Genomic DNA, 93,981 nt, shown 5'->3' on the forward strand with positions numbered 1-93,981 from the left:
TGGCCTCGCGGACCTCGGTGAAGACCTTCTCCAGCTGGCCCTGGTAGTCCTGCAGCGCCTGCTCGGCCTCTTCCAGGGTGATGTCGCCGCGACCGATCAGGGACTCGGTGTACAGCTTGCGCACCGAGCGCTTCTTGTCGATCAGGTCGTACATCAGCGGCTGGGTGAAGGCCGGGTTGTCCGACTCGTTGTGACCGCGGCGGCGGTAGCAGATGAGGTCGATCACCACGTCCTTGTTGAACGCCTGGCGGAACTCGAAGGCGAGCCGCGCCACGCGCACGACGGCCTCGGGGTCGTCGCCGTTGACGTGGAAGATCGGGGCCTCGATCATGCGGGCCACGTCCGTCGCGTACATGGAGGAACGCGAGGACTCGGGGGCCGCGGTGAAGCCGACCTGGTTGTTGATGACGATGTGGACCGTGCCGCCGGTGCGGTAGCCGCGCAGCTGCGACATGTTCAGGGTCTCGGCCACGACGCCCTGGCCCGCGAAGGCCGCGTCGCCGTGGATCGCCACCGGCAGGACGGTGAAGTCCGTGCCGCCCTTGTTGATGATGTCCTGCTTGGCGCGGGCGACGCCCTCCAGGACCGGGTCGACCGCCTCCAGGTGGGAGGGGTTGGCGACCAGGGAGACCTTGATCTGCTCGCCGTCGAGGCCGGTGAAGGTGCCCTCGGCGCCCAGGTGGTACTTCACGTCGCCGGAGCCGTGCATCGACTTCGGGTCGAGGTTGCCCTCGAACTCGCGGAAGATCTGCGCGTACGACTTGCCGACGATGTTGGCGAGGACGTTCAGGCGGCCGCGGTGGGCCATGCCGATGACGACCTCGTCGAGCCGCGATTCGGCCGCGGAGTCGATGACCGCGTCGAGCAGCGGGATGACGGACTCGCCGCCCTCCAGGGAGAACCGCTTCTGGCCGACGTACTTCGTCTGCAGGAACGTCTCGAAGGCCTCGGCGGCGTTCAGGCGGCGCAGGATCCGCAGCTGCTCCTCGCGCTCCATCCTGGAGTGCGGGCGCTCCACGCGGTCCTGGATCCACTTGCGCTGCTTGGGGTCCTGGATGTGCATGAACTCGATGCCGGTGGTGCGGCAGTACGAGTCGCGCAGCACGCCGAGGATATCGCGCAGCTTCATCATCGACTTGCCGGCGAAGCCGCCGACGGCGAACTCGCGCTCCAGGTCCCACAGGGTGAGGCCGTGCTCGACGATGTCCAGGTCGGGGTGCTTGCGCTGCTTGTACTCCAGCGGGTCGGTGTCGGCCATGACGTGGCCGCGGACCCGGTAGGAGTGGATCAGCTCGAAGACGCGGGCGGCCTTGGTGACGTCGTCGTCGTGGCTGGCGTCGATGTCCTTGAGCCAGCGGACCGGCTCGTAGGGGATGCGCAGGGCCTCGAAGATGTCGTCGTAGAAGCCGTTCTCGCCCAGCAGCAGGTTCGCCACCTGGCGCAGGAACTCGCCGGAGGCGGCGCCCTGGATGACCCGGTGGTCGTAGGTCGACGTGAGCGTCATGACCTTCGAGATGCCGAGCTTGTTCAGGGTGTCCTGGCTGGTGCCCTGGAACTCCGCCGGGTAGTCCATGGAGCCGACGCCCATGATCACCGACTGGCCGGGCATCAGCCGCGGCACGGAGTGGACGGTGCCGAGGCCGCCGGGGTTGGTCAGGGAGACCGTGACGCCGGTGAAGTCGTCCATCGTCAGCTTGTTGTCGCGGGCGCGACGGACGATGTCCTCGTAGGCCTGCCAGAACTCGAAGAAGTTCAGCGTCTCGGCCTTCTTGATCGCCGCGACGACGAGCTGGCGGTCGCCGTTGGGCTTGACCAGGTCGATGGCGAGACCGAGGTTGACGTGCTCCGGCTTGACCAGGGTCGGCTTGCCGTCCTTGAGCTGGTACGACCAGTTCATCGACGGCATGGCCTTGATGGCCTGCACCATCGCGTACCCGATGAGGTGCGTGAAGGAGATCTTCCCGCCGCGGGCGCGCTTGAGGTGGTTGTTGATGACGATGCGGTTGTCGAACAGCAGCTTCACCGGGACCGCGCGCACCGAGGTGGCGGTGGGCATCTCCAGCGAGGCGTCCATGTTCTTCGCGACCGCGGCGGACGGGCCGCGCAGCGTCACGAGCTCCGGACCGGCCGGGGCCTCCTTGGCGGGCTCCGCCTTGGCCTTCGGCTGAGCGGGCGCCTGTGCGGGACGCGCCGGCTGAGCCTGGGCGGGGGCGGGCTTCGCCGCGGGGGCCGGGGCGGCGGCCGCGGGCTTGGCGGCCGGAGCCGGAGCGGCGCTGGGCGCCGGAGCGGCCGGCGCGGCGGCCTGCGGGGCCGGAGCGGGCGTCTGGGTGGGGGTCTGCGCGGCCCCCGCGGCCGCGCCGCCCGACGCAACCGGGGCGCCTGCCGCCCCCGGCTTGTAGTCGGCGAAGAAGTCCCACCAGGCGCGGTCTACCGAATTCGGGTCCTGGAGGTACTGCTGATAGATCTCGTCGACGAGCCACTCGTTGGGACCGAAGGCGGCAGCGGGGTTCTTTCCCGCTTGGTCGGCTTCGGTCGTGGGAGCGCTCGATGCGTTACTGGGGGACTGTGGCGACACGGCGGCAACCGCCCTCTTCCGCTTCACAAGGTGATGGACAGCGGGAATAAAGGCTACGCCTCCCTGAGGGTGAAGGTCAGGTCGGGCCCGTTCATCGTCGCGTAAGTCACATCTCGGCCCGTGTTTCGGCGCTGGAAATGGCGGGAAACAAGCGAGGTTCCGGTGTGAAAGGGGAGCACGGGGGTACGGCGACGAGGGCCCGGCACGCCGGGCGTGCGGGCCTGTGCCTGATCACACGTGTCCGTCGGCGCGGACGCAGGTGGATCTTGAAGCTCCGCTTCGAACCCTACGTCAACTTCAAGCGCTTGGCTCTCCTGGAAGAGTGACAAGAATCCGGCAACCTCGCTCGGATTCGGCCACCCCGATACGGCCCCCGTGCAGGTCCACGGCCCAGCGGGCGATCGCCAGGCCCAGCCCGGTGCCGCCGTCGCTGCCCGGACCGTGCGGACGGGCCACCACACCCCGGTTGAACCGCTCGAAGACGCGGTGCCACTCCGACTTCGGGATGCCGGGCCCCTCGTCCAGGACCTCCAGCTGAAGCGAGCCGGGCGTCGCGCCGTGCCGCGCCCGGACCGTGACCCGGCCGTGCGGCGGGCTGTGCTTGACCGCGTTGTCGATCAGGTTGGCGACCACCTGGTGGATGCGCTCCGGGTCGGCGTGCGCGGTCAGGTCGGTCGGGAAGACGTCCAGGTGCAGGTGGACGTCGGCGCGGGTGTGACCGCCCGAGCCGGAGGCGATGCCGGCGCGCGCCGAGGCGACCATGTTGGCCTCCTTCAGCACGCCCGACAGATACGGCCACACCTCGAAGCGACGTTTCTTCAGCGGGACGACGCCGTTGTCCAGCCGGGACAGGTCCAGCAGCGTCTCCACCAGCCGGCCCAGCCGCTCGGTCTGCTTCAGCGCCGTGCGCATGGTCTCCGGGTCGGCCTCGGTGACCCCGTCGACGATGTTCTCCAGCACCGCCCGCAGGCCCGCGATCGGGGTGCGCAGCTCGTGCGAGACGTTCGCCACCAGCTCCTTGCGCTGGCGGTCCTGCGCCTCCAGCTCGTCCGCCATCACGTTGATCGTCTGGGCCAGGTCGCCCAGCTCGTCCCGGCGGCTCTCCCGCACCCGGCGCGTGTAGTCGCCCTGCGAGATCGACCGGGCCACGGTGTTCATCTCGTCCAGCGGCGCGGTGAGCGAATGCGCCACGAACTGCGTGATCAGCAGGGTGGCGATCATCGAGAAGACCGTGATGAAGCGCAGCTCCGTCTGGGTGCGCAGGGCGATCATCATCAGCCCGGTGGTGATGAGCACCGAGATGACGACGAGCGCGCCCAGCTTGGTCTTGATCGAGAACGGGCGTACGCCGCCCCAGGGATCCCCGGGGCTCCTCCGCGCGGCCGGCCGCCCGTCGCTCATGGCGTCGGCGTCTCCAGCGCGTAGCCCACGCCGTGCACGGTACGGATGCGCTCGGCGCCGATCTTGCGGCGCAGCGCCTTGATGTGGCTGTCGACCGTGCGGGTGCCGGAGGCGTCCGCCCAGTCCCACACCTCCGCCAGCAGCTGCTCCCGCGAGAGCACCGCGCGCGGCGTGTTCGCCAGGCACACCAGCAGGTCGAACTCGGTGGGCGTCAGGTGCACGTCCTCCGACTTCACCCGGACCCGGCGCTGCGCGTGGTCGATCTCCAGCTCCCCCAGGCGCATCACACCGCTGCGCGGCGTCGCGGCGGCCAGCGCGGCCCGCTCCACCCGGCGCAGCAGCACGTGCACGCGGGCGGCCAGCTCCCGCATCGAGAACGGCTTGGTCATGTAGTCGTCGGCCCCGACGCCCAGCCCGACCAGCATGTCGGTCTCGTCGTCGCGGGCGGTGAGCATCAGCACCGGCACCGGCCGCTGCGCCTGCACCCGCCGGCAGACCTCGAGCCCGTCGAAGCCGGGCAGCATGATGTCGAGGATCAGCAGATCGGGCTGCCAGGCCTCGGCGGTGTCGACGGCCGCCGGGCCGTCACCCGCGGTTTGCACGAGGAATCCCTCGGCTCGCAGGCGGGCCGCGATGGCGTCGACGATCGTCGGATCGTCCTCGACGACCAGGACCCGCCGCTGCGCGCCGGGGGTCGCCGTCGTGCCGCTGTGGGAGGTGTGTGTCTGCTCCATCGCCCGCCCCTGAAGTGTGCTTTCCGGAATCAGTGGGGTGATCCCTTGGTCTGCGCGTGACTGCGATTGACGCTTGAATGATCCGCGTCAGGGAAGCAGCGTACGGGGAGTCACCACGGCTTTGCTATTCAGGGCGGATCCCGAGGTGCACCACGTCCGGAACTCCTCGGGCAACGGGGATCTCTTCCGTACGCACCTGCTGGAACCCGACATTCCCCAAGGTTTCTTCGAAATCCTCGGACGGCTCGGCCGACCACACCGCGAGCACCCCGCCGGGTCTCAACACCCGTGCGCAGCTTGCCAGTCCGGCCGGTGAGTACAGTCCGTCATTGCCTTCCGTGACCGTCCAGCCGGGGCCGTTGTCGATGTCCAGGCACAGCGCGTCGAACGTGGCGGATGTCTCATTGACGTACTCCACCAGGTCGGCCTCGACGATCCGCGTGCGCGGGTCGGCGAGTGCGGCGCGGGACAGTTCGCCGAGCGGGCCGTGCCGGTGCCAGTCGATGACCGCGGATTCCCTTTCCACCACGGTGATCCGCCCCCACCGCGAATTCGCAGCCGCATGCGCCAGCGAGAAGCCGACGCCCAGCCCGCCGATCAGCACATGCGGGGCGTCGCGGTCGCCGAGCGCGTCCAGCGCGGCGTCCACCAGCAGCCGTTCGCTGCGGCCGTCGGAGGTGTCCATCAAAAAGCAGCCGTTGGCGATGATCTGCAGCAGGGAGCCGTGCCGCCGCAACACGACCTCGCCATGGGGACCCTCACGGCGGTCCAGGACCTCGGGGATGTCGTACGTCGTGGACATGCACCCCATCCTGCATGAACGGGGCTTGACGGGACGGGGAATTACGGGGGCGGTGCCCGGTTCGGGGGACGCCCGCGCGGTGCGGTGGCAGGCGCGCGGGAACGCGGCGCGGGAGCATGGGAGGACGCGGCGCGGGGGGCATGGGAGGACGCGGCGCGGGAGGGCGGGAGGACGCGGTGCGGAAGGGCGGGAGCGCGCGGCGCGGGAGGGCGGACGCGTAAGAACCTTGAGAGGTTGCTGAGAATCCGCTCACCCGTGGCGTGGATCACAGACAGTGGGCCGGTCCGGCGCGAAGGGTGGGGTGCGACGGAAGGAGCGCCCCACCGTGGAACGGACTGCGAGGGTCGAGACGACACCCCCGGACGCGCCCCTTCCGGCCGTCCCGCCCGAGGTGGCCCGGCTGCTGGACGCCATGCCCGGCCAGCCCCTCCGGCGCCGGCCCGGCCCGTCCGCGGCGATCGAGCCCCCGGCCCCGGCGACCGGGCCCGCCGCGGAACGGACGCCCCGGTGCGCGGCCGCCCTGCGGGACCGCCTGCGCACGGCCCGCCCCTGGCGCCTGCTGCCCACGCCCGCCGGCACCCCGTTCACCTTCGCCTACGCCGCCGTCCTGGCCGTCACCTCACTGGTCGCGGCGTACGCCGACCCCGCCGTCGTCCAGGCGCTGCAGCAGGGCTCCAGCACCGACGTGGCCCACCTGGTGCGCCATCCCGTGCTGGTGCTCGTCGCCAGCGCGCTGTGGATCGCGGGCGGCGTGCTCTCGCCGTACACGCTCGGCTTCCTGCTGGTGCTCACCGCCCTGGAACGGCGGATCGGCGGGCTGCGCACGGCCGGTGTCTTCCTGTGCGGGCATGTGCTCGCCACCCTCGCCACCGAGGTCCCGGTCGGCCTCGCGGTGCTCACCGGCCATCTGCCGGACAGCTCCCTGCACCGCCTCGACTACGGCATCAGCTTCGGCGTGGCCACCGGCGTCGGCGCGCTGGCCGGGCTGCTCACCCCGTGGCTGCGCTGGCCCCTGCTCTCGTACCTCGCGGCGGTCCTCGGCCAGGACCTGCTGTCCCCCTACGACCCGCTCACCAGCTGGGGCCATGCCACAGCGCTGGCGATAGGCGTCGCCACCTGGCCCGCCCTGCGCCGCTGGGCCGACGCCCGGCAGGGCGGGAAGGGCACGGGGACGCGGGCGGGAGGGCCGCATGGGGCGCGGGCGGGAAGGGCGCAGGGGCGTGGGGTGTTGCGGATGACTGCACCCCCGGAAAGCGGTGATCGCTGAGAGCGAACATCGCGTGGGAACATCCCCCGGCTCACAAGCATTGAGTCAGTACAACTCAACTTGAATGCCGAAGGGGAGATCATGGCTTCGACGTCCGCATCGCTCACCCTGCCTGTGCTGCCGCTCGACGACGAGGTCGTGCTGCCCGGGATGGTGGTCCCGCTGGACCTGAGCGACTCCGAGGTGCGGGCCGCGGTGGAGGCCGCCCAGTCCGCCGCCTCCGCACAGCCCGGAAAGCCCAAGGTCCTGCTGGTGCCACGCGTCGACGGGACCTACGCGAGCACCGGTGTCCTCGGCACCGTCGAGCAGGTCGGCCGGCTGGCCGACGGCGACCCGGGCGCCCTGATCCGCGGCCGCGGCCGCGTGAAGATCGGCGCCGGGACCACCGGCCCGGGTGCGGCGCTGTGGGTCGAGGGCACGACCATCGACGAGAAGATCCCCGACCCGGTCCCCGGCCACGTGCAGGAACTGGTGAAGGAGTACAAGGCCCTCGCCACCAGCTGGCTGAAGAAGCGCGGCGCCTGGCAGGTCGTCGACCGCGTCCAGGCCATCGACGACGTCTCCGCGCTCGCCGACAACTCCGGCTACTCGCCGTTCCTCACCACCGCCCAGAAGGTGGAGCTGCTGGAGACCGCCGACCCGGTCGCCCGCCTCAAGCTCGCCACCCAGCAGCTGCGCGACCACCTCGCCGAGCAGGACGTCGCCGAGACCATCGCCAAGGACGTCCAGGAAGGCGTCGACAAGCAGCAGCGCGAGTTCCTGCTGCGCCGCCAGCTGGAGGCCGTCCGCAAGGAGCTGCGCGAGCTCAACGGCGAGAAGGAGGGCGAGGAGTCCGACGACTACCGCGCCCGTGTGGAGGCCGCCGACCTGCCGGAGAAGGTCCGCGAGGCCGCGCTGAAGGAGGTCGACAAGCTGGAGCGGGCCTCCGACCAGTCCCCGGAGGGCTCCTGGATCCGCACCTGGCTCGACACGGTCCTGGAGATGCCGTGGAACGAGCGCACCGAGGACGCCTACGACATCCAGGGCGCCAAGGCCGTCCTGGACGCCGAGCACGCCGGGCTGAACGACGTCAAGGAACGCATCACCGAGTACCTGGCCGTGCGCAAGCGCCGCGCCGACCGCGGGCTGGGCGTCGTCGGGGGCCGCAGGGGCGGCGCCGTGCTGGCGCTGGTCGGGCCTCCGGGTGTCGGCAAGACGAGCCTCGGCGAGAGCGTGGCCCACGCCATGGGCCGCAAGTTCGTCCGCGTCGCCCTCGGCGGTGTGCGCGACGAGGCCGAGATCCGCGGTCACCGCCGGACGTACGTCGGCGCGCTGCCCGGCCGGATCGTGCGGGCCGTCAAGGAGGCCGGCTCGATGAACCCGGTCGTCCTGCTCGACGAGATCGACAAGGTGGGCTCCGACTTCCGCGGCGACCCGGCCGCGGCCCTGCTGGAGGTCCTGGACCCGGCGCAGAACCACACCTTCCGCGACCACTACCTGGAGGTCGAACTCGACCTGTCCGACGTGGTCTTCCTCGCCACGGCCAACGTCCTGGAGGCCATCCCCGAGGCGCTCGCCGACCGCATGGACATCGTCCGCCTCGACGGCTACACCGAGGACGAGAAGGTCGTCATCGCCCGCGACCACCTGCTGCCGCGTCAGCTGGAACGCTCCGGTCTGAACCGGGACGAGGTCACGATCGACGAGGGCGCCCTGCGCAAGCTGGCCGGCGAGTACACCCGCGAGGCCGGCGTGCGCACCCTGGAGCGCTCCATCGCCCGGCTGCTGCGCAAGGTGGCCGCCCAGCACGAACTGGGCGAGCGGGAGCTGCCGTTCACGGTCACCGCGGACGACCTGCGCGACCTGCTCGGCCGCCCGCACCACGTGCCCGAGTCCGCCCAGGACCCGGCCGAGCGCCGCACCGCGGTGCCCGGCGTGGCGACCGGTCTCGCGGTGACCGGCGCCGGCGGTGACGTCCTCTACGTCGAGGCCTCCCTGGCCGACCCGGAGACGGGCGCCGCCGGACTGACCCTGACCGGTCAGCTGGGTGATGTGATGAAGGAGTCCGCGCAGATCGCGCTGAGCTTCCTGCGCAGCCACGGCGCCGAACTGGAGCTGCCGGTGGCCGACCTGAAGGACCGGGGGGTGCACATCCACTTCCCGGCGGGCGCGGTCCCCAAGGACGGCCCCAGCGCCGGCATCACCATGACGACGGCCCTGGCGTCCCTGCTCTCCGGCCGCCTGGCCCGCACGGACGTGGCGATGACCGGCGAGGTCTCCCTGACCGGCCGGGTGCTGCCCATCGGCGGTGTGAAGCAGAAGCTGCTCGCCGCGCACCGCGCCGGGGTGACCACCGTGATCATCCCCAAGCGCAACGAGCCCGACCTGGACGACGTCCCGGCCGAGGTGCTGGACAAGCTCGACGTCCACGCCGTGACCGACGTCCGCCAGGTCCTGGAACTGGCGCTCGCCCCCGCCACCAGCGGCGCGACGCCCGAGATCCCGGTCGCGGCCTGACGGTCGCGGGCGGTGAGGCTCCGGCCGCGCGGTGACGGACGCGGCCGGATCACGGCAGGGCCCGGGTCCCGTGAGGGGAACCCGGGCCTTCGCCGCGTCGGGGCCGGCCGGCGCTCCGGTGCGCCGGCCGGTGAAACGCCCGCCGTGGGCCGGTGGCGCGCCGGCCGTCGGCCGGAAAGCGTCCGCCGTCGGCCGGAAGCGTCAGCCGTCGGCGGGGGAGGGCTAGCCGTTGGCCAGGGCCTGCAGCCGGTCGTAGGCGCCGTTGAACTTGTCGTGGTCGCCGACCGTCGGGCCGGAGGAGGTGTACTGCCACATCGTGTAGTACGCCCAGCCGGCCGGCAGGGTGCCCGGATCGCTGGCGTAGCGGGCGATCCACAGCGGGTTGGTGGTGGCGAAGCCGCCGTAGTTGCCGGTGCACTGCGTCCACCAGCTGGTCGCCGTGTAGATGACGGCGTCACGGCCGGTGCGGGCCTTGTACTGGTTCAGGAAGTCGCGGATCCAGGTGACCATGCCGCTCTGCGTCTTGCCGTAGCAGGCGGCGCCGTAGGGGTTCCACTCGATGTCGAGGGCGCCCGGGAGGGTCCTGCCGTCGCCGGACCAGCCGCCGCCGTGGTCCACGAAGTAGTTGGCCTGGGTGGCACCGCTCGTCGTGTCCGGGGTGGCGAAGTGGTACGCGCCGCGGATCATGCCGACGTTGTACGAGCCGTTGTACTGCTGCGCGAAGTAGGGGTTCGTGTAGTACGTGCCCTCCGTGGCCTTGGTGTAGGCCCACTTCACGCCGCTGCCCCACAGCGTGGACCAGGCGACGTTGCCCTGGTAGCTGGCCACGTCGACCCCTTCGGTCTGGGTGGCGTCGGAGCTGCTGGGCGTGCCGCTCTGGCCGTCGTGGGCGAGGACGCCCATGCCCATGTGGGCGGAGCCGCGCTGAGGGACGTCGGCGGACCGGGCGGACGCGGGGAGGGCGAGCGAGAGGACCGTGAGGCCGGCCGCGACGAGCGGGGCGAGCAGGCGGCGGCGTACGGAACCGGGTCTGTGCACGGGCATGACGTGCCTCCGAGGGCGTTGGTGGGGAACGCTGGACGACGTGCTGCACAGGTTGGCCCGTTCTGCACTGGCGTGGGCATGCCAGCGCTGGGCCTGGTAATGAAGCTACGCACGTAGACCGTGCGAGGGAAGGGGTCCGGTCGCTGCCGTTGGTCTAGCCCTGCGAAATACTGACGGAGCTGCGGCGATGGTGGGCGCCTGGCGGAAACTTTCAGGATCGGGAAACCGGATCAGGGGACTGACGTGCACGAGGACGCGAACGGCGCGGGGCATCGGGGCGAACCCGAGACGTCGCCGAGTGGTGTGGACCAGGAGTTCCTGGCGCTGGAACGCGAGCTGACGGTCTTCCTGCGCCGGGCCCGCGCCAGCCAGGGCGAGATGGCCCGCGAGGTCCACCCGGACCTGGAATCGGCCGCCTACGGCCTGCTCGTCCGGCTCGACGAGTGCGGGCGGCAGCGCGCCACCGAACTCGCCGCCTACGTCGGCGTCGGCAAGGCCACGATGTCCCGCCAGCTGCGGGCCCTGGAGGAGCTGGGCCTCGTGGCCCGTGAACCCGACCCGGCCGACGGCCGCGCCTGGCTGGTCCACCTCACCGAGGAGGGCCGCCGACGGGTGGGCAGCGTCCGCGAGGCCCGCCGGGCCCGCTACGTCCGCAAGCTCGCCCACTGGGACCGCCGCGAGGTGGCCGAACTGGCACGGCTGCTGCAGCACCTGAACCAGGGGATGGAGAAGTGAGGCGCGCGGGCCGGACGGGCCGGGGTGACGTGCGGAGCCGCTGAGCCACCGCGCGCCGCGTGCCGGGGAGTCGGCCGCTGCCAGTCACCCTCAGGCCGTGAGCCCGCCGTGCGCCGCGCCCCGGACGGCGGGCGGTCCGAGCGCCGAGGAGCCGGCCGCTGTCGATCACCCCTCAGGCCGTGAGCCCCCCCGTGCCCCGCACCCCGGACGGCGGGCGGTCCGGGGCGCGGGCGGTCAGGGCGCGGCCGTGCCGGTCGGCCTCCCTCACAGTTCCGCGTACACCACCGTCGCGTCGTCGTGGGTCTTGCTGCGGCCCAGGTAGGCCCGCTGTTCGGCGTCCGCGCGCTCCAAGGCCCGGACGCGGTCGACCAGGGCCCGCGCGCCGTCCTTGCGGATCAGCGTGAGGCAGTCCGCCCAGTCGCCCTCGCGGAACCGTTCCACCCAGCGCGTCGCCCCGTCCGTCAGCGCGGCCAGCGCGGACACCTCGGAGCGCGGCACCGACCCGGTCACCGCCCGCCGCGCCACGGACGGGTCGGCGGCGGCCGTGAAGAAGCCGCCCTCCTTGTTGCGCAGGTGCGCGTCGATCAGCGCGTCCGTGGCCAGGGCGGCGCGCGGCAGCCGGCCCAGCCGGTCGTCCACGACGGCCTCGACCCCGCCGTCCGGGGACTGCAGCAGCAGCACGGAATCGGACAGCACCAGGTACTCCACGGTCTGCGCGGACCAGCGCGCCAGCACCACGGTTGCCTGCGGGGTACGCGGGTGAGAAAGGTCACAGGTTGCCGCGTGTGCGGCTGAGGTACGCGCGATGGCGCGGGCGAGGGCCTCCGGGAGGGGAACATCCGGGAGCGAAACGGTCAGTTCGGTCAGCGCCCCGCCCAGTCGTGCCGTGTACCAGGGGACCGAATGCAGACAGCCCGTCCCGCCGCGCGGCGGGGTCACGCCGTCCAGGACGACCAGCGAGCCGCCGCCCTGTCCGGAAGCGGGTACTCCGACGCCGGCGAAGTCCTCGTTGGGGCGTTCTTGATCGCCGGGTTCCGAGACGAGTTCCGTACGCATCCAGCCAGTCTGCACGAGCCCTTCACATGCTCCGCGAACGGCTGGCAAACATCGCGGGTTCACCCCGGCCGCAGCGCCCCGCTGCCGGTTTTGGGTGGGAATGCTGCACTCCGCAAAGGCGTGGCGGCGAATCCTGCCAAAGCGCGCCGCAGACGTCCAACCGGCCCGCCGCGCAAGGCGGCTGCACGGGCCAGAGGAACTTGCCCGCCAACTCCCCTCCGAGGTTCACTCCTTCGGGTGGCGGGCCAGGCGATGCCCGTCCGCTGCCCACCGGCACTGGGAGGGTCGGGAACCGTACCGGACGCACGCGCCGACTGACGGGGCGTCATCCGGTCCCATGGCTACACGAGTACAGGAATGCGAGCACCGGTGCAGAAGACGCGGCCTCGGCGCACAGGCAGGCAGTCGGCCCCCGAAGGGGGCGTGCAGCCCCCCGTCGGCAAGGGCCGCCCCACCCATGTACGCAATCGGCTGATCGTCGCCGTCGCGGTGGTGGCCGCGGCCATCGCGGGCGCCGGCGCGCCGTCCGTCATCGCCGCCTCCGGGCAGCTGAAGGACACCCAGGACCTGGTCACCCTCGCCGGCCAGACCCAGGAGGCGCTCACCCTCGCGCACGCCCTCGCCGACGAACGCGACGACGTCACCTCCTACATCGCCGCCGGCCGGCCCAAGGCCAAGGCCCCCGACGAGCAGCGCAGCGCCCGCGTCGACCGGCAGGTCGAGGAACTGCGCGCCGACACCGACCTGCCCGCCGCCCTGCGCCGCGACCTCGACGGCATCGCCGCCGTCCGCCGCGCCGCGCTCACCGGCAAGAGCGGCGCGCTGGAGGCCCACCAGGCGTACTCCGCCGCGATCACCGAGCTGCACCGGCTCACCGAGCAGCTCGCCCAGCAGACCCCGCCGCGGGCCGGCGCCGGCGCGTACGCCCTCGCCGAGCTGGACTCCGCCGTCCAGCAGGCCGCCGCCACCCGCGGCCTGCTGCTCGCCGCGCTGAACGTCCCCGGCGGCACACAGAGCACCATCGACCCGGTCACCGGCCTGCCCGAGACCGGCTCCGACTCCTCCTCGGGCGCCGCCAAGCAGCGCGACGCGCTCACCGCCGCCGCCCAGCAGGCCCGGCTGCGCTCCGACGCCGCCCTCGCCGACTTCCACCAGTCGGCGCCGAGCCAGGCCGTGGCCTCCTACGACTCCACCGTCACCGGTCCGGAGACCACCACCGCGGAGAAGTACCTCGCCGGCCTCACCGACCAGCCCACCCTGGACGACGACGAGCTCGACACCTCCACCCGCAAGCTCGACGCAGCGCTGTCCGCGCGGATCGAGCTGATGCGCGGCGCCGAGTCCGCGCTCTTCGAGCACCGCACCAAGGACCTGGAGAAGCTGCGCGACGACGACGTCACCGCGCTGGAGATCCGCATCGCCGTCCTCGGCGCGCTGGTCCTGCTCGCCATCGGCACCGCCACCGCCATGGCCCGCAGCCTCACCCGCCCCCTCGCCGTGCTCCGCCGCGGCTCGGCCCGCCTCGCCGAGGCCGAGGACCCGGCCGGTCAGGAGCCGGTGAAGTTCACCGGCCGCAACGACGAGTTCGCCCAGGTCGTCCGGTCCGTCAACGCCCTGCACGCGCACGCCGCCGCCCTCGCCGAGCGCGTCGCCACCCTGGAGTCCGACCGCAAGCACCTGGTCGGCCAGCGGCAGAAGATGGCCGACGCCCGCGAGGAACTGCGCGCCGAACTCGCCGAGTCCGCCGCCCAGCTGGACCGGCTGCGCACCAGCATCGGCTCCACCTTCGTCAACCTCGCCCTGCGCACCCTCGGCCTGGTCGAGCGTCAGCTCGCCGTCATCGAGGGCCTGGAGGAGCGCGAGCAGGACCCCGACCGCCTGGCCACGCTCTTCAAGCTGGACCACTTCGCCACCGTCATGCGCCGGCACAGCGAGAACCTCCTCGTCCTCGCCGGCACCGAACACGTCCAGCAGCACGCGGGTCCCGTCCCGCTGGTCGACGTCGTCCGCGCGGCCGTCAGCGAGATCGAGCGCTACGAACGCGTCCGCATCGCCGCGCTGCCGCCGCACGCGCACGTGGCCGGCTTCGCCGCCGACGACCTGTCCCACCTGCTCGCCGAACTCATGGAGAACGCCACCGCGTTCTCCCCGCCCGACCTGCCCGTCGAGGTCTCCGGCTGGCTGCTGGAGAGCGGCGAGGTCATGCTCTCCGTCCAGGACGAGGGCATCGGCATGACCGACGAGCGCATGCAGCGGCTCAACGCCCGCCTGACCGACTTCGACCCCGAGACGCCCTACGACCAGGAGGGCGAGGACGGCCTCGGGCTCGGCCTCTACGTCGTCGCCCGCCTCGCCCACCGGCACGGCGTACGGGTACGGCTGCGCGAGCAGAAGCAGGGCGGCACCGCGGCGGTCGTCGTCGTACCGCAGCCGCTGCTGGCCGCGGCCCCGGCGGCCGCCGTCGCCCCGCCCGCCCCCAGCGCGAGCACCACCCAGACCTTCACCCTCCCCGGCGCCGACGCGGAGGCCAACTCCAACGTCCTGCACAGCCGCGCGAGCGAGGGCGACCGCCTGATCGCCCTCGCGGAACGAGCGGTCCGCGACCAGGAGCACGCCGAGCGGCCGACCGAGACCGCCGCCCAGGACGGGCCGACGGAGCCCGAGGAGGCCGGCGCCGGGTCGACGGAGCCGGCCGGGGAGGCCGGGACCTGGTCCGCGGAGGCGGAGACCCGTTCCGGCCAGCGGGCCGAGCAGGCCGAGCGGCCCGAGCAGGCCGAGCGGGCCGAGGAGCCCGGCGAGGCCGTACCGCGCCCGGCGGCGCCGGTGGAGTCCCCGTCCGAGATGACGATGGAACTGCTGATCCCGTCCCCCAAGACGGAGGAAGCCCCCCAAGCCGCGCCCGCTCCCGCCCCCGAAGCCGCGGCCGCCGACGGCGGGCACGCCCCACAGGGGCCGCCACCCGCACCCGACCACGAGACCCGCACGGGCGGTGCGGCTGGGAACGCCGGGAACGAAACCGCCGAAGGCGAAGCCGAGGCGGAGGCGGAGGCGGAACACCACCGCACCGCCGACGAGGAGGACCAGTACACCGCCAAGGGCCTCCCCAAGCGCACACCCAAGATCACCGCCCCCACCCCGGCGGAGCGCCCCCGCACCAAGTCGGTGGACGCCGAGGCCCTGCGCCGCAGGCTCGGCGGCTTCCGCCAGGGCGCCACCGCCGGCTACCGCGCTGCGGAGGCGGAGATCGCCGAGCAGACAGGCCAGACCAGGACCACGGGGGGCACAGTCGAGGAGGCAAGCAGTTGACCGCGCCCAGTACCTTCGGCCTGAGCAGTGAAGCCCGCAACCTGCACTGGCTGTTGAGCAACCTCGTCGAGGAGGTCCCCGGCATCCTCTCGGTCGCCGTGGTCTCCTCCGACGGCCTGCTCCTGCTCTCCTCCGACCACGACCGCAACCTCGAGGCCCGGGAGTCCCGCCAGGCCGACCGCCCGGCCGGCCCCCGCGGCTCCGCCGCCGACCTCGCCACCATCGTCTCCGGCATCGGCAGCCTCACCATCGGCGCGGCCAAGCTGATGGACGGCGGCGCCGTGAAGCACACGATGGTCGCCATGGAGGAGGGCAGCCTGTTCGTGATGTCGATCAGCGACGGCTCGCTGCTCGGCGTGCACGGCTCCGCGGACTGCGACATGAGCGTCGTGGCGTACCACATGGCCCTGTTCGTGGGCCGCGCCGGCCACGTGCTCACCCCCGAACTCCGCAGCGAACTGCGCCAGTCACTGGAGTCCTCCTCGACGGGGAGCGAGCGATGAGCAGCATGTCCCATGCGGCCAAGGGCCAGTTGCCGGTGCGCGGCGGCGACCGCAAACCCGCCCGGGTGCGCCCCTATTCGCTCACCGGCGGCCGTACCCGCTTCGGCCACGTCCTGCTCGTCGAGACCTTCGTGGCGGCTCTGGACGCCCCGGAGGAGCGCAAGGAGCTGACGAACGGTAGTCTCGCCACCCGCGTGATGCCGGAGATGCGGGCCATCGTCGAACTGTGCCGCCGTATGCGCACGGTGGCCGAGATCGCCGCGCTGCTGAAGATGCCGCTCGGCGTGGTCCGCGTCCTGCTGAGCGACCTCGCGGACCAGGGAAAGATCCGCGTGTACGGAACGGGCACCGGCCATGGCACGGGCCGTCCGGACCGCGCGCTGCTGGAAAGGGTGCTGAGTGGACTCCGTCGTCTCTGACGCCGCTCGTGGCGTCTCCCCGCTCGTCGAGGCGGCCCACGCCGCCGAGCCCGACGAGGAGCTGAAGTCCTGGCAGACGGACCGCACCCGCGCCCCCATCGCCACGAAGATCGTCGTGGCGGGCGGGTTCGGCGTCGGCAAGACCACGCTGGTCACGTCCGTCTCGGAGATCACGCCTCTGCAGACCGAGGCGCTGATGACCGAGGCGAGCCAGGAGACCGACGACCTCACGGCCACGCCGGGCAAGCTGACCACCACCGTGGCCATGGACTTCGGCCGCATCACGCTCGACGACGACCTCGTGCTGTACCTGTTCGGCACGCCCGGCCAGCAGCGGTTCTGGTTCATGTGGGACGACCTGGTGCGCGGCGCGATCGGCGCGGTCGTCCTGGCCGACACCCGCCGGCTGAAGGACTGCTTCCCGGCGCTGGACTACTTCGAGAGCTGCGGGCTGCCGTACGTCGTCGCGGTCAACCACTTCGACGGCACCGAGCTGTTCGACCCCGAGGACGTGCGCGAGGCCCTTACGATTCCTCCGCACATACCTGTCATGATCATGGACGCGCGGCGCCGGATCTCGGTGATCGAGACGCTCCTCGCCCTCGTGGCCCACGCGCTCGAGGAAACCCCCGAGTAGTCCCACTCGGACCCGAGTAGTCCACCTAGGAGAGATGTTCCGCATGCGGAAGATACTCGTCGTGGGGGCCGGCCAGTCCGGCCTCCAGCTCGCCCTCGGCCTGCAGTCGCACGGCTACGAGGTCACCCTGATGTCGAACCGGACCGCGGACGAGATCCGCTCCGGCCGGGTCATGTCCACGCAGTGCATGTTCCACACGGCGCTGCAGCACGAGCGTGACCTCCAGCTGAACTTCTGGGAGTCCCAGGCCCCGAAGATCGAAGGACTCGGCGTCTCGGTGGCGGCCCCCGGCTCCTGGGCGGAGGGACCCGCGGCCCGCGCCATCGACTGGGTGGGCCGGCTCGACGGGTACGCCCAGTCCGTGGACCAGCGCGTGAAGATGGCCGGCTGGATGGAGACCTTCGCCCAGCGCGGCGGCCAGCTCGTCATCCACGGCGCCGCGGTCTCCGACCTCGACTACTTCTCCCGCGCCTACGACCTCGTCCTGGTCTCCGCCGGCAAGGGCGAGCTGGTGTCGATGTTCGAGCGCGACGCCTCCCGCTCCCCGTACAGCGAGCCGCAGCGCGCGCTGGCCGTGGCGTACGTGCACGGTCTCGGCCCGCGCCCGGAGCACCCGGACTTCGACGCCGTCCGCTGCAACCTGGTGCCCGGTGTCGGCGAGCTGTTCATCATGCCGACGTTCACCGTGTCCGGCCGCGCCGACATCCTGTTCTGGGAGGGCATACCCGGCGGCCCGCTCGACGTCTTCAAGGGCGTCAAGGACCCGGCGGAGCACCTCTCCCTGACCCTGGAACTCATGGAGCGGTACACCCCCTGGGAGTACGCGCGGGCCACCAAGGTCGAGCTGACCGACGCCGGCGGCACGCTGGCCGGCCGGTACGCGCCCACCGTGCGCAAGCCGATCGGGCGGCTGCCCGGCGGCGGCGCGGTCCTCGGCGTCGCCGACGTGGTTGTCGCCAACGACCCCATCACCGGGCAGGGCTCCAACTCGGCGTCCAAGTGCGCGGCCGCCTACCTGGCCTCCATTCTGGAGCACGGCGACAAGCCGTTCGACGAGGACTGGATGCAGCAGACCTTCGACCGGTACTGGCAGACCGCGCAGCACGTCGTGAAGTGGACCAACGCGATGCTGGCGCCGCCGCCCGAGCACGTCCTGAACCTCATCGGCGCGGCGGGCGAGCTCCAGCCGGTGGCCGACCGGTTCGCCAATGCGTTCAACGACCCGGCCGACTTCGAGAACTTCTTCTACGAGCCGGAGAAGACGGCCGCGTACCTCGGCGAGGTCACGGGGGCGCCCGCCGCCTCCTAGGGCGGCTTCCGGCGTGGCGGTCGCCTCCTGGCAGTCGCCCCCTGGCGGGCGCCTCCTGGGGGCGGCCGCCGCGTCGTTCCCCGGGGCCGGGCCGTCGCTTGTCAGAGGGCGGTCGGGGCGGTCGGCTTCTCGGGGTCGGGGCGTACCGCTCCGAGGATGGGGTGCGCCGCGATCGGGGAGAGTCTGATCCTCTCGCCGGTGCGCGGCGCCTCGATCACCGTGCCGCCGCCGGCGTACAGCGCCACGTGCGTGGCCTCGGGGAAGTAGACCACCAGGTCGCCGGGGCGCAGCGCGCGCAGCGGGACGTGTTTCAGGCGCGCCCACTGCTCCTGGCTGGTGCGCGGGATCGGGGTGCCGGCGGCCCGCCACGCCTGCGACGTCAGGCCCGAGCAGTCGTACGACCCCGGGCCCTGCGCGCCCCAGGCGTACGGCTTGCCGAGCTGCCGCCGCGCGTACCGGACGGCCCGCTCGCCCTCGCCGGACGGCTTGTCGTCACCGCCGTCCAGCGCGCCCGAGGCGAGCAGACTGCGCTGGGCCTCGGCGGTGCCGGTGCGCTCCAGCGCGGTGAGCGCGCTCAGCTGGTCGGCGCTGAGCGAGGCCAGCAGCTTCTCCACCTCGTCGAGGCGCCGGCGGATGTCGTCGCGCTGCTTCTTCTGCTTCTCGGTGAGGGTCAGCTGCTGGTCGAGCGCGGTCCGGGCGCGGCGGGCCAGGTCGGCGGCCTTGCGCTCGCTGCCGGTGAGGCGGCCGATCGTCTCGGCCCGCTCCCGCGCCAGCCGGCCGATCACATGGCCCTCGTCGAGGGCGTGCTGCGGGTCGCGCGCGAGCAGCAGGCGCAGGTACGGGGAGAGGTCGCTGCTGTTCTGGTACTGCTGGCGGGCGAGGCGGCCGGCCTCACCGCGGCCGGCGTACAGGGACAGACGGGCCCGCGTCAGCTCCGTGTCCAGCCGGGACACCTCGGCGCGCTTGCGCTTCAGCGCCTCCTCGGTGGCGTTGTAGGCCTCGGTAGCCTGCTCGGTCTGCCGGTAGAGCTTCTGAAGGTCCGTCAGGAGGTCGGGGAGGGACCTCGGGGGCGCGTCGGCTGCGGCCGGTGCGTCTGGTGTGTCGCTGGTGTCGCTGGTGTCGCTTGTGTCGGTTGCGTCTGGTGTGGCGCTGGGTGCGCCGGGTGCGGTGGGTGTGCCGAGAGCGCCGGGTGCGAGGTCCGGTGCCTCCGTCGTCGGGTTCTGTGCGTCTGCCGACGGCTGTGGTGCCTGCGGTACGGCCATGGCGTGGGCGGGCGCGAGGGCGAGCTGCGCCGCCGCCACCGTCGTACCGACGAGACGCAGCAGCTTTCCTGACACGTCATCACCTCCGGTGCGGGGCAGCCCCTCTGCTCCGCACCGCGAGCGTGGGACGGGGGCGCGAGGTGCGCGCGCGGGGCTGCGCGGACCGGCGCAAGGGTGTCACTCGTGCGGGTCGTCCGGGTTGCCGTCCGGCGTGGCGTCTGGCGTGGCGCCGGGTGTCGCGTCCGGCTTGGTGCGCGGTGCGGTGTCCGGGGCGGCCTTCGGCGCGGCTTCCGGAGCCGTGGCCGGCTTCGACCAGGGCCAGCGCAGGCGGGCGCCCCGCGTGTCACCCTCGGGGTCGAAGGCGTACTTCCAGCCCTGCGTCAGGCCCAGGCGCTTGCTCTGGCCGCGCGGGACACGGCGGTACACCAGCACCGTGGGCTTGCCGCCGGCCGCGTCCGGGACCGGGATGCGGTACGTCTTCGGGGGGTGGCCGGTGGGGCCGAGCAGGACGGGGAGCACCCTGCCGTCCATGGGGCCGCCCTCGAAGGGGGTGTCTTCGCTCTTCACGGCACCAGTCTCAGACATCCCCGGACAGCGCGGCGATCACGGCGGCGGTCTGCCGGTCGCGCTCCGCCGTCACGCCGAGCGCGGCGACGAACTGCTCCACGAGCCAGTCGCGCAGCTCGGGGGCGGGCGGCTGCTTGTCCTCGTCGAGCCACATGAGGGACGCGGCCTCCACGGAGGTGATCCACATGCGGACGGTCATACGGAGGCGGGGGCCGGGGGCCTTGACGCGCAGGTGGTGGTAGATGTGCTCCGCGGCGGTGCGGCGTACTCCGTCCACGATGGCGGTCGTGCGGGACGTCTCCACGACGCTGCCGCCCTGGAGGAGGGCGCTGAAGCCGGCGTCGTGCTCGTCGACGAAGGCGAGGTAGCGGTCCAGGGCGCGGGAGAGGCGGCCGAGGAGGGGGCCGTCGTGCGGTTCGTCGAAGCAGAGCTGCAGCTGCTCTGCGGCGGAGCGGAGGGCGGCCTCGTAGAGCTGCTGCTTGCCGCCGGGGAAGTAGCGGTAGACGAGGGGCCGGGAGACTCCGGCGGCTTCCGCGACGTCGTCCAAGGACACCTCCTCCGGGGCCCGGTGCGCGAACAGCGACAGGGCGGCGGTGAGCAGCTGGCTGCGCCGCTCCTCGACGCTCAGCCGGCGGTAGGCGGGGGTGGGGGCGGAGGGGGTCATGCCCGCAGCGTAACCCTGCGGGGCTTGAGCGGGTGGGTGCGGTGTCTTGCCGGGTGCGGGTCTCGTCGTGGCTGGTCGCGCAGTTCCCCGCGCCCCTTATACGCCTGCGGCGGCCTGCGCGGGTCCGGTGGGGGCTGCTGTAGCGCCTTCTGCCGGGTGGGCGCGTAGCTGCGGGCAGTCGTGCCTCCCCCAAGCTCTTCGAGCAGGGGGGACCCCCAGGGCGGCACGGGTGGGCGCAGCGGCGCCCCGTAGCGCCGGGTTGCGCACCCCACGGCGGTCACCGCACCCCCGGTGCCTCGCACCGCAGGGCTTCGTGCCCCACGGCGGTCACCGCACCCCGGGCCCAACGGGCCGTTACGCCAAGAGGCCCGAGGACTTCCACAGGCGGCGGCCCACGCCTCGGAGGACGCCGATGTCGTCCAGGAAGTCCGTCAGCCGCTTCGCCCCGGTCTGCATGACCTCACGCCGATGCCCGCTCGCCTTGACCTGCGCCATCGCCTCCCGCTTGTCCAGGCCCACGTTCGTGTAGACCTCGGGGTTGATGAAGGCGATGGAGAAGACACGGGCGAACTCACCGGAGGTGACCCGCGTGAACTCCTGCGACCACTTCGGCGCCGTCAGCATCTGCCGCCGCAGTTCCTCACGCGCGTACCGGACATGGCGCGCCTCCTCCACCACGTGGATCCGCGTGACGCCCCGGATCAGCGGCTGCACCCGCTCGTCCGGGAACGTCAGCCGCTGCATCCAGTCCAGCACCTCCTCGCCGAGCAGCGTCGCCGTGAAGGACCCCGGGGTCGTGGAGATCGTCTTGAACAGGCGGCCCAGGTTCTGGTGGACCCGGCTCACCGGGTACCAGGGCGTGCCGCCCCGCGAGATCACCCGCGCGAACATCTTCGAGTGCCGGCACTCGTCCTCGATCTCGGTGAGGGCGTAGCGGACGTGCGCGCTCGTCGCCGCCTTGTCGTAGATGTGGCGGACGAGCAGCTGCATCAGGATCAGTTCGAACCAGATGCCCAGCGAGGCCAGCGCCGCGGCCTCGTGCTGGGAGAGCAGGATCCGCTGCTCCTCGCTCATCCGCTTCCACAGCGGGGTGTCGTACAGCGACACCAGCTCCGGCGGCCAGAACCACTTGCCCTCTTCGAAGGGCGCGTCCCAGTCCAGCTCCTTGTCCGGGTCGAAGGAGTGCTTCGCGGAGGAGGCGAGGAGGCGTTCGGCCACCTGTTCGCGGTCCTTGAGCAGGCCGAGCGCGTCACGCAGCCCGTCCAGCGCGTCGGCTTCCGTCAGGGTCGTCGTCATGGCTGATCCACCTCGTCGTGCGGGGGGCAGGGCGGGGTTACCCGCCGGTCACTCTCTTATAAGACTGCCTGTCAGCAAGGTCGTCAATCCCCCCTGCACGAACTTGTTTCCGGTCGCCCTCGGGGGTGTGGGCCGGAACTCGTTGACCCCGCGCCCACCCCGTGTGAGCCTGCCGTGCATGCCGACCTTCGACCTGTACGCCGACGACCCCGGTGCCTCCCACTGGCAGGTGCCCGCCTCCGGCGCGGCCCGCTTCAGCTGGGAGTACGACGACGGCCGCGACCGTCTGCTCGCCCTGTACCAGAAGGGCAAGGACAAGCAGTGGGACGGCGCCAGGCGCATCGACTGGGACCTGGAGGTCGACCCCTGCGACCCGCTCGGCACGCCCGACGAGGCGATGAGCGTGTACGGCAGCCGGTACTGGGACGCGATGTCCGCCCGGGACCGCGCCGAGCTGCGCCGACACTACGCGTCCTGGCAGTTCAGCCAGTTCCTGCACGGTGAGCAGGGCGCCATGATCTGCGCGGCGCGGATCGTGGAGTCGGCGCCGGACATGGACGCCAAGTTCTACTCCGCCACCCAGACCATGGACGAGGCCCGGCACGCCGAGATCTACGGCCGCTTCCTGCACGAGAAGATCGGGCTCGTCTACCCGATCAACGACAATCTGCAGGCGCTGCTCGGGGACACGCTGCGCGACAGCCGGTGGGACATGCCGTACCTCGGGATGCAGGTCCTCATCGAGGGCCTGGCGCTCGCGGCGTTCGGCATGATCCGGGACACCACCGACAAGCCGCTGCCGAAGCAGATCCTGGCGTACGTCATGCAGGACGAGGCCCGGCACGTCGCCTTCGGGCGGATGGCGCTGCGCGACTACTACCGGCAGCTCACCGACGCGGAGCTCAGGGAGCGCGAGGAGTTCGTCATCGAGGGCTGTCATCTGATGCGCGACCGGCTGCGGGGTACGGAGGTGCTGGAGAACTTCGGCATCCCCAAGGCCGAGGCCGAGCGGCTCAGTGAGCACTCCGAGTTCCTGCGGCTGTTCCGCAAGCTGCTGTTCAGCCGGATCGTGCCGTGCGTGAAGGACATCGGCCTGTGGGGCAAGCGGCTGCAGCAGGCGTATGTCGACATGGGTGTCCTGGAGTTGGGCGACTCCGACCTGGACCTGCTGATGACCCAGGACGAGGAGATCGCCGAACGGCTCGACGCCGAGCGCTTCGCGGCGGAGGAGCGGGAGCGGGTCGAGGAGGTGCGAGCGGCCATCGAGCAGGGGGCGGGCGAGGGCTGACCGTCACCCGCGTGGAGTACGGTTCTGGCGTGTCCACGCCTCCGCAGAATCCTTACGGCCAGCCGCAGCAGCCCTACGGCGGGCCACAGCAGCCCTACGGAACCCCGCAGCAGCCGCAGCCCTATGGAGCGCCGCAGTCCCCGGGCCCCTACGGCCAGCAGCAGCCGTACGGTCAGGGCCAGCAGCAGCCCTACGACCAGGGCCAGCAGCTCTACGGACAGGGCCAGCAGCCCTACGGCCAGCAGCCGCCCGGTCCGTACGGGCAGCAACCCGCCGCCCCCTACCCGCCGCAGCCGCAGGGCTGGGGCGTGCCGCCCATGGCGCCGCCGCCCAAGCGGCGGGTCGGGCTGGTCGTCGGCATCGTCGCCGGGGTCGTCGCCCTGATCGTCGTGATCGTGGCCGGGCTCGCGATGATCGGCTCCGCCAAGGGCGGCGGCTTCCCCGAGGCGAAGAACAAGCTCGTGCTGTCCAAGACGCTGCTCGGCGGGCGCTACCTGCTGGCCCAGGACCTGTCCGACTCCGAGGGGCAGCAGATCGAGCGGGAGGCGGACCGCTCCTGGGACGCCAAGGACACCCAGGCCGTCGTCGGCCAGTACACCCTCGGCGGCAACCAGACCAAGGGCACCTTGGTGGTGTCCGGCATGTACGGGCGGTTCAAGAACACCGACCAGGCCCGCAACAACATGATGAAGGGCGCCGCCGACGGCGACCGCGCCAAGGTCGCCGTACCGCCGAAGGACTTCCACCCCGACGGCTCCGGGCTCACCATCACCTGCGAGGTGCTCACCCAGGAGCAGATGGGCACCACCCTGACCGTGCCGATGTGCGCCTGGGCCGACGAGAACACCGGCGCCTCCGTCGGCGAGGTCACCTCCGAGACGGCGACCAAGGACCCGCAGCAGATCGACCTGGAGGCCGCCGCGAAGACCGCCCTCCAGGTCCGCACCGAGCTGATCAAGCCGGTCTGAGCTACACGGGGCACTCCAGGTCCTCGGTGACGCCCCGCGCGGGTGCCTCGCCGGGGACCGGCTCCGCGTGCTGCGCCGGGAACGACGTACGCAGCGTGAAGGCGTACGGCGTCGGGCCGTGCGCGCGCAGGTGCAGCAGCCGCGCCTCCGCCTCGGCGACGGTCGGGCGGTGGCCGGCGGGCACCCACCACAGCGCCGTCATCGCCTCCCGCACCCGCTCGAACCACTCGCGGCGTCGGGCCAGCATCTCCCGGTGCCGGCCCTGGTACATGAACGCCGTCAGCGCGTCCGCGTCCCGCCACACCGACATGTTGACGATCAGCCAGGCATCGCCGAAGACGGGGATGTCGGTCGCGTCGCCGCCCTCGCTCTGCAGCCGCCACAGGAAACCGGGAGCGGCGTCGGCGTCGGCGTTGACCGGGTCGAGGTGGTCGACGAAGTCCTTCAACTCCGGCGAGTCCAGCGGGAATCGGAGGCGGGCGATGTTCACCTGGGCGAGTTCGAAAGCGGCGTCGGTCATGACCGAACGGTAGGTCGGCCGTCCGCCCCGCGGCACCCCCCGTCTCACGACCTGAACACCGCCCGCGTCACCGGATCGGGCCCGCAGCTGTGCCTCAGGAGTCGAGCACCGCCTGCATCACCGCCCGGGCGATCGGGGCCGCCGTCCCGCCGCCGCTGATCTCGCCCCGGTTCGCCGAGGCGTCCTCCACCACCACGGCCACCGCGACCCGCGCCTCCATGTCCCGCTCGTCCTGCGCCCACGACACGAACCACGCGTACGGCGTACCGGAGTTGCCGAGCCCGTGCTGGGCCGTGCCCGTCTTGCCGCCCACGATCACGCCGGGGATCGCCGCGTTGGTGCCGGTGCCCTCGCGCACCACGCCCTCCATCAGCTCCCGCAGCTTCGCCGCCGTCGACGGCAGCATCGCCTGCCGGGCCGGCCGCGGAACGGCCGTCCGCACGGTCGCCCCGCCGCGCCGCACCGTGCGCTCCACCAGGTACGGCGCCTTCAGCCGGCCCCCGTTGGCGACCGCCGCCGCCACCATCGCCATCTGCAGCGGCGTCGCCCGCGTGTTGTACTGCCCGATCGACGACAGCGCCAGCTGCGCCTGGTCCACGGTCGTGTCGAAGGTGCTGGGCGCCACCGAGAACGGGATGCGCACCCGCTGGTCGTTGAAGCCGAAGCCCTGCGCCGTCCGCACCATCCGCTGCGCCCCCACGTCCACGCCCAGCTTGGCGAACACCGTGTTGCAGGACCACTCGAAGGCGTCCCGCAGCGACGCGTCCCGGCAGCCGTCGCCCTCGTTCGTCAGCCGGGTCGTCGTCCCCGGCAGCCGGTAGGGGTCGGGGGAGAACGTCGGCTCGTCGAGGTCCGTCACCACGTGCGCGTCCAGCGCCGCCGCCGCGGTGACCACCTTGAAGGTGGAACCCGGCGGGTACGTCTGCCGCACGGCCCGGTTCAGCATCGGCTTGTCCGGGTCGGCGTTCAGCCGCGCCCAGGCGCGGGCCGCCTCCGGCCCGTTTCCGGACAGCGCGGCGGGGTCGTACGACGGGGACGACACCAGCGCCAGGACGCGCCCCGTCGCCGGTTCGATCGCCGCCACCGCGCCCTTGCGCCCGGCCAGCTCCCGGTACGCCGCCTGCTGCGCCTGCGGGTCGAGCGTGGTCACCACGTCACCGCCCGGGTCCCGGGCCCGGGTCAGGTCGCTCACCAGCGGCAGCGACGACAGCAGCGGGTCGGTGCCGGCCAGCACGCCGTCCTCGGTGTGCTCCAGCAGCGTCGTGCCGTACACCTGTGAGGAGAACCCGGTCACCGGCGCGTACAACGGCCCGTCCGTGTAGGCGCGTTCGTAGCGCAGCTGCTCCCCGGTGTCCCGGGAGCCGGTGACCGGCTGCCCGCCGACCAGGATGTCACCGCGGGGCTGGGCGTAACGGGCGATGGTCTGGCGCCGGTTGGCCGGGTTGTCGTCGTAGCCGCCCGAGAGGACGACCTGCACGCGGGCGGCGTTGACCAGCAGGGCGAGCAGCAGCAGCGCGCTGAAGACGGCGGCGTGGCGGATGGTCCGGGTCACGGCGCCTCCGGGTGGGCGCCGGGCCGGCGGGCGGAGTCGCTGAGCCGGATGAGCAGCGCGAGGATGGCCCAGTTGGTCACCACCGACGACCCGCCCTGCGCGAGGAACGGCATCGCCATCCCGGTCAGCGGGATCAGCCCGGTCACCCCGCCGGCGATGACGAACACCTGCAGCGCCACGATCGAGGCGAGGCCGACGGCGAGCAGCCGCCCGAACGGGTCGCGCAGCGCCAGCCCGTACCGGAACCCGCGCTCCACGACCAGGCCGTACAGCAGGAAGATGGCGGACAGCCCCGCCAGCCCCAGTTCCTCGCCCGCGGTGGCGAGGATGAAGTCGGACTTGGCGGCGAACCCGATGAGCACGGAGTGCCCGAGCCCGAGGCCGGTGCCGAGGATCCCGCCCGCCGCGAAGGCGAACAGCGACTGGGCGAGCTGGTTGGGCCCCTGTCCCGCCTCGATCGAGGCGAACGGATGCAGCCAGTCCTCGATCCGCGCGTGCACATGCGGCTCCAGCCGCCCCACGGCGACGGCGCCCAGCGCGGCGAGCAGCAGCCCGACGGCGATCCAGCCCGAGCGCCCGGTCGCCACGTACAGCAGGACGACGAAGAGCCCGAAGAACAGGAGCGAGGTCCCGAGGTCCCGCTCCAGCACCAGCACCCCCACGCTCAGCAGCCACACGGCGACGATCGGGCCGAGCACCCGCCCGGTCGGCAGCTGCATCCGCCACACCCGCCGTCCGGCGTACGTCAGGGCCGTGCGGTTGGCCGCGAGGTAGGCGGCGAAGAACACCGCCAGCAGCACCTTGGCGAACTCGCCGGGCTGGATGGAGAACCCGGCGATCCGGATCCAGATCCGCGCCCCGTTCACCGCCGGGAAGAGGATCGGCAGCGTCAGCAGCGCCAGCGCGGCGGCCACGCACACGTAGGCGTACCGCTGGAGGACCCGGTGATCGCGCAGCAGGGCGACGACGACGATGAAGAAGCCGACCCCGAGCGTCGACCAGATCAGCTGGGTCGGGGCGGCCTGGTCGCCGGGCGTCTGCAGGTCGAGCCGGTAGATGAGGACGAGACCGAGCCCGTTGAGCAGGACGCCGATCGGCAGCAGCAGCGGATCGGCGTGCCGGGCGCGCAGCCGGACGGCGAGATGCGCCACCAGCGCGAGCACGCCGAGCCCGGCGCCGTAGCCGGCGGCGCCGGGCGGCACGACGCCGGTGCGGGCCAGCCCCACCGCGCAGTAGCCGTACACCGACAGCAGGACGGCCACGACGATGAGGGCGAGTTCGACGCCGCGGCGCCGGGGGAGGGGCACCGGGGGAGCGGGCGTGTCCGCCGCCACCACGGTGATTCCGGTGGTTCCGGCCTTCGTCATGTCCGGAACTTACCCAAATAGACCGTCTTGCGCTCCCCTGTGAGGGTGTGTCAGCACCAGCGGGGGGAACGCCCCAGCTCCTGGATGTACCGCGCCGACCCCCACGCCCAGGTGCCGTCGGTCAGCAGGTACCAGACCCGGTTGCCGTCGACGCGCTGCCCGTTGGTCTTGCAGTAGATGCTGACGATCTCGCCGCGGTGGACGGCACGGATGACCTGGCTCCCCCGGTCGGGCGCACTGCGCAGCAGCAAGGTACCGGCGGTGACCCGCCCCCGCGCGAGCCCCTGCCCGTGCTCCCCGCCGCCGCCACCGTCCTGCCGGCCCCCTTGCTCGCCGCCGTCGCCGCCGCCCTGCCAGGAGCCCTGGCCGCCGCTCTGCGTGTCGCCGCCCTGGCCGCCGCCTTGCTCGCCACCGCCTTGCTCGCCACCGCCCTGCTCGCCACCGCCCTGCTGCCAGCTGCCCTGCTCGCCGCCGCCCTGCTGACCGCCGTCGTCCTGCCCCCCGCCCCCGCCCTGCTCCCCACTCCCCTGACCGGTGGAGGAGGAGCCCTCCCCCCACCCGTCGTCGGCGAAGGCGGGCGACACGGCAACGGACCCGAGACACAAGGCCCCGGCGGCAACAGCTATGGCGAGCCGGGCGATACGGGGGTGCTGGGACATGGGGGATACCTCCCTGACGGACAAACCTGACTAACCGCCACGTTAGGAGCGCGCAGGGGGGTGCGCGCGACGGGCTGGGCCATCGGGAGGGGGTGACGGCAGGGGCACGGGGAGGAGATCCGGACGGGGTCCGTGGCGGAGCCCCGTGACGGTGCCTCTTGCGCAACCGAACGGGTGGGCGGGTGGGAAAACCCCCCGGGGTCCGGGGCGGAGCCCCGAGGCGGCACGTCTCGCGCAAGGGGGTCACCCCCCGGGGTCCGGGGCGGAGCCCCGCGGCGGCACCTCTTGCGCAAGGTGGTCACCCCCCGGGGTCCGGGGCGGAGCCCCACGGCGGCACCCCTTGCGCAAGGGGTCACCCCAGCGCAGCCCCCGGCAGGGACAACGTGGCGACCGCCCCACCCCCCACCGCGTTCGCGAACACCAGCCGCGCCCCCAGCACCTCCGCCTGCCCCAACGCGATCGTCAGCCCCAGCCCATGCCCCTTCGCACCACCTTCGGTACGGAACCGCTGCGGCCCGTGCTCGACGAGGTACTCCGGATACCCGTCCCCGTGATCCCGCACGGTCACCACGGGCCCGTCCACCGTGACGACGACCGGCGCCCGCCCGTGCCGGTGGGCGTTGGACACGAGGTTCCCGAGCACCCGTTCCAGCCGCCGCCGGTCGGTCTCCACGCGCGCGTCCCGCACCACGCGCACCTCGGTGGGCGTCCCCGACGCCCGCACCACCCGCTCGGCCAGCGCCCCGAGCTGCTCGCTGTCGACGTCGAGCCTCTCCCGCCCGGTGTCCAGCCGGGAGATCTCCAGCAGGTCCTCGGTGAGGGTGCGCAACGCGGCCACCCGGTCGCGCACCAGCTCGGTGGGCCGCCCCGGAGGCAGCAGCTCCGCCGCCGCGTGCAATCCGGTGAGCGGTGTCCGCAGCTCGTGCGCCACGTCGGCGGTGAACCGCTGCTCGGCCAGGAGCTTGCCCTGGAGGGAGGCGGCCATGGAGTCCAGCGCGGAGGCGACGGCGGCGACCTCGTCCTGCGGCCGGGACGGGTCCCCGGCCCGCGGATCGTCCACCCGCGCGTCCAGGTCCCCGGCGCTGATCCGCCGCGCGACCCGTGCCGTGGCGTGCAGCCGCCGCGTCACCCGGGTCACGGCGAACGCCCCCACCAGCACGGTCGCCCCGATCGCCAGCGCGGAGGACCACAGGATCGCCCCGTCGAGCCCCTGGATGGTGCGGGCCTGCTGCGCGTAGTCCACGCGGACGGCGAGCGCGTGCCCGCCCTCGACGGGCCCCGCCGCCCACATCGCCGGCTGCCCGTGGTGCCGGCCGACCATCGTGCCGCGCTGCCCGTCCGCGGCGAGCCGGCGCAGCGACGGCGGCAGCTCCGGGGGATCCACCCCCGCGTCCGGCAGCAGCGTGTCCCCGGCCTCGAAGGCCTGCGTGGCGTCGGCGAGCCGGGCGAGCGCGAGGTCGCGGGCCTGGCCGACGGTCTGGTCGGTCACCTGGACGTGCACGAGGACGCCGAGCAGCGCGGCCAGCGCGCAGCACATCACGGTGATGAAGGCGGCCGCCTTCACGGCGAGCGCCCCGGACCACTGAGGCAGCAGGGGCCTCATCGCGCACCTGCCGACCCGGAGGCCGAAGGAGAGACGGAAGGCCCCGGGGGAGAGGCCGAGCCCGAGCCCGAACCCGAACCCGAGCCCGAACCCGAGGCCGAGCCGGAGGCCGAGGGCGAGGGGGAGGCAGACCCCTTACGAGGCGCCCGCCCCGCATGCCCGCCCCCCATCCGCACCATCTCGTCGTGCGTGAGCAGCATCGCCTTCTGGTCCGGATCCCAGGTCCACTCCAGCCGGTACTCGTACCGCGCCAGGTCCGACGGCGAGCTGAGCACGAGCGAGCGCCCCGCCACCTCGACGGCGCTGACCGCGTCCTCCCACTTCATGACCTGCACCAGCCGGTGGCGGTCGACGGTGTACACCCGTACGGCCGTCATGGGTCCCGGCAGCAGCCGGAAGCCCAGCGCCAGGTCGTCGTGCCCGTCGCCGGTCAGGTCCCGGTAGTAGGGCTTGAGCACCGGGCACCGCCCCCGTTCGGGTCCCTGCCCGCAGTCGTCGTCGACCAGACGGGCGGTCTGCGGAAACGTCTCCCCGCTCTTGCCGCCGGCCTTGTAGGTGTCCGGATGCGCGGCGATCTCGGCGCGGACGATCGCCGCCGGGTCGACCTTGCGGATGTCGTCCCCGGGCACGGCGACGCCCTTGACGACCTCGCGCTCGACCTCGTCGATGTCGTACGCCGGAGAGGCCGCCGGTGTCAGTTCCGGCCACAGCCGGGCCGGGCTCACCGCGACCCGCGTCGGCCCCGCGCCCTGCAGCGCACCGCTGTCCCCGCAGCCCGCGGAAACCGCCCCCAGCACGAGCGCGAGGGCGGCGACGAGGACGGCACGCGAGCGGCGGCTGCGAGGCACGGGACTCCTGTGGATCGACGTGTTCGAGGGCCCCGTACACGATATTCGTAGGTAAGTCCTTTTTGCTGACCTGGGGGCCGCCCGCCGGGCGGCGGAACCCTACTCGGCGAGCTCCTCCAGCAGCCGTACCGTCGACAGGCCGGCCCTCAGGTACGCGACGAACAGCTCGTTGTGCAGGGCCCACGGCGAGCGACGGGACCGTATCAGCCGTATGGCCTCCTCGGCCGAGTGGCCCCGGTGGATCAGCGCCTGCGCGATCACCAGCCCGGAGCGGTTGTAGCCGTGGTAGCAGCGCACCAGCACCCTGCGGCCCTCGTCCAGGGCCTCGCCCACCGCACGGGCCAGCCGCAGCACGCCGGCCAGCTGGGTGCCGTCCAGCGGCCCGTCCGGGATGTCCCACACATGGTGCTCCACGCCGGGGTCCGGCCCGTGCCCCGGCAGCCGCAGCAGGGTCTGCACGAGATCGAACTCGTCCCGTACGACGGCGAACTCCAGCCGCCCGGACGCCCCCCGGAACTCGTGCCCGCCCATCCACAGGCCGGGCAGGATCTCGTTCCACGGGCTGTCCGGAGCGGGGACGTCGGGCTGCTTTCCACGCGTACGCAAGGGCGCCTCCCCAACCGCGCCGACCAGTGTCCCGCCCGCGCAACTCCCTCCCAAGGTAGCCGCCTTCTTGCCCCGGGAGCACCCCGCCTGTTCCCATGGTCAATGGGGTGATGGTGCATGAGCCGACTGCGCGTCATACCGACCTACCGGCACGGCCGCGAACGTCTGTACGTCTGCCACACGGACGGCCGGAACATCGCCTGGTACGACCGTGAGGCCGGCCGGGTGAACCTGCTCAGCGAGGACCACCGCGAGGCCGTCCTGGACGCCCTGGGGCCGTTCCTCACCGGCCAGGTCACGGTGGGGCCGCCGCCCGTGCCGACCCCGGCCGAGCTGGCCCGGCTGAGCCTCCACCCGGACGACGACCTCGCCCCCAACCGCCCCGGCGAGGCCCTCCTCGTCGCCCTGGAACGCGACCCGGGCCCCGCGCACCGCCTGCGCCCCGACCCGCGCCGCCGGGCCCTGGAGGCGGAGCAGACCGTCGGCGAGGCCCTGGACCGCCTGGACGGGGCCGGCTGGCACGCGCTGCACTCGCTCCCGCTGCCGGGCGGCGACCGCGTCCACCACCTGCTCGTCGGCCCCGGCGGCATCTTCGCGCTGCACGCCGTGCCCGCCCGCAAGCAGCGGGCCACGGTCGCCGACCCGTTCCTCACGCTGGGCCGCCGCGACCCCGTGCCGCTGCTACGGGACCTGCGGGCCGTCGCCGCCCGCGCCTCCTACGCGCTGACCGCCGAGGTCCGCCCGGTGCTGTGCCTGGTCACCCCGGCGTCGGTGCAGGTCACCGCCCCGCCGCGCGAGGTCCGCGTGCTGACCGACACGGAGGTGCCGGAGCTGGCCCGCCAGGGCGGCGTCCTGAAGCCGGCCGACGTGGAGGCCCTGCACGCGATGGCGCGCGACCGTACGACGTGGACGAAGGTGTGACGCGGTCCTTCTGTATCGCCGTTGGGTGGTGACGTCGGGGCGGCGTGACCGCTGACGCTCGGGCGTCGGGATGCGGGGGCGTGCGGGGGCGTCGCGCATCGGTCCCGCCGTGGGTCAGTCCTCCCCCGGCAGCGCCCCCGCCCGCCGTTCGTCCAGCAAGGGGGCCAGCAGGTCGCCGTAATCCTGCAGCCGGGGCGCGATGTCGGCGGCGGCGAACGCCAGCTGCTCCGGCGCCCCGCACTGCTCGACCTCCTCCCAGGTCACCGGCGCCGAGACCCACGGGTGGGACCGGGCGCGCAGCGTGTAGGGCGTCGCCGTGGTCTTGCGGGCGGCGTTCTGGCTCCAGTCGACGAACACCTTCCCGGGCCGCAGGCTGCGCGTCATCCGGTGCAGGGCCAGCCGCGGCATGGTCCGCTCGGCCTCGACGGCGAGCTGCTTGGCGTACTCGGACGTGCGTTCGGAGGGCGCGGGCCGCACGGCGGCCAGCAGGTGCAGCCCCTTCGACCCCGAGGTCTTCGCATACGCCTCGATCCCGTCCTCGGCGAGCCGCTCCCGCAGCCACAGCGCGACCTCGCAGCACTCGACGACGGTGGCGGGCGGCCCCGGGTCGAGGTCGAAGACGATCCGGTCGGCGACGTCCGGCGTCTGCACGCGCCACTGGTGTGTGTGGAACTCCGCGACCTGGTTCGCCGCCCACATCAGGCTCGCCAGGTCCTGGACGACCACCATCCGCGTCGGCCCCTCCGAGCGCGGCACGGGGGCGGTGGTGACCCAGTCGGGCGTACCCGGCGGCACGTTCTTGGTGAAGAACAGCTGCCCGTCCGGCCCGTCCGGATAGCGCAGGAACGACACCGCACGGTCGCGCAGATGGGGCAGCAGCGCCTCGGCCGTGGTCGCGTAGTAGTGCAGCACCTCGGCCTTGGTGAACCCGGTCGCGGGATACAGCACCTTCTCCAGGTTGCTGAGCGCGATCCGCCGCCCCTCCACCTCTGTGATCGGCGTCATACGATGAGAATCCCATGCAAACGGGAGATATCAGTATGCATGCGGACGAACCCGACCGAAAGGGTGTGCACGTGAGATCCATATGGAACGGCGCCATCTCGTTCGGCCTGGTCAGCATCCCGGTCAAGCTCTTCAACGCGACCGAGAACCACTCCATCTCCTTCCGCCAGATCCACACCGAGGACGGCGGCCGCATCCGCTACCGCAAGGTCTGCGAAGTGGAGGAACGCGAGGTCACGTCGGCGGAGATCGGCAAGGGCTACGAGGACGCCGACGGCACGATCATCCCGATCACCGACGAGGACCTGGCCCGGCTGCCGATCCAGACGGCGAAGACGATCGAGATCGTGGCCTTCGTCCCGGCCGACCGGATCGACCCGCTCCAGATGGACGCCGCGTACTACCTCGCCGCGAGCGGCGCCCCCGCCGCCAAGCCGTACACCCTGCTGCGCGAGGCGCTCAAACGCAGCAACAAGGTCGCCATCGCGAAGTACGCCCTGCGCGGCCGCGAGCGCCTCGGCATGCTCCGGATCGTCGGCGACGCCATCGCGATGCACGGCCTGCTGTGGCCGGACGAGGTCCGCGCACCGCAGGGCATCGCGCCCGACACCTCCGTCACCGTCCGCGACAAGGAGCTCGACCTCGCGGACGCCCTGATGGACACCCTCGGTGAGGTCGACCTGGAGGACCTGCACGACGAGTACCGGGAGGCCCTGGAGGAGGTCATCGCCGCGAAGGTCTCCGGCGAGGCCCCGCCCGAGGCGCCCGCTCCTGCGGCCGGCGGCAAGGTCCTGGACCTGATGGCGGCCCTGGAGAACAGCGTGCGCGCGGCCCGCGCCTCCCGCGGCGGGGCGGCCCCCGCCGAGCCCGCCGGGGAGACCGCGAGCGAGGAGGAGGCCGAGGTCAGGCCCCTGCCGCAGCGCAAGACGGCGGCGAAGAAGACGGCCTCCACGGCGAAGAAGGCCCCCGCGAAGAAGACGGCGGCCTCCGGCGAGAAGACCACCGCCGCCACGAAGAAGACGGCGACGTCGAAGTCGGCGCAGGGCACCACGAAGAAGACGGCGGCGAAGAGCACGGCGAAGAAGACGACTGCGAAGACGACGACGAAGAAGACGGCGTCCCGCAAACGCACGGCGTGAGACGGCGGGCGCGGGCCTGGCGCGGGGGGTCGGTGCCGTCGTCGGCGGGTTGCCCGGGGCCGGTGCCGCCGTCGTCCTGCAGCGGGGTCGGGCCTCGGGTGCGGCTGGTGTCTGGCCGCCCGAGGCCGTGTGCCGCCATCGCGGGGGCCGTCCGAGGCCCTGTGCCGCCGCCGTCCGGCGCCCGGACGCGCCCGGATGCCGCGCCGTCGTCGCTCGGCCGCCGGGCTGACCCCCGCCGGCTTCCCGCCGCAGGGATCTGCGCCACCGGCCCCCCGGCCTCCCGGCTCCTGGCTTCCCGAACCCTGGTCCCCGCCCCCGTCAGGCAACCCGCCGCAGCGCCAGCACGGCGTTGTGCCCGCCGAAGCCGAAGGAGTTGCTGAGCACCAGGTCCCCGTCGCTCGGGAGGTCGCGGGGCTCGCCGGTGACGAGATCGATCCCCATAGAGTCGTCGATCTCGGCACTGCCGACGGTGGGCGGTACGACTCCGTTCCGCAGCGTCAGGACGGCGGCCACGGCTTCGACACCGCCCGCGGCCCCCTGCAGATGCCCGAGGTGCCCCTTGAGCGCGGTGACCGGCACGACCCGCTCCCCGAGCACGGCGCGCAGCGCGGCGGCCTCCGCCAGGTCGCCCTCCACGGTCGCCGTCGCGTGGGCGTTGACGTGGACGACGTCGACCACGTGCCCGCCGGCGTCCCGCAGGGCCCGCCGCAGCGCGAGCGCGACACCGCTGCCGCTGGGGTCGGGCGCGGCCATGTGGTGGGCGTCGGCGGACAGCCCCCACCCGGCGGCCTCGCAGTAGATCCGCGCGCCGCGCGCCCGGGCGTGCTCCTCGGCCTCCAGGACGAGCACGCCCGCCCCCTCGCCGTTGACGAACCCGTCCCGGTCCTTGGCGAAGGGCCGCGAGGGCGAGACCCCGCCGTCGAGCGGATGCGTGGACAGCGCCCGCATCGCGGCGAACGAGGCCATGATCGCCGGCGTGACCACGGCTTCGGCGCCACCGGCGAGAGCGACGTCGACCCGGCCGTACCGTATGCGGTCGATGGCCTCCCCGATGGCCTCCGTGCCGGAGGCGCAGGCGCTGGTGACGGTGCGGGCCTCGCCGGTGATGTGCAGGTCGAGGGAGACCTGCGAGGCGGCCTGTGAGGGCACGGTCATGGGCGTGGTGAGGGGCGAGACGCCCCGGGCCCCGCGCTCGCGGAGCTTGCGGTCGCCGCCGACGAGCACGGAGGCGTCGCCGAGGATGGCTCCGAGGCTGACCCCGACCCGCGCGGGATCGACGCCGCTGGCCTCGGTCCCGCCGTCCTGGAACCCGGCGTCCCCCCAGGCCTCGCGGGCGGCGAGCACGGCGAACTGGGCGGCCCGGTTCATCCGCCGGGCGGCGGCCCGCGGCAGCACCTCGCCCGGGTCGACGGGCACGACGCCGGCGACGCGCACGGGCAGCTCGGCGAACTCCGGATCGTCGACCTCGCGTATCCCGTGCCGCCCGTCCAGCAGGCCGTCCCACAACGCCCCGACGCCGAGGCCGAGCGGCGTCACGGCACCGAGCCCGGTGACGACGACCCGCCGGGCCCGCGGAACGGCGGCCTCCGCACCGGGCCGCGCCTGGTACCGCACGACGGCCTCACCGCCGCGCAGGGCGTCGGCGGCCCACGCCCGGACATCGCTGTCGGAGTGAGCGACGCCACTCCCGGCGTCGAGGTCCCGATGCCAGACCCCCCACCGCCGTACGTACGTCTCCTCGACGGCCTCGGGATCGACGACGCGCAGCACGCCGACCCGGTCGCCGTCCCGGAAGGACGCGTCGGTCAGGTCCTGGGACCGCAGCGGCGGCACGCCCTGCGGGTCAACCCGCCGCGCCCCGACGGTGATCCGCGCCTCGCGCGCGACGTCCTGCTCCCGCTCGGGTCCCCCGAGCGCGGGCCGAAGGCTCCACCGGATCCGCTCGGGAGTCTCCGGCACGGTGTGCGTGACGACGTACCAGCACCGCTGTTCGGCGCCTTCGGGGGAGAGGTCGACCAGGTCGCCGGGGATGACCTCGGCGGCGCTGACGGTATGGGGGGTGAGGGGGAGTCGGTTTTCCGGCGTTTCGGGTGAATTGGACATGGTGCAACACGCTTCCTGTGCCCGAACTGGCGTATAGCGGACCCGAATGAGTGAAGCGGGCGAAAGGAAGAAAGGCCACAGTTGAATCCCGGACCTGAGAACTGCGTCACACACGCGGATGCCCTGACGCGCCCTCAAAAAACGCAAGCACGACCCTCTTTACGCAAATCGCCCCAAAAACCCTGTGGCGAGAGTCACGTAGGCCGACCCGCCCCATGTGCCCCCGCTCACTCCACCAGCAGCCGTAGGAACCCCAGTCGACCCGCGTGCCCCCGGTCACACGGAGGCCGGGACACCGCCCCGATCCGCGTGCCCCCGGTCACACGCAGGCCGGGACACCGCGCCCTCCGACCCACCCGCCTACGACGACGGCAGCCCGGCACGGTCGAGCAACCGATGCAGGCGCCCGGCGCCCAGCCCCGGATTGGCCGCGGCCCCCTCCGCGGTCGAGGCATCCCAGAGCAACGCCTCGACGACCTCACCGGACAGCGCGGGATGGGCCGCCGCGGCACGACGCACACCGGCATCGGCGTCATGGAGCAGGGCGACGGGCGGCGGACGCAGCGCGGGATCGCCGGCGGCCAGCGCCCGCACCCCGGGATCCGCGTGCCCGAGCAGCTGCCGCAACCCGGTGCGGGGAAGACGGTCCAGGGTCAGCAGACAGGCCCGCTGCCGTGACATCTGGACGAACGCGTCGAGAAGGGCGTCGGGCGGCGCGAGCGGGTGGTTGAGGGCGAGCAGATGCCGCACCTGCGGATCGGCATCGTCCGCAAGACGCCGCACCAAGGACACAGGCAGCCGATGCCAGGTCGCGGCGACACGACGGAGCAGCGGTAGCCCGGACAGCGCACAGGCCTGGTACCACTCGCCGTCCGGCTCCACCACCATCTCGCCGACCACCCCGATGTCCTCGGCGGCTTGCCCGTAGACACGGTCGACGGCCCGGCACTGGGCCCAGGTACGCGACGCCGGCTGGACCCGCGCCCGCGTCCGCACCCTGTCGTCGGGATCCTCGGCGAGCGCCTGAAGCAGGACGGGACCGACGTCGGCCCGCCCGGCCACCCGCTCCCGCACGCGGGGATCGGCCTGCCGGGCGAGGCGGGCGACGACATCCGGCGGAGTGAAGGGGTTGGTGGCCAGGGACAGAAGGTCCCGCCCACGGTCGAGGCACGCCTCGGCCACGGCACAGGAGACGGCGTAGTTGCCGAGCAGCAAGGTCCGATGGTGGCAGCTGTGCTCGGGCAGCTCGGCCTCCATGGCCACGGGATCCAGGACCCGGCTGTGCCGGCGCGCGGCATCGCGTACCGCGGGAACGGGATCGGAGAGCAGGGCGTCACGTTCCTCATCACCGAGCCACAACCACCGCGCTGCCGCAAACCCCCGCACAAGCGGATCCGGATGAGCCCACATCCGCCGCAGGAAGAAAGGGGAGATCTGCCCGGAGGACACCAACTCCTGCCTGATCTCCTCCACCGTGACCGAGGCGTCACCACCGACGGGTCCCCGCCCGGTCAGCAGCCGCTCGACGACGTCGTCGGGCAGCGCCTCGACCCTCCCCACCCGCGGCCGCGGCCCGGCGGCAAGGCCGACACGGACGAACCCGTCCCGGTCGTCGACCAGCCGACTCCGCTGTACCGCCCCCACATGACGATTACGAGCGAAGAACCGCCGAACCGCCCGCTCCGGATGCACCACGACGGCGTCGACGACATCCCCCGGAAGCCCCCGCTCCTGACACAACACCTGCCAGGCCACACGCCCCTGCGGCTGCAGCAACCGCAGCAGAACATCCGAAGGAGCACCGGAGTTGGCGGCAACACCACGAACCCAGAGATCGGAAAGGCCCGAAACGGAGCACACGGAAGGATCATGCCGGACCCAGAGAGGCGTGGCCCCCCGAACCGACCTCAGGAACGCGCCCGCGCTTTCCGAGCCTGCCGGAAGTCGAGACAAGCCAAGGCGACAACCAGCAGAGGAACGACGGTCCACAACAACGCCAACCGAACCCGCCCGTCGGTCAGTACGGCCACCAGCACGACGACCACGGCCCCACCGACGAACCCGAAGAACTGCCGGTAGGACCGAAACCCACCCCGCACCGCGGCGTCGACCGCCCCCTGGTCGTCCTCCTCGGCGACCGCGGCCCGCACCGGATGCGGATCCCCCTCACGCCGAGCCTGCTGCCAGGCGAAAACCCATCGGCTGAAGACGTACAGAACAAGGATCCCGAGGAACATCCACCACTCGGTGGCACTGTCAGGCAAAGACCGAGCCAGCATCATGACCCCCCAGGTGCCCACCCCCCAGAGGAGTACCCCCTTCCACATCCCGACCGAGGAACACCGGACGCTGCGGTGGGCCGGAGGCTGAGCCGCTGCTCTCTGAACCGCCCAGACTTCAGCCCACCGGATAACCGATTGCCGCAAGATCATTTGCAAGATCTGTCAGGACAATGTCCGAGTTCAACGCCTGGACCACCGCGTCGGTCAGAGGACGCGAGGAGAAGACGTGACGAACGGCGTCCAGGTCGACCGGAACCTGGTAATAGTCCTCGGCCCACCGCTGAAACGCGTCCGGCGACCGATCGACCAACAGCTGGAAGAGGCCCCAGGCACCGTCCGGATCGCCCGACGCCTCATCAGGAAAGTCGATGACCCCCGCCCTCCAACAGTCGTCACCGGTCTCTCTCCACAGACAGGCAGTGACGACAGGCATCCCGTCCTCATCCGAGAACGCCGGTTCCTCAACGTACCGCCGGAAGACGTCAGGAACGTCATCAAGCACCCCAGGCCACGGCCCGTCCTCCACATAGGGACTCATAGGCGACTCATGAGCGAACCCCCGGACGTAGGCGCCGGCACCCGAGAAAACAATCGAGTACTCGTCACCCGACCCGTTCCGCATAGAGGCCACCGACTCGGTCGCGGACCACCGGTCGTGAAAGGAGTGGTACCGATCCCCCCACCCAGGACGCAGAACAGCCTCCACCACAGCCATGGAACGACAGTGCTCCCGAAGCACACCTATGTCCGGCAGCCCCCGAGCAACATCAAGAACGGACACCCGCCCATCCAAGCGCACCCCTCCGACACGTCAGGCCCTGATCAGCGGGTCACTGCCGAAAATGCGCACACGGTTCCGGAGGCCGTTGGCAGATCGAGCGAATTCGCTGGTGGCAGCCTAGGAGCGCCCAGAAGGAGGCCGCGCGGTCCACGGATAGTCCACCGGGGTCCGTGGATGCTGCGAGTCCGACAGAGAGTGTCGGTGCTTCACCGCTAGCTGCGGCACCTAGAGTTGGTGTCCTGGGGGAGGGGTATAGCAGCCTTGCAAGGGACGTGTATTCCAGCGGTTCAGGGCCACTGCTCCTCCGCGAGCGGTGCATTGTTCAACTGGTCACGAAGGCTACGCCAGTTTGGCATGAACCTGTCCATGAGCTTGGTGAAACGGTCGTCGTGATGGCGTTCCAGGTAGTGCACCATCTCATGGACGACGATGTACTCCAGGCAGGCCGGGGGCTTCTTGGCGAGCTCGACGTTGAACCAGACGTGTCCGGTCTCACGGTTACATGAGCCCCACTTGGTCTTCATGCGCTTGATGTTCCATTGCGGAACCGACACTTCGAGGATTGGTTCCCACTTGGTGATCAGGTCCGGGATCACGTGTCGAAGCTGCTCTCGGTACCAACGATCGAGCAGCTCCCGGCGCCGTTCTGCTGTTGTGCCGGCTGGGACGTACAGCAGCAGCCGCTCACCGTCGAGTTCGAAGTGGGCGCGCCCGGGGCGTTCAACGACCTTCATCCGGCGGCGAACGCCCCACACGTAGTGAGACTCGCCCGTGACCATCTCTCGCGTGGACTGGCGTGCGGCTGATCGAAGTTGCTCACGCTGCTCTTTGATCCACGACAGGCGTTGGATCACGGCGAGCCGCACCTGCTCATCGTCGAGCTGGTGCGGCGCAGCTACCCGAACGCGCCCAAGGGGTGGGTAGACACCGATGTGCAGGTTCTTGATGTTCTTGTAGATGACGTCGATGCCGATGCCACTGACGGTGAGATAGGCACTAGCGGTACTCATGACGTGCCTTTAGCAGTTCAAGCAGTTCATCGAGCCGGTCGAAGTCGGCGGGCAATGCTTGAGCGAGCGCGCGTCTGACCTTCTTCTCCTTCATGGCGTTACCTACCCATGAGTCGGGCTTGATGTGGAGGATGGTGGTATCCACCACCGCGGCCAGCTCCGGCGCCTGATCGAAGAAGTCGATCAGGGCACGGCGGGCACCGTTGTCGGCCCATACCGGGTACTCGGTGTCCGATTCGCCCTTACCGAGGTTGGACGCGTGCTCCAGAAGCTTCTCGAGGTACTCCTTGTAGTCCAGAGCGCCCTGCCGTCGTTCCTCGAGTATGGCGTTGAGTAGTTCCGACATCTTGTCGTAGTATTTCGGGTTCATCGGGCGCTCATCGATGATCACCTTACGCATGTTGTTGGTGATTGTCTCCGCCATAGCTTCGGGGTCCTTCTTGATACCCGAGGGAAGCTTGTCGAGCGCGCCAGCCCCCATCTCAACTATCAGCTGGATCAGCCCGGTTTCCTGGAAATCGGAGACCACCTCGGAGGGGCTGGCGCTGATGTATGTGTCGAGTAAGTGCCGCATGCCGGCCTCGTACTGTTTGAAGTCGACATTCTCGCCAGCACCGAGTTTCACCTCGTCGCGCACGTTGGCGTAGTGGGCGATCTCATCCTTGATCGCTGCAGCCTCGGCGTCGCTGTAGTCAGCGGCTTCCATTTCGTTGGCGAGATTGCCGTACGCTCGGGTAACGGCCGCGACAGCCTTATATAGCTCAACCCGCTTTGGTTCGTTGGCCTTGAGCTGCTCGGCGTTGCCCTGCTCGTGGGCGCAGAAGTACTGCTGGTACTGGAGGGTATCCTTCGGCGGTGCGACCGGCTCACAGAGTGCCCGGATCTTCTCTAGGGCCTCATCGAGGTCGTCACGGGCCTTGTCGATCCGGTCTGACAGCAGCCCCTCGATGTCTTTCTTCTCGTAGCCTTGGAGGGCGCCACCGGTGTAGTCCGTGATCGCGGACTCAAGGGAGTTGAACAAGTCTCGGTAGTCGACGATGTAGCCGTAGTCCTTGTCCTCGCCATCAAGGCGGTTCACCCGGCAGATTGCCTGAAACAGGCCGTGATCCTGCATTTTCTTGTCGATGTACAGGTACGTCGCGCTGGGAGCGTCGAAGCCGGTCAAGAGCTTATCGACAACGATGAGCAGCCGCATCTGGCCCGGGTCGTTGATGAATCGTTCCTTGACCTCTCTCTCGAACTGCTCGACTTTGCCCATTGCCTTGTCGGCAGGCTCATTGAAGTGGTCCGCGAGCATCTGCCGGTAGATCTCGTACTGGCGCAGCCGCTCGGTGGCGCCATGGCCAGAATCCTCCTTGGAAATGTCGCTGGCCTGCGGTGTGTACGACGTGATGATGGCGCACTTGCCCTTGAACCCCGCTTGGGTGAACAGATCGTAGAACTTGCACGCCTGGTAGATGCTCTGACTGACGAGGATGGCATTACCACGGCCGTCGGAGAGACGCGGCTTGATCTCCATGTCGAGCAGGATGTCATTGACTATCTGCCGGGCACGCGGCTCCGAGCTAACAACCTTCTGCATGGTGCCCCAGCGCTTCTTGAGCTCAGCACGGGAGAGGTCCGTCATGCCGCGCGTCTTGGCCTCAAACCACTGGTCGACCTTTGCCGGCGAGGTCAGGTCCTGGTCGATGTTGCGCGCCTCATAGCGCAGGTCCAGGACAACTCCATCGGCCACGCCCTCGTCGAACTGATAGGTGTGGATAAAGCTGCCAAACCTCTCTTCGGTAGTGGCTTTGTCCTCCTTGAGTAGCGGCGTGCCGGTGAAGCCGATGAACATGGCGCCCGGCATGAGTGCCTTCATGGCGTCGTGCATCTTGCCCGACTGCGTACGGTGGGCCTCGTCGACGAAGACAAAGATATTGCCCTTGGCATGGAAGTCTTTGGGAACCGTCGCTTTCAGCTCACGAATGAACTCGTTCTCAGCCTCATCGAGGGCGGCCTCGTCTTCCGAGCCGCGGAACTTATGGACCAGCGAGCAGACCAGCCACTCCTCACTCACGTTCAATGTGGCGAGGAGGTCACCACCGCTCTTGGTGCGGTAGATGGACTCGTTGACTCCCTGGAAGACCTTCTCAATCTGATCATCCAGTTCGGTCCGGTCAGTGATGAGGAGCACGCGGGCGTCCGGCTGATTCTCGCGGATCCACTTGGCCAGCCACACCATCGTAAGCGACTTGCCGGAGCCCTGGGTGTGCCAGATAATGCCGCCCTCGCGTTTGGCAATGCGCTCCTGAGCTGCCTTGACGCCGAAGTACTGGTTATGCCGACACGTCTTCTTCTGCCCTGCGTCGAAGACCATGAAGTCATGAACGAGCTCAAGCAGACGCCGCTTTGAGCAGAGTTGGGTCAAAGACCGGTCGAGAGGATCGGCGATGTTGGACGACTCCCGCCATGCAAGCCAATACTTCTCCGGCGTATCGATAGCGCTGTAGCGCAGCCCTTCGACGTCGTTGCCGGCCATGACGAGCTGCACCGTCGTGAAGAACGGACGGATGAACTCGGGCCGCTGGTTTCCGATGGTCTGCCGAATACCTTCAGAGACCGCGACCTTCGAGCGCTTGAGCTCGATCGTGCCGAAGGCGATGCCGTTGACATAGAGCACGATGTCCGGGCGTTTGGTGTGCTGCCCGAGCACTGTTACTTCCTCAGCCAGGGCAAAGTGGTTGGCCTCGGGATATGCCCAGTCGACAAGCCACACCGTCTCCGTCTGCTCACCGATGCCGGGCTTAACCTTCACCCCGTACCGAAGTAGGCCGTAGACGTCTCGGTTCGCCTCGTACAGATCGCGACCACCACCGAGCGAAGCGTCGCTCTTCAGCTTGTCGACCGCCTTGTTGATGAGATTGTCGTCGTAGCCCCGGGCGCGGAGGTTTTGCGTGAGTAGCTCCACCTCGACATTGGAGTTTGCTGCGCGGTACTCCCAGTTGCCGAGGTACTCGTAGCCCAACGACTCTTGGAACAGCTCGATGACGCGGTCTTGAGTCTTGCGCTCGGGCTGGCCGACGTTACTCATGCCACGCCCTCCTTCGCGAGGAGGCGGCTACGACCGGTCATGAGCTGTTGAGTCATGCCGTGCTTAGTCGCCTGCATCTTGGCGAGCAACCGGTCAAGCGCCTCAACGTTACGGTCAACTGCTTCAATTGCCGCGATAATTTCGCGTTGGGTGGTCTCGTCGGGAACCCAGATAGGCAGCCGCTGTAGTAGTTGGGTATCGAGCACGCCAGTTCCGCTCCCAGCCGACGACACCAGATCGAGTATTTGGGCACTCCGGGCCTGCAGTGCGTACACGAGGTACTCGGGCAGAACTCCAGGCTTAGGGATTAGTGCCTTGACATCTTGGTTGAAGCTGACCTGTCGAGTTGCCATCCCGATGCGCACCTCGCGATGCAAGGACATACCGCGCACTAGCACGAGAGTCGCACCGGCCGGAGCGAGCTTGCTTCCTGCTCGTACCCCAGCCTCTGTGAGATGTTGATCGGAATCATGCACGCGGGAGCGCTTGAGGGTTGCTGCACTGATCCACGGGATCGTTCCACCCCAGTAAGTGGGGTTATTCCGGTCGGGTGTTCCTCCCGACAACCAGGTCGTAATCGCCCCGAGCGCAGCGTCGCCTTCGGACGCCAGTGATCCTCGGAGAGTGGTCTTGCCGGTTAGAAGTTGCTGCAACATACCTCGCTTGACCGCCTGTTTTTTGGCGATCATCCGCTCGAGAGCGGCGATAAGATCGTTAGCTTCCCTCAGTGCGATCGCAATTCGTCGTTGATCTGCAGGCGGTAGATCCGGGATGCGGAGACTCTTCAACATGGTGCCTGTGATCAAGGGCTGGCCTGATCCATACACCATCCGGTTCAGATTCGCGTGTCGCAGAAACTCAGTCAGGAATTCTACACTCTGGCCGGCTTCAGGCCGGATCACGAGTGTGTTATCAGTCACCCCATAATGGCCATCGACCCGGTAGACAGAGCCAGCGTTTGCGCCAACGCGCGCCACGAGGATCGATGGGCCGGCAAACTCTACTTGATTCGTCCTGCCGATTTGCCCTGTGGATCCGTAGAGCGGGTATCGACCGTTATCATCCCTACGAGTCGTTTTGCCTGACGCGATAGAAGCGACGACAGTACTGAGCGGTCGCGTTGGCATGGATTGCGTGCTGCCGATAACCATCACTCCACTCCCATGTCTACCAAATGTTTGAATACTCTGGTTTCGAGCTTCTCGAGCTCTTTTCCGAGCATCTCCACCGTCTCCGCGTAGCGCTCGCCCAATTCCTTGATACGGCGGACGAGTGCGAGCGTGAGCGATTCAACCTCAGACGCCACGCGGCTCGTGACCGTTGCATGCCACTTGTCATCAAGCACGAGCCGCTTGACCTCAGGTTCGGTAAGGTCGCCGTACTTCTTCAGGGTCGCAAGATCGAGGGCGGCCTGGGCTTCCTTGGCTGCTTTCTTGGCGACAGCCTCTTCGTTGTACAGCTTGATCAGGTGTTGCAGCGCTTTGATCTCTTCCGCGTCAGCTCCCTTATGCTTGGCCACCTTGAGCCGCGTCGAAGCGAGGGCCTTGGAGATCTTTTCGTCATCCATAGCCTCGGCAAGCAGGCCGTCCTCGACAGCATGCTCTTCGGTGTACTCCTCGACAGCACGGCTTGCTTCCTCAGCTGCCACGTGTAGCGAGTGCACCTTGGCCTGCTCATCCGAAAAGTAACGAGCCACGATAAGCGCTGGCGGAATGAGGTCCATCTTGTACTTGGTGGCGCTGCGCCCGGAGCCAATGACGAGGTCTGGCGTCTCTGAGAGCTTGCGCTCCTTGTCCTCGATCGTCTTTCGGGGCTTCGCCGCTTCGCACCACCCATCGTTCATGACGAGGAAGACGTCGTCGTGCATGACGCCGTGCCAATAAGTCATGAGTTGCTCGTAGACGTCATACTCGTCGAGCAGAGGGGTGTTCTTGAACCGGGCCAGCAGATCGTCGCTGATCTGAGCGATCAGCTCCTTGGGGACGGTGTCCGGGTTTAGCGCTTCCAGGGCTGGCCGATGGGAGGTGAACCAGTCGTCAACTTGGCTGCGGATGTCCATAGCGAACTTCTGGAACTCGTCGGAGTCCAGGATGGCCTGTTGTACCTCAGGCACGCCGACAGCCAGGTCGCTGTAGCCGGGGCGGTTCGGCTTCATGAGCGTGGCACGAAGGCTTGGGAACGCCTCCCAGTACCCGTTGAGTGCGTCCAGGTCCCGGTCGGGGATTCCGCCGTGAAGGTGGGCGTGAAGGTCCTGGATATCCTCCGGTTCGGAGGAGTCGATGTACCGCGGGATGTTGAGGTTGTAGTCGTTCTTCGAGTCGGCGATCTCGTGGAGTGGCACCATACGCGAATAACGCTCGATCTCGGTCTGCTTGTTGAAGACGTCGACGATTTTGTGGATGTCCTGGCTCCGGAGGCGGTTCTTGTTGCCGTCCTTCATGAAACCCTTGGAAGCGTCGATCATGAAGACGCCAGTTCGCGCCTGGGCATTCTCCTTGTCGAGAACGATGATGCAGGCCGGAATGCCCGTTCCGTAAAAGAGGTTCGCGGGCAGGCCGATGATGCCTTTGATGTAGCCGCGGCGCAGCAGCTCCTTGCGAATGCTCGCCTCGGCATGGCCGCGGAACAGCACACCGTGGGGCAGGATGACTGCTGCCTTGCCGTTGCTTTTGAGTGACTTGAGGATGTGCAGCAGGAAGGCGTAGTCGCCGTTCTTCTCCGGCGGCCGGCCGTACTCGAAGCGGCCGTAGTCGTACTCCAGGCCGTTACTCCACGACTTGATCGAGAACGGTGGGTTGGCAACGGCGAAGTCGAAGGTCTGTAGCCGTGTGCCCTGCGTGAACTGTGGGCTAGTAATCGTGTCACCCTTGCGGATGTCACGGTCCTCGTAGCCGTGGAGGATCATGTTCATCTGGGCCAGCGCCCAAGTGGCGTTGTCCTTCTCCTGGCCGTAGATGGTGAGGCCACGTGGGGCCTCGTCAGCCACCTTGAGGAGCAACGAGCCGGATCCGCACGTGGGGTCGTAGACCGTGTGATCCTGCCGGGTGCCTGCTCCGATACCGACGACCTTGGCGAGTACCCGCGAGACCTCGGCCGGGGTGTAGAACTGGCCCTTCGACTTGCCCGACTCCGTTGCGAAGTGCCGCATCAGGTACTCGTAGGCGTCGCCAAGTAGGTCGTCGCCCTCAGCGCGGCTACCTTGGAAGTCCAGATCAGCGAAGATCGTCACCAGCTTGGAGAGGCGATCCTGCATCTCCTTGCCCTTGCCGAGCTTCTCCTCGTCGTTGAAGTCGGCCAGATCGATGACCTTCTCAAGACCGTTGGCCTCGGCGAGCTTGCCGATGATCTTGTTGATCTTGTCGCCGATCTCCTTATCGCCCTTGAGGGCGACCATGTCATCGAAGGATCCGCCGGCGGGGACGTCGATCAAGGAGTTCGGGTCGGACTTGGCCTTATCCGTCACGTACTTCACGAACAGCAGCGTCAGGATGTAGTCCTTGTACTGACTGGCGTCCATGCCGCCGCGCAGCTCGTCGCAGCTCCGCCAGAGCGAGCTGTACAGGTCCGACTTCTTGAGAGCCACTACTACGCCACCTCCTTGCCTGCGTCGAGATCGGAGCCTGATCGCAATCCCGCGGCGAGGTGTACGTGTGACCTGTCCATCCTGCGGCGTCCATCCTAAAAAGTGCCATTGGGTGACAGTGTTGTCACCGTTTGCGATGCCCAAGTCGGGCGCCTCAACGATAGCGTCGGGTTCCGGCCTGGGATGCCGATAGTGCGTGACGCTCAGGGGCTTGGCCGCCGTCGGACAGTCGATCGCGGCAGTGAGGGACACCAGTAGGGCGGCGGAGCGGCTTTGGGGTGGCGCTGCTTTGGCGCGAGGGATCATGGCCCCGTAAGCTTTCGGCGCGTCGGGCAGTCTGTGGACCTGCCCGGTAAAGCACGACGTTGGGGCCATGATCTTCGAGGCTCGCGCCAAAGTGGCTCCGTAAAGCCGTGGAGCCGACCGCCCCAGCCACGACGTACCCCTTCTCTGGCATCAGGCGGCTGACTGCCGTGAGCGCGGCACGGGCGCCGGCCGGGCTGGAGCGGGACGGAGGCAGGAGCGCAGGCCCGGCCGGGGGCCGGGCCGCGCGCGGTGAGCGGAGCGAGCCGCCTTGAAACCCGTGAAGAAAGTTGTAACTCAGGCTGCTGGGCCTGGTTGGTCCTCTGCAGCTCCAGAGGCTTTGGCTCTCGCCATGCTTCGGGACTCCGCCGCGGCTCGCTGAAGGGCCTTGGCCACCTGCTCGGCGTCGTCGGCGGACAGCTGGATCTCTTGCGTCCAGAGGATCGACAGTCTGATGTTGCCGGTGACCAGATTCAGGGCCACATCGGCTTCATCGCCGGCGCCGGTGACGTCCCGTGCCTCCAGACTGGGATCGCTTCTGAAGACACTCATTGCGCCTGCTGCTCGCCCTCGACTGCTGACAGCTCCCATAGAGGCGCCGCGTACTGATGCGGCCTCTTCTCGATAAGTAGGGCACGCAGGTTTTCACGCTGACTGCCGGGTAGTCCCAGTGCCTCGGTGAGCCGGCGGAAGGTCGTGTGGGTGACTCCGCGGGCTCGGGCTTCGCTCTCGAACGGGTCGAGCTGGGCCCAGACCGCGGCCGGTTCCAGCTTGGCCGGCTGCTGCTCCATGAGCCACAGGGCCTTGTTGCGCTCGTAGTCGATCTCCGAGTAACCACAGATCTCACGGCTGTGGGCCTCGGCCTCGTCCAGGCTGGCGGTCGTTATGACGGCTCGGGCCAGCTGGTTGCGGCTCACGGCGTCGTCCAGGTCGACCTCGTGCACAGTTGGGCTGTCATCCGTGAGCGGTACGGGGAGCCCTGCGTCCCGGATCTCGCATGTGCCTCGCACGCCTCGTGCCGCCGCTGCGAGGAGCGCGGTCGCCTCGGACGGGTGCCACTCCAGGACTGCGCTGATCACCTCTGCGTCGCTTGCGGTCAACGTGCGGACGACGGGGCCTAGCACGTCACGTAGGCCTTCCGGCGGAAGTTCGCCGTCCAGACCAGGGCCCGCCACTAGGAGCCGCACGGGTGCGTTCACCTGGCAGCACGCTGCCAGCGTGAGGGCGTCGGCGAGTGGGCTCTTCAACGTTGGCTCGTCGCCTCGCGCGAGTATGTCTCCGCCCACGTCCAGGAGGTCGATCGACTCGGGCTCCAGGTGGCTCACGAGGTCTTCTAGTTGGCGGGTGAGGCCCTCTGCCCCCTGGTAGGGGTCGAGCAGTGCGAAGGTGTGAGGGAGCTCCGCCGCAAGTCGGGGGAGTGTGGAGCCTGCGGGTGCGATTGGGCGGGCTTGCGCCGACATCGCCCAGACGGACGGGGTGAGATGTTCCAGGCCGGTGAAGTCGGCGGGTCGCCGCGGGCCCGGTTGCGGGTCAATCACGAGGCGGTCCCAGGAGTAAGTGAGGATCACCGCCTGGTCCTCGTCGCCGTAAAGGGCGGCGTGAAGCATTGCGGCGGCGACTGCGTCGCCCCCTCCTCCTGCTGCGACGATCAACCGCGTCATGCCTTCAGACTACGGGTTCACAGGTTGGCCACTCACCCTATAGTGGCTAAAGGCCATAGCCACTTGGACGAGGAAGGGAGGGGAGATGCCGCAGATCGAAGAGGCTCAACCGAAGTATCTCCAGATCGCCCACTACATCCGTGACCAGATCCTTCGGGGTGACCTGCGACCGGGGGACGAGGTTCCCTCGGAACGGCAACTCGCCGCGGACTGGAAGGTGTCCCGGCCCACGGCCGCGCGGTCACTGGAGGCGCTGAGTCATCAGGGCCTCGTCGAGAAGCGCCAGGGCTCGGGGACGTACGTGCGCAGCCTTGAAGTGAACCGACGTGCACGCGAGTTGTACGGGCGTGCCCGGCAGACCGGGAAGATCTACACGCCCGGGGAGTATGCGGTGATCACCTCGGCCGGTTGGCTGGAGGCTCCGGACCACGTCGCTGAGGCTTTGGGCCTGGTGAAGAATCGTCGAGCCGTGCACCGCCGGCGCGTGACGAACAATCAGGACGGCCCGATCACCCTGTCCACCTCGTGGTTTGCCCCGGAGATCGGTCAGCGCGCGCCCAAGCTCCTAGAACCCGACCGTATCCAGCAAGGGACGCTCATGTATGTCGAGGAGATGACGGGGCGCCAAGGCAGCTATGCGGAAGACCGCATGTGTGCTCGGGCTGCCACGGACGAGGAAGCGGCTGACCTGCGGTTGGCGCCTGGGTCCGCGGTCCTCATCGTCCATCACGTCGTCTTCGACCTCCAGGACCGGCCTCTGGAGTTCGCCGAAGCCACCTATCCGCCGCACCGCTGGGCGTTCGAGCAGGGCTACCCCCTCACCTGACGACTCGCCAGTTCCGGCGAACCGCTTGCACTCCCAAGTGGCCAATGCCACTATCCACGAAGTGGCTAAGGCCACTTGTATGGGAAGGGGGCACGACGTGACGCGTCGGCGGCCGGTGCAGGAGGCGGGATTAGCTTGCCGGGGGTGTCGGGGGCGTGGGTGGAAGCGCGTCGGCTCCCGAACGGTGCTGGCGCTCTCCACGGCCAATGACCGCAGCCGTGCCACGTCGAAGCGGCGCTGCCTCGATTGCGACGGCAGCGGCAAGGAGTGAGCACGCATGGCCTACACGATCGACCGTTACCCCTGCGAGGACTCACCGCGGCTCGGAGCGATGACCCTGCATCCCGAGCCGGAGTCCGTACCCCGCGCGCGACGCTGGTTCCGGAAGTTCATCGCTCCGTACAACCCAGCCTGCTCAATCGACGACTGCGCGCTGTTGATCTCGGAGCTGGTGACCAACGCCATCCGCTACGGGAAGTCGGATGAACCCTGGCTTGTGCGGGTCGAGTGGTTCCGCGAGGCCACCTCGCTCCGCATCGAGGTGCACAACCCGGGTTTTCCGGCGAACGTGCGACTGCGGCACCCGGAAGCCAACGACGCGCACGGACGGGGTCTGCTTCTGGTCGACTCCATCGCCGACTCCTGGCACTCCGGGCCCAGCCACTTCGGCGGAACGGTCGTCTCCTTCGTGGTGGCCGATGCCTGGCCGGCGTGACGGGATAGCCCACCCCTCCTACTGCGGACTGGAAACTGTCGTTAGTCTGGTTGACCAGTTGACTTGGCCAATCCCGACGGGCGGCGTTCATGGCGTATGAAGTGGAGCCACCGAAGTACGTGCGCCTCGCGCAGACGCTCCAGCGTCGCATCGAGGACGGCACGTATGCGCCGGGCAGTCGTGTGCCGAGTGAGAACCAGCTGGTGCAAGCCTTCGGCATGTCCCGCCCGACTGTCGTGCGAGCGCTGGAGCTGCTGAAGCGGGATGGCTGGCTCGAGTCCCGGCAGGGGTACGGCACGATTGTCCGGGTCCGCCCGGAAGTGGTCGAACAGAAGGATCGGCGGGGGCGTGAGGCGCTGGAGCGCGACGAGTCGCATGGCGCGGGCCGTCTGATCGACGTCAGGCACGTGCCTGTTCCTGCTCGGGTCGCCTCAGCGCTCGGCTTGCCGAAGAAGGCCGAAGTCCTCCTGCGCCGCTTTCTGATCGAAGAGGACGGCGAAGCTGTCGAGTTGGTCTCGTCGTACTTTCCTGCCGGCCTGGCCGAGGGCACTGAGCTGGGGGCCGACGAACCTTTGAGCGGGAGTACCCGCGAACACCTCGAAGCGCGGAAGAAAGTCCGCTTCGACCATGTGACCGAGAGGGTCTCCGCTCGGATGCCCGAAGCGCGTGAGGCCGAGCTGCTGGATCTGCCGGACGGCGTTCCCGTGCTGAGCATCCTGGTCGTCGCCTGTGACGCCTCCGGCCGGGCCTTGCAGGTCTCTGACGTGCTCCTCCCGGCTGACCGGCAGGAGCTTGAGGACACCTACCGCCTGAGCTGATGCCGCCTCTGGGCAAAACTCCCACGATTAGCAACTTGACAAGTCAACCTGGCATCCCTAGCTTCGAACTTGCTAAGTCAACTTGTCAGGCTGGCAGGTTGATCACCTCTCAGAAGGAGCAATCCCTGTGCGTGTGATCCGCGTTGACGCCTCAACCGCCACGATCCTGCTCACCGAAGCGCCGGCGCCGAAGGTTCGGGACCGGCAGACCGGCGAGATCGCAAAGGATGCGGTGACTGGTGAGGCGCTGATGACCGTCGGCGTCGTCTACATCGACGAGGGCGAGTCGTCACTGATCCAGGTCACCGTCCCGGAAAGCGGCGTGACCGAGGGACTGACGGTCGGTGCTCCGGTCTCGCTGCCGGGCCTGGTGGCGCGGCCGTGGCAGAGCGTCTTCAACGGCCAGGAGCGGCACGGCATCGCCTACCGGGCGACCGCCGTTGCCCCGGGGGCCTTCCCGATGGCTCAGGCGGGCTGATCACCGTGACGGACCTGGTGACGTTGGCCGAGCTGGGCGGTCCGCTCGCTGCGATAGGCGGCGCCGCCTACGCCCGGCACGCCCACCCGGCGGCGTACTGGCCCACGGTCGGGCTGCCGCTCTCGGTGGCCCGGCTGCTGGCCTCGTACTCCTCGACCATGGACGCCTGCGGCCTGACCGTGCCGCCGGCCCGGTGGCGGGCGCTGGCCGTCCGGGCGACCACCCGCCGTGAGGTCCGGCCGGTACCTCCTCGTCGGGGCATGATCCGGCCCACCACGACCGGTCTGCGTATGCGGCTGCGGCTGGCTCCGGGCCAGGAACCGGCGGACGTGGCGGCTTCGGCCGAACGTCTCCGGCATGCCTGGGGTGTCCACGCCGTCCACGTGCGGGACGTCAAGCCGGGCGTCGTCGAACTGCGGCTCGTCGGCTTCGATGTGCTGCGGAAGGTACGGATGCCCCGTCGCCTCGACAGCGGCCCGCTTCAAGTCCCGGTGGCGTTACGGGAAGACGCGACCGCGTTTGTACGGGACTACCGGACCGTGCCCCATGAGCTGGTGCTCGGTGCCACGCTCTCGGGCAAGTCCATGTACCTGCGGAACCTGCTGACCCGGCTTGCTGCTCAGCCGGTGGTCCTGGTCGGCATCGACTGCAAGCGCGGGGTCGAGCTGGCGCCCTTCGCGCCGCGGCTCTCCGCCCTGGCGACCGACCCGGACCAGGCGGCCGAGCTGCTTCCCGCGCTCGTGAAGGAAATGGAGGACCGGTACGACCTGATCAAGGCCCGGCAGGGCATCGCGCCCGGCACCCCGGAAGAGCTGATCACCTCGGATGTCTGGGGACTGCCGGAGGACGAGCGTCCCGCTCCGATCGTGCTCTTCATCGATGAGGTGGCGGAACTCTTCCTCGTCGCCACGCGGAAGGAGGAGGAACGGCGGGACGAGATGGTCACCCAGCTCATCCGCCTCGCCCAGCTCGGCCGGGCCGCTGGCATCTACCTGGAAGTGTGCGGGCAGCGCTTCGGCGCCGAGCTGGGCAAGGGCGCGACCATGCTCCGCGCTCAGCTCACCGGCCGCGTCTGCCACCGAGTCAACGATGAAGCCTCGGCGAAGATGGCGCTCGGCGACATCGCCCCTGAGGCCGTCCTCGCGGCCTGCGCCATCGCCCCCGAGCTGCCCGGCCTGGCCGTCGTCGGCGACACCTCCGGCGGCTGGTCCCGCATCCGTACCCCCTACCTCTCCCTCGCCGACGCTGCGGCCACCTGCCGCGCGACGGCTCACCTCGCTCCCGACGTACCGGCGCTCGACCCCTTCCGGCCGTACGTCCCGCCGCTGCCGGTGGAGGCGTCCGGGCCCGTGGCCACGGCTCGCCCGGTCACCGAGTAAGCGCACCCGCCCACGGCCGGCACGGCCGTCCCGTGCCACGTCCCTACCCCCTCCATGCCTGGAACCGGAAGGAGTCGCGCCGTGCGTGCCCTGCCCGTCCGCCTCGACGCCGTACTCGTCCAAGCGGTGATCGCCGCCGCACTGTCCTTCGCCCACCTGCACGACCTGGCCTCGGCTGCCGGACAGCACGGATGGAAGGCGTGGGCGTACCCGGTCTCCGTCGATCTGCTGCTGGTGGCGGCCTGGCGGCGGCTTCGCTCCGGCGGGGCGAATGCGGCCGGGTGGTGCTGGTTCCTCGTCGCCCTGACCGCCTCGCTCGGCGCCAACGTCGCCACGGCCGGGCTGCTCGACTTTGGCGCCGTACCGGCCTGGCTGCGCATCCTCGTCGCCGGATGGCCCGCGGTCGCCTTCCTCGGCGGCACGCTCCTCGCCCACGGAGTGACCGCAGACGCCCCGACAACGGAGCGCGCGTCGGCTCCGCAACCCACGGCGCCCAAAGCCCCCGCCTCTACAGCCGAGTTGCCCGCTGCCGAGCCCGAACCGGCTCCGCCCTCCACACCCTCGGTCCCGCCGGCGCTCGTCGCGCTCGCGCGCAAGGTCGCCGACGAACACCGCGCCCGGACCGGAACGCCCATCGACACCTCGACCCTTCGCGCCCGGCTCGTCGTCCCGCTGCCGCTGGCCGAAGCCATCGTCACCCGACTCACCTGACCCGGAGGACTCTCCACCGTGCGCCCGTCCACGCTCCGCGCGCTGCAACGCGCCGCCGAGCTGACCCGACAGAACCGCCTCACCGAAGCCGTGCTCATCGCCGAGCCCGTGATCCTCGCCGCCGACAGCTACGAGGGCGACGAGATCTTGCGCTGGCTGGCCGAGCACGTCACCGACTTCACCGGCGAAGACCCGAAGGAGACCCGTTGATGACCGCCAACCGCCGCTTCCGCCGCGTCGTCCGCATCGGCCCCGTCCAGGTCGCCACTTACTACGACGGCCAGGGCCGCGAGAAGCACACCGCCGCCTGCACGGCTCCGCGCTGCGGCTTCGCCACGGACTACGACAGTCGCGCCGCCGCCGAGCTGGCCGCCCGCACCCACCGCTGCGCCGTCCGCTGAGGGAGCTTTTGTGACCGTCTCGCTGCCGCTCGTCTTCGTCCTGGGCGTCATCGCCTGGGCCGCGATCAAGTTCCTCGGCGTCCGGCTCTGGGCCGCCGTCGTCATCGCGCTGTTCGGCTTCTGGCTCTCGCACACCTTCCTCGCCCCCGCCATCGAATCCGGCACCCGCTCCGGGGTCGGTGTCGTCAACGGCACCCACGAGTGACAAGGAGATCCACCGTGCTCCGCCCCAAGCTGCCCGACGCCCCGACTCCGCCGGCGACAACCGTCACACCTCAGCAGGCACAGGCTCCGGCCTCCTCGGCCGGCCGCCCGGTCGCCCCGTACGTGGGCGTCGGTGTCGGAGCGGTCGCCGCCGTGGTCGTCGTCGGGATCGTGCTCACCGCGCTCCTGGCGGCGGTCGCCGTCTCGGCCGTGTCCGTGGCCATCGCCGCCGTGGTCCTGCGCTCCCTCCTCAGCAGCGCGCACAGGCGCTGACCGGCCGCCGGGGCCGCAACAAGCCGCCAAGCATCCCGCCGCCCCGGGGCCGTCCCTCCCGACCGTCGAAGCAGCCGAAAGGAAGTCCCATCATCACCCGGCAGACTCCGCCTCCGCTGGCGGAACTCTCCATGCTGGCCTCCCTCGGCACCCTGCCCGAGCTGGGCCGCCAACTGTCCGGCCTGGGCGGCTGCACCCGCCCCGTCCGTCTCGACGGCCACCGCACCGCATACGCGGTGGACCGGACGACCGGCGAGATCGGCCGCGTCCTGCACCACCTGGACTCGACGGCCCTGCCCGCCGGTCAGCTCCTCGTCCGCTGCAACAACCGCCGCGCCACCCGGTGCGCGGCCTGCGCCGAGACCTACCGCCGCGACACCTACCACCTGATCACCGCCGGATTGCGCGGAGGCAAGGGCACGCCCGAACGGGTCGCCACACACCCGCGCGTCTTCGCCACGTTCACCGCCCCCAGCTTCGGCCCGGTCCACAACCGTCCTTCCGGCGGCCGGAACTGCCGTTGCGGGGTGCGGCACGAGGAAGGTGACGCCGTCCTCGGGACGCCCCTCGATCCGGAGTCCTACGACTACGAAGCGGCCGTGCTGTGGAACGCGCACGCAGGTGCCCTGTGGCGGCGTTTCTCGATCTACCTCCGTCGGGAGGTCGCCAAGCGAGCGGGCCTCACTCAGCGGGCCTTCCGGCACCACGCCCGGATCTCCTTCGCGAAGGTGGCCGAGTACCAGAAGCGGGGCGCCGTCCACTTCCACGCAGTGATCCGCCTCGACGGCCCGGAGGGCGGAGATTCCGCCCCTCCTGCCTGGGCCACGGCCGAGCTGCTGTCTGATGCCATCCGGGCTGCTGCCACCACCGTGCGAGTCGACGGACCGGTGGTCGACGAGCGGGCCCACACCTTCGTCTTCGGCCGACAGCTCGACGTCCGCACGATCCGCTCCGCCGACTTCGACGACGGCCAGGAGCTGAGTGAGCGGGCGGTAGCAGCGTACATCGCCAAGTACGCCACCAAGGGTGCGGAGACCGCGACCGGCACCCTGGACCGTCCGATCCGCTTCCTCGCCGAGCTGGCCCAAGCCCGGATCACCGAACACGCCCGGCGCATGATCCGCACCGCCTGGTCCCTGGGCGCCCGCCCCAAGCTGGCAGACCTCCGCCTGCGGGCCTGGGCCCACATGCTCGGCTTCCGCGGCCACTTCTCCACCAAGTCCCGCCGCTACTCCACCACCCTCGGCGCCCTCCGCGACGCCCGCGCCGACTGGCGCCGGGCCCAAGCTTCGCCGCCCGTCCCGCAGGACGGCGAAACCACGCTCGTCCTCGCTCACTGGGTCTTCGCCGGTACCGGCCTGTCCCGCGCCGAAGCCTGGCTTGCCGCATCCCTCGAACCCGCCCCCGGAACGGAAGGAGAGCCGACATGGACACCCGTCGCGACGAACTGATGACTGTTCACCAAGTCCTGGACGAGCTGGGCGGCGTTTCTCGCCGGACGTTCTACCGCTGGCGTGAGCTGGGGCAGGGGCCGGCCGCGTTCAAGCTCCCCAACGGCGAGCTGCGAGTCTGGCGGAGCGACTTCACTGCCTGGCTGCGGCAGTTGGAGGCGGCTGCGTGAAGTCCCTCGACGTGAAGGTGTGGGGCGTCCGGAAGAGGAATACCAAGAAGTCCTCGTATGACGTCCGGTGGACTGTCGCCGGAACCGTGTTCTCCGAACAGTTCCGTACCAAAGGGTTAGCGGACCACTATCGTTCCAAGCTGCTCCGCGCCACTCATGCCGGCGAAGAATTCGACACGATCACAGGGCTACCCGACTCCATGGTCGAGAAGGCGGCCTCGATGACCTGGTACGCCTTCGCGCTGAAGTACCTGGCCATGAAGTGGCCGCACGCGGCGCCGAACACGCGCAACGGGATCAATGAGGCCCTGACCGCTGTGACGATGGCCCTTCTCGACGATCGCCCTGGGCAGCCGTCCGAGGAACTGATCAGGAAGGCACTCCGCAACTGGGCCTTCGTCCTTCCCGGTCCGGACGAGCGCGAATTGCCGACCGAGATCGCGAACACCTTGCACTGGGTGGCCAAAGCGTCGCGCCCGCTCTCGGACCTCGGTGACGCCGCGATCGGCAGGGCCGTCCTGGACTCGCTCAAGCTGAAGCTCGACGGGACGGCGGCGGCCGCGGAGACCGTTCGGCGCAAGCGTCGGACACTCGTCAACGCGATGCACTACGCGGTAGACCTCGGGGAGTTCAAAGAGAACCCGATCACGGGCATCCGCTGGAAGAAGCCGAAGGTTGCCGGGGAAGTCGACCCCCGGGTGGTCGCCAATCCTGAGCAGGCTCGTTCCCTGCTGACTGCGGTCTCGTACGTCGGCGGGTACGGCCGCGCGCGTGGTCGCCGGCTCGTCGGCCTGTTCGCCTGCATGTACTACGGCGCTCTGCGCCCGGCTGAGGCCGTCGGCCTCACTAGTGCAGACCTGAAGCTGCCCGAAGTCGGCTGGGGGACGGCACTGCTGAACCGGACGCGCCCCAGTGTCGGCAAGCAGTGGACGGACTCCGGCGAGACCCACGACGACCGGGGCCTGAAGAACCGACCGGCGGAGGAAGTCCGGCTCGTACCGATCCCGCCCCACCTCGTCGCCATCCTCCGGCAGCACCTCGACACCTTTGGCACCGCCGACGACGGGCGGCTGTTCACCAACGAGCGCGGGGGAGTGGTCGGCTCCTCGACGTACTACCGCGTCTGGCAGGAGGCCCGTGCGCTGGCGCTCCCGCCGGCCGTGGTCGCCTCGCCGCTCGCCGCCCGGCCGTACGATCTTCGGCACTCGGCCCTGTCGACCTGGCTCAACTCCGGGGTGGATCCCACCGAGGTGGCCGAACGTGCGGGCAACAGTGTTGAGGTCCTGCTGAGCCGCTACGCCAAGTGCATCGATGGACGGCAGGAGATCGCCAACCGCAAGATCGAAGAACTTTTGCGCGAGTACGAGTGACTGAGCTCGACCTTCGCTTTCAGCCCCCTGGAGTTATCCAGGGGGCTTCGCTTTCAGTATTGTCCGGATGGGCGGCTGTACCTCTCACCAGCACAATTCAAGGCGTTGCGTGGCCCGTCTCCCGCTCGGCTAGTGCGGAACGGTATAGCTGGACGATCTCTGTGTCTGAGAGTCGCGCCGCAGCTCCGTGAATTCCCGCTTCGCGGCTGAGCCATTGGACTCTGTCCAACAGTTCAGTACCTGGGGTACCTCGTCGCCAGGCCACGATGTGGTCATTCTGGCTGCTTGGCAAGCGGACAGGCAAGTGCTCCAACTGTCGAGCACGCAGGATCTCGGTGATGTGCGTGAGAGCCACCCCGCGCAAGCTCCGGTGTTTCCCGATGCGGCGGAGTTCTTGCATCGAGAAGAGCCCGATCTCGTCGCGGCCTGCAAACGTTTCGATGATGCGCGCGGCTTCGCTATCGGCAGACAGGCGTTCGACTGCAGTCGTCATCGTCCCCCCTTGGGCGTGGCAGCAGCAGGCAGCCTAGAGCGCGGCTGGCACGGACGTACGGCGAATGTCCACCGAACCAACACCTGCACGGCCTGGCCCTGCAGGGGACAGCTTCTGGATATTGCGTGGATGCCCGGGGTGGACGGCACGGCTCTGGGCTGTGATTGGTGTGAGTGGTCATGACTGCTTCCGCCTGTCTACGGATCGAGCAGGCTTGCCACCCTGCCTGCTGGAGCCAGCGGGGACTCTGACTCGTGAGCCAGGACTTCCTGTTTGCAGGGCTGACCTGGGCAGACGTCTCAAGATCCTGTCCACGAATAGTCCACAGACCCCGTCCTAGGGCCGCTCAGCGCTGCATGCGCCTGCACAAACGCGAAGACCCCGGCCTCAGCGTTTCCGCTGGTGACGGGGTCTTTGGGCACCTCATACAGGGTGCCCCCGGCAGGATTCGAACCTGCGCACACGGCTCCGGAGGCCGTTGCTCTATCCCCTGAGCTACGGGGGCGTGTCGTTCGCGGTGGTCGCGGTGACGGGTAGAACACTACCAGCTCCGACGGGGTGGTCATGAACGGGTTTCGCTCGTGGTGTCGATCTCCGTGCGGGGCGGTTCGATCTTGCCGCCGGTGGGGCTCGTCGGTCCTGCGTGGACCGAGCCATGGGCTCCGGGCCGGCGGTCCCCAGCCCTTGCGTCAGCCCCCGCGGCAGCGGGTCGCGTCAGCCTCGTGACCTCCGATACCCCCTCACGGGGTGGAAGTCGGCAAAAGCCGGACGCGGTGGGCGGTCCGGACCTACTCTCGAGTTGTGCCAGGCGCGTCGGGCCGGGTGCTTGTTGTGGACGACAACAAGGTCATCCGGCAGCTGATCAGGGTCAACCTCGAACTGGAGGGTCTCGAGGTCGTGACCGCGGCCGATGGTGCCGAGTGTCTGGACGTCGTGCATCGCGTCCAGCCCGACCTCGTGACCCTCGACGTCGTCATGCCCCGGCTGGACGGGCTCACCACCGCCGCCCAGCTCCGTGCCGACCCCCGTACCCGGGACCTGCCCGTCGCCATCGTCAGCGCCTGCTCGCAGTTCGAGGTCGACGCCGGCCTCGGTCTCGGCGTCGACGCCTTCCTCGCCAAGCCCTTCGAACCCGGGGAACTCGTCCGGGTCGTACGGGAATTGATCGAGCGCGGGCGCGAGCGCGGTGGCGGGGAGGACGGGGCTGTGGTGTCCGGGGGGTCCGGTGGCGCTCCGGGGGCTGAGGACTCCGACCACGCAGGGCGCGGCGGTAGCTAGTGCGCAAGGCGCGCTGCGGCGGCTGACGGCTGACGGCAAGGTGTCTGGCGGCTGGTGGGCTGACCGACGACTTTGGCCATCAGTGGCACCCCCACCCCACCCCACCCCATCAGTGCCACCGCCCACTCCACTCCATCAATGCCACCCCCTCACTGCCCGCGCCCCCCGAGACCCACCCCACCCCCTCACTGCCCCCGCCCCCCGAGACTCACCCCACCCCTGAGACCCACCTCACCCACCACCCCCGTCCACATCCCGGACCCCACGGCAAACCGGCTCGCCTACCCACCCCCCTCCTCCCCTACGCTTGTCCCGTGACCCCCGGCGAGCTCTCCCGTACCGTGCTGTGCGCGGTGCGTCGTGCTGTCGACGACGGGGAGCTCAGCGTGTGCGTGCCCGAGCGGGCGCTCGTGACCGTGCCGGGGCCCGGTGGGTGCGGGGACTACGCCACGAACATCGCCCTGCAGCTCGCCCGGCCCGCCGGCAGGCCTCCGCGGCAGGTCGCCGAGGTGCTGCGGGACCGGCTCGTGCGCACCGACGGCGTCACCCGTGTCGAGATCACCGGGCCCGGGTTCCTCAACATCAGTCTGGGCAGCGGGCAGGCCGCGGACCTCGTCCGGCGCGTCCTGCGCGACGGGCTCGCCTACGGGCACGGTGACACTCTCGCCGGGCAGGTCGTCGCCCTGTGCGTGCCGTACGAGATCCGTGCCGAGGTCGTCGCCGACGTGCTCGCGCGGATCGGGGCCTCGCAGGGGGCCCGCGTCGAGATCGCGCACGGTCACGGCCGGGACGTGAACCTGCGGCCCGTGCCCGCCCCGGAGGATCCCGCCCCGCTGGGTCCCGACGCCGCCCGCTGGGCGCTGCTGCACCCCGCGCCGCACGACCGGCCCCGGATCACCGCCGACCATCTCGTCCAGCGGGAGGGCAACCCGCTCTTCCGCGTCCGTTACGCGCACGCCCGCACCCGGGCCCTGCACCGCAACGCCGCCGATCTCGGGTTCGCCGCCGAGCCCGGCCCCGTCGAGGACGGCGCGCAGCTCGTCGCCGCCCTGGCCGATCACCCCCGTGTCCTCACCGCCGCCTTCACCCAGCGCGGCCCGGACCGGCTCGCCCGGCATCTCGTCACCGTCGCCGATGCCACCCTCGCCCTGCTGCCCGCCGTGCTGCCGCGCGGCGAGGAGAAACCCTCGGCCGCCCACCGTGCCCGGCTCGCCCTCGCCGAAGCCGCCGGGACGGTGCTGGCCGGCGGCCTGACCCTGCTCGGCATCGACGCACCCGAACACCTCTGAGAGAGAACGCAGAGAAGATCATGAGCCGTTCCGCGCATCCCGCCGGGCCCCGTCACGCCGACGTCCTCCCCGAGGGGCACTACTCCGCCCCGCCCGCCGACCTCAACGCCCTCGACCCCAAGGTGTGGGCGCAGACCGTCGAGCGCGGTGAGGACGGCGTGCTCACCGTCGGCGGGATCGACGTCAAGACGCTCGCCGAGACCCACGGCACCCCCGCCTACATCCTCGACGAGGCCGACTTCCGGGCCCGCGCGCGGGCGTGGCGCACCGCCTTCGGGCCCGGCGCCGACGTCTTCTACGCCGGCAAGGCGTTCCTGTCCCGGGCCGTCGTGCGCTGGCTGCACGAGGAGGGGCTCAACCTCGACGTGTGCTCCGGCGGGGAGCTGGCCACCGCGCTGTCGGCCGGGATGCCGGCCGAGCGCATCGCCTTCCACGGCAACAACAAGTCCACCGAGGAGATCCGGCGGGCCGTCGCCGCCGGGGTCGGGCGGATCGTGCTCGACTCCTTCCAGGAGATCGTGCGCGTCGCCCACATCGCCCAGGAGCTGGGCACCCGGCAGCGGGTCCAGATCCGTATCACCGTCGGTGTCGAGGCGCACACCCACGAGTTCATCGCCACCGCCCACGAGGACCAGAAGTTCGGGATTCCGCTCGCGGGCGGGCAGGCCGCCGAGGCCGTGCGGCGGGCGCTGCAGCTCGACGGGCTGGAGCTGATCGGCATCCACTCGCACATCGGGTCGCAGATCTTCGACATGTCCGGGTTCGAGGTCGCCGCCCACCGCGTCGTCGGACTGCTCAAGGACATCCGCGACGAGCACGGGGTCGAGCTGCCCGAGATCGACCTCGGTGGTGGTCTCGGTATCGCGTACACCAGTGACGACGACCCCCGTGAGCCGCACGAGATCGCCAAGGCGCTCACCGAGATCGTGACCCGCGAGTGCGAGGCCGCCCGTCTGACCACCCCGCGCATCTCGGTCGAGCCGGGCCGTGCCATCGTCGGGCCCACCGCCTTCACGCTGTACGAGGTCGGCACCGTCAAGCCGCTCGACGGGCTGCGCACGTACGTCTCCGTCGACGGCGGCATGTCGGACAACATCCGCACCGCGCTGTACGACGCCGAGTACAGCGTCGCGCTCGTCTCCCGCTCCTCCGACGCCGAGCCCATGCTCACCCGGGTCGTCGGCAAGCACTGCGAGAGCGGTGACATCGTGGTGCGGGACGCGTTCCTGCCGTCGGACCTGGCGCCGGGCGACCTCATCGCCGTCCCCGCGACCGGGGCGTACTGCCGGTCGATGGCCAGCAACTACAACCACGTGCTGCGTCCGCCGGTGGTCGCCGTGAAGGACGGCGAGGCCCGGGTGATCGTCCGGCGCGAGACGGAGGAGGACCTCCTCCGGCTCGACGTCGGGTGACGGGCCGCGGGGTCCACGGACGGCGGCGGAAGATCTTCCGGCTTCCGCCCCGTCCGGAAATGAAATAAACGTCTCACAATCCGGACCAAGGGCAGAAAATCCCGTCCGGTGAGTGAGACTGGTCCAACCGTAGACGGTATGAGGAAACGAGGTCGGATGATGCGTACGCGTCCGCTGAAGGTGGCGCTGCTGGGCTGTGGAGTGGTCGGCTCAGAGGTGGCGCGCATCATGACGACGCACGCCGACGACCTCGCGGCGCGGATCGGCGCCCCCGTGGAGCTGGCGGGCGTGGCCGTCCGCCGGCCCTCCAAGGCGCGCGAGGGCATCCCCGCCGAACTGATCACCACCGACGCGACCGCCCTGGTCAAACGCGGGGACATCGACGTCGTCGTCGAGGTGATCGGCGGGATCGAGCCCGCGCGTTCCCTCATCACCACCGCCTTCGAGCACGGCGCCTCCGTCGTCTCCGCCAACAAGGCCCTGCTCGCCCAGGACGGGGCCGCCCTGCACGCCGCCGCCGAGGAGCACGGCCGGGACCTCTACTACGAGGCCGCCGTCGCCGGCGCGATCCCGCTGATCCGGCCGCTGCGCGAGTCCCTCGCCGGCGACAAGGTCAACCGGGTGCTCGGCATCGTCAACGGCACCACCAACTTCATCCTCGACAAGATGGACTCCACCGGCGCCGGCTACCAGGAGGCGCTCGACGAGGCCACCGCGCTCGGGTACGCCGAGGCGGACCCGACCGCCGACGTGGAGGGCTTCGACGCGGCCGCCAAGGCCGCCATCCTCGCCGGGATCGCCTTCCACACGCGCGTGCGCCTCGACGACGTCTACCGCGAGGGCATGACCGAGGTCACCGCCGCCGACTTCGCCTCCGCCAAGGAGATGGGCTGCACCATCAAGCTGCTCGCGATCTGCGAGCGGGCCGCCGACGGGCAGTCCGTCACCGCGCGCGTGCACCCCGCGATGATTCCGCTGACCCACCCGCTCGCCTCCGTGCGCGGCGCGTACAACGCCGTGTTCGTCGAGTCCGACGCCGCCGGTCAGCTGATGTTCTACGGCCCCGGCGCGGGCGGCTCGCCCACCGCCTCCGCCGTGCTCGGCGACCTCGTCGCCGTCTGCCGCAACCGGCTCAGCGGGTCCACCGGGCCCGGCGAGTCGGCGTACGCCGCCCTGCCGGTGTCGCCCATGGGCGACGTCGTCACGCGCTACCACATCAGCCTCGACGTGGCGGACAAACCGGGTGTGCTCGCCCAGGTCGCGACCGTCTTCGCCGAGCACGGGGTGTCCATCGACACCGTCCGGCAGCAGGGCAAGGACGGCGAGGCCTCCCTCGTCGTCGTCACCCACCGCGCGTCCGACGCCGCCCTCAACGGGACCGTCGAGGCGCTGCGCAAGCTCGACACCGTGCGGGGTGTCGCCAGCATCATGCGGGTTGAAGGAGAGTAACCAGCAATGACCCACCAGTGGCGCGGAATCATCGAGGAGTACCGGGACCGGCTGCCCGTCTCCGACACCACGCCGGTCGTGACGCTCCGCGAGGGCGGCACGCCCCTCGTGCCCGCGCAGGTGCTCTCCGAGCGCACGGGCTGCGAGGTCCACCTGAAGGTGGAGGGCGCGAACCCGACCGGGTCCTTCAAGGACCGCGGCATGACCATGGCCATCTCCAAGGCCAAGGAGGAGGGCGCGAAGGCGGTCATCTGCGCCTCCACCGGCAACACCTCCGCCTCCGCCGCCGCGTACGGCGTGCGCGCGGGCATGGTGTCGGCCGTGCTCGTGCCGCAGGGCAAGATCGCGCTCGGCAAGATGGGCCAGGCCCTCGTGCACGGCGCGAAGATCCTCCAGGTCGACGGCAACTTCGACGACTGCCTCACCCTCGCCCGCGCGCTGAGCGACAACTACCCCGTCGCGCTGGTCAATTCGGTCAATCCGGTGCGTATCGAGGGTCAGAAGACCGCCGCCTTCGAGATCGTGGACATGCTCGGCGACGCGCCCGACATCCACGTCCTGCCGGTCGGCAACGCGGGCAACATCACCGCGTACTGGAAGGGGTACAAGGAGTACGCCGCCGACTCCGTCGCCTCGCGCACACCCCGCATGTGGGGCTTCCAGGCCTCCGGCAGCGCCCCGATCGTGCGCGGTGAGGTCGTCAAGGACCCCTCGACCATCGCCACCGCCATCCGCATCGGCAACCCGGCCTCCTGGCAGTACGCGCTGGCGGCACGGGACGAATCCGGCGGCCTCATCGACGAGGTGACGGACCGTGAGATCCTGCGCGCCTACCGGCTGTTGGCCTCGCAGGAGGGCGTCTTCGTGGAGCCCGCCTCGGCCGCCTCGGTCGCCGGTCTGCTCAAGGCCGCCGAGCAGGGCAAGGTCGACCCGGGCCAGCGCATCGTGTGCACCGTCACCGGCAACGGCCTGAAGGACCCCGACTGGGCCGTCGCCGGCGCGCCGCAGCCGGTCACCGTCCCGGTCGACGCGGCCACCGCCGCCGAGCGCCTCGGCCTGGCGTAGCACCCGCTCCACCCGCCCGGGCCTCACCCCCGAGGCCCGGGCGAACGGGCGACGACCTGGGGAAGTTCCCCACGGCGGAGGCACAGGGGGCTTGCGACACGCATCGTGCGCCTCCTGTGCGCCCTATGTCGCCACAGAACCTTCCTTCGATAGGCTGTACCGAACCCGCCCGCCGCATATGCCTCCCTCGCATGTGCCGCAGTGCCGCGCCGTCCGCGCGGCCCCAGGGTTCCTGGCACGTATCGAATGTCATTCGACCATCACGCAGCTCAAGGAGAGTCAACGAGCGATGGCCGGTCCAGCGTTCCGCGCCGCCGCCGTCCGGGTGCGCGTCCCCGCCACCAGCGCCAACCTCGGCCCGGGCTTCGACGCCCTCGGCCTGGCCCTGGGGCTCTACGACGACGTCGTCGTCCGGGTGGCCGACTCCGGGCTGCACATCGACATCGCGGGGGAGGGCAGCGAGACCCTGCCGCGAGACGAGAGCCACCTCCTCGTCCGCTCCCTGCGCACCGCCTTCGACGTCCTCGGCGGCCAGCCCCGCGGCCTGGAGATCGTCTGCGCCAACCGCATCCCGCACGGCCGTGGACTCGGCTCCTCCTCCGCCGCCATCTGCGCCGGCATCGTCGCCGCCCGCGCGGTGACCATAGGCGGCGAGTCCCGGCTCGACGACGCGGCCCTGCTGGAGCTCGCCACCGAGATCGAGGGCCACCCGGACAACGTGGCCCCGTGCCTGTTCGGCGGGTTCACCATCGCCTGGATGGAGTCCGGCGCCGCCCGGTCGATCCGGCTGGAGCCGGCCGATTCCGTCGTTCCGGTGGTTTTCGTGCCCGGGAAGCCGGTCCTCACCGAAACCGCCCGCGGCCTGCTGCCGCGCACCGTGCCGCACGTCGACGCCGCCGCCAACGCCGGCCGCGCCGCCCTGCTCGTCGAGGCCCTCACCCGGCGCCCCGAGCTGCTGCTGCCGGCCACCGAGGACCGCCTCCACCAGGAGTACCGCGCCCCGGCCATGCCGGAGAGCGCGGCGCTGGTGGAACGGCTGCGCGGGGACGGCATCCCGGCGGTCATCTCCGGCGCCGGTCCCACCGTCATGGCGCTGGTCGACGCGCAGAACGCGGACAAGGTCGAAGCCCTGGCGGGCGCGGACTGGGCGGCCAACCGGCTCAGCCTGGACCTGGAGGGCGCGAGCGTGCTGCCGCTCGCGACCTGACACACGCTTGCCGGATTAGGAGAGGGGGAATGTTTGTTGGATCCGGTAGTGTTAATCTCAAGTCTGCACCCGACCTCACCATGGCGAGGTGCCTCGTGTCCCCGTCCGGGACAGACATTCTTCCGGGAGCTCCCCACGCCGCACTGTGTTTCGTACCTCGTACCTGGGCAGTACGTCGTATGCGGGCACTGAGCGGACCGATGGGCACGCTCCGGAATCGGTGCAACCACGCCACGTGACACCGGGTGCCACGGCTCGAGGTAGCGCCATCACCAGAAATCTCTTCCGCCGCTTTGGCGGACCACCGCCCCGGCTCCGTCCGCACCGATAGGACACGAGCCGGACAGCACAACCGGTCGCCGAGCCAGACAGGCCGACGTCCGCTCCAGGGAAGGACCCTTCGTGAGCGACACCACCGATCTGATGGGCGCACGTGTCGAGGAGACCGCTGCCGCGCCCGCCACGGACGCCTCCGCGCCTGCATCCGGTGCCGGCTCCCGGCGGCGCCGCGGTACCGGCCTCGAGGGCATGGTGCTGGCCGAGCTGCAGCAGGTCGCCTCCGGCCTCGGCATCAGGGGCACGGCGCGCATGCGCAAGAGCCAGCTGATCGAGGTCATCAAGGAGGCGCAGGCGTCCGGCGGGGCTCCCAAGGCCGAGCCCGCCGCCGAGACCAAGCCGAAGCGCCGGGCCACCTCCAAGGCCCGTACGGGTGAGGCCGCCGCCGACGGTGAGAAGAAGGCCGACGCCAAGAGCGAGGCCGCCGCGGAGAAGGCCGTCGCCCAGCAGCAGATCGAGATCCCCGGCCAGCCGGCGTCCGACGACGCGCCGAGCGAGCGCCGCCGCCGTCGCGCCACCGCCGAGGCCGGCAGCCCCGAGACCGTCACCGCCGAGGCCAAGAGCGAGCCCAAGGCCGAGACGCCCGCGCAGCAGCAGCAGCCGCAGCAGGGCGACGCCAAGGGTGACGCCGGCGAGGGCGGCGAGGGCCGCCGCCGCGACCGCCGTGAGCGCGGCCGCGACCGCGACCGTGACCGCGGCGACCGCGACCGCCGCAAGGGTGACGACCAGCAGGGTGGCCAGCGCGGCCAGCAGCAGGGCCAGTCGCAGGGCGGCGGCCGTCAGGACCGCCAGGACCGTCAGCAGCAGGACGACGACGACTTCGAGGGCGGCCGTCGTGGCCGTCGCGGGCGTTACCGCGACCGCCGTGGCCGTCGTGGCCGCGACGACATCGCCTCCGAGCCGCAGATCGCCGAGGACGACGTCCTGATCCCCGTCGCGGGCATCCTCGACATCCTCGACAACTACGCCTTCATCCGGACCTCCGGCTACCTGCCCGGCCCGAACGACGTGTACGTCTCCCTCGCCCAGGTCCGCAAGAACGGCCTGCGCAAGGGTGACCACATCACCGGCGCGGTCCGCCAGCCGAAGGAGGGCGAGCGCCGCGAGAAGTTCAACGCGCTGGTGCGCCTGGACTCCGTCAACGGCATGGCGCCCGAACACGGCCGCGGCCGCCCGGAGTTCAACAAGCTGACCCCGCTCTACCCGCAGGACCGCCTCCGCCTGGAGACGGACCCGGGCGTGCTCACCACCCGCATCATCGACCTCGTCTCGCCCATCGGCAAGGGCCAGCGCGGTCTGATCGTGGCCCCGCCGAAGACCGGCAAGACCATGATCATGCAGGCGATCGCCAACGCGATCACGCACAACAACCCCGAGTGCCACCTGATGGTCGTCCTCGTCGACGAGCGTCCGGAAGAGGTCACCGACATGCAGCGGTCGGTCAAGGGCGAGGTCATCTCCTCGACCTTCGACCGCCCCGCCGAGGACCACACCACGGTCGCCGAGCTGGCCATCGAGCGCGCCAAGCGCCTGGTGGAGCTGGGCCACGACGTGGTCGTCCTGCTGGACTCCATCACCCGACTGGGCCGCGCCTACAACCTGGCCGCTCCGGCCTCCGGCCGCATCCTGTCCGGTGGTGTCGACTCCACGGCCCTCTACCCGCCGAAGCGGTTCTTCGGTGCGGCCCGCAACATCGAGGACGGCGGCTCGCTGACCATCCTCGCCACCGCCCTGGTGGACACCGGGTCCCGCATGGACGAGGTGATCTTCGAGGAGTTCAAGGGCACCGGCAACATGGAGCTCAAGCTCGACCGGAAGCTCGCCGACAAGCGCATCTTCCCGGCGGTGGACGTCGACGCGTCCGGCACCCGCAAGGAGGAGATCCTGCTCGGTGCCGAGGAGCTGGGCATCGTCTGGAAGCTGCGCCGGGTGCTGCACGCGCTGGACCAGCAGCAGGCGATCGAGCTGCTTCTCGACAAGATGAAGCAGACCAAGTCGAACGTCGAGTTCCTGATGCAGATCCAGAAGACGACGCCGACGCCCGGCAATGGCGACTAGTCGCTCCGCTGGTTGAGGCGATCCGTTCCGGGTCGTCGATCGGCCGCGGCCCGTCCGTGGCTTGTCGCGCAGTTCCCCGCGCCCCTTCAGGGCGCTCAGGGCCGCCCCTCGTTCGAGGGGCGGCCCCTTGCTTTGCTTGCGATCTCTGCCACAGCGGTGTCCGGCGGTCGCCTCGGGGCGTGCTCGGGAAACCCGCAGGTGAGCGCCGTACGGCGGATGAAGGCCGTGACGCTCAGTGATCGAGTGGGGCTCTTCGGTCACCCGTGGTTGTGCAACCCTGTCCCGAGTTTCCCCGTCTGACCGTTCGGGGCGACGATGGAGCGGTACGGGTTCGCACCAGGGGCCTGAACCGCCACCGCAGGGGGTAACCGACCGCAGACCGAGCTGAGGAGCACATGTCCGCCGAGAGCACGCCGGGACCCGGCATACCCGAGGCGCCCGGTCCCCGAGGTCCGCGCACGCGCGGCAAGGGCCGCCGCCGCAAGCCCCGCGCCCGCCACAGAGGCGTCCTGATCGCCGCCTGGACCGCCGCGGGCATCGTCGTGCTGGGCGGCACCGGCCTCGGATACGTCTACTTCAAGCTCAACGGCAACATCCACAGCGTCGACATCAACCAGATGCTCGGCACCGACCGGCCCGACAAGGTCGACAACGGCTCGCAGAACATCCTCGTCCTCGGCTCCGACACCCGCTCGGGCAGCAACAAGAAGCTCGGCGGCGGCGCGGACGACGGCAGCGCCCGCTCCGACACGGCGATGATCGTCCACGTGTACAAGGGCCACAAGAAGGCCAGCGTGGTCTCCATCCCGCGCGACACCCTCATCGACCGCCCCGCCTGCACCGACACCAAGGGCCACACCTACCCGGCCGCCACCGGCGTGATGTTCAACTCCGCCTACTCCACCGGCGGCGCCCCCTGCGCGGTCAAGACCGTCGAGTCCCTCACCGGCATCCGCATGGACCACTACCTCGAGGTGGACTTCGCCGGCTTCCAGAAGCTCGTCGACGAACTCGGCGGCGTCCAGGTCACCACGACCAAGGACATCACCGACCGCGACAGCCACCTGAACCTCAAGGCCGGCACCCACCGCCTGAACGGCGAGGAGGCCCTCGGCCTGGTCCGCACCCGGCACGGCGTCGGCGACGGCTCCGACCTCGGCCGCATCCAGCTGCAGCAGGCGTTCATCAAGGCCCTGGTCAAGCAGGTCAAGGACATCGGGGTGTTCAGCAACCCCAAGCAGCTCTACGACCTCGCCGACACCTCCACCAAGGCCGTCACGACCGACTCCGCGCTCGGCTCGGTGAACTCCCTGATGTCCTTCGCGGGCGGCCTGAAGGGCATCAGCCCGGCGCACATGACGATGGTCACCATGCCGGTCCGCTACGACCCGGACAACGGCAACCGCGTCCTGGTGGAGAAGACCAAGGCGCAGCTGGTGTGGAACGCGCTCAAGAACGACCAGCCCGTCCCGAAGGCGGCCACGCAGGGAACGGCGACCGGTGAAGCGCAGGGCGTGGTGGCCGGCTGAAGCGGCGCGGGACTCCGCTGATGTGCGGCTCGTGGGCGACCGCCCACCCGCCTGGACGGAATAGAACAGCCGCACCCCCGGTTTGGGAGGATGGCGCCAGTCCTGGCAGACTGGTACGTCGGCCCCGGTTCACGCCCCCGCAGCCCGCGGCAGGCGACCCGGTGCCCTCCCGAAACCTAGGAGACACCTTGAAGCGCGACATCCACCCCGCGTACGTCGAGACGCAGGTCAGCTGCACCTGCGGCGCGTCGTTCACCACCCGCAGCACCATCGAGTCCGGCACCATCCGGGCCGAGGTCTGCTCCGAGTGCCACCCGTTCTACACGGGCAAGCAGAAGATCCTCGACACCGGTGGCCGTGTGGCCCGCTTCGAGGCCCGCTTCGGCAAGGCCGCCGGCTCCAAGAAGTAGCGAGCCCCATTTCGCCGGTCCACGGCCGCACGCCCGCGTGGCGTGCGCGCCGGGACCGGCGTTTTTGGTCGCCCGCCTTCCCCCTTTTCACGCAGTAGCAGGAGCCCAAGATGTTCGAGGCCGTCGAGGAACTCGTCAGCGAGCACGCCGACCTGGAGAAGAAGCTCGCCGACCCGTCGGTCCACGCCGACCAGGCCAACGCGCGCAAGCTGAACAAGCGCTACGCCGAGCTCACCCCGATCGTCGCCACGTACCGCTCCTGGAAGCAGACCGGCGACGACATCGAGACGGCTCGTGAGTTCGCCGCCGACGACCCCGACTTCATCGCCGAGGTCAAGGAGCTGGAGAAGCAGCGCGAGGAACTGACGGAGAAGCTGCGCCTCCTCCTCGTCCCGCGCGACCCCAGCGACGACAAGGACGTCATCCTGGAGATCAAGGCGGGCGCGGGCGGCGACGAGTCGGCCCTCTTCGCCGGCGATCTGCTGCGCATGTACCTGCGCTACGCCGAGCGGGTCGGCTGGAAGACGGAGATCATCGACTCCACCGAGTCCGAGCTGGGCGGCTACAAGGACGTCCAGGTCGCCATCAAGACCCGCGGGCAGATCGAGCCCGGCCAGGGCGTGTGGGCCCGCCTGAAGTACGAGGGCGGTGTGCACCGCGTGCAGCGCGTGCCCGCCACCGAGTCCCAGGGCCGTATCCACACCTCCGCCGCCGGCGTGCTCGTCACCCCCGAGGCCGAGGAGGTCGACGTCGAGATCAACCCGAACGACCTGCGCATCGACGTCTACCGGTCCTCCGGCCCCGGCGGCCAGTCCGTGAACACCACCGACTCCGCCGTGCGCATCACGCACCTGCCGACCGGAGTCGTCGCCTCCTGCCAGAACGAGAAGAGCCAGCTGCAGAACAAGGAGCAGGCCCTGCGTATCCTGCGCTCCAGGCTGCTCGCGATGGCGCAGGAGGAGGCGGAGCGGGAGGCCGCCGACGCCCGGCGCAGCCAGGTCCGCACCGTCGACCGTTCCGAGAAGATCCGCACCTACAACTTCCCGGAGAACCGCATCTCCGACCACCGCGTCGGCTTCAAGGCGTACAACCTGGACCAGGTCCTGGACGGCGACCTCGACGCGGTGATCCAGGCCTGCGTCGACGCGGACTCGGCCGCGAAGCTCGCCGCCGCGTAAGCCACGTACCAGCTGCTACCGGAGGACTTGCGTGAACCTGCTGCTCGCAGAGGTGGCCCAGGCCACCCAGCGGCTCGCCGACGCGGGCGTGCCCTCGCCGCGCACCGACGCGGAGGAGCTCGCCGCGTTCGTGCACGGCGTCAAGCGCGGCGAGCTGCACTCCGTGAAGGACTCCGACTTCGACGCCCGGTACTGGGAGGTCATCGCCCGCCGTGAGCAGCGCGAGCCGCTGCAGCACATCACCGGCCGGGCCTACTTCCGGTACCTGGAGCTCCAGGTCGGCCCCGGCGTCTTCGTGCCGCGCCCGGAGACCGAGTCCGTGGTCGGCTGGGCCATAGACGCCGTGCGGGCCATGGACGTCGTGGAGCCGTGCATCGTCGACCTGTGCACCGGCTCCGGCGCCATCGCGCTGGCCCTCGCCCAGGAGGTGCCGCGCTCGCGGGTGTACGCCGTCGAGCTGTCCGACGAGGCGCTGCACTGGACGCGCAAGAACATGGAGGGCTCCCGGGTCGAGCTGCGCCAGGGCGACGCGCTGACCGCGTTCCCCGACCTGGACGGCCAGGTCGACCTGGTCATCTCCAACCCGCCGTACATCCCGCTCACCGAGTGGGAGTACGTCGCCCCCGAGGCGCGCGACTACGACCCGCAGATGGCGCTGTTCTCCGGCGAGGACGGCCTGGACCTGATCCGCGGCCTGGAACGCACCGCGCACCGGCTGCTGCGGCCCGGCGGTCTGGTCGTCGTCGAGCACGCGGACACGCAGGGCGGCCAGGTGCCGTGGATCTTCACCGAGGAGAAGGGCTGGGCGGACGCGGCCGATCACCCCGACCTCAACAACCGCCCGCGCTTCGCCACCGCCCGCAAGGCGCTGCCGTGAGCGCCGCCCAGTCTTCGACCCCGCAGTACGTGTACGAGGAGGCCCGCTAGCAATGGCACGGCGATACGACACCAACGACGCGACCGACCGTGTGACGGGTCTGCGCGAGGCCGCGTCCGCCGTCCGCCGCGGCGAACTCGTGGTGCTGCCCACGGACACGGTGTACGGCATCGGCGCCGACGCGTTCTCCAAGGAGGCCGTGGCCGATCTGCTCGCCGCCAAGGGCCGGGGGCGCAGCATGCCCACGCCGGTCCTCATCGGCTCCCCGAACACGCTGCACGGCCTGGTCACGGACTTCTCCGAGCAGGCGTGGGAGCTGGTGGACGCGTTCTGGCCGGGCGCGCTGACGCTGGTCGCCCGGCACCAGCCGTCCCTGCAGTGGGACCTCGGCGACACGCGGGGCACGGTGGCGATCCGGATGCCGCTGCACCCGGTCGCGATCGAGCTGCTCACCGAGTTCGGGCCGATGGCCGTCTCCTCCGCGAACCTCACCGGGCATCCGGCGCCGGAGACCTGTGACGCCGCCCAGCAGATGCTCGGCGACTCCGTCTCCGTCTACCTCGACGGCGGGCCCACGCCCGGCAACGTGCCCTCCTCCATCGTCGACGTCAGCCGCGAGGTGCCGGTCCTGCTGCGCGAGGGCGCGCTCTCCCCGGAGGAGCTGCGCAAGGTCGTACCCGACCTCGAGGTGGCGAATTGACGGCCCCTGACGCGGGGCGTGGCATAGCCGACGGGGGCTTCAACGGGGAGGAGACCACGACGTTCGGCTTCCCCCGCGACACCTTCCGCATCCTCCACGTCAGCACCGGCAACGTGTGCCGCTCGCCCATCACCGAGCGGCTGACCCGGCATTTCGTCTCCGAACGGCTCGGCGTCCTGGGCGGGCCGATCGTCGTCGAGAGCGCCGGCACCTGGGGGCACGAGGGCGCGCCGATGGAGTCCCACGCCGAGACGGTGCTGGCGGAGTTCGGCGCGGACGCCTCCGGCTTCACGGGGCGTGAGCTGCACGACGAGCATGTGATCCGGGCGGATCTGGTGCTGACCGCCACGCGGGACCACCGGGCGCAGGTGATCTCGATGGGGCACTCGGCGGGGCTGCGCACGTTCACGCTGAAGGAGTTCACGCGGCTGGTGCGGGCGATAGATCCGGCCACGCTGCCTCCGCTGGAGGACGGGGTGGTGCTGCGGGCGCGGGCGCTGGTGCGTGCGGCGGCGGCTCTACGCGGGTGGCTTCAGGCGCCGACGGCGGAGGCGGACGAGGTGTACGACCCGTACGGGGCTCCGCTGGGGTTCTTCCGGCGGGTGGGGGAGGAGATCCATGAGGCGCTGGATCCGGTGGTGACGGCGCTGACGGGGGTTCCGGCGCGGATGTAGCGCGCGGTGCGGTGCCCTGCGGTGCGGTGCCCCTGGGTGCGGTGCCCTGCGGTGCGGTGTGCCCGGGGGTGTGGTGAACGCCGTGGGGTGCGCGGCCCGGCGCTTGCGGGGTGCCGCCCGCGCCCACCCGTGCCGCCCCAGGCGGCACGCATGCCCGCGGATTGAGCGAGCGGGACTGCAACCCCCTAGGGGCGCGGGGAACTGCGCGACCGGCCGTCCACGGGCCGCGGACTGGCGACGGCCGTGCCGTCCACGGGCCCGGGGCGGGGCAACCCCCGGGTGGGTGCACGTGCCGCGCTTGCCGAGGCGCCGCGGGCTACCGTTGACGTACGTCACCGTCGACGCCATGCCCGGAGCCCACCATGACGGTCACCCACGCCACCGATCCCGACGCGGGCATCCTGCGGCGGCAGGACCCCGAGCTGGCCGACATCCTGCTCGGAGAGCGCACGCGGCAGTCGACGACGCTCCAGCTGATCGCCGCCGAGAACTTCACGTCCCCGGCCGTCCTGGCCGCCCTCGGCTCCCCGCTCGCCAACAAGTACGCCGAGGGCTACCCCGGCGCCCGCCACCACGGCGGCTGCGAGATCGTCGACGTGGCGGAACGCCTCGCCATCGAGCGCGCCAAGAGCCTCTTCGGCGCCGATCACGCCAACGTGCAGTCCCACTCGGGCTCCTCCGCCGTCCTCGCCGCCTACGCCGCCCTGCTGCGCCCCGGCGACACCGTCCTGGCCCTCGGGCTGCCCTACGGCGGTCACCTCACGCACGGCTCGCCGGCGAACTTCTCGGGCCGCTGGTTCGACTTCGTGCCCTACGGCGTGGACGCCGAGACCGGCCTGATCGACCAGGAGCAGGTGCGCACGCTCGCCCGCGCCCACCGCCCCAAGGCGATCGTGTGCGGTTCCATCGCCTACCCGCGCCACCTGGACTACGCGTTCTTCCGCGAGGTCGCCGACGACGTGGGCGCCTTCCTGATCGCCGACGCCGCGCACCCCATCGGCCTGGTGGCCGGCGGCGCGGCGCCCAGCCCGGTGCCGTACGCCGACATCGTGTGCGCGACGACGCACAAGGTCCTGCGGGGTCCGCGCGGCGGGATGATCCTGTGCGGGGAGGAGCTCGCCGAGCGGGTCGACCGCGCGGTCTTCCCGTTCACCCAGGGCGGCGCCCAGATGCACACCATCGCCGCGAAGGCCGTCGCCTTCGGCGAGGCGGCAACCGAGGCGTTCGCGGCGTACGCCCATCAGGTGGTCTCCAACGCGCGGGTGCTCGCCGGTCACCTGGCCGCCGAGGGCCTGGTCGTCACCACGGGCGGCACGGACACGCATCTGATCACCGCCGACCCGGCGCCCCTCGGCGTGGACGGCCGCGCGGCCCGGGGCCGGCTCGCGGCGGCCGGGATCATCATGGACTGCTGTGCGCTTCCCCACGCCGACGTCCGCGGCCTGCGGCTCGGTACGGCGGCGGTGACCACGCAGGGCATGGGGGAGGCGGAGATGGTCCGTATCGCGGCGCTGATCGCCGCGGCGCTGCGGGACGGCCCGGAGGCCCGGCGGATCCGGGACGAGGTGCGGGAGATGGCCGAGGCGTTCCCGCCGTACGCACCGCCGTATTCGGCCTGAAGCGGGGTAGGCGCAGCCGCACGTGCAACCATCCTGGCTACCCGGAAGTCCACAACCATATGCGCACCTCGCTAGGGTGTGGGGCTGAGATGGCCAGCGAGACCTGTGGGGAAGCCCGTGCGTGAATACCTGCTGACGCTCTGCATCACGGCCGCGGTGACGTACCTGCTGACAGGGCCGGTGCGGAAGTTCGCCATCGTGGCCGGCGCGATGCCGGAGATCAGGGCGCGCGACGTCCATCGCGAACCCACTCCGCGGCTCGGCGGGATCGCGATGTTCTTCGGGCTGTGCGCGGGCCTGCTGGTCGCCGACCATCTCACCAACCTCAACGAGGTCTTCGAGAAGTCCAACGAGCCGCGCGCGCTGCTGTCGGGCGCGGCGCTGATCTGGCTGATCGGCGTGCTGGACGACAAGTTCGAGATCGACGCCCTGATCAAGCTGGGCGGGCAGATGATCGCCGCCGGCGTGATGGTCGTGCAGGGTCTGACGATCCTGTGGCTGCCGGTGCCCGGCGTCGGCACGGTGGCGCTGACCCAGTGGCAGGGCACGCTCCTCACGGTCGCGCTCGTGGTGATCACCATCAACGCGGTGAACTTCGTGGACGGCCTCGACGGTCTCGCGGCCGGCATGGTGTGCATCGCGGCGGCGGCGTTCTTCATGTACGCCTACCGCGTCTGGTACTCGTACGGCATCGAGGCGGCCGCCCCGGCGACGCTGTTCGCGGCGGTGCTGATGGGGATGTGCCTGGGTTTCCTGCCGCACAACATGCACCCGGCGCGGATCTTCATGGGCGACTCGGGGTCGATGCTGATCGGGCTGGTGCTGGCCGCGGGGGCGATCTCGGTGACCGGGCAGGTCGACCCGGACGTGATGAACCTGTTCGCCGGTTCCGAGCGCAACACCGTGCACCAGATGGTGCCGGTGTACATCCCGCTGCTGCTGCCGCTGACCATCATCGCGATCCCCGCCGCCGACCTGATCCTGGCGATCGTGCGCCGCACCTGGCGCGGCCAGTCGCCGTTCGCGGCGGACCGCGGGCATCTGCACCACCGGCTGCTGGAGATCGGCCACTCGCACAGCCGGGCCGTGCTGATCATGTACTTCTGGTCGGCGCTGATCGCCTTCGGCGCGCTGGCCTACTCGGTCAACTCGGCTTCCATGTGGATCGTGTTGGGCATCGTCGTGCTGTGCGCGATCGGGCTGGTGCTGCTCCTGCTGCCGCGGTTCACGCCGCGCGCCCCCGTCTGGGCGGAGCGTTTCGTGCCGCCGCGCTACCGGCGCCGGCGCCGGGTCGTGACCGAGCCCGCGGCGCGGCTCGCGCACTCCGGCGACGGCGAGGGGACGGACCGCACCCCGGTCGCCGCCGGCACCCCGGGCGTCTCCGGAGTCAACGGCGCGACCGCGATCGGCCCCCGGGCACGTCTGCACGACCGGCGGAAGGCCGGTACCTCGCGCTGATCCCCGGCGCTGACGCCAAGGTAAGAATCTGACTAGAGCATTGCCAAGTAATGGGGGAGCAATGCGGCGCAATACCAGACAAATAGGCGCCGATATTGCACAGACGCGCACGGTCACTCTCATGTGTGACAGCAAGCACACCTACCAGGTAAAGACTGCATCAAATAGTTTGTGATACGGTTCACGAGAACCCCGGATAGAGCCGAAGGACCCAGTGCGAGGGTCCCTCGACGCGAGGTCACCACCCCTCGGCCCGGGACTACGCTCGTCCATGACGACACCCCTTGCCCCCTGTGAAAAGCGGAGTTGCCGCCATGCCGTCCAACGACGTCCGGATCCTGGCCCAGGCTGCCGTGCCCACGGCCGCCGTCGGCGCTGTAGCCGCCGTCGTGAGCGGTGTGGTCGCCGGCGGCAAGGGCGCGATCGGCGCGGTCGTCGCGACCCTGGTGGTGATCCTCTTCATGGGGATCGGTCTCTACGTTCTGCAGCGCACTGCCAAATCGCTTCCGCACCTCTTCCAGGCGATGGGCCTGATGCTCTACGCGGCACAGATCCTGCTGCTGTTCGTCTTCGTCGCGGCTTTCAAGCACACGACGTTGTTCCACCCCAAAGCCTTCGCGCTGACGCTCGTCGCGACCACACTCGCGTGGATCGCCGCGCAGACGCGTGCCCACATGAAGGCCAAGATCCTCTACGTCGAGCCCGACAAGCCCGAGAAGACGGGGCACTCGTCGTGAGGGGTAGGGCCGGGATAAAGACGCTTCAGAGATCCTGCTATCGTCCGGTGCCAACTGCGGCATCGCGGGCGCGGGCATCTGAGCTGACGCCTGCTCATTCGCGAGGCGAGATGCCCCCCAGCCGCCCCCACATCCGTAACACCAGTCCCGTGCCGAACCGCGGCCGCACGCCGCGCCGACACAACGAGGTTGCCGTACCTATGCGCCACGCTGAAGGAGCCCGCGGTGAGTGCTGACCCGACGCAGACGCTCGCTTTCGACTCGAGCTGCCACCTGTTCGACGGGTGTGGTTTCGACAAGGTCGCACCGGGCCTGCACTCGTTCATGTTCGAGCCGCTCTGGGGCAACGCCGACGGCAACGGCTTCTACTTCAACAAGCCCATGCTGCTGGCCCTGCTCGGCTCCATCATCGTGGTGGGCTTCTTCTGGGCCGCGTTTGCCAAGCCGAAGGTCGTCCCGGGCAAGCTCCAGATGATCGCCGAGGCCGGCTACGACTTCGTGCGCACCGGCATCGTCTACCAGACGCTCGGCAAGCGCGAGGGCGAGAAGTACGTCCCGCTCGCCGTCTCCCTGTTCTTCTTCGTCTGGATGATGAACCTCTGGTCGATCGTTCCGGTCGCCCAGTTCCCGGTCACCTCGATCATCGCGTACCCGATCGTGCTCGCCGCGATCGTCTACATCACGTGGGTCGTGCTGACCTTCAAGCGCCAGGGTTTCGTCGGCTTCTTCAAGAACGTCACCGGCTACGACAAGTCGCTGGGCGCCGTGCTGCCGCTGTCGATGACCATCGAGTTCTTCTCGAACCTGCTGGTCCGCCCGTTCACCCACGCCGTGCGACTGTTCGCCAACATGTTCGCCGGTCACACCCTGCTGGTGCTCTTCACCGTCGCCAGCTGGTACATGCTGAACGACATCGGCATCGCGTACTCCGCGGTCTCGTTCTCGATGACCATCGTGATGACCCTCTTCGAGCTCTTCATCCAGGCCGTGCAGGCGTACGTCTTCGTCCTGCTGACGTGCACCTACATCCAGGGCGCGCTCGCCGAGCACCACTGAGCACCCGCCCGCACCCCACCCACAGACACCCGGTGGCCAACCCCCACCGGTCACTGAAAGAGAAGGAAGAACCGGCATGTCCGCTCTCCAGACCCTCGCTGCGGTCGACGGCAACCTCGGCTCCATCGGTTACGGCCTCGCCGCGATCGGCCCGGGCGTCGGCGTCGGCATCATCTTCGGTAACGGCACCCAGGCGCTCGCCCGCCAGCCCGAGGCGGCCGGCCTCATCCGCGCCAACCAGATCCTGGGCTTCGCCTTCTGTGAGGCGCTCGCCCTCATCGGTCTGGTCATGCCGTTCGTTTACTAAGACGGACGACAGCGACAGCCCCATTCGACGAAAGGCACTGATGTGAACCTCATGGTTCTGGCGGCCGAGAAGGAGAACCCTCTCGTTCCGCCGTGGCCCGAGCTCGTCATCGGCCTGATCGCCTTCGTCATCGTCTTCGGCTTCCTTGCCAAGAAGCTCCTCCCGACCATCAACAAGGTTCTGGAAGAGCGTCGCGAGGCCATCGAGGGCGGTATCGAGAAGGCCGAGGCCGCGCAGACCGAGGCCCAGAGCGTCCTCGAGCAGTACAAGGCCCAGCTCGCCGAGGCCCGGCACGAGGCCGCGCGCCTGCGCCAGGAGGCGCAGGAGCAGGGTGCCGCGCTCATCGCCGAGATGCGCGCCGAGGGCCAGCGGCAGCGTGAGGAGATCATCGCCGCCGGCCACGCGCAGATCGAGGCCGACCGCAAGGCCGCCGCGTCCGCCCTGCGGCAGGACGTCGGCAAGCTCGCCACGGAGCTGGCCGGCAAGCTCGTCGGCGAGTCCCTGGAGGACCACGCCCGGCAGAGCCGCGTGATCGACCGCTTCCTCGACGAGCTTGAGGAGAAGGCCGAGGCGACTCGATGACCGCGCACGGAGCGAGCCGCGAGGCCCTGGTCGCCGCACGCGAGCGTCTCGACGCGCTGACGGACAACACGGCAGTGGACGCGGCGAAGCTCGCCGACGAGCTGGCCGCCGTCACCGCGCTGCTGGACCGCGAGGTGTCGCTGCGTCGGGTCCTCACCGACCCGGCGCAGGCCGGCGAGGCCAAGGCCGAGCTGGTGCAGCGCCTGCTCGGCACCCAGGTCAGCGGCGAGACCGCCGACCTGGTGGCCGGCCTGGTCCGCTCCCGCTGGTCGCAGTCCCGGGACCTGGTGGACACGCTGGAGGAGCTGGCGGACATCGCCGACCTCACGGCGGCCCAGCGGGCGGGCACGCTCGACGACGTGGAGGACGAGCTGTTCCGGTTCGGCCGGATCGTCTCCTCCAGCACCGAGCTGCGCGCCGCGCTGACCAACCGCAAGGCCGGCGCCCCGGCCAAGAGCGAGCTGCTGCGCAGCCTGCTCGGCGGCCGCGCCAAGCCGACCACCGAGCGTCTGGTCACGCGCCTCGTGACCGCGCCGCGGGGACGTAGCCTGGAATCGGGACTCGAGTCCCTGTCCAAGCTCGCCGCCGACCGGCGGGACCGCACGGTCGCCGTCGTCACCTCGGCGGTGCCGCTGAGCGACGGCCAGAAGCAGCGCCTCGGCGCCGCCCTGACCAAGCTCTACGGCCGTCGGATGCACCTCAACCTCGACGTGGACCCCGAGGTCCTCGGCGGGATCCGGGTGCAGGTCGGTGACGAGGTCATCAACGGCTCCCTCGCGGACCGGCTGGAAGACGCCGCCCGCCGCATGGCGAGCTGACGGCGCTCGGCAAACAAAGACAGCAGTAGTACATACGGCCCGGGTTGGGCCGTGCAGAGGATTCACCTCCTGTTGGGGGGAGTCCCCATCCCCCCAAAGTGAAACTTCGGGCCCAACAAGGAGAGCAGGGAACCCAGATGGCGGAGCTCACGATCCGGCCGGAGGAGATCCGGGACGCACTGGAGACCTTCGTCCAGTCGTACAAGCCGGACGCGGCCTCGCGCGAGGAGGTCGGCACGGTCACCCTTGCCGGCGACGGCATCGCGAAGGTCGAGGGCCTGCCCTCGGCCATGGCCAACGAACTGCTGAAGTTCGAGGACGGCACCCTCGGCCTCGCCCTCAACCTGGAGGAGCGCGAGATCGGTGCCATCGTCCTCGGTGAGTTCAGCGGCATCGAGGAGGGTCAGCCGGTCACCCGCACCGGTGAGGTCCTCTCCGTCGCGGTCGGCGAGGGCTACCTCGGCCGTGTCGTCGACCCGCTCGGCAACCCGATCGACGGCCTCGGCGAGATCGAGACCGACGGCCGCCGCGCCCTCGAGCTGCAGGCCCCCACGGTCATGCAGCGCAAGTCGGTGCACGAGCCGATGGAGACGGGCTACAAGGCCGTCGACGCGATGACCCCGATCGGCCGCGGTCAGCGTCAGCTGATCATCGGTGACCGGCAGACCGGCAAGACCGCGCTGGCCGTCGACACGATCATCAACCAGCGCGACAACTGGCGCTCGGGCGACCCGAAGAAGCAGGTCCGCTGCATCTACGTCGCCATCGGCCAGAAGGGCTCCACCATCGCGTCGGTCCGCCGCGCGCTGGAGGAGAACGGCGCGCTGGAGTACACGACCATCGTCGCCGCCCCGGCGTCCGACCCGGCCGGCTTCAAGTACCTGGCGCCCTACACCGGTTCCGCCATCGGCCAGCACTGGATGTACCAGGGCAAGCACGTCCTGATCATCTTCGACGACCTGTCGAAGCAGGCCGACGCCTACCGTGCCGTCTCCCTGCTGCTGCGCCGTCCGCCGGGCCGTGAGGCCTACCCGGGTGACGTCTTCTACCTGCACTCCCGTCTGCTGGAGCGCTGCGCGAAGCTCTCCGACGACATGGGTGCCGGCTCGATGACCGGTCTGCCGATCGTCGAGACCAAGGCCAACGACGTCTCGGCGTTCATCCCGACCAACGTCATCTCCATCACCGACGGCCAGTGCTTCCTGGAGTCCGACCTGTTCAACGCCGGTCAGCGCCCGGCCCTGAACGTCGGTATCTCGGTCTCCCGCGTCGGTGGCTCCGCGCAGCACAAGGCCATGAAGCAGGTCTCCGGCCGTCTGCGCGTGGACCTGGCCCAGTTCCGTGAGCTGGAGGCGTTCGCCGCCTTCGGTTCCGACCTGGACGCCGCCTCCAAGGCCCAGCTGGAGCGCGGTCAGCGCATGGTCGAGCTGCTGAAGCAGGACCAGTACCAGCCGATGTCCACCGAGGACCAGGTCGTCTCCGTGTGGGCCGGCACCACCGGCAAGATGGACGACGTCCCGGTCGCCGACATCCGCCGCTTCGAGAAGGAGCTGCTGGAGTACCTGCACCGCAAGGAGCAGGGCCTCATGACCTCCATCCGTGAGGGCGGCAAGATGTCCGACGACACCCTCGGGGCCGTCGCCGACGCGATCGCGGAGTTCAAGAAGCAGTTCGAGACCTCGGACGGCAAGCTGCTCGGCGAGGACGCCCCGTCCGCCGCCAAGTGACGTAAGGAAGGGACCTGACTCATGGGAGCCCAGCTCCGGGTCTACAAGCGTCGCATCCGATCCGTCACCGCGACCAAGAAGATCACGAAGGCGATGGAGATGATCGCCGCCTCGCGCGTCGTCAAGGCGCAGCGCAAGGTGGCGGCCTCCACTCCCTACGCGACCGAGCTGACGCGCGCGGTCACGGCCGTCGGTACGGGTTCGAACACGAAGCACCCGCTCACCACGGAGGCGGACAACCCGTCCCGCGCCGCTGTCCTGCTCCTCACGAGCGACCGCGGTCTGGCCGGCGCCTTCAACTCCAACGCCATCAAGGCCGCGGAGCAGCTCACCGAGCGCCTGGAGCGCGAGGGCAAGCAGGTCGACACGTACATCGTCGGCCGGCGCGGTGTCGCCCACTACAACTTCCGTGAGCGCACCATCGCTCAGTCGTGGACGGGCTTCACCGACGAGCCGTCGTACGCGGACGCCAAGAAGGTCGCGGCGCCCCTGATCGAGGCGATCGAGAAGGACACGGCCGAGGGCGGCGTGGACGAGCTCCACATCGTCTTCACCGAGTTCGTCTCGATGATGACGCAGACGGCGCTGGACGCCCGGCTGCTTCCGCTGCGTCTCGACGAGGTCGCGCAGGAGGCCGCGCCCAAGGGCGAGATCCTCCCGCTGTACGACTTCGAGCCCTCGGCGGAGGACGTCCTCGACGCCCTGCTGCCGCGCTACGTGGAGAGCCGCATCTACAACGCGCTGCTTCAGTCGGCCGCTTCGAAGCACGCCGCCACGCGGCGCGCGATGAAGTCGGCCACCGACAACGCGGGTGAGCTGATCAACACGCTCTCCCGTCTTGCCAACGCGGCCCGCCAGGCCGAAATCACCCAGGAAATCAGCGAGATCGTCGGTGGCGCGAGCGCCCTGGCCGACGCGACCGCGGGGAGTGACCGATAAATGACCACCACTGTTGAGACCGCGACGGCTACGGGCCGCGTCGCCCGGGTCATCGGCCCGGTCGTCGACGTGGAGTTCCCCGTCGACGCGATGCCGGACATCTACAACGCCCTCCACGTCGAGGTCGCCGACCCGGCCAACGCGGGCGAGAAGAAGACGCTGACCCTGGAGGTCGCCCAGCACCTGGGTGACGGCCTGGTCCGCACCATCTCCATGCAGCCGACCGACGGTCTGGTCCGCCAGGCCCCGGTCGTCGACACCGGCGACGGCATCACCGTCCCGGTCGGCGACTTCACCAAGGGCAAGGTGTTCAACACCCTCGGTGAGGTGCTGAACGTCGACGAGACCTACGAGGGCGAGCGCTGGTCCATCCACCGCAAGGCCCCGAACTTCGACGAGCTCGAGTCGAAGACCGAGATGTTCGAGACCGGCGTCAAGGTCATCGACCTGCTGACCCCGTACGTCAAGGGCGGCAAGATCGGTCTGTTCGGCGGCGCCGGCGTCGGCAAGACGGTGCTCATCCAGGAGATGATCTACCGTGTCGCCAACAACCACGACGGTGTCTCCGTGTTCGCCGGTGTCGGTGAGCGCACCCGTGAGGGCAACGACCTGATCGAGGAGATGTCCGACTCGGGCGTCATCGACAAGACCGCGCTGGTCTTCGGTCAGATGGACGAGCCCCCGGGCACCCGTCTGCGCGTCGCGCTGGCCGGCCTCACCATGGCCGAGTACTTCCGTGACGTCCAGAAGCAGGACGTGCTGTTCTTCATCGACAACATCTTCCGCTTCACGCAGGCCGGCTCCGAGGTCTCCACGCTGCTCGGCCGTATGCCGTCCGCGGTGGGTTACCAGCCGAACCTGGCCGACGAGATGGGTCTCCTCCAGGAGCGCATCACCTCGACCCGCGGTCACTCGATCACCTCGATGCAGGCGATCTACGTCCCCGCCGACGACCTGACCGACCCGGCCCCGGCGACCACCTTCGCCCACCTCGACGCGACGACGGTTCTGTCCCGTCCGATCTCCGAGAAGGGCATCTACCCGGCCGTGGACCCGCTGGACTCCACGTCCCGGATCCTGGACCCGCGCTACATCTCGCAGGACCACTACAACGCGGCCATGCGCGTGAAGAACATCCTGCAGAAGTACAAGGACCTCCAGGACATCATCGCGATCCTCGGTATCGACGAGCTGGGCGAGGAGGACAAGCTCGTCGTCCACCGTGCCCGTCGCGTGGAGCGCTTCCTGTCCCAGAACACCCACGTCGCCAAGCAGTTCACCGGCGTGGACGGTTCGGACGTGCCGCTGGACGAGTCGATCGCCGCGTTCAACGCGATCTGCGACGGCGAGTACGACCACTTCCCGGAGCAGGCGTTCTTCATGTGCGGTGGTCTCGAGGACCTCAAGAAGAACGCGAAGGAGCTGGGCGTCTCCTGACGCCGGGCATCCGCCTGTGGTGAGAGGGGGCGGGTACGTCCCGCCCCCTCCGTCACGCCTACTAGAATTGACCCCAACACCCGGCACTCCCGCCGGGTGGTGACCCGAGGAGCCACTCTTGGCTGCTGAGCTGCACGTCGAGCTGGTCGCCGCCGACCGCCAGGTCTGGTCCGGCGAGGCCACCCTGGTCGTCGCGCGCACCACGTCCGGCGACATCGGCGTCATGCCCGGTCACCAGCCGCTGCTCGGTGTGCTGGAGTCGGGCCCGGTGACCATCCGGACGAGCGAGGGAGGGACGGTCGTCGCCGCGGTGCACGGCGGTTTCATCTCGTTCGCCGACAACAAGCTGTCGCTGCTCGCGGAGATCGCCGAGCTGTCCGACGAGATCGACGTCCAGCGCGTCGAGCGTGAGCTCGAGCGCGCGAAGGCGGAGGGTGACGCCAGCGCCCAGCGCCGCGCGGACGTACGACTGCGTGCGGCGGCGGCGCGCTGAGAAGCGAGCACGCCTGACGATGACCTACTCAGCCGCGGTCGGCACCGGAGTGATCCGGAGCCGACCGCGGCTGAGGCAGATCTGGATGTTTTTTCCGTTCCGTTACCTAGGAGTCGAGGAGGTCGGTAGTCGATGGTCCTCGCTCTGACTGTGTGCGGAATCGTCGTCGCCCTCGTGGTGCTGGGGCTGTTCGTCTTCGGTCTGCGGCGCAGGCTGATCCAGCGCTCCGGGGGCACGTTCGACTGCAGCCTGCGCTGGGACGTGGCGGAGAACCCCGACACCGGCGGCAAAGGCTGGTCGTACGGGGTGGCCCGGTACAGCGGGGACCGCGTGGAGTGGTTCCGGGTCTTCTCCTACGCCCCGCGGCCGCGCCGGATCCTGGAGCGGGCCTCCATCGAGGTGGCCGGCCGCCGGCTGCCCGAGGGCGAGGAGGAACTGGCGCTGCTGTCCGACGCCGTGATCCTCGTCTGTGTCCATCAGGGCACCCGCCTCGAACTCGCGATGAGCGAAGACGCGCTGACCGGATTCCTCGCGTGGCTGGAAGCAGCCCCGCCCGGTCAGCGCGTCAACGTTGCTTAGCGCGGTTTCTAGAGATTGCTGCTGATCGCGTTCACCAGCTCGCCGTTCGCGGTGTCACCGCTGAACTCCCAGAAGAACGCGCCGCCGAGGCCCTGGTTCTTGGCCCAGCTCATCTTGGAGGCGATGGTGGCGGGGGTGTCGTAGGACCACCAGTTGCTGCCGCAGTGCGCGTAGGCGGTGCCGGCGACGGTGCCGGTGGCCGGGCAGGACGTCTTGAGGACCTTGTAGTCCTCGATGCCCTGCTCGTAGGTGCCGGCCGCCGGGCCCGTGGCGGTGCCGCCGGGGGCGTCCTGGGTGACGCCGGTCCAGCCGCGGCCGTAGAAGCCGATGCCGATGAGCAGCTTCTTGGCGGGCACGCCGACCGCCTTGAACTTGGCCATCGCGTCGGCGGTGGTGAAGCCCTCCTTCGGGATGCCGGAGTACGAGGTGAGCGGGGAGTGCGGGGCGGTCGGGCCCTTGGCGTCCCAGGCACCGAAGAAGTCGTACGTCATGACGTTGTACCAGTCGACGTACTGCGAGGCGCCGGCGTAGTCGGCGGCCTCGATCTTGCCGCCGGCCGAGCCGTCCGCGGTGACCGCGGCGGTGACCAGGTTGTTCGAACCGAACTTGGCGCGCAGCGCGGCCATCAGGTTCTTGAACGCCGCCGCGCCGGAGGTGTCGCAGGACAGGCCGCAGGCGTTGGGGTACTCCCAGTCGATGTCGATGCCGTCGAAAACGTCCGCCCAGCGCGGGTCCTCGACCAGCTTGTAACAGGAGTCCGCGAACGCGGCCGGGTTCTGCGCGGCCTGGCCGAAGCCGCCGGACCAGGTCCAGCCGCCGAAGGACCACAGCACCTTGATGTTCGGGTACTTCGCCTTCAGCTGGCGCAGCTGGTTGAAGTTGCCGCGCAGCGGCTGGTCCCAGGTGTCGGCGGTGCCGCTGACGGACTGGTCGGCCGTGAACGCCTTGTCGTAGTCGGCGTAGGAGTCGCCGATGGCGCACTGGCCGTTGGTGACGTTGCCGAAGGCGTAGTTGATGTGGGTGATCTTGGCGGCGGAGCCGGACGTCACGAGGTTCTTGACGTTGTAGTTGCGGCCGTAGATGCCCCACTCGGTGAAGTAGCCGAGCTTGACCTTGTCGCCGGTGGGCGGGGGAGTGGTGGTGCCGCCGGTGGTGTGGACCTTGACGGCGCCGCTGACCGGGCCGGTCTGGTCGGCGGTGTCGCGGGCCTGCACGGTGTAGGAATAGTCGGTGCCGGCGCTCAGCCCGGTGTCGGTGTACGAGGTGGTCGTCACCGTGGCGACCTTGGCGCCGTCGCGCAGGACGTCGTAGTTCTTGACGCCCTTGTCGTCGGTGGCCGCGCTCCAGCCGAGCTTCACCGAGGTGTCGGTGATCGAGGAGGCGGTGGGGGTGCCGGGCGCGGAGGGTGCCGCGTCACCGGGGACGGTGGTGCCGTCGCAACTGTCGCCGTTGAGCTTGCAGTTGGAGGGGGAGCCGGGGCCCGCGCCGTTGAAGCCGAAGGAGACGGAGGCGCCGGGTGCGAGGGTGCCGTTGTAGGACTTGTTCTTCGCGGTCCAGTGGGTGCCGGCGGAGGTGACGTCGGCGTCCCAGGCGGAGGTCACGGAGGTGCCGGAGGGGAAGTCCCACTCGACGGTCCAGGACGTCAGGGAGCTGGTTCCGGTGTTCTTGATGGTCCACTGACCGCCGAACCCGGTTCCCCAGTCGCTGGTCTTGGTGAAGGTCGCCGTCGCGTTGCCCGCGGCCTGGGCGGGGCCCGCGAGACCGACGAGACCGGCGAGGGGGAGCAACAGGGTCGCGAACCCTGCCGCGGCTCTGTGTCTGAAGCGCATGCTGCGCCTCCTCTGTGTGGGGAGGATGTCAGGGGCATGACTGAGCCTTCACGCCCACGGTGCCGCGAGAATAGAAAGGTCTGGACCACGGGTCAATAGGTCTGGACCAGTTGATCTGACGGGGTGTCTCGTTCCGCGCGGCCGGAGGCGGTCAGGCCGGGAGCACCCAGTCGGGCATCCAGGTCCCGGCGGCGTCGTGGACGGTCGCCGTGGCGGCGAGGTGGGCGCGCAGGGTGGCCAGCGCCGGGTGGGGGTTGTCGCGGTGCCACAGCAGCGAGTGCGGGTAGACCGGCGTGGGGTCGGTCACCGGGATGCGGCGCAGACCGTGCCCGGCGGGCCAGACGAGACGCGTCTGCTCGCTCATGAAGGTGGCCAGGGCCGGGGTGTCGGCGATCGTGTCCAGCAGCGCGTCGGAGCCGAAGTTGGGGCCGGTGGCCTCGATGGTCAGACCGAACTCGGCCACCAGGTCGTCGTAGTAGGCGCCCCACTCGGTGCCGGGGACGATGCCGGGCATCCAGATCCGGTGGCCCACCAGCTCGGCCACGGTGACCGAGCGGGCGTGCGCCAGCGCATGCGCGGGGCCGGTGAGCAGCTGCAGCGGCTCGTCGAGCACCCGCACGGACGCGATGTCCTCGGGGAGGGGCCGGCCGGGCATCGCGACGGCGCGGAAGGTGGCGTCGACCGTGCCGGAGCGGAGGGCCGCGATCGCCGCCTCGATGTCGAAGAGCATCACCACGTCGAGGTCGATCTCGGGATGTGCCCGGTGGAAGCCGCGCATCAGGCCCGACGCCGCGACCCGCGAGGCGATCACGTCGACGCGCAGCGGGCGGCGGCCGGTGCGCACGGAGGCGGCGGCGCGCTCGGCGACGCGCAGCAGTTCGCGCGCGTGGGGCAGGAACGCCTGCCCGTCGATGGTCAGCTCGGCACCGCGCGGCGTGCGGGTGAACAGCCGCACCCCGAGGTCGCGCTCCAGCGCGGCGACCCGCTTGGAGACCGCCTGCTGGGTGACCGACAGGTCGACGGCGGCCTTCTGGAACTGGCCGGCGTCCGCGATGGCGGCGAAGGTGCGCACTGCTTCGAGGTCCACGCCGACCCACCCTAGTGAACAACCGCAGGTTGTGCCGCGTGGGCGGAACGGTTGTTTGACCTCGGCGGGTGCCGGCCTGTTGGCTCTTCCGGGTCCACTGGAGTTTGTTCTGCCGGGATGGCGAGGGGAGCGCGCCGAGCATGGTCCGACGAGCGCTGGGCCGGCCGTTCGCCTGGCTCTGGACGGCGTACGCGGTGAGCGCGTACGGGTCCGGGCTGGGCTTCGGGGCGCTGCCGCTGATCGCCGTGCTGGTGGTGCGGGCGAGCCCCGCCGAGGTGTCCGCGCTGTCGGCGGTGGGGCCCGCGGTGGGCGCGCTGATCGCGGTGCCCCTCGGACCCTGGGTGGAGTTCCGGCGCAAGCGGCCGGTCATGATCGGGATGGATCTGGCCCGGTGCGCGGCCATGGCGTCGATCCCGGTCGCCTACGCCCTCGGTCTGCTCGGATTCGGCCAGCTGCTGGTGGTCTCGGCGGTGGTCGCCGCGGCGAAGATCGCGTTCAACGCGGCCGGCGGCGCCTTCCTCAAGACGCTGGTCGGCCCGGACGACCTGCTGGTGGCCAACGCCCGTTTCGAGTCCACCAACTGGAGCTCCATCGCCGTCGGGCCACCGCTGGGCGGCGCGGCGATCGGCCTGTTCGGGCCGGTGGTCACGGTGGTGGCCGACGCGGTCAGCTATCTGCTCTCCGCGCTGTGCATCACCGCGATCGGCGGCCGGCAAGAGGCGCCGCGCCCCACCGGCGACGGCCCGGCCCGGGCGGGGTCCCTGCTCGACGGCTGGCGGCACCTTCTCGGCCACCCGGTCCTGCGGGCGCTCTACCTCAACCAGCTGCTCGTCGGCGGTCTGATCATGGCCACGGAGCCGCTGCTGGCCGTGCTGCTCCTGGGCCGGCTGCACTTCCCGCCCTGGCAGTACGGCCTCGCGTTCGCCGCGCCCTGCCTCGGTGGCCTCGTCGGCTCCCGGCTGGCCCGGCGGGTGGTGGCCCGGTACGGCAGGGACCGGGTCTTCCGGACCGTCGGCACTCTGCGCGCCATCTGGCTGATCGGGCTGGTCTTCGTCCGGCCCGGCGTGGCCGGCCTGGTCCTCGTGATGGCCGTCGAGCTGGCGATCATCGTGAACATGAGCCTGTTCACCCCGGTGCTCGCCACCTACCGGCTGGACCACACCCCGAGGCACCTCGTCGCCCGCACCCTGACGGCCTGGTCGGTGGGCCAGCAGGCGTCCATCGCCGTCCTCACGGCGCTCGCCGGGCTGCTCGCCGACGTCACCGGCCCGCGTACCGCGCTGACGGTCGCGGGCCTGCTCATCCTGGCCACGCCACTGCTGCTGCCCCGGGGCGACGAGGCGGCGCGGCGGGAGCCGGAACCGGCGGCGTGACGACGGCGCTCGCCCCGCAGGGACGCCCGGCCCGCGTCGGCCGGCGCTCGCCCCGCACGTGTCGCCCGGCGCTCGCCCCGCACGTGTCGCCCGGCGCGCCTCGGCTAGCGTTCGCCGCCCGGCACCCACAGCACGTCGCCGGTCTCCTTGTTCGCGGTGCGGGCGAGGATGAACAGGAGGTCGGAGAGACGGTTGAGGTAGGTCGCGGTGAGCGGGTTCATGATCTCGCCGTGCACCTCCAGCGCCGCCCACGTGGACCGCTCGGCCCGCCGTACGACGGTGCAGGCCTGGTGGAGCAGGGCCGCGCCCGGGGTGCCGCCGGGCAGGATGAAGGAGCGCAGCTTCTCCAGCCGCTCGTTGAAGCGGTCGCAGTCCGCCTCCAGCCGGTCGATGTAGAACTGCTCGACCCGCAGCGGCGGGAACTGCGGGTTCTCCACGACCGGCGTCGAGAGGTCCGCACCCACGTCGAAGAGGTCGTTCTGGACGCGGGTGAGGACCTCGACGATCTCCGCGTCGAGGTTGCCGAGCGCGATCGCGGTGCCGATGACCGCGTTGGCCTCGTTGGCGTCAGCGTACGCGGAGATGCGCAGATCGGTCTTGGGCACCCGGCTCATGTCGCCGAGGGCGGTGGTGCCCTGGTCGCCGGTCCTCGTGTAGATGCGCGTCAGATTGACCATGCGGCCAGCGTAGTTACGCCCCGGCCTTCCGGAACACTCGTGTGCCCACTGTCACGCCGAGCGCCGTGAACACGACGGCGACGACGACGCCGTACAGCATGTGCGCGGTGGCGTACTCCCCGACGTAGGCGTCGCGCATGGCGTCCACCATGTAGCGGAACGGCACGAAGTGGGACAGGACGTCCAGCCAGGCCGGGGCGAGCGTCATGGGCAGCATCAGCCCGGACAGCAGCATCGACGGCATGGACACGGCGTTGATCAGCGGCCCGAACTCCTGCGGGGTGCGCACCTTCATCGCCACGGCGTACGACAGCGACGCGAGCGACGCGGTAAGCAGGGCGACGAAGCCGAAGCCGATGAGCACGCCCGCCAGCGGGGCCCTGAGCCCCATGACGACGGCCGCGAGCACCAGCAGCACCGCCTGGAAGACGAACACGGTGGCCTCCCGCAGGACCCGCCCCAGCAGCAGCGCGAGACGGCTGACGGGGGTGACCCGCATCCGCTCGACGATGCCCTGCCCGTTCTCCAGGATGATCATGAACCCGGCGAACAGGGCGCCGAACAGCCCGAGTTGCAGCAGCAGCCCCGGCACCAGCACCTGCCAGGAGCTGCCCTTCCCGCCCAGCGGGAGATCCGTGAGCAGCGGCCCGAAGAACAGCAGGTACAGCAGCGGCATCAGCACGCCGAAGAGCATCGCGAAGCGGGAGCGGAGAGTCTGGCGGAGATAGCGGCCGTAGATGAGGCCGGTGTCGTGGAGCAGCATCTGTCCGGGTGTCCTATACGGCGACGGGAGCGGCGTCGGCCGGGGCGGCGGGCCCGCGGCCGGTGATGGCGAGAAACGTGTCCTGGAGCGTGGCGTCGAGCGAGCCGCCGTACGCCAGCTTGAGCGCGCTCGGTGTGCCCTCGGCGGCGACCGCGCCCTTGTCGACGATCACCAGCCGGTCGGAGAGGGCGTCGGCCTCGTCCAGGTAGTGCGTGGTGAGGAAGACGGTCGTGCCGTGCTCGTCGCGCAGCCGTCGCACCAGGTCCCACAGGTCGGCGCGGCTGCCGGGGTCGAGCCCGGTGGTCGGCTCGTCGAGGAACAGCACGCGCGGCCGGTGGGTGAGCGCCATGGCGATGTCCAGCCGCCGCCGCTGACCGCCGGACAGGGCGCCGCACCTGCGGTCGAGCAGATCGGTGAGGCCCAGGTCGCGGGCGAGTTCGCCGGCCCGCGCAACGGCCTCGCTCTTGCCCAGCCGGTACATCCGCCCCTGGGTGACCAGCTCCTCGCGGACGCTGATCTGCGGGTCGACGCCGCCGGACTGGGCGACGTACCCGCAGGCCCTCCGCACCCCGGCCGGGTCGGCCATCAGGTCGTGCCCGGCGACCGTGGCGGTGCCGCCGGTCGGCCTGAGCAGGGTGGTCAGCATGCGCAGGGTGGTCGTCTTGCCGGCGCCGTTGGGGCCGAGGAAGCCGAGGATCTCGCCCTCGCGGACGGTGAGGTCGATGCCGCGCACGGCCTCGACGGGGCCGTGCCTGGTGGTGAAGGTGCGCGCCAGTCCGGCCGCGCTGATGACGTCGGTCATGCGACCAGAAAAACAGAGTCCCTGAAATTTTGCAATGACTCCAAGTTTTCAACGACCGCAACAAAGCTAGGATGGGGGCATGGCAGAGGGGCTCAGGGAGCGGAAGAAGCGGCAGACCCGGCAGTACATCTCGGATGTCGCCACGGGGTTGTTCCTGGAGCGCGGCTTCGACGCGGTGACGGTCGCGGAGATCGCCGACGCGGCGGACGTCTCCGTCAACACCGTCTACAACTACTTCCCCGCCAAGGAGGACCTCTTCCTGGACCGCTCGGCCGGCGTCGTCGACCGGCTGGCCCGCTGGGTCCGGGGCCGGGACGTGGGGGAGTCCGCCGCGCGCGCCGTCCTGCGCGAACTGCGCGAGGAGGTCGAGGCCGTCTCCCCGCGCGTCGGCCTGATGGAGGGCTACAGCCGCTTCATGCGCGTCATCCACGAGGCGCCCACGCTGCGCTCCCGGCTGTGGATGCTCCAGCAGGACAGTCACGACAACCTGAGGGCGGCCCTGGCCGATGAAACCGGCGCCGCCGCCGGCGACCCCCTGCCGGATCTGATGGCCGGTCAGATCTGCTGGATCTACGAGACGGTGTTCGCCTCCATCGGCCGCGAGATGCTCAAGGAGCGCAAGCCGGCGGAGGTGTCCCGCGAAACGCTGCAGCTCCTCGACGAGGTCGAGGAGCTGCTGAGCGAACGGGTGCTGGGGTACGCGGTGCGCGAGGGCTAGCGCAGCCCGTCGACGAACGCCTGCCAGGCGGCTGCGCCGATGAGCAGGACGGGGCCGGAGGGGTTCTTGCTGTCACGGACGGGGACGACGGGGAGGTTGTCGGCGACCTCAAGGCACTCGCCGCCATTGCTTCCGCTGTAGCTGGACGCACGCCACGCCGCGCCACCGGCGAGGGTGCACTCGACGCAATCACCGCCGTTGGTGCCGCTGTAGGACGACTTACGCCACTGCGCTCCGGTCAGACCAGGGCTGGTCCCCATAGCGTTCCTCCATCACTCGCGTGATCAGTGCCATCGAGTCCTCTGGGGAGAGGGCTGTGGCTTGCAGGCGAGCGTAACCGAAGGAACGCTCCCTGATCACTTGCGGGTTGGCGGTCATATGGCCTTGGTCGTAGCTTTCCAGGTAGAACAGATCTGGGCCGTCGTCGAACCGCAGAAGATTGAACGACCCCATCATCCCGGTGTGTTGGCCAACGGAGAAGGGCAGTACCTGGACCTTCACCCAGGGGCTGTCGCTGAACTCCAACAGACGTGCCAGTTGGCCGCGCATGACGTCCCGGCCCCCGACTTCCTGCAGCAGCACCGCCTCGCTCAGTACGACCCACACCGCCGGTGGCTGCTCCCTGTGCAAGATGCGCTGACGATCCAGTCGGGCCGCGACCATCTCGTCCACCTTGCCCGGTTGGTCGACGCCGAGGAGCGCCCGTGCGTACTCCTCTGTCTGGAGCAGTCCGTACACCACCTGCGCCTGGAAGGCGGAGATGTACGTCGCCCTGGCCTCCATCTCGGTGTACGGCTGGAACCACGTGGGCAGTTGGCTCCGCAGGACCAGCCCGACCAACCGCGAGAACAGCCCGTCCGTGCCCAGCGCGGCGTCCGCCCGCT

General features: G+C 70.2%; 88 protein-coding genes and 1 tRNA gene (1 of these 89 only partly in view). 52 read left to right on the forward strand and 37 right to left on the reverse strand.

Features of this window, described 5'->3' with window-relative positions; genetic code table 11:
- The 4 genes from ACF1AL_RS25405 to ACF1AL_RS25420 form a co-directional block, all read right to left on the reverse strand.
- A protein-coding gene (locus ACF1AL_RS25405; protein ID WP_391819547.1) for a multifunctional oxoglutarate decarboxylase/oxoglutarate dehydrogenase thiamine pyrophosphate-binding subunit/dihydrolipoyllysine-residue succinyltransferase subunit crosses the window boundary here: on the reverse strand, positions 1 to 2,575 show its 5' portion. Its footprint begins 1,241 nt before the window's first position; 2,575 of the gene's 3,816 nt are visible here — the first part of the coding sequence; it begins with the start codon at positions 2,573 to 2,575; its stop codon lies beyond the left edge, outside the window.
- Between the two features lie 297 nt (positions 2,576 to 2,872).
- On the reverse strand, positions 2,873 to 3,976 hold the full coding sequence (locus tag ACF1AL_RS25410; RefSeq protein WP_366839315.1) for an ATP-binding protein: 1,104 nt from the start codon (positions 3,974 to 3,976) through the stop codon (positions 2,873 to 2,875).
- Complete coding sequence (locus ACF1AL_RS25415; RefSeq protein ID WP_366839314.1) at positions 3,973 to 4,710, reverse strand: response regulator transcription factor; 738 nt, start codon at positions 4,708 to 4,710, stop codon at positions 3,973 to 3,975. Before ACF1AL_RS25415 ends, ACF1AL_RS25410 begins: the two co-directional genes overlap by 4 nt.
- Positions 4,711 to 4,834: 124 nt before the next feature.
- Complete coding sequence (locus ACF1AL_RS25420; RefSeq protein ID WP_391703447.1) at positions 4,835 to 5,512, reverse strand: spermidine synthase; 678 nt, start codon at positions 5,510 to 5,512, stop codon at positions 4,835 to 4,837.
- A gap of 325 nt (positions 5,513 to 5,837) precedes the next feature.
- Here ACF1AL_RS25420 and ACF1AL_RS25425 point away from each other — a divergent pair, with 325 nt between their 5' ends.
- Positions 5,838 to 6,779, forward strand: a complete 942-nt coding sequence (locus ACF1AL_RS25425) for a rhomboid-like protein (RefSeq protein ID WP_391827489.1) — start codon at positions 5,838 to 5,840, stop codon at positions 6,777 to 6,779.
- Positions 6,780 to 6,860: 81 nt separating this feature from the next.
- Entirely contained in the window at positions 6,861 to 9,275 is a 2,415-nt protein-coding gene (gene lon / locus ACF1AL_RS25430; RefSeq protein WP_391827491.1) for an endopeptidase La, read from the forward strand.
- Positions 9,276 to 9,497: 222 nt separating this feature from the next.
- Here the strand turns inward: lon and ACF1AL_RS25435 are convergent, their stop codons facing one another.
- Positions 9,498 to 10,319, reverse strand: a complete 822-nt coding sequence (locus ACF1AL_RS25435) for a lysozyme (RefSeq protein WP_386420160.1) — start codon at positions 10,317 to 10,319, stop codon at positions 9,498 to 9,500.
- 243 nt (positions 10,320 to 10,562) lie between these two features.
- Between ACF1AL_RS25435 and ACF1AL_RS25440 the strand changes: the two genes are divergently transcribed.
- Positions 10,563 to 11,054 carry a MarR family transcriptional regulator gene (locus ACF1AL_RS25440; RefSeq protein ID WP_366839306.1) on the forward strand — a complete coding sequence of 164 codons (492 nt, stop codon included), beginning with the start codon at positions 10,563 to 10,565 and terminating at the stop codon, positions 11,052 to 11,054.
- Positions 11,055 to 11,318: 264 nt separating this feature from the next.
- Here ACF1AL_RS25440 and ACF1AL_RS25445 read toward each other — a convergent pair whose 3' ends face one another.
- Positions 11,319 to 12,110 carry a protein phosphatase 2C domain-containing protein gene (locus tag ACF1AL_RS25445; RefSeq protein WP_391780166.1) on the reverse strand — a complete coding sequence of 264 codons (792 nt, stop codon included), beginning with the start codon at positions 12,108 to 12,110 and terminating at the stop codon, positions 11,319 to 11,321.
- 357 nt (positions 12,111 to 12,467) lie between these two features.
- Between ACF1AL_RS25445 and ACF1AL_RS25450 the strand changes: the two genes are divergently transcribed.
- Genes ACF1AL_RS25450 through ACF1AL_RS25470 form a run of 5 tightly spaced genes read left to right on the forward strand, consistent with a single transcriptional unit; the run spans position 12,468 to position 18,284 of the window.
- Entirely contained in the window at positions 12,468 to 15,416 is a 2,949-nt protein-coding gene (locus tag ACF1AL_RS25450; RefSeq protein WP_391827493.1) for a nitrate- and nitrite sensing domain-containing protein, read from the forward strand.
- Positions 15,413 to 15,919, forward strand: a complete 507-nt coding sequence (locus ACF1AL_RS25455) for a roadblock/LC7 domain-containing protein (protein WP_366839303.1) — start codon at positions 15,413 to 15,415, stop codon at positions 15,917 to 15,919. The genes ACF1AL_RS25450 and ACF1AL_RS25455 overlap by 4 nt, the downstream gene beginning before the upstream one ends.
- Positions 15,916 to 16,338 carry a DUF742 domain-containing protein gene (locus tag ACF1AL_RS25460; RefSeq protein ID WP_386583420.1) on the forward strand — a complete coding sequence of 141 codons (423 nt, stop codon included), beginning with the start codon at positions 15,916 to 15,918 and terminating at the stop codon, positions 16,336 to 16,338. The genes ACF1AL_RS25455 and ACF1AL_RS25460 overlap by 4 nt, the downstream gene beginning before the upstream one ends.
- Positions 16,319 to 16,975, forward strand: a complete 657-nt coding sequence (locus tag ACF1AL_RS25465) for an ATP/GTP-binding protein (protein ID WP_366839301.1) — start codon at positions 16,319 to 16,321, stop codon at positions 16,973 to 16,975. Before ACF1AL_RS25460 ends, ACF1AL_RS25465 begins: the two co-directional genes overlap by 20 nt.
- A gap of 43 nt (positions 16,976 to 17,018) precedes the next feature.
- Positions 17,019 to 18,284, forward strand: coding sequence for a styrene monooxygenase/indole monooxygenase family protein (locus tag ACF1AL_RS25470; RefSeq protein WP_384206655.1), 1,266 nt, complete (start codon positions 17,019 to 17,021; stop codon positions 18,282 to 18,284).
- Between the two features lie 101 nt (positions 18,285 to 18,385).
- On the opposite strand, the gene ACF1AL_RS25475 is transcribed toward ACF1AL_RS25470, so the two are convergent.
- From ACF1AL_RS25475 to ACF1AL_RS25490, 4 genes are all read right to left on the reverse strand, one after another.
- On the reverse strand, positions 18,386 to 19,621 hold the full coding sequence (locus ACF1AL_RS25475; protein ID WP_391827495.1) for an NlpC/P60 family protein: 1,236 nt from the start codon (positions 19,619 to 19,621) through the stop codon (positions 18,386 to 18,388).
- A gap of 102 nt (positions 19,622 to 19,723) precedes the next feature.
- Positions 19,724 to 20,113 (reverse strand): hypothetical protein, encoded by a 390-nt coding sequence (locus ACF1AL_RS25480; RefSeq protein WP_366839298.1) that lies wholly within the window; start codon positions 20,111 to 20,113, stop codon positions 19,724 to 19,726.
- A gap of 10 nt (positions 20,114 to 20,123) precedes the next feature.
- Positions 20,124 to 20,777 (reverse strand): TetR/AcrR family transcriptional regulator, encoded by a 654-nt coding sequence (locus ACF1AL_RS25485; RefSeq protein ID WP_391703469.1) that lies wholly within the window; start codon positions 20,775 to 20,777, stop codon positions 20,124 to 20,126.
- Positions 20,778 to 21,131: 354 nt separating this feature from the next.
- Positions 21,132 to 22,073 (reverse strand): diiron oxygenase, encoded by a 942-nt coding sequence (locus ACF1AL_RS25490; RefSeq protein ID WP_366839296.1) that lies wholly within the window; start codon positions 22,071 to 22,073, stop codon positions 21,132 to 21,134.
- A gap of 178 nt (positions 22,074 to 22,251) precedes the next feature.
- Between ACF1AL_RS25490 and ACF1AL_RS25495 the strand changes: the two genes are divergently transcribed.
- A complete protein-coding gene (locus ACF1AL_RS25495; RefSeq protein ID WP_391819555.1) occupies positions 22,252 to 23,361 on the forward strand; it encodes a ferritin-like domain-containing protein in 1,110 nt (369 codons plus the stop codon).
- A 29-nt stretch (positions 23,362 to 23,390) separates the two neighbouring features.
- Positions 23,391 to 24,329 (forward strand): hypothetical protein, encoded by a 939-nt coding sequence (locus ACF1AL_RS25500; protein WP_391827498.1) that lies wholly within the window; start codon positions 23,391 to 23,393, stop codon positions 24,327 to 24,329.
- Position 24,330: 1 nt separating this feature from the next.
- On the opposite strand, the gene ACF1AL_RS25505 is transcribed toward ACF1AL_RS25500, so the two are convergent.
- The 7 genes from ACF1AL_RS25505 to ACF1AL_RS25535 all read right to left on the reverse strand — a co-directional run bounded on the left by ACF1AL_RS25505 (position 24,331) and on the right by ACF1AL_RS25535 (position 31,484).
- A complete protein-coding gene (locus tag ACF1AL_RS25505; protein WP_386419016.1) occupies positions 24,331 to 24,849 on the reverse strand; it encodes a DUF3291 domain-containing protein in 519 nt (172 codons plus the stop codon).
- Positions 24,850 to 24,943: 94 nt separating this feature from the next.
- Positions 24,944 to 26,401 carry a penicillin-binding transpeptidase domain-containing protein gene (locus tag ACF1AL_RS25510; RefSeq protein ID WP_391827500.1) on the reverse strand — a complete coding sequence of 486 codons (1,458 nt, stop codon included), beginning with the start codon at positions 26,399 to 26,401 and terminating at the stop codon, positions 24,944 to 24,946.
- Positions 26,398 to 27,768, reverse strand: coding sequence for an FtsW/RodA/SpoVE family cell cycle protein (locus ACF1AL_RS25515; RefSeq protein ID WP_366839290.1), 1,371 nt, complete (start codon positions 27,766 to 27,768; stop codon positions 26,398 to 26,400). The genes ACF1AL_RS25510 and ACF1AL_RS25515 overlap by 4 nt, the downstream gene beginning before the upstream one ends.
- Before the next feature lie 50 nt (positions 27,769 to 27,818).
- On the reverse strand, positions 27,819 to 28,427 hold the full coding sequence (locus ACF1AL_RS25520; RefSeq protein ID WP_391827503.1) for an SH3 domain-containing protein: 609 nt from the start codon (positions 28,425 to 28,427) through the stop codon (positions 27,819 to 27,821).
- Between the two features lie 352 nt (positions 28,428 to 28,779).
- The gene (locus ACF1AL_RS25525) at positions 28,780 to 30,030 is read right to left on the reverse strand and encodes a HAMP domain-containing sensor histidine kinase (protein WP_366839287.1); all 1,251 of its coding nucleotides are present in this window, start codon (positions 30,028 to 30,030) and stop codon (positions 28,780 to 28,782) included.
- Positions 30,027 to 30,878, reverse strand: coding sequence for a hypothetical protein (locus tag ACF1AL_RS25530; RefSeq protein WP_391827505.1), 852 nt, complete (start codon positions 30,876 to 30,878; stop codon positions 30,027 to 30,029). Before ACF1AL_RS25530 ends, ACF1AL_RS25525 begins: the two co-directional genes overlap by 4 nt.
- A 99-nt stretch (positions 30,879 to 30,977) precedes the next feature.
- Positions 30,978 to 31,484, reverse strand: coding sequence for a dual specificity protein phosphatase family protein (locus tag ACF1AL_RS25535; protein WP_391697942.1), 507 nt, complete (start codon positions 31,482 to 31,484; stop codon positions 30,978 to 30,980).
- 117 nt (positions 31,485 to 31,601) lie between these two features.
- Between ACF1AL_RS25535 and ACF1AL_RS25540 the strand changes: the two genes are divergently transcribed.
- The gene (locus ACF1AL_RS25540; protein ID WP_384206678.1) at positions 31,602 to 32,405 is read left to right on the forward strand and encodes a nuclease-related domain-containing protein; all 804 of its coding nucleotides are present in this window, start codon (positions 31,602 to 31,604) and stop codon (positions 32,403 to 32,405) included.
- Positions 32,406 to 32,519: 114 nt separating this feature from the next.
- Here the strand turns inward: ACF1AL_RS25540 and ligD are convergent, their stop codons facing one another.
- A complete protein-coding gene (ligD, locus tag ACF1AL_RS25545) occupies positions 32,520 to 33,410 on the reverse strand; it encodes a non-homologous end-joining DNA ligase (protein WP_391827507.1) in 891 nt (296 codons plus the stop codon).
- A 35-nt stretch (positions 33,411 to 33,445) separates the two neighbouring features.
- On the opposite strand from ligD, the gene ACF1AL_RS25550 reads away from it, so the two are divergent.
- Positions 33,446 to 34,549, forward strand: coding sequence for a Ku protein (locus ACF1AL_RS25550; RefSeq protein ID WP_391827509.1), 1,104 nt, complete (start codon positions 33,446 to 33,448; stop codon positions 34,547 to 34,549).
- A gap of 318 nt (positions 34,550 to 34,867) precedes the next feature.
- On the opposite strand, the gene ACF1AL_RS25555 is transcribed toward ACF1AL_RS25550, so the two are convergent.
- From ACF1AL_RS25555 to ACF1AL_RS25600, 10 genes are all read right to left on the reverse strand, one after another.
- Positions 34,868 to 36,652, reverse strand: a complete 1,785-nt coding sequence (locus ACF1AL_RS25555; protein WP_391697954.1) for a beta-ketoacyl-[acyl-carrier-protein] synthase family protein — start codon at positions 36,650 to 36,652, stop codon at positions 34,868 to 34,870.
- 360 nt (positions 36,653 to 37,012) lie between these two features.
- Complete coding sequence (locus ACF1AL_RS25560) at positions 37,013 to 38,512, reverse strand: hypothetical protein (RefSeq protein WP_391827511.1); 1,500 nt, start codon at positions 38,510 to 38,512, stop codon at positions 37,013 to 37,015.
- Positions 38,513 to 38,559: 47 nt separating this feature from the next.
- Positions 38,560 to 38,889, reverse strand: a complete 330-nt coding sequence (locus ACF1AL_RS25565; protein WP_391827513.1) for a hypothetical protein — start codon at positions 38,887 to 38,889, stop codon at positions 38,560 to 38,562.
- A 160-nt stretch (positions 38,890 to 39,049) separates the two neighbouring features.
- The gene (locus ACF1AL_RS25570) at positions 39,050 to 39,715 is read right to left on the reverse strand and encodes a hypothetical protein (protein ID WP_391827515.1); all 666 of its coding nucleotides are present in this window, start codon (positions 39,713 to 39,715) and stop codon (positions 39,050 to 39,052) included.
- A 287-nt stretch (positions 39,716 to 40,002) separates the two neighbouring features.
- Complete coding sequence (locus ACF1AL_RS25575; RefSeq protein WP_391827517.1) at positions 40,003 to 40,725, reverse strand: M48 family metallopeptidase; 723 nt, start codon at positions 40,723 to 40,725, stop codon at positions 40,003 to 40,005.
- Positions 40,712 to 43,798: a type I restriction endonuclease subunit R gene (locus ACF1AL_RS25580; protein ID WP_391827519.1), complete on the reverse strand. Its 3,087-nt coding sequence runs from the start codon at positions 43,796 to 43,798 to the stop codon at positions 40,712 to 40,714. Before ACF1AL_RS25580 ends, ACF1AL_RS25575 begins: the two co-directional genes overlap by 14 nt.
- Complete coding sequence (locus ACF1AL_RS25585) at positions 43,795 to 44,949, reverse strand: restriction endonuclease subunit S (RefSeq protein ID WP_391827521.1); 1,155 nt, start codon at positions 44,947 to 44,949, stop codon at positions 43,795 to 43,797. Before ACF1AL_RS25585 ends, ACF1AL_RS25580 begins: the two co-directional genes overlap by 4 nt.
- Positions 44,949 to 47,381 (reverse strand): type I restriction-modification system subunit M, encoded by a 2,433-nt coding sequence (locus tag ACF1AL_RS25590; RefSeq protein ID WP_391827523.1) that lies wholly within the window; start codon positions 47,379 to 47,381, stop codon positions 44,949 to 44,951. Before ACF1AL_RS25590 ends, ACF1AL_RS25585 begins: the two co-directional genes overlap by 1 nt.
- A gap of 600 nt (positions 47,382 to 47,981) precedes the next feature.
- Positions 47,982 to 48,236, reverse strand: coding sequence for a hypothetical protein (locus ACF1AL_RS25595; protein WP_391827525.1), 255 nt, complete (start codon positions 48,234 to 48,236; stop codon positions 47,982 to 47,984).
- On the reverse strand, positions 48,233 to 49,345 hold the full coding sequence (locus ACF1AL_RS25600) for a DUF1152 domain-containing protein (RefSeq protein WP_391827527.1): 1,113 nt from the start codon (positions 49,343 to 49,345) through the stop codon (positions 48,233 to 48,235). The genes ACF1AL_RS25595 and ACF1AL_RS25600 overlap by 4 nt, the downstream gene beginning before the upstream one ends.
- A gap of 85 nt (positions 49,346 to 49,430) precedes the next feature.
- Between ACF1AL_RS25600 and ACF1AL_RS25605 the strand changes: the two genes are divergently transcribed.
- The 13 genes from ACF1AL_RS25605 (at position 49,431) to ACF1AL_RS25665 (ending at position 58,141) form a co-directional block, all read left to right on the forward strand.
- Positions 49,431 to 50,171, forward strand: a complete 741-nt coding sequence (locus ACF1AL_RS25605; RefSeq protein ID WP_391827529.1) for a GntR family transcriptional regulator — start codon at positions 49,431 to 49,433, stop codon at positions 50,169 to 50,171.
- A 277-nt stretch (positions 50,172 to 50,448) separates the two neighbouring features.
- Positions 50,449 to 50,886 (forward strand): ATP-binding protein, encoded by a 438-nt coding sequence (locus tag ACF1AL_RS25610; RefSeq protein WP_391827531.1) that lies wholly within the window; start codon positions 50,449 to 50,451, stop codon positions 50,884 to 50,886.
- A gap of 89 nt (positions 50,887 to 50,975) precedes the next feature.
- A complete protein-coding gene (locus ACF1AL_RS25615; RefSeq protein WP_391827533.1) occupies positions 50,976 to 51,704 on the forward strand; it encodes a GntR family transcriptional regulator in 729 nt (242 codons plus the stop codon).
- A 127-nt stretch (positions 51,705 to 51,831) separates the two neighbouring features.
- Entirely contained in the window at positions 51,832 to 52,182 is a 351-nt protein-coding gene (locus ACF1AL_RS25620; RefSeq protein ID WP_046418575.1) for a hypothetical protein, read from the forward strand.
- A 5-nt stretch (positions 52,183 to 52,187) separates the two neighbouring features.
- A complete protein-coding gene (locus ACF1AL_RS25625; protein ID WP_391827536.1) occupies positions 52,188 to 53,561 on the forward strand; it encodes an FtsK/SpoIIIE domain-containing protein in 1,374 nt (457 codons plus the stop codon).
- Positions 53,562 to 53,642: 81 nt separating this feature from the next.
- Entirely contained in the window at positions 53,643 to 54,272 is a 630-nt protein-coding gene (locus tag ACF1AL_RS25630) for a DUF2637 domain-containing protein (protein ID WP_391827538.1), read from the forward strand.
- A gap of 18 nt (positions 54,273 to 54,290) precedes the next feature.
- Positions 54,291 to 54,482 (forward strand): hypothetical protein, encoded by a 192-nt coding sequence (locus ACF1AL_RS25635; protein WP_112467184.1) that lies wholly within the window; start codon positions 54,291 to 54,293, stop codon positions 54,480 to 54,482.
- Entirely contained in the window at positions 54,482 to 54,673 is a 192-nt protein-coding gene (locus tag ACF1AL_RS25640) for a mobile element transfer protein (RefSeq protein ID WP_391827541.1), read from the forward strand. The genes ACF1AL_RS25635 and ACF1AL_RS25640 overlap by 1 nt, the downstream gene beginning before the upstream one ends.
- Before the next feature lie 10 nt (positions 54,674 to 54,683).
- The gene (locus ACF1AL_RS25645) at positions 54,684 to 54,878 is read left to right on the forward strand and encodes a hypothetical protein (protein ID WP_391827542.1); all 195 of its coding nucleotides are present in this window, start codon (positions 54,684 to 54,686) and stop codon (positions 54,876 to 54,878) included.
- Positions 54,879 to 54,892: 14 nt separating this feature from the next.
- On the forward strand, positions 54,893 to 55,150 hold the full coding sequence (locus ACF1AL_RS25650; protein WP_391827543.1) for a SpdD protein: 258 nt from the start codon (positions 54,893 to 54,895) through the stop codon (positions 55,148 to 55,150).
- Between the two features lie 131 nt (positions 55,151 to 55,281).
- Positions 55,282 to 56,601, forward strand: a complete 1,320-nt coding sequence (locus tag ACF1AL_RS25655; RefSeq protein WP_391827544.1) for a replication initiator — start codon at positions 55,282 to 55,284, stop codon at positions 56,599 to 56,601.
- A complete protein-coding gene (locus ACF1AL_RS25660) occupies positions 56,577 to 56,771 on the forward strand; it encodes a helix-turn-helix domain-containing protein (RefSeq protein ID WP_316745322.1) in 195 nt (64 codons plus the stop codon). The genes ACF1AL_RS25655 and ACF1AL_RS25660 overlap by 25 nt, the downstream gene beginning before the upstream one ends.
- The gene (locus ACF1AL_RS25665; RefSeq protein ID WP_391827546.1) at positions 56,768 to 58,141 is read left to right on the forward strand and encodes a tyrosine-type recombinase/integrase; all 1,374 of its coding nucleotides are present in this window, start codon (positions 56,768 to 56,770) and stop codon (positions 58,139 to 58,141) included. Before ACF1AL_RS25660 ends, ACF1AL_RS25665 begins: the two co-directional genes overlap by 4 nt.
- Before the next feature lie 97 nt (positions 58,142 to 58,238).
- On the opposite strand, the gene ACF1AL_RS25670 is transcribed toward ACF1AL_RS25665, so the two are convergent.
- Positions 58,239 to 58,634, reverse strand: coding sequence for a hypothetical protein (locus tag ACF1AL_RS25670; protein WP_391827548.1), 396 nt, complete (start codon positions 58,632 to 58,634; stop codon positions 58,239 to 58,241).
- A gap of 433 nt (positions 58,635 to 59,067) precedes the next feature.
- Positions 59,068 to 59,139 (reverse strand) — tRNA-Arg (locus ACF1AL_RS25675).
- Between the two features lie 242 nt (positions 59,140 to 59,381).
- Here ACF1AL_RS25675 and ACF1AL_RS25680 point away from each other — a divergent pair.
- From ACF1AL_RS25680 to ACF1AL_RS25800, 25 genes are all read left to right on the forward strand, one after another.
- Positions 59,382 to 59,912 carry a response regulator gene (locus ACF1AL_RS25680; protein WP_391827550.1) on the forward strand — a complete coding sequence of 177 codons (531 nt, stop codon included), beginning with the start codon at positions 59,382 to 59,384 and terminating at the stop codon, positions 59,910 to 59,912.
- Positions 59,913 to 60,226: 314 nt separating this feature from the next.
- Positions 60,227 to 61,201: an ArgS-related anticodon-binding protein NrtL gene (gene nrtL, locus ACF1AL_RS25685; protein WP_391819567.1), complete on the forward strand. Its 975-nt coding sequence runs from the start codon at positions 60,227 to 60,229 to the stop codon at positions 61,199 to 61,201.
- Positions 61,202 to 61,221: 20 nt separating this feature from the next.
- Positions 61,222 to 62,613: a diaminopimelate decarboxylase gene (lysA, locus tag ACF1AL_RS25690; RefSeq protein ID WP_384206703.1), complete on the forward strand. Its 1,392-nt coding sequence runs from the start codon at positions 61,222 to 61,224 to the stop codon at positions 62,611 to 62,613.
- 156 nt (positions 62,614 to 62,769) lie between these two features.
- Positions 62,770 to 64,062 (forward strand): homoserine dehydrogenase, encoded by a 1,293-nt coding sequence (locus ACF1AL_RS25695; RefSeq protein WP_366839270.1) that lies wholly within the window; start codon positions 62,770 to 62,772, stop codon positions 64,060 to 64,062.
- A 6-nt stretch (positions 64,063 to 64,068) separates the two neighbouring features.
- Positions 64,069 to 65,127: a threonine synthase gene (gene thrC, locus ACF1AL_RS25700; protein ID WP_384206705.1), complete on the forward strand. Its 1,059-nt coding sequence runs from the start codon at positions 64,069 to 64,071 to the stop codon at positions 65,125 to 65,127.
- Between the two features lie 289 nt (positions 65,128 to 65,416).
- Positions 65,417 to 66,334, forward strand: coding sequence for a homoserine kinase (gene thrB / locus ACF1AL_RS25705; protein WP_366839268.1), 918 nt, complete (start codon positions 65,417 to 65,419; stop codon positions 66,332 to 66,334).
- A 402-nt stretch (positions 66,335 to 66,736) separates the two neighbouring features.
- Positions 66,737 to 68,728, forward strand: coding sequence for a transcription termination factor Rho (gene rho / locus ACF1AL_RS25710; protein WP_391827553.1), 1,992 nt, complete (start codon positions 66,737 to 66,739; stop codon positions 68,726 to 68,728).
- Between the two features lie 395 nt (positions 68,729 to 69,123).
- Complete coding sequence (locus tag ACF1AL_RS25715) at positions 69,124 to 70,257, forward strand: LCP family protein (protein WP_391697980.1); 1,134 nt, start codon at positions 69,124 to 69,126, stop codon at positions 70,255 to 70,257.
- Positions 70,258 to 70,445: 188 nt separating this feature from the next.
- Entirely contained in the window at positions 70,446 to 70,667 is a 222-nt protein-coding gene (gene rpmE / locus ACF1AL_RS25720; RefSeq protein WP_030740744.1) for a 50S ribosomal protein L31, read from the forward strand.
- Between the two features lie 110 nt (positions 70,668 to 70,777).
- The gene (gene prfA, locus ACF1AL_RS25725; RefSeq protein ID WP_386913106.1) at positions 70,778 to 71,845 is read left to right on the forward strand and encodes a peptide chain release factor 1; all 1,068 of its coding nucleotides are present in this window, start codon (positions 70,778 to 70,780) and stop codon (positions 71,843 to 71,845) included.
- Positions 71,846 to 71,876: 31 nt separating this feature from the next.
- Entirely contained in the window at positions 71,877 to 72,722 is an 846-nt protein-coding gene (prmC, locus tag ACF1AL_RS25730) for a peptide chain release factor N(5)-glutamine methyltransferase (RefSeq protein ID WP_366839262.1), read from the forward strand.
- Positions 72,723 to 72,774: 52 nt separating this feature from the next.
- Complete coding sequence (locus ACF1AL_RS25735; protein WP_366839261.1) at positions 72,775 to 73,422, forward strand: L-threonylcarbamoyladenylate synthase; 648 nt, start codon at positions 72,775 to 72,777, stop codon at positions 73,420 to 73,422.
- The gene (locus ACF1AL_RS25740) at positions 73,419 to 74,096 is read left to right on the forward strand and encodes a protein-tyrosine-phosphatase (protein WP_391657160.1); all 678 of its coding nucleotides are present in this window, start codon (positions 73,419 to 73,421) and stop codon (positions 74,094 to 74,096) included. The genes ACF1AL_RS25735 and ACF1AL_RS25740 overlap by 4 nt, the downstream gene beginning before the upstream one ends.
- A 362-nt stretch (positions 74,097 to 74,458) precedes the next feature.
- The gene (gene glyA, locus ACF1AL_RS25745) at positions 74,459 to 75,715 is read left to right on the forward strand and encodes a serine hydroxymethyltransferase (protein WP_391779404.1); all 1,257 of its coding nucleotides are present in this window, start codon (positions 74,459 to 74,461) and stop codon (positions 75,713 to 75,715) included.
- A 117-nt stretch (positions 75,716 to 75,832) separates the two neighbouring features.
- A complete protein-coding gene (locus ACF1AL_RS25750) occupies positions 75,833 to 77,173 on the forward strand; it encodes an MraY family glycosyltransferase (protein ID WP_366841153.1) in 1,341 nt (446 codons plus the stop codon).
- A gap of 314 nt (positions 77,174 to 77,487) precedes the next feature.
- Positions 77,488 to 77,910 (forward strand): hypothetical protein, encoded by a 423-nt coding sequence (locus ACF1AL_RS25755; protein WP_366841154.1) that lies wholly within the window; start codon positions 77,488 to 77,490, stop codon positions 77,908 to 77,910.
- A 225-nt stretch (positions 77,911 to 78,135) separates the two neighbouring features.
- A complete protein-coding gene (atpB, locus tag ACF1AL_RS25760) occupies positions 78,136 to 78,966 on the forward strand; it encodes a F0F1 ATP synthase subunit A (RefSeq protein WP_391827556.1) in 831 nt (276 codons plus the stop codon).
- A gap of 76 nt (positions 78,967 to 79,042) precedes the next feature.
- Positions 79,043 to 79,273 (forward strand): ATP synthase F0 subunit C, encoded by a 231-nt coding sequence (gene atpE / locus ACF1AL_RS25765; RefSeq protein WP_103780068.1) that lies wholly within the window; start codon positions 79,043 to 79,045, stop codon positions 79,271 to 79,273.
- Between the two features lie 51 nt (positions 79,274 to 79,324).
- Positions 79,325 to 79,855, forward strand: coding sequence for a F0F1 ATP synthase subunit B (locus ACF1AL_RS25770; RefSeq protein ID WP_366841216.1), 531 nt, complete (start codon positions 79,325 to 79,327; stop codon positions 79,853 to 79,855).
- The gene (locus tag ACF1AL_RS25775; RefSeq protein ID WP_391779406.1) at positions 79,852 to 80,673 is read left to right on the forward strand and encodes a F0F1 ATP synthase subunit delta; all 822 of its coding nucleotides are present in this window, start codon (positions 79,852 to 79,854) and stop codon (positions 80,671 to 80,673) included. The genes ACF1AL_RS25770 and ACF1AL_RS25775 overlap by 4 nt, the downstream gene beginning before the upstream one ends.
- A 137-nt stretch (positions 80,674 to 80,810) precedes the next feature.
- Positions 80,811 to 82,400, forward strand: coding sequence for a F0F1 ATP synthase subunit alpha (gene atpA / locus ACF1AL_RS25780; protein ID WP_366841158.1), 1,590 nt, complete (start codon positions 80,811 to 80,813; stop codon positions 82,398 to 82,400).
- A gap of 21 nt (positions 82,401 to 82,421) precedes the next feature.
- Positions 82,422 to 83,339 (forward strand): F0F1 ATP synthase subunit gamma, encoded by a 918-nt coding sequence (locus ACF1AL_RS25785; RefSeq protein ID WP_366841159.1) that lies wholly within the window; start codon positions 82,422 to 82,424, stop codon positions 83,337 to 83,339.
- Positions 83,340 to 84,776, forward strand: a complete 1,437-nt coding sequence (gene atpD / locus ACF1AL_RS25790; RefSeq protein WP_366841160.1) for a F0F1 ATP synthase subunit beta — start codon at positions 83,340 to 83,342, stop codon at positions 84,774 to 84,776.
- Between the two features lie 118 nt (positions 84,777 to 84,894).
- Positions 84,895 to 85,269, forward strand: a complete 375-nt coding sequence (locus tag ACF1AL_RS25795; protein WP_366841161.1) for a F0F1 ATP synthase subunit epsilon — start codon at positions 84,895 to 84,897, stop codon at positions 85,267 to 85,269.
- Positions 85,270 to 85,401: 132 nt separating this feature from the next.
- On the forward strand, positions 85,402 to 85,848 hold the full coding sequence (locus ACF1AL_RS25800) for a DUF2550 domain-containing protein (protein ID WP_391657158.1): 447 nt from the start codon (positions 85,402 to 85,404) through the stop codon (positions 85,846 to 85,848).
- Between the two features lie 8 nt (positions 85,849 to 85,856).
- On the opposite strand, the gene ACF1AL_RS25805 is transcribed toward ACF1AL_RS25800, so the two are convergent.
- Both ACF1AL_RS25805 and ACF1AL_RS25810 read right to left on the reverse strand, forming a co-directional pair.
- On the reverse strand, positions 85,857 to 87,677 hold the full coding sequence (locus tag ACF1AL_RS25805; RefSeq protein ID WP_366841164.1) for a glycoside hydrolase family 18 chitinase: 1,821 nt from the start codon (positions 87,675 to 87,677) through the stop codon (positions 85,857 to 85,859).
- 151 nt (positions 87,678 to 87,828) lie between these two features.
- Positions 87,829 to 88,764 (reverse strand): LysR family transcriptional regulator, encoded by a 936-nt coding sequence (locus ACF1AL_RS25810; protein WP_366841165.1) that lies wholly within the window; start codon positions 88,762 to 88,764, stop codon positions 87,829 to 87,831.
- A gap of 140 nt (positions 88,765 to 88,904) precedes the next feature.
- Here ACF1AL_RS25810 and ACF1AL_RS25815 point away from each other — a divergent pair, with 140 nt between their 5' ends.
- Complete coding sequence (locus tag ACF1AL_RS25815; protein WP_391697995.1) at positions 88,905 to 90,137, forward strand: MFS transporter; 1,233 nt, start codon at positions 88,905 to 88,907, stop codon at positions 90,135 to 90,137.
- Between the two features lie 104 nt (positions 90,138 to 90,241).
- Here ACF1AL_RS25815 and ACF1AL_RS25820 read toward each other — a convergent pair whose 3' ends face one another.
- The 3 genes from ACF1AL_RS25820 to ACF1AL_RS25830 are packed head-to-tail and all read right to left on the reverse strand — an operon-like array spanning position 90,242 to position 92,379.
- Entirely contained in the window at positions 90,242 to 90,814 is a 573-nt protein-coding gene (locus tag ACF1AL_RS25820) for a cob(I)yrinic acid a,c-diamide adenosyltransferase (protein ID WP_391657156.1), read from the reverse strand.
- Between the two features lie 13 nt (positions 90,815 to 90,827).
- Positions 90,828 to 91,577: an ABC transporter permease gene (locus ACF1AL_RS25825; protein WP_366841168.1), complete on the reverse strand. Its 750-nt coding sequence runs from the start codon at positions 91,575 to 91,577 to the stop codon at positions 90,828 to 90,830.
- A 13-nt stretch (positions 91,578 to 91,590) separates the two neighbouring features.
- Positions 91,591 to 92,379 carry an ABC transporter ATP-binding protein gene (locus ACF1AL_RS25830; protein WP_391827558.1) on the reverse strand — a complete coding sequence of 263 codons (789 nt, stop codon included), beginning with the start codon at positions 92,377 to 92,379 and terminating at the stop codon, positions 91,591 to 91,593.
- A gap of 79 nt (positions 92,380 to 92,458) precedes the next feature.
- On the opposite strand from ACF1AL_RS25830, the gene ACF1AL_RS25835 reads away from it, so the two are divergent.
- On the forward strand, positions 92,459 to 93,097 hold the full coding sequence (locus tag ACF1AL_RS25835; protein ID WP_366841170.1) for a helix-turn-helix domain-containing protein: 639 nt from the start codon (positions 92,459 to 92,461) through the stop codon (positions 93,095 to 93,097).
- Here the strand turns inward: ACF1AL_RS25835 and ACF1AL_RS25840 are convergent.
- Together ACF1AL_RS25840 and ACF1AL_RS25845 are read right to left on the reverse strand one after the other, a co-directional pair.
- The gene (locus ACF1AL_RS25840; RefSeq protein WP_391827560.1) at positions 93,094 to 93,357 is read right to left on the reverse strand and encodes a DUF397 domain-containing protein; all 264 of its coding nucleotides are present in this window, start codon (positions 93,355 to 93,357) and stop codon (positions 93,094 to 93,096) included. The genes ACF1AL_RS25835 and ACF1AL_RS25840 overlap by 4 nt on opposite strands.
- Positions 93,317 to 93,981 (reverse strand): DUF5753 domain-containing protein (locus ACF1AL_RS25845; protein WP_391827562.1); only part of this gene is annotated, 665 nt, incomplete at its 5' end. The genes ACF1AL_RS25845 and ACF1AL_RS25840, both read right to left, overlap by 41 nt.

The sequence above is a fragment of the Streptomyces sp. NPDC014801 genome (assembly GCF_043082085.1).
Classification (GTDB): domain Bacteria; phylum Actinomycetota; class Actinomycetes; order Streptomycetales; family Streptomycetaceae; genus Streptomyces.

What these genes read in the sequence shown, in the direction of transcription:
- ACF1AL_RS25410 (WP_366839315.1), bottom strand. Translation starts at nt 3,976, where the DNA reads ATGAGCGACGGGCGGCCGGCCGCGCGGAGGAGCCCCGGGGATCCCTGG.
- ACF1AL_RS25415 (WP_366839314.1), bottom strand. Translation starts at nt 4,710, where the DNA reads ATGGAGCAGACACACACCTCCCACAGCGGCACGACGGCGACCCCCGGC.
- ACF1AL_RS25420 (WP_391703447.1), bottom strand. Translation starts at nt 5,512, where the DNA reads ATGTCCACGACGTACGACATCCCCGAGGTCCTGGACCGCCGTGAGGGT.
- lon (WP_391827491.1), top strand. Translation starts at nt 6,861, where the DNA reads ATGGCTTCGACGTCCGCATCGCTCACCCTGCCTGTGCTGCCGCTCGAC.
- ACF1AL_RS25435 (WP_386420160.1), bottom strand. Translation starts at nt 10,319, where the DNA reads ATGCCCGTGCACAGACCCGGTTCCGTACGCCGCCGCCTGCTCGCCCCG.
- ACF1AL_RS25445 (WP_391780166.1), bottom strand. Translation starts at nt 12,110, where the DNA reads ATGCGTACGGAACTCGTCTCGGAACCCGGCGATCAAGAACGCCCCAAC.
- ACF1AL_RS25450 (WP_391827493.1), top strand. Translation starts at nt 12,468, where the DNA reads ATGCGAGCACCGGTGCAGAAGACGCGGCCTCGGCGCACAGGCAGGCAG.
- ACF1AL_RS25460 (WP_386583420.1), top strand. Translation starts at nt 15,916, where the DNA reads ATGAGCAGCATGTCCCATGCGGCCAAGGGCCAGTTGCCGGTGCGCGGC.
- ACF1AL_RS25470 (WP_384206655.1), top strand. Translation starts at nt 17,019, where the DNA reads ATGCGGAAGATACTCGTCGTGGGGGCCGGCCAGTCCGGCCTCCAGCTC.
- ACF1AL_RS25485 (WP_391703469.1), bottom strand. Translation starts at nt 20,777, where the DNA reads ATGACCCCCTCCGCCCCCACCCCCGCCTACCGCCGGCTGAGCGTCGAG.
- ACF1AL_RS25490 (WP_366839296.1), bottom strand. Translation starts at nt 22,073, where the DNA reads ATGACGACGACCCTGACGGAAGCCGACGCGCTGGACGGGCTGCGTGAC.
- ACF1AL_RS25495 (WP_391819555.1), top strand. Translation starts at nt 22,252, where the DNA reads ATGCCGACCTTCGACCTGTACGCCGACGACCCCGGTGCCTCCCACTGG.
- ACF1AL_RS25505 (WP_386419016.1), bottom strand. Translation starts at nt 24,849, where the DNA reads ATGACCGACGCCGCTTTCGAACTCGCCCAGGTGAACATCGCCCGCCTC.
- ACF1AL_RS25515 (WP_366839290.1), bottom strand. Translation starts at nt 27,768, where the DNA reads ATGACGAAGGCCGGAACCACCGGAATCACCGTGGTGGCGGCGGACACG.
- ACF1AL_RS25520 (WP_391827503.1), bottom strand. Translation starts at nt 28,427, where the DNA reads ATGTCCCAGCACCCCCGTATCGCCCGGCTCGCCATAGCTGTTGCCGCC.
- ACF1AL_RS25525 (WP_366839287.1), bottom strand. Translation starts at nt 30,030, where the DNA reads ATGAGGCCCCTGCTGCCTCAGTGGTCCGGGGCGCTCGCCGTGAAGGCG.
- ACF1AL_RS25540 (WP_384206678.1), top strand. Translation starts at nt 31,602, where the DNA reads ATGAGCCGACTGCGCGTCATACCGACCTACCGGCACGGCCGCGAACGT.
- ligD (WP_391827507.1), bottom strand. Translation starts at nt 33,410, where the DNA reads ATGACGCCGATCACAGAGGTGGAGGGGCGGCGGATCGCGCTCAGCAAC.
- ACF1AL_RS25550 (WP_391827509.1), top strand. Translation starts at nt 33,446, where the DNA reads ATGCATGCGGACGAACCCGACCGAAAGGGTGTGCACGTGAGATCCATA.
- ACF1AL_RS25555 (WP_391697954.1), bottom strand. Translation starts at nt 36,652, where the DNA reads ATGTCCAATTCACCCGAAACGCCGGAAAACCGACTCCCCCTCACCCCC.
- ACF1AL_RS25565 (WP_391827513.1), bottom strand. Translation starts at nt 38,889, where the DNA reads ATGTTCCTCGGGATCCTTGTTCTGTACGTCTTCAGCCGATGGGTTTTC.
- ACF1AL_RS25575 (WP_391827517.1), bottom strand. Translation starts at nt 40,725, where the DNA reads ATGAGTACCGCTAGTGCCTATCTCACCGTCAGTGGCATCGGCATCGAC.
- ACF1AL_RS25580 (WP_391827519.1), bottom strand. Translation starts at nt 43,798, where the DNA reads ATGAGTAACGTCGGCCAGCCCGAGCGCAAGACTCAAGACCGCGTCATC.
- ACF1AL_RS25585 (WP_391827521.1), bottom strand. Translation starts at nt 44,949, where the DNA reads ATGGTTATCGGCAGCACGCAATCCATGCCAACGCGACCGCTCAGTACT.
- ACF1AL_RS25595 (WP_391827525.1), bottom strand. Translation starts at nt 48,236, where the DNA reads ATGAGTGTCTTCAGAAGCGATCCCAGTCTGGAGGCACGGGACGTCACC.
- ACF1AL_RS25600 (WP_391827527.1), bottom strand. Translation starts at nt 49,345, where the DNA reads ATGACGCGGTTGATCGTCGCAGCAGGAGGAGGGGGCGACGCAGTCGCC.
- ACF1AL_RS25605 (WP_391827529.1), top strand. Translation starts at nt 49,431, where the DNA reads ATGCCGCAGATCGAAGAGGCTCAACCGAAGTATCTCCAGATCGCCCAC.
- ACF1AL_RS25610 (WP_391827531.1), top strand. Translation starts at nt 50,449, where the DNA reads ATGGCCTACACGATCGACCGTTACCCCTGCGAGGACTCACCGCGGCTC.
- ACF1AL_RS25615 (WP_391827533.1), top strand. Translation starts at nt 50,976, where the DNA reads ATGGCGTATGAAGTGGAGCCACCGAAGTACGTGCGCCTCGCGCAGACG.
- ACF1AL_RS25640 (WP_391827541.1), top strand. Translation starts at nt 54,482, where the DNA reads ATGACCGCCAACCGCCGCTTCCGCCGCGTCGTCCGCATCGGCCCCGTC.
- ACF1AL_RS25655 (WP_391827544.1), top strand. Translation starts at nt 55,282, where the DNA reads ATGCTGGCCTCCCTCGGCACCCTGCCCGAGCTGGGCCGCCAACTGTCC.
- ACF1AL_RS25660 (WP_316745322.1), top strand. Translation starts at nt 56,577, where the DNA reads ATGGACACCCGTCGCGACGAACTGATGACTGTTCACCAAGTCCTGGAC.
- ACF1AL_RS25670 (WP_391827548.1), bottom strand. Translation starts at nt 58,634, where the DNA reads ATGACGACTGCAGTCGAACGCCTGTCTGCCGATAGCGAAGCCGCGCGC.
- lysA (WP_384206703.1), top strand. Translation starts at nt 61,222, where the DNA reads ATGAGCCGTTCCGCGCATCCCGCCGGGCCCCGTCACGCCGACGTCCTC.
- ACF1AL_RS25695 (WP_366839270.1), top strand. Translation starts at nt 62,770, where the DNA reads ATGATGCGTACGCGTCCGCTGAAGGTGGCGCTGCTGGGCTGTGGAGTG.
- thrC (WP_384206705.1), top strand. Translation starts at nt 64,069, where the DNA reads ATGACCCACCAGTGGCGCGGAATCATCGAGGAGTACCGGGACCGGCTG.
- thrB (WP_366839268.1), top strand. Translation starts at nt 65,417, where the DNA reads ATGGCCGGTCCAGCGTTCCGCGCCGCCGCCGTCCGGGTGCGCGTCCCC.
- ACF1AL_RS25715 (WP_391697980.1), top strand. Translation starts at nt 69,124, where the DNA reads ATGTCCGCCGAGAGCACGCCGGGACCCGGCATACCCGAGGCGCCCGGT.
- prfA (WP_386913106.1), top strand. Translation starts at nt 70,778, where the DNA reads ATGTTCGAGGCCGTCGAGGAACTCGTCAGCGAGCACGCCGACCTGGAG.
- ACF1AL_RS25735 (WP_366839261.1), top strand. Translation starts at nt 72,775, where the DNA reads ATGGCACGGCGATACGACACCAACGACGCGACCGACCGTGTGACGGGT.
- glyA (WP_391779404.1), top strand. Translation starts at nt 74,459, where the DNA reads ATGACGGTCACCCACGCCACCGATCCCGACGCGGGCATCCTGCGGCGG.
- ACF1AL_RS25755 (WP_366841154.1), top strand. Translation starts at nt 77,488, where the DNA reads ATGCCGTCCAACGACGTCCGGATCCTGGCCCAGGCTGCCGTGCCCACG.
- atpE (WP_103780068.1), top strand. Translation starts at nt 79,043, where the DNA reads ATGTCCGCTCTCCAGACCCTCGCTGCGGTCGACGGCAACCTCGGCTCC.
- ACF1AL_RS25770 (WP_366841216.1), top strand. Translation starts at nt 79,325, where the DNA reads ATGGTTCTGGCGGCCGAGAAGGAGAACCCTCTCGTTCCGCCGTGGCCC.
- ACF1AL_RS25775 (WP_391779406.1), top strand. Translation starts at nt 79,852, where the DNA reads ATGACCGCGCACGGAGCGAGCCGCGAGGCCCTGGTCGCCGCACGCGAG.
- atpA (WP_366841158.1), top strand. Translation starts at nt 80,811, where the DNA reads ATGGCGGAGCTCACGATCCGGCCGGAGGAGATCCGGGACGCACTGGAG.
- ACF1AL_RS25785 (WP_366841159.1), top strand. Translation starts at nt 82,422, where the DNA reads ATGGGAGCCCAGCTCCGGGTCTACAAGCGTCGCATCCGATCCGTCACC.
- atpD (WP_366841160.1), top strand. Translation starts at nt 83,340, where the DNA reads ATGACCACCACTGTTGAGACCGCGACGGCTACGGGCCGCGTCGCCCGG.
- ACF1AL_RS25800 (WP_391657158.1), top strand. Translation starts at nt 85,402, where the DNA reads ATGGTCCTCGCTCTGACTGTGTGCGGAATCGTCGTCGCCCTCGTGGTG.
- ACF1AL_RS25805 (WP_366841164.1), bottom strand. Translation starts at nt 87,677, where the DNA reads ATGCGCTTCAGACACAGAGCCGCGGCAGGGTTCGCGACCCTGTTGCTC.
- ACF1AL_RS25815 (WP_391697995.1), top strand. Translation starts at nt 88,905, where the DNA reads ATGGTCCGACGAGCGCTGGGCCGGCCGTTCGCCTGGCTCTGGACGGCG.
- ACF1AL_RS25820 (WP_391657156.1), bottom strand. Translation starts at nt 90,814, where the DNA reads ATGGTCAATCTGACGCGCATCTACACGAGGACCGGCGACCAGGGCACC.
- ACF1AL_RS25825 (WP_366841168.1), bottom strand. Translation starts at nt 91,577, where the DNA reads ATGCTGCTCCACGACACCGGCCTCATCTACGGCCGCTATCTCCGCCAG.
- ACF1AL_RS25830 (WP_391827558.1), bottom strand. Translation starts at nt 92,379, where the DNA reads ATGACCGACGTCATCAGCGCGGCCGGACTGGCGCGCACCTTCACCACC.
- ACF1AL_RS25835 (WP_366841170.1), top strand. Translation starts at nt 92,459, where the DNA reads ATGGCAGAGGGGCTCAGGGAGCGGAAGAAGCGGCAGACCCGGCAGTAC.
- ACF1AL_RS25840 (WP_391827560.1), bottom strand. Translation starts at nt 93,357, where the DNA reads ATGGGGACCAGCCCTGGTCTGACCGGAGCGCAGTGGCGTAAGTCGTCC.